Genomic DNA, 115,343 nt, shown 5'->3' on the forward strand with positions numbered 1-115,343 from the left:
CAAACCCATTTAAACAACAAGCTAATTAAATATTAATAAAATCAATATAATAACGAGAATCTCATGTTTTATACCCTTTTAGGTTATGGGTGGCAGTACATAACCAATCCTAAAGCCATTATTGTGCTATCTGTTTTGGTGGCTTTGCTGTCGTCATATCAGGTTTTGCCACGGAACATTTTTTGGGCACTGCTAATGGCCTATATTTTAGCTCTAGTAGTCTATGGTCTCTATTGGCTGATACAAAAAAAACGCCATGCCCAATACGGCGCAGCACTTGCGGATGCTATTGAACATGATACCCGGGCTGAATATGCTCAGCAGAATGACAAAGATGAATTACAGCGCATTAGCCAGCAGATGAAAGATGCAATCCAGCTGATTCGCAAGTCGAAATTAGGCGACAAGAAGGGTAATGCTGCCTTATATGAATTACCCTGGTACATGGTAATTGGAAATCCAGCAGCCGGTAAAAGTTCAGCCATTTATCATTCGGGACTTAAGTTTCCTTTTGAGGAATCTCATCAAAAAATGGTCTCTTCGGGATTAAGCGGGACACGAAACTGTGACTGGTTTTTTTCTACAGAAGGGGTGCTGCTGGATACCGCAGGGCGGTATTCCGTTTATTCGGAAGATCATTCGGAATGGTTAGGCTTTTTGAATCTACTGAAAAAAAGTCGGAGCAAAGCACCTATTAATGGCTTGATTGTGATTGTCAGCATTGCTGAACTGATTAGCCAGAGCCCTGAAAAATCAATCAAACTGGCAAAAAGTTTAAGGGCACGTATTCAGGATTTAACCGAACGTTTAGAGGTTTTTGCTCCGGTCTATCTGGTCTTTTCTAAAATGGACTTGATAGCAGGGTTTACTGAATTTTTTGAATGTTATGAGGTGAATGAATTTGATCAGGTCTGGGGCGCTACATTGGCTTATGACCCCAATTCTGCCAATCATGCAATTGAACTTTTTGAACAGCATTATTCTGTTTTATATGATGGTTTAAAAGGGGTTAGTACTACGCATTTAAGTCGACGTCATGCGCAAAATATCTCTCCAAGTGTGATGACATTCCCCTTAGAATTTAAGAGCTTAAAACCCGTTTTGAAAACCTTTATTGGTACTTTATTTGAAGAAAATCCTTATCAGTTTAAACCGGTATTTCGTGGTTTCTATTTTACCAGTGCCTTGCAGGAAGGGGCGATTGAAAGCCCGATGACCGAGCAAATTGCAGCTGATTTTCAGTTGTCCAGAAATCCGGAGAGTGAAAATGGCATTCCAAACCGTTCTATTGCACAAAATCATGGTTACTTTCTGAAAGGGCTCTTTTCAGAAGTGATTTTAAAAGATAAACATCTGGTGAAACAGCATATAAATCCGGGACGTAAGCGCCAGCGTTATCTTGCTTTTATGGCTGCGCTATTGGGAATGTCAATTATTTTAAGTTTATGGCTTTGGTCTTATCGCAATAATCAACAGTTGATTGCGGATGTTCAGGCAGATTTGAACAAAGTCGTACACTTAGAAAAACAGTCCGGGCAAGAATTATCAACACAATTGAATAGCTTGTTGATTTTACAAGATCGGATGCAGCAACTGGATCAGTTTGAACAAGATCGACCGATTAAATTTGCTTTTGGCTTGTATCAAGGCAATGTATTGCGTGACAAATTAAAAACTGAATATTTAAAAGGGATAAAGCAGATTGTTTTGCTGCCCACTCAGCAAAATATTGCGCAGTATCTGCAAACTGTGAAAAGCAATGAAGCGACTTTAAAAGCCAATCACGTGAATGTAGAAATCAAACAGATTGCTAAAAAACAATATCTGGAGCCATCCGCCAGCAATCCGCAAGATGCCTATAATGCATTAAAGGCCTATCTGATGATGAGCAATCGGCAATACATGGAATCCAGTCATTTAAGTGATCAGGTGACGCGTTTCTGGCGTTCTTGGCTGGATGCAAACCGTGGGCAAATGTCACGGGGTGAAATGATTCAAAAAGCAGAGCAAATTTTATCCTATAGCATGACCTTAGCGCAGGATCCCAAATTTCCTTTGCTTGAATCAGACTCCCAAGTGGTGGATCAAACCCGTCAAGTATTACTGGCTGTGATTCGAGGTATGCCTGCGCGTGACCGGGTCTATAATGAAATCAAGATGCGTGCGGCTGTTCGTTATCCTGCGGTTACTGTACAACAGTTAGCCGGAGCCAATCATCAGAATACCGTACTCGGCAGTTATGCTTTACCGGGCATATTTACCTATAAAGCCTGGTCAAACTATGTCAAACAGGCCATTGATGAGGCGGCAAACCGACCGATGGATAGCAAGGACTGGGTGCTTAATAGCACACAATCTGATGACCTGACCTTTAGTGGCAGTCCAGACCAGATCAGTAAGCAATTAACAGCCTTGTATAAACAGGAATATATTGCTGAATGGCGTAAATTTTTAAATGGTATTCACTATGCAAAATCCAGTGATTTCAAACAGCAAGCCAGAACTATTGAAATTTTAGGTGAACCAGAAAATTCACCTATTCGTGCGATGCTGGAGAAGATTGCTCAAGAAACCAGTTGGGACAATCCTGTGGTTCAAGCCGAACTGGCTGCCTCAGACACCGGTTTTATGGCCTGGTTTAAACGCAAAATTTTAACTCCAAATGAGTCTAAAATTTCGCAGCAAGCTGCAAGCCAGGCTCAGGGCGTGATTGCCAAAGAATTTCAGATGTTCTATCAAATGATGCGTAAGCGTGATGACCAGCAGAACAAGTCTTTATTCGATGAATACATGCAATCGCTGGCTCAGGTGCGTAGTAAATTTAATGATCTCAAAAGTGCAGGGGATATTGGTCCTTCCGCAATGACTTTGGTGAAACAGACGATTAATGATCAGAATTCAGTCTTTAATGCGACCCAAAAAATAACCGATGAAAAAATGTCCATGGGTCTGAATGAAATGGATCAACAGCTTTTACAAAAGTTATTGATGAGACCTTTAACCCAGTCATTTGAAAGTTTATTGATCCCGACGCAGGATGAAATCAATAAATTATGGATGATTCAAGCGACTCAGCCTTTTAGTGAAAACCTGAGCCAAAAGTATCCCTTTAATTCATCTGCCAGCTTACAAGCCACCAGTCATGAAATTAGCCAGATTTTTGGTGAAAACGGCAGTATTGCACGCTTTGTAAAAGACCATCTGGATCCTTTGGTGATTCGTCGTGGTTATAGCTTAAGCTCTAAAACATGGAAAGATTTAGGTGTGAGCTTAAATCCTCAATTTGTCATGAGTTTCCAGAGTTATGTGGCGCCTAGTAATGGTATGGCCACCGGGGAGTTGAATCAAAGTCAGAATACCGTCGCAAGTAATCAGTCAAACTTCCAGTTTTATCCTTTGGAAAATCCACAATTACTGTCCTATACCATTGATATTGATGGTCAAAGAATGGTCTATGAAAATGGTATTCAGCAATGGGTGAATTTTGTATGGCCAAATCAGGGGGCGATTCCGGGGGCACGTATTACCGCAGTAGATTTAGCAGGACAGACCCATACGATTTTTGATGAACCTGGTGAATATGGCATTAACCGCCTCATTGATCGTGCACAGCGGACTCAGCGCAGTGGCAGTTTTGAGATGATATGGAAAAATCAGCAAAATCCGGATTTGGCGGTGAAAGTGAATTTCCGTTTAATTAGTGGAAATACGGGGCATATTGGTTCCAGCCGTGGTTATGCGGGCATGCAATTGGTAAATCAGGTGGTCAATAACAGATCTGTACGTGTGGTTGCTGCACAACCTGCACAGACAGCTGCAACGGTCATTAAAACCAGTATAGATACACCATTATCAAGCTTTAATGGTGGGGCATCACCATGATTGATACACAACTCATGATGAGGGTCATAAAAAGAGCAGGAGAGTGTAGATGCATACCATGAAAACTCTGCCACTGTATTATGGCAAATATCCGGCACGGGGAGATTTCCTGAAAACACGTGGTCAGTCTTCTTTAATTCAATTGCTCAATCAATGGATTACTGAGGCGCTGGAACATGCCATGCAATCACCTGATTTTGATTCAGCTTATGTACAATTACCGACATTAGATTTCTTTATTGCCAATCCACATGAAGCGAAGTTTCTGGTGGCGAATCTGATTAGCAGTGAAGATAGTTCTGGGCGTCAATTTCCCATGGTGCTCAGTCATTTATTGGAAGTTGAATGGCCGCAGGACAATATTTTTTACGCACCAGCGTGCTATAAGCAGACTTTGATTGACTTATTTCAACAAAATCAGGGTATGCGCTCGATACGTGATCCTGAGATTTTACTGGATAAGTTAGATAAATTAAGCAGTAAAATTCAGGTGTTTACCAATATAGAAATTGCAGATTTTTACGAGCAGCATACGATGTATTCATTTGCACACTTAATGAAATTAAGTGCTTATGAACTTGCTCAAAGTATGATAGCTCTGGGTTTGTTATTACAGCCTGTGATTCAGCAAGGAACCATACGATTAAAAAAAGGACTGATTTTACCTATCAATAATTCAATATATTGCTATGAAATTGCTGCTTTTTGGGTCAATTTGATAAGTCATTTTATCGCTCAACACAATGTTGAACTCTTTATCGGAATTTTACATGGTGATTCACCAGTCTTGTTATTGGGATTCCAAGGTGCCGATATCATTGCATTAAGTGAAATAATTAATCAGAACTTGGATTCACCACATTGGGTTTCATTGGTCCAAGCTAACTGGATTGATGCTTATTTAGAACAAAACGCAGGTTTAGCAGCCTTGGAACAAGTCTTGAATGAGCGCCAACTTAGCTTAATTCAAGCGATAAAACTGTTTAGACAAACATTTATACAAGAATAAAAATATTATGAAAAAACAATATATTAAAAGCATATTTTATACATTTTTTTTAAGTTACAGCTTAAGTATGGTGGCTTATGCAGAGCCTGTTGTTATTGAAGGTGCTGTACCTAATGAAGCGACTAAACAACTGATTTTAAATAAAATGTACGGTGTGTATGGTGCCAATCAAGTAATTGATAAAATTAGAGTTCGTCCTGTATCTGCACCAAATGGCTGGGGGGATTCCGTGACCAAAATCATTCTTCCAGAATTGAACAAAGTTAAACAAGGAAAATTAACTGTTCGTGGTACACAGGTGGAATTGATGGGGAAAATGTCAGATCAAAATAAAATACAGCCCACAACTGCATATTTTCAGAATCTGCTACAAACACCATATCGTTTCAATGCACAATTAACGGTAAATCTAGCTGAACAGCAAATCATTGATCATACTTTAAAAAACCGAATTATCGAGTTTGAATCTGGCAGTGCAATATTGGCAGCGTCTGGAACCAAAATTCTGGATGAAATGGCTGTGGCTTTACATAAAGTTGGTGGCAAGAAAGTGAAGATTATTGGTCATACAGACAGTTCAGGTGATGTAGAAAAAAATCTGGTGCTGAGTCAGCAACGCGCGGCTGCAGTGAAAAAATATTTGATAGCTAAAAGTATTGCTGCAGAAAGTTTAAGTATTGAAGGTCTAGGCTCAAGTAAACCTGTAGCAGATAATGCAACCGCAGATGGACGTAAGAAAAACCGTCGTATTGAGTTTGAAGTCTTGTAAGTTATTCATAAGAAGCTACGGATATGTGGCTTTTTATAAATGACTTATATTTCGTATAATGTTGCCGTGATTATGTTACTTGCGCTTCACATTGCTACAAATAAAAACCCCATTGGTAAATCTCTCCAGTGGGCTTTTTATTTGTCAATGTTGCTAGGATCGCAGAGGGCAGAGAAGTGCATTTAACATCAATCCGCATTATACGAAATTAGTCTTTTTATAGTTTTGGTTCTTTTCTTTCATCAATCTTATTTTTTTCTTTATAACTAAAGTTTATCTCTATATCTTTGTTTTTATAGTATTTAATTAACTTATAAATTACATATATAAGTATTGCTAGTAATATAATTGCTGTAATTCCTTTCATTAAAATCATTCTAAAAACCATTGATTGTATTTCAGCACTCATATTGTTTAATTGTATTGCTGTTTCTTGCATTTTTTAGCCCTAGTAAGTAGTAGGTAGTAGTAGGCGCAGGCAGGAACTTGTTCCGCCGCGACTACTGCTTTTTGATTAGGCACACTACTGTCTAATAGTGTGCCTGACTCTCGAAAGTTTTTTGCAATTCGCTCTATGAGCTATATATAACGGAGCTTTCAGAGTTGTTGAGAATGTTTCGCATTTAAGCCTTTTATTGTCTATTATTTACTCATCTTTCCCAAGTATTTCCTGTCTGTATTTTATAACTTCGTCAGCTTTTAGATTTTTAAGGTGGTATTTGATAAGTGCGTGAATTACATCACTTTCAGCCATTAATGATTTTTTTTGCACGACGAATTTCATTAGCGTCTCTTTAACGTCTTCAACTTCTTCACTACGAATTTTGTAGACTTTGCTCATTTGTAAATGCCTTGTAACTAAATAACTAGGTAACTTTTTTTAATATTAACCTGTTTTAATGGTTGACAAGTTACTTGGTAATTTTGCACAATTCTTTAAACCGAGTTACTAGGTAACTTTTTGGAGAATTATGCTCGATTCCCTTCGTTTAGCGATTCCAGTCATTCCTACGCATGTGCGTAGTTTTGACAATCACCATCAATATAATGGTGATATTCGAGACTTTGGAATTCCTGCTGCAACTCGCCACGTTAGTAAGACCGATGATGGACAGACCATAACAGGGGACTTGTACCATCCTTATGAAGCCATTCCGTCAGATTTCACTGATATGGCTGTGAAGTTTTATACAAATACGATGAACACTGTGCCTTATGTCGAGATAAAAGCATCTCCACTTAAGCTACTCCAAGGGCACAATGTTTATGGTTTTGACTCAATTGAACTTGGTGCATTTCACATGCTTGGCATGTTGCTTGAAGCATTCCCGAAATTAGCACCAATTCTTGATGTAGATAAAACAGAAGTTCTTTGCTTAGACACGACTTATCTTTTTAGATTGCCACATCAGAATATGGTTCAACCTGTTTTGGATTACATGGCAAATCTTGCATCTGGTCATCGTAAGGCTCGCCAAGTTAAATATGAAAATTACATTACTTGGGGTAATGATGGTGCCAGTGTACGTCCAAAGGCTTATGGCAAATTTGAAGAAGTAAAAAGCCAATTAAATAAAATCCAAAAGCAAGCAGACAAGGGCTGTATGCGCTCTAAAGCTTTAGTTTGTGCAATGCACGATGCTTTACCTTTTTCTAATGCTGTTGTCCGTATGGAAGGACGTATTTGTAAAACCTATCTAACTAAAAACGGTTATCCGTCAAATTTATTTCAGCTTATTAATTTGCAACATGAACAGCCAGAATTATTGCTACGACTCTGGCACGTAGCTTTCGACCCGATCTTAGACACAATGAAGGGCAAATATATGAATTTTTCATCTGATGGAGAAATCTTGGATTTGCTTAAGTCCAAGTTAGTTACTTATACCAAGACTGGTAAACCAAGTTATACCAAAGCTACCAACGCAATGAAGTTTTATTCATTGGTTCGTCAAATGGGTTTAAAGGCTACTAAAGACCTTTATAGCGAAGCACAATTTTATAAGTGCGTTAATTCACTTTTACACTGCGATATTAGCAAATCACACCTACAGAATTTAAATAAAAATCCAAACGGCAAAGTCATTCCATTCGTTCGTTTGCTTGAACTTAAGATGTGCGATCAGCAGCCATCTGACTATCAAATTCCAGTTTCACAATACAGCCCAAAACGTGGCTTACATTTAGTTGCCTAAAGAGGTTTTAAATCATGCAAGTTCAATTTAATACACGCACCATTTTGCCATCTGTTTACCGTACTGAAAAAGACGGTAAAGAGAAGTGTTATTTATCAACTACGGTATTTTCACCACAAAAATATAATTTAACACCAACGGCTGGAGTTATGCCAGTTGAGCAGATTCAAGCTGTATTAGAAGAATGTGCTGATAATGCTCAGGAAGTTGAAATTCAGTTTGTTGAGCAACAAACCAAGTTTGGTGCACAGATGCAAATTTTCAGTGTTAAGCCAGTGCCGAAGAAAAACCCTTAATTATCAAAGGCTTAATTTAGAACATTTCGTATAATGTATAATATGTCAATTAAATCAATAACTTAGGTAAAAATAATCATGGCACAGTATTTTTATAAGTGCAAGAAATGCGGAAAACAATTCGAAAATCATGCTTCTTACTGTGTCCATTTTTATCAGTGTAAATAGGATTTTAAATAATGATTCAGTTGCTCGTTTGGTACTTCTTTATTGTTGGCGTACTTCTTCATATCGCTGCACCTGTAGTCATTTTTAAAATGAGAAAAGCAAAATGATTTGTATGTTTTATTCTTCGGATCAGACAAGTTGTATTGCTTATCTCTCCAGTGAAGCCGTTGGCTCTCTTTTGATCATGTTTGTTGTTCTTCTGGGTGTTTACGGTGTTTTTAAAATCATACTCCGTTTAATGGGGTTTTAAATAAAAGGGGTCTATCATGGATCAATTACAACTTGAACAAGGTTTAAAAAACAAATATGGCACTGGTAAGACTGCTTTTAAAGCATTCTTAAAAGATGCTCGTGTCTATGGTTTGGGTGCTACTTTAGGTGGTGCTTTGGCTGCTTCTAATGCAAATGCTGCTGTTGATGTTTCTGCCATCGTTGGCGATCTCACAACTGACGGTACTGCTGCTATTACTGCTGTTGGTACTGCTTTGCTTGCGCTTGCCGGTATTGCCGTTATCTTCAAATGGGTCAAGGCTGCATTTTTCAGTTAAGTTTTTGGGTGGGCTTCGGCTCGCCTTTTTTTTAATTAAATATTTAAAGGATTAGTGAATTTTATGAGATTTTTTAAATATTTATTATTATCACTTTTTATTTTATTTTCTGCTAATTCATATTCTGAAACTTATTCTTATAAAATACTAGATATATTTGGTTCAACACCACAGGATGTTTGTGACCAATGGATACAACGTATTAAGCCTACTCTTTCTCTAGCTCCTACCGATTCAGTTCAGGGCCGTCTTAATGCCGAACAAAATAAGTGTAGTGCCCAAAAGTATCCCTTAAATGTTGAATTAAGATATGAAATGATCTACAAGGTTGTTGCCCAATGTTGGTATCCTGACTATAAGATTGTTTCCCAAGATGTTAATAATTCACAAATTAAAAAAAGTATATGCGTTTCAACCAATGGTGCTATGTGTAAGTACGTTGGTAAATTAGATAATACACCAGTTGTAAATGGTTATTTGACAACAACTTTTGAGTCTGTTTCAAAAACTCCAGACCCGAACTGTAAAGAAGAATTACAAAACCCACCTTGTGATCCTAAAGATCCTTACGGTGGTTGTTTTACCCCTCCTGATGATAATTGTACTCGTCAATTCGATGGTTCTATAGTTTGCCCAGAAGATACTACCCCGCCTATTCAAAAGGGTTGTGCTAATAATGCTACTTATTGTGACCGTCCTCCCCAAGGTTGTGGATCAGGTTATGTTTCAGGAAAATACAATGGCAAATTAATTTGTATTAAAACTTCACCTTCTACAGGTACAGGTACAGGTACTGGTACTGGTGATGGTTCAGGTACTGGTGATGGTTCAGGTACTGGTGATAGTTCAGGTACTGGTGATGGTTCAGGTACTGGTACAGGTTCTAATTCTTCAAGTAATACATCTACTTCTACTTCTTCATCTTCAAATACAACTACTAATCCGGACGGATCTACTTCAACAACTACGACTACGACTACGACCAATACAAATTTTAATATTGATTTCACTCCAGTAGTTAAAGCTGTTAATGATGTTTCATCTAAAATTAATAATTTAAAAAATGAATTATTAACTTCAATTGATAATTTAAGCAAAGATATTAATAAGCATTTAATTGATCTTAATTTAAAGACTGATACTACAAATCAACATTTAAATGATATTAAACAACAAACAAAAAATCTTGATTCTTCATTAAATGAGATGAATCAAACTTTAAAAGATATTAAAGATAATACTTCTAAGTCTGATACGGGTACAGGTACAGGTACAGGTACTGGTTCAGGTGATGGTACTGGTACTGGTTCAGGAGAAGATTGTGTTAGTTCTTATGAATCTTCTGATTCTGATGTCTCAGCTTCCAGTGCTAATACTGGTTCTTCCGGAAAGCCTTGTACTGGTGAATATCATAAAGTTCTTAATTCTATTGATAAAAATATCAAAGATATTAAGAATGTATTTAGTGATCAAGGAAAGTCTGAAATTGAACAAATTGGACAGCCTTCTAATGACTCACGCTATACAAATGCACAAGCCAATGCACAGTCATCCCTTAATGCTTTAGCTAATAAGCTCACTTTTGGTTCTTCTTCTTGTCTTACTGATTTTCAGATTCAACTTCCTATTTTCGGCCCTGTAAATATTGCTCTTTCCCAGTGGTGCAGCCTTCTTGCTTTGGTAAAAATTCTTTTTCAATTGGTTGTGCTTCTTACTTGTTTGAGAATGCTTGATGCTACAGTGAGAACTATATAATGCCTATTCCTTTATTAGTTTTACTTTATTCAGTTATTTCCGTTACGGCTAAACTTGTCACTGGAGCTGCTACTGCGGGTCTCGTTTATTATTTTTTAATGAATACAGTACAGCCATTGATGGATCGTTTGACTTCTCAAATTACTGATCAGGTTTCCCAATTTTCTGCAATTGGTGGAACGTCCTTACAAGTTATTCAGTATTTAGATTTTCCTCATGCAATTTCTATTCTTCTTGCTACTTCCTCTGCATGTTTCAGCATAAAAATAATGTCTATTGCTATCCGTGCTTTTGGTATTAATACTGGATCATAAAAAATGGCTATTCAATTAATCACAGGTAAGCCAGGTTCTTATAAATCTGCTTATTTAATGTCTATGGCTCTTGATGAAATACAAAAAGGCCGTTTGGTTTATTTCTGTAATTTTCGAGGTTTACAGGCTGAAAAATATCAGCTTAATGTTTTGGATCATTTCAACGAATGGGCATCTGTTCCGGATGGTGCTTTGGTTATCATTGATGAGGTACAGGAATTTACTAGGGATGTCCCCACTAATGCCAAGACAGAAGAATTACCCCAGTGGATGACTTTATTAGAAAAGCATCGACATAGAGGTATAGATATTTTTGTTGTAACTCAGCATCCTATGTTTATCCATACGCATATCAGAAGGCTTTTAGAAAAGCATATACATATGCAACGTGTTCAGGGTATGCCTTGGAGTAATAAAAGGGAATGGCAGCAAGTCTGTTCTGATCCTGAAAATATAGATAATGCTACGATTAAAAAAGGCTGTACTACTACAATCTATCGCCCAAATAAAAAAGTATTCGATTATTATGAATCAACCGTTGTTGATACTCACAAATTTAAAGTACCTAGAAAGTTAATCACTTCCCTTGCTATGGTTGGTGGTGCTTTGGCATTTGTCTATTGGATCGGTGCGCCTGTCTTTAATAAATATATTAATACTAATGGTGATAAAGAGGTTGTGCAGCAAATGGCAGAAAATACAAATCCATCCAATTCTAATGCACCTAACCCTAACTTTTCAGCAGAAAATCAATTAAAAGTTAATATCTCAAAATGTATTGATCAATTGAATCTTACTGAGCAGCAATGTGCTGAAATGTATAATCCTGATCTTTTAGCAGCTCGTCATGCTGAATTAGAACAAACAACACGTAATAATATGGATCAGATTGTTATTGATTATGCTCCAGAAAACCCTTTTAAGCCTGTACAGGTTCAATATGAAGTTACCGCTAAACCTGTTTTCTCTGGTTGTGTAAAAATGAATGGAAAATATGTTGCTTATACTCAGCAGGGCACTCGTCTTGAAGTAGATCCGTCCGTTTGTCGTCGTGTCATAGATGATGGTGATAGACCTTTTAATTATTTTAAGAATGATCAGCAGCTCCAAGCTAATAATTTACAACAACCTCAAGTACAGCAAATTGCTACACAACCTCAAGCTGTTAATACTAATGTAATGTGGTAAAAATGAATTTCTTTTCCCTGATTACAAGCTCCCATTTGCCTTAGATCGGGAGGTACCAGAAAATGGGTTGGGGTTCCCATTTTCGTCGAATAAAAATATAACTTTTGGAGAGAATTTATGAAAAGTCTTGGTTTTTATTTCTTAGTTTTCTTTTTTCTGTACTTGATGTGTCTATTCACAATTGGGGTTGCAGGGGATCAAGATTTTCTTTTGCCGTTTTCGATTATCTATTTAATTTCCATTTCTATTTGTTATCCATTTTTTGAAATGGTTCGTAGAATTCTTTCACAATAGCCACTGGAGAGATCAATGATTAATTTAGAAATAGTATTTTCTGTTTGCTTAGGTATTTTTCTTTATAAAATTTTGATGGTAATTTTTTGTGGTGCTTTAAAAGCATTTTTTCCTAAGCGTTGGGAAGAATCTAAAAAAGAATATTTAGACTGATTTCGTATAATGTTGCCGTGATTATGTTACTTGCGCTTCACATTGCTACAAATAAAAACCCCATTGGTAAATCTCTCCAGTGGGCTTTTTATTTGTCAATGTTGCTAGGATCGCAGAGGGCAGAGAAGTGCATTTAACATCAATCCGCATTATACGAAATTAGTCTTTTTATAGTTTTGGTTCTTTTCTTTCATCAATCTTATTTTTTTCTTTATAACTAAAGTTTATCTCTATATCTTTGTTTTTATAGTATTTAATTAACTTATAAATTACATATATAAGTATTGCTAGTAATATAATTGCTGTAATTCCTTTCATTAAAATCATTCTAAAAACCATTGATTGTATTTCAGCACTCATATTGTTTAATTGTATTGCTGTTTCTTGCATTTTTTAGCCCTAGTAAGTAGTAGGTAGTAGTAGGCGCAGGCAGGAACTTGTTCCGCCGCGACTACTGCTTTTTGATTAGGCACACTACTGTCTAATAGTGTGCCTGACTCTCGAAAGTTTTTTGCAATTCGCTCTATGAGCTATATATAACGGAGCTTTCAGAGTTGTTGAGAATGTTTCGCATTTAAGCCTTTTATTGTCTATTATTTACTCATCTTTCCCAAGTATTTCCTGTCTGTATTTTATAACTTCGTCAGCTTTTAGATTTTTAAGGTGGTATTTGATAAGTGCGTGAATTACATCACTTTCAGCCATTAATGATTTTTTTTGCACGACGAATTTCATTAGCGTCTCTTTAACGTCTTCAACTTCTTCACTACGAATTTTGTAGACTTTGCTCATTTGTAAATGCCTTGTAACTAAATAACTAGGTAACTTTTTTTAATATTAACCTGTTTTAATGGTTGACAAGTTACTTGGTAATTTTGCACAATTCTTTAAACCGAGTTACTAGGTAACTTTTTGGAGAATTATGCTCGATTTCCTTCGTTTAGCGATTCCAGTCATTCCTACGCATGTGCGTAGTTTTGACAATCACCATCAATTTAATGGTGATATTCGCGACTTTGGAATTCCTGCTGCAACTCGCCACGTTAGTAAGACCGATGATGGACAGACCATAACAGGGGACTTGTACCATCCTTATGAAGCCATTCCGTCAGATTTCACTGATATGGCTGTGAAGTTTTATACAAATACGATGAACACTGTGCCTTATGTCGAGATAAAAGCATCTCCACTTAAGCTACTCCAAGGGCACAATGTTTATGGTTTTGACTCAATTGAACTTGGTGCATTTCACATGCTTGGCATGTTGCTTGAAGCATTCCCGAAATTAGCACCAATTCTTGATGTAGATAAAACAGAAGTTCTTTGCTTAGACACGACTTATCTTTTTAGATTGCCACATCAGAATATGGTTCAACCTGTTTTGGATTACATGGCAAATCTTGCATCTGGTCATCGTAAGGCTCGCCAAGTTAAATATGAAAATTACATTACTTGGGGTAATGATGGTGCCAGTGTACGTCCAAAGGCTTATGGCAAATTTGAAGAAGTAAAAAGCCAATTAAATAAAATCCAAAAGCAAGCAGACAAGGGCTGTATGCGCTCTAAAGCTTTAGTTTGTGCAATGCACGATGCTTTACCTTTTTCTAATGCTGTTGTCCGTATGGAAGGACGTATTTGTAAAACCTATCTAACTAAAAACGGTTATCCGTCAAATTTATTTCAGCTTATTAATTTGCAACATGAACAGCCAGAATTATTGCTACGACTCTGGCACGTAGCTTTCGACCCGATCTTAGACACAATGAAGGGCAAATATATGAATTTTTCATCTGATGGAGAAATCTTGGATTTGCTTAAGTCCAAGTTAGTTACTTATACCAAGACTGGTAAACCAAGTTATACCAAAGCTACCAACGCAATGAAGTTTTATTCATTGGTTCGTCAAATGGGTTTAAAGGCTACTAAAGACCTTTATAGCGAAGCACAATTTTATAAGTGCGTTAATTCACTTTTACACTGCGATATTAGCAAATCACACCTACAGAATTTAAATAAAAATCCAAACGGCAAAGTCATTCCATTCGTTCGTTTGCTTGAACTTAAGATGTGCGATCAGCAGCCATCTGACTATCAAATTCCAGTTTCACAATACAGCCCAAAACGTGGCTTACATTTAGTTGCCTAAAGAGGTTTTAAATCATGCAAGTTCAATTTAATACACGCACCATTTTGCCATCTGTTTACCGTACTGAAAAAGACGGTAAAGAGAAGTGTTATTTATCAACTACGGTATTTTCACCACAAAAATATAATTTAACACCAACGGCTGGAGTTATGCCAGTTGAGCAGATTCAAGCTGTATTAGAAGAATGTGCTGATAATGCTCAGGAAGTTGAAATTCAGTTTGTTGAGCAACAAACCAAGTTTGGTGCACAGATGCAAATTTTCAGTGTTAAGCCAGTGCCGAAGAAAAACCCTTAATTATCAAAGGCTTAATTTAGAACATTTCGTATAATGTATATTATGTTAAATCCGATACACCTAACAATAACTTCATATTTTTCTTTCTTGAACTAAGATTCAATAACTTAACTAATTTCTATTTCAATCATAAAATATGATATGTTGACCTTAAGAATAATTCATAAACTTTACTATGTTTGCTTTAAAAACAATTCATTTAGAAAAGAAAGTCTCAAACGAAAATCAAATTATTCTTTTATTTGATTTAGATTCATTCTGTCCATGTATGTACCCTATGCTGTACACCATGAAATTTCTTAGATTTCAAAGTATCTCTACGCAGCATGCAGATTTAATCGCAATAAAATTTTGGTATGAATTTTGGTTTGAAAAGTTTGCCACGTCCTTTTGTGAGTCGTTCTATTCGACATCCTATAATTTTGAGATCATTCAATGTGAAATTGATAATTTCATTGTTTACTTAGAAAATAATAAAAAACTTGAAAGTAATCTTATACGGCTAAGCAATTCAGAACATATTAATTACACAACAATTGGTCATAGAGTTAGATCCTTCTTAAAGTTTTACAACTTCTTGATTAATGAATACTTAAGCATGCAATCACAGCCACAACTTACGTTGAAGGAAATTCAAAAAATTAAAGAAAACTTGAATAAATATATGACAATAAAGAAAAAAATTATAAATAATTTTTCAAAAGCCAATAAGACAATTAAAAGTGAGATAAATCATAATTTTAAGAGCATGAATCAGGAAATGATTAAAGGATTGTATTCAGTCATTTCACCAAGTAACTCTAATAAATACAATGAATTAAATCCTTTTAGATCTAAAAATGTACAACTCAGAAACTTTCTGATCATACATCTCATGCTCAACTATGGTCTTAGAATTGGTGAGCTTATGCTACTAACAACCAACTCTATTAAAAAATCAATTCAGAATCATAGTTTTAGTTTAATTATTACAAATACAGATGATGAGTTCGATGATCGATCAAAAAAGCCAAAAATCAAAAATGAATATTCGTACCGAGTAATTAAACTGCAGGAACGAGACTACAGAATTCTTCAAATCTATATAAATGAAATCCGAAAAGAAATTCCTTCACATATCTTATTTACATCCTTAAAGCCTCCCTATTCTGCTTTAAGTTATGCCAGTGTTAAAAAGATATTTGATCAAGTAGATTCGTCATTAAAAGCATTATTACCTGAGTGTTTTGATACTTCAGCATATGATTCAATAGAACGTCTCACTCCGCACGTTTGTAGACATTCTTGGGCTTATATGATGTTAAGCTTTTCTTTTGAGAAGTATAAGAAAGAAAATGATAGTCACTCTGATCTCAGGCAAAGTGTAAATGATGCTCTGCTAGATGCACAGGATGATCTAAGAGCCTTAGGTGGTTGGTCACCTACAAGTAAAATGCCCATATATTATGGTAAACGCTTTATTGTAGAACGTGCTAATTTTATGAACTTGGCTCGGATAATTGATTCTAGTATTAAATTATGAATGATAAGAATATACCTCAACTTAGTCTAGATTTTGAAAAAAATGATGATAGTCCTAGTGACTTTATTATTTTCCATGATGCTGACCTTAGGCTCATAGAGTCTTTACACTTACCGGCAATCATCCGATTCTATAGAGCTGATAAATTTGATAGCAAGTTCGTTCAAACATCTAACGATGTTTGGAATTTTTCATATTCAGGGAAAAAACTTCACTTAAACTTCTCTAACTTCAGTACGTCAGAGAAAAAATTGGCTAAATTTTTTCTAGCTAATTACATTCAAATTAATACACCATCTGCACTTGAAGCTAAATTACAAGCTTACACTTTTGTAATAAAGTCGCTAAAAACTAGAGACTTAAAGCTTGATTATCAGAATGCGAAATCTTTACTGGTTGATTTAGCAAAAGCCGATAATTCTACATACTATTACCATTTTAAGTTCTTAGTGAAGCTACTATTTCTCGAGAACTTTTCATGCTTTGATCTTGATCAGGAATATGAGTTGGAATTTCTTGAACGTCCTAAAGCATTTAATTCAAGTTTATATTACCAGCAATACGAAGATACGATCGACTATCCTCTTATTTCAATGATTCAACAAGGCTTTATCAAGTTAAACCAAGCTATCAAAGATGATTTTCAAGGTATCGATAAACAAACATTACTTTATTCATCAATACTTGGTTTGGTGTATGCAACTGGTCATAGACCTGTACAATTAGCAAAACTATCTGCTGAAGACATAAAGATAGATACCACACGCACTACAGATCATTTTCATCGCTATAGCATACTAGTTCCCTATGCGAAACAATCACGTTATGTACATGAAAAGATCGCAGTCAAATTACCAGAAGAAGTTGCTAAAATCATTATTGCTTATATCGAAAGATTTAACTTAAGTCCAAAAGATAAGTTATTTGATTTAGGGGAAAATTCTGCACGCTTTTGCTCAAAAGCGATTAATACACAATTATTTGATTTTGCTTCCGAAGAGTACAAAGAAGCTGTTCTTGCAGATGAAATGATAAAGCAAAAGTACTCATTTTCTGATTTTAGGCATCATGTTGGCTATAGTTTGGCAATGGCTGGGGCTTCTGCTGAAGAAATTGCTTATATCTTAGGTCATTCTTCTATTGTAACTGCTAGACATTATATTTTCTCTACCCCTGAACTTGCTCAAATTAGAGCACAGGCACTTGGGAAAAATTCCTTATATCGACAAATGATCGCCATGCTCCTGACTGGAAGGCTCGTTTATAAGAAAGATTGGCAACAGAAAAAAGTACTAGGAAATATTGGTAGCAAAATTCATTACGATATTGGTGGGTGCTCCTACGAAGACAATTGTTTATTTCAACCAGTTCGTAATTGCTATGGCTGTATGTACTTTTATCCTTTTATTGATGCTAACCATAATCATATTTTAGAAAGTATACAAAGCGAAATCAATGATCTGATCAAATTATCAGACGGTATAGGTGTATCTAGAAACCCATTGATACGAGTGCATGAGTCAACTAAATTCGAAATTGAATCCGTAATAGCTCGTTGTGCATTACAGAAGGATGATATTTATGAACAATGAAAAATATAATATTTTTATAGATGAACAAAAGAGTTATTTTAATGAGAATTTGCAGTCTAACTTCAAATGGGATTGGAATGATTCAGTTTGGTATGGTGGTACAATAGGATCTGGTTGGTTACTGTCAAGAAGTGGTAAAGTAAATTTTACTTTCAGCACAATTAAAAGATTAAAAGGTGTTGAAAACACTACTATAAATACAGATTTTCAAGAGTTTATTAAATCTGTGCTCATTCTTAGTTATCGTAAGTCCAATTCTAAAGCATCCCCTCAAAAACTTTATGCAGAATTTTTAATTCTTAAACGATGGTACAGCGCTTTATATACTGAAAAAATCGAGAGCATACATCCCTGTCAGTTATCAACATTAATCTTAAATAAGTCTTTTGAAATTTTGGCAGAAAACTCAAGTAGAATGAATCTGCCTGACCATGTTGGAACTTACAGAAGATTGCAAGAAATAATAAATCATTATGCTTTTACTAAACAACCATTAGAATTTTCTCAAAAATACTTATACATAAATCGACAAAATAGAACCCCTAATGCTAGAAAAACTAAAGCATTAATAGATCAATTAGAGTTAGATGAAGATGATCTAGATAAGGATAAGCTCATTTCGATTCGAACATTCATCAATATTGTTTCTTTAATAAGCTTATGTAGTACAAATGGTGAAAAGATAGTACTAAATATTTTACTATTACTTATAGTCACTGGTTTACGTTCTACAGAAGCCTTTCTTTTAAAAACTGATGCTTTGATAAAAAAACCTATTCTTGACCCTTTAACCAAAGAGCATTTAGCTTTGGATGGCATTAAGCAATACACAGTTGGCATTCAGTATCATGGAGCAAAAGGTTCTGGCTACCGTATTCATTGGGTAGAACCTCTTGCTGTTCCTATTATAGAAAGTATATTCTCAAATGTATTATCTCTAACACAGCCCTACCGAGACTATATAAAATATATCCGCGGGAAAAATATAAAGGATTTTTTACCTAAAGAGATTGATGATATTAATTCTGATTTTGTTGAAATAGATGATTTAATTAAATATTTTTTTGGTATCAATGAGGAGTATAAAGTAACTAATGACTCAAAACGTAGAGTTATTATGGATAATGCTAGATTTACTGGATTAAAACCTAGTTTCATTGATAAATCTGAAAAACAATTTAAGCGATATTATAGTAAAAAAGATTTAAATGATTATGTGATTAGTTTGAAAACATACAATATTGATAATCCGTTTAATCATATTTTTAATTATGAAAATAAATTAATCAACCTACCATTTGAAGACATTTTATTTATTCATGAATATAGATCTACAAATGTTAAGCAAGTATTATCAAATAAAACGAATATTATGCCATTTCATGCAACAATAATTAATAATTTTTTTGGAAATGGCAGAAATATATCGATTTTCCAAAAATACCTTTTACTTGAAAATAAAGATGAATACTCAAAGATAACAACACATATTCCTCGACATAATATAAATACTTTTTTAGCTTTGAGTGGTATATCTGAACATTTACAGGCCATGCTCATGGGACGCATAGATATAAAGCAAAATCAATATTATCAACACTTAGCGTTAAAACAACGTAAAGTCACAGCTAGTTTGTTAGAGAAATATGAATTGACACTTTACAAAAACGATAAACAGGAAATAAAGTCAGACTATCCAATTGATTCTATAAAACATGATGGATTAATGTACTTTTCAGAAAAATTGGATCTAGAAAATAATTTAAAGATGAATTTACAAACCTTTGACTCGAAAAATGAAGTAGCGAGTTATATAAGGGAATCCTTCTTCGATGAATATTTTCAAGATATCGCTCAATCTTTTAATGAATTAGTTAAAGAAGATCGATCATTGGCTAACTCATTAGTTCAACGCCATGCTTGTTTGCACCCTTTACCTTTTGGTGGTTGTATGCGTGATGTGGCTGTGCACGATTGTCCTAAACGTCTTGCATGCCAATCAGGTGATCAATGTGGAAACTTTGCTTTAACTGGACGTAAAGGTGAATTAGAAGCCCTACAACATACTTTGAATGAATTACTAGATAAGTTTGTACAAATAGAGCAAATCGTAATCCATGATTCATCTTATAGCGAAATGCTTGAGGGCTTACGTAAAAAAATACTTTATTTAAGTGATTTAAAAACAAAAGCACTTGATAAGCAAAATAGTTTAACTCCTGTTCCTGTTTTTCCTTATGGTGATGCTATTACTAAATTACCAACAACCTTAAGTGAACTATTCGCTATAGAACAGCAAAAAATTGAAACCAAGGAAGCCTGATATGTTACGTGGTAAACAATTAGATGAAGTCATTGAACAAGAATTGCAAATGATGTTGGTTGAAGGTTTTGAGAAGTCCCCTATTTCTCATAAGAGCTTACATGATCGTTTAACTGCCAGAGGCTACATATCTGGGGGACTTAGTACTTTGAGTTCAGCTGAAAGAAAAAGTCTTATTAGTCTTTATATGGTGGAGCAAATAGCACCATTGAATCTAAAAACTAAAGAACAGCAACTATATGTAAATAAAAAAACGAGAAAAGCGCTTACTGATACCAATAAAAATCTGCATTCTCAAATAAATGAGTTGGAATCACAGCTGAATCAAAATACAGAAACATTGATAGATATTATTGAGGAGGTTAAATTAAGAACAAATTTAAAGATCGATCATCTCTTAGCCCCACATCTTTTGAAAAAATATTTATCAAAGTAGACACTATTATGTTAGAAGAAAAGTCAAAAACCTGTCAGCATATATTCCCTGAGAATATCTGCTCAAATCAAAAAGAAAATATTTATTTTATAGAAAAATAAGGCTTTGTTGCACAAAGATTTCATAACTATATGATTTTAAAAGTTTTGATTATTTTTTGATCTAAAATTAAATTTATTTAAATCAGATGCTTACATATTTATGCAACAAAGCCGAAAAATAATGAATTACAAATTTTCTTCTAAAAAGTTGACGATTGAAATTCCTAACACATTCAACCAATCGTGAAGTTCCAATACATCAATTCTCCTCTCGAAATTTTCAACTTTTGCTACATAGGATTGTGGTTTTTTTAAGGATGAAGCAAGTTGCACTTGAGTTATATTTTTTAACTCACGTTTAAGAATTAATGCTTTGATAAGTTTTCTATATCTAGGATCATGTATTGAGCTCATAGCTCAAGATGGTGTACTATTAAATCAAATATCCCAAAATAGGATATTTGATTGATTTTATTAGTTTTTAGGTCATTAAATATGTAAGATACTCATCAGCTTAAAAATTGTTTATTTGGATTTTTATCAAATATGTCATTCACTAGCTATGAGTTTAAGGATTTAAGACAATCTTTTATCCAATATTACCCGGAATTTAGTGCAAAAAAATACTATTCAAAAATATATCTAATTATAAGAGAGTTAGGTGAATCTGGGATGATTCTCGTTGACCGAAAAAACTGTACATATAGATATACGTCAAACTATTCAAAAGAAGAAATTTTAAATTTCAGTTCATTAGATACTAATGAATTAATTCGAAAAAACCTTTTAATTGAACATAATAATGTCTTGGATAATATTGAATTGTTACACAATGAAATAAATGCTTATTATTCATATTCTGGAAAATTTCCAATAATTTCAGATGCTATAGGCACATTAATAAAAAACAAGAAAAAGGAATTAATTTTATTAAGAGCTGAATTAAATGCTCTTAAAAATATTTTAGAAATACAGTATTGATAATCTTACATATTAAAATATATGAATAACTCTGGATCGATCCTAGCTTGAATTAACCTTAACAGAGTAATTTATGCAACAAAACTTGAATAGAGTGTCACCTAATTTAAAAATTTAGCCTTTCCTTTTTGTACGACATATTCTAACACTTTCATCCGTGCCAACAAAGATGTATGCATACATCTTTGTTGGCACGCCATTTATAGAAGACCGTGTTCACAACAAAGGGCAGCAACAGGTGTGCCAAACTTTCCGCTTGCTTTAATATAGCCATGATATGGCTGTCAGTAAATTTAGATGTTTTCATGCAGAATCTCCTGCCTATACTTTAAGAGGAAATTCTACTTTTAGGTCCTATTATTTTTAGGGGGATTACCTGACTACCTTGGTCTGAGTGCACCATCACACCTTTTGAATAGCCTTCCCTGAGCGGAATTTCTGCTCAGGGGTAATTATTTAATTAATTAGCATTTCAAAAGGATAGCTTGTTCAAGAACTTCCACAATTTTTACAAGTTCTTGTTTTGAGCCACAGGAATAGCCATTTTCTTGACTAATTTTTGCTAAAATGGCTAGAGCTTCAGGTTCTTCAATCAGATATTCAACCAATTCTAGTGGTGTAAATTCAGCATGATCTTTTTCCCAAAGTTGATTTGGCACCAATACTACCAACTTTTTGACAGCATAAATATTTCCAGACCAACAAGCAGTATGTAACGGTAATCTTCCATCTACTGTTCTCACATTCCAATCGGAAGACTCAGTGCAAAAGGCATCAAAAATTTGGGGAGTTTGAATTTTACAGGCCGTATGCAACGCAGTCATCCCTTGATAATTTTCAATATTCGCATTTGCTCCAGCTGCCAACATTTGTTCAACTAACATCGTTTCACGAGCTTCAACAGCCAACATTAATGGTGTTTGGCCTTTAAGATCAGAAATATTCAGTTGTTCTGGATATTTTTCAAAAAGATCTTTTAAGAAGTTTTCCCAAACCTCTAATATCTTCGCATCCATTAATTTTTGAGCTTCAAAAAATAATTTTAGCATCAGCATGAGCATTGAGTTACCTTCAACGTCAGGCAGATTAGATTTAAACAAAGTATTATTAGAATTTAGCCAATCCTTCAACCCTGCTAAATTATTTTTTTCTAGCAAAGGAAAAAGTTTATCCAACGCCGGTTTGACTAGAGTTTTACTGAGCGGTTGTTGAGGCTTGATTCCAGGATACGGTTTATAAAGATCTTCCCAAAAATAAGAGTATGCCCAGCGTGCTACTTCCTCTATAGAAGGAATTTGATCACTTTCTATTATTCCACCACTAAGCATTTCACGATAATATTTTTCGTGATTGTTCGTGATAAGTTTTTGATTCGCTACCGCTATGGCTAAACAATCTCGTGCAATTTCTCCAGTTATTAGGCCATAACTACATTTAAAACTTTCTTCCAGTGCATCTCTGAAATATTTTGATGCCTCATCAAAATTATTTTGTGCCAATAAGTGTTTAGCTTTGTACTGCAAAATGGCAAACTTCCATAAATCATATCCTTCGGTTTTTTCTGCTTCATCAAGTAAAGCATCAACCTTATTTTTGCAATCTTTAGGTCTATTTTTACTTTCACCATTTAAATAGTAAGCAAGCTCCGGAATAACAACTAGAATTTTCTCTATAGGCGTATTAGCCAATTCTCTCATACGCTTAGTGGTCATTTCTTTCAATCGAATCGGTATATCTATTGACTGAGCTACGCCACTTACTACCCAATAATTCTGCTCATTTTGTAATGCTCTCCATGGTGAGCTCTGTTGCATACGACTTTTTAGATCTTGAACTTTGGTTTGTTCTTCATAAAAGTGATGCAGTTTAAGTAGAGTGCGTTCAGCAATTTCAGCACATGATTCCTGATCATGACCAATTACATCATCAAGTGCATCGCTTGCATTGATACGGAAGCTATAGCTCAGATACGTTGCTAGCTCATCAATAGCTGTTTCTTTACTAGAGGGTATAATTGAAAGAAATATGCTTTGTTTATCCCATTCAGGTAAATGAGCTTCAAACCACATATCTTCCGCAAATTCACCTTTACCTCTACAATTTCTCCATGCCTCGATAGTAAGGTTATAAACACCTTTATATAATACAAATAGTTGTAGGACTTTATTTTTCTTGATGTCAACACAATACTTATCTACGTCAGGACACAGAGAATTGACTAATCGGTGATAAATATCCTGCACTACACTAGCGACAATAAGTCGTTGGCGAATAACGTCTATAGAAGGTGCTGAATAGCGATTTAATAAGCATTCGATTAATCTAATTTTCTCTTTAACATTTACATTCCCCTGCAAAATATCGGTAAGGGCTTCCTCAGACAATGGAAGTTCAAATTTAAGCTTTTGAGCATTTAGGTCTTTTTTGTTGATGAAAGCTAATGCTTGGTTAAATTGCTCATCAAGAGTGACAGTTTCATCTAGAATAAATACACCTTTAAAATCTAAGGTCGACTCTTCTGGAAAATATTCATAAATCGAGCTATAACGAATAGTATTAGAACCATTCTTCCAATTATAGAGAGAGCGTCGTAAATTTTGAATGTCTATATCTAGGCTATGGTTGGCAACATTGTCTACATCTGTTCCTAGTAGATCTGTTAACCAATCAATGACTTGTGGTACAGGTAGAATTAGCTTTTTATCACCAGGCACTGTTGCAAATAGAGATTTGAGTCGATGATGTTCCCTTTAAAAAGTACTTAGAGACCGAAAACCCTGTTGATTAGACACACTTCACCCTGAGGCTGACCATAATAAAATGACGATGCTTGTCCTTTACGTAGTGCACGCATGACTTCAATACCTTTAATTGTGGCATAAGCCGTCTTCATAGATTTGAATCCTAATGTGGCCCTGATGATCCGCTTTAGCTTGCCATGATCACATTCAATCACGTTATTTTTATACTTAATCTGCCTGTGCTCAAGGTCTGGTGGACATTTACCTTCCCGTTTTAACCGTGATAAAGCACGTCCATATGTGGGTGCTTTATCCGTGTTGATCACTTGTGGAATTTGCCACTTCTTCACATTATTTAAAATTTTTCCAAGAAAACAATATGCTGATTTGGTATTACGTCTAGAAGAAAGATAAAAATCAATGGTATCGCCACGTTGATCGACTGCACGATACAGATAAGACCATCGTCCATTCACTTTTACATAGGTTTCATCAATATGCCACGAGCTCAGATCTGTAGGATTACGCCAATACCAGCGTAAACGTTTTTCTATTTCAGGAGCATAACGTTGAACCCAACGGTAAATAGTCGTGTGATCAACATTCACACCCCGTTCAGCCAGCATTTCCTGCAGTTCACGATAGCTAATGCCATATTTACAATACCAGCGCACAGCCCAAAGAATGATTTCGCCCTGAAAATGCCGACCATGGAAAGGATTCATATGCTGCACCTTTAGCTAAAACAGTCTTCAGCTTACCATTCGTGGTTATTTGCAACAGTGCCGTAATTCCACCCAGGAAGAATGCCAAGCCCTGGAAAGATTCTAAAATCAGTTCAATAGAACGAAATGAGTTACTTCAAACGGTTAAGCATTTAGGCAGAACCCTATGGAAAAAATGGTCGGGCTATCACCGTCGCAGTTTGGTGGAAACCAAGATGCATTGCATCAAATTATTAGGAGATAAGCTGACGGCAAGACATTTTCAAAGTCAGGTCAATGAAGTTCATGCGCGTGTGGCAGTTCTGAATAGATTTACGGAATTAGGTAGACCTCACACCCAAGTTGTCACTTAAATTTGAATGGATTGGGGAAAACTCAGCTTTTGAATGTTTATGCAACAAAGCCGGTTTTAGTTATAAACTTATTCATTCAGGAATTATATTGCTGAATGAATAAGTCTAATTGATTTATTTATGCAACCCAACTATTCATTTGATTCATTTGATTCATTTGATTCATTTGATTCATTTGATTCATTTGATTCATTTGATTCATTTGATTCATTTGATTCATTTGATTCATTATTTTTAACTTGTTTTTGTTTAGAATTTTCAACTTTAGAAGCTTTTAAATTCTTTTCAAGAAATAACAAGCCGCCATCTGCATAACTAAAACTTGCGATACTAAAGAATGCACTAATTAACAGTAATTTAGTACAAAATTTATTTTTGAATAGCATGTTTATTTACTCTCATTTAATACTTGTTAGATATTCTAACTTTAAAGAATTAACACCCAGAGGACTCATAAATTACATTCTTGTAATTTTAAAATGTCTCAGGATGGTGTTTAAAGTGCGTGTGATAAATAGAAGTGTAATACAGGAAAATGGTAAGGTTTATCAGCCTAGTCATCTGTCCATTATGTAGAAAGAGCAGCACTTTAATGTTTATGCTGTTCCAATGTATTACATTCCTTACTTTCTATTTGTAACGTAATTTCAGTAATACTATGATTATGTTTTAGAACGTCTAAGGCCTTTTGATAGAGCTGATCTGGATCGCTATTAGGAGCAACCAAATGAGCAGTTAAATGAATGTTTTTTGAAGATATAGCCCAGACTTTCAACTGATGAATCCCTTCAACACCCTCTAGCATCAATAAATCATTTCTTAACGACTCAATATCAATCTCATCAGGAACCCCTTCAAGCAAAATATGGATACTTTGTTTTAATAAAACCCAAGTTCGAGGTAAAACCCAGAAGCCAATTAACACAGCGATTACGGTATCTACCCACATCCACTGGGTAAAATAAATGACCACTCCTCCGATAATCACGCCTATCGATCCCAGTGCATCACTAAGGACTTCTAAATATGCGCCTTTCACATTTAGACTTTCTTGAGCACTCGCAGAAAGGATTTTCATTGAAATCAAATTTATGACCAAACCAATGACTGCGACAATCATCATTCCAACACTTTGAATTTCAGCAGGATGCGTAAAGCGTTGGTAAGCTTCATAGACAATATATATCGCCACCACAAAAAGCATCACTGCATTAAACAGAGCCGCTAAAATTTCGAATCGCTGATAGCCAAAAGTTCTTTTATCATCTGCGGCTTTTTTACCAATTTTGATAGCAGCAAGAGCAATAGCTAATGCGGCTACATCAGTAAACATGTGAGCGGCATCAGACAGTAATGCTAAACTTTGGGTAATAAAAGCAGCGACAACTTCTACTATTAAAAAAGTAGTCGTTAAACCTAAGGCAACCATTAACTTCTTACTATTTTCTTCAGTAACAACCGCATGGCTATGATCATGATGTTCTGACATAAAATATTTTCCTTATTCTATTTATGATGAGCAGAGATATTGGATAACAGCCAATATCTCTGCTGTAAATCGACTAATCTATTGGATTAAGAAACTTTTTTTTCATTTATCCAACGATAAAGCACGGGTAACAGCACCAAAGTTAGTAATGTTGAAGAGATAATCCCGCCAATGACTACAGTCGCTAAAGGTCTCTGTACTTCTGCCCCAGTCCCGGTTGCCAAAGCCATCGGAACAAACCCAAGGGACGCCACACAAGCGGTCATCAGCACAGGTCTAAGACGCAAAATTGCACCCTGCCACGTTGCATAATAAAGGTCATATTGCTGTCGCAACTCTTTGATAAAGGTGAGCATGACTAAGCCATTCAGTACAGCCACCCCCGATAGTGCAATGAAGCCAACCCCTGCTGACATGGATAATGGAATGTCACGCAACCACAATGCGATTAAGCCTCCACATAAGGCAAACGGGACACCACTAAAGACCAGTAAGCTTTCTTTGATATTATGGAATACAGCCATCAATAAAATAAAGATCGTCAACAATGCGAGCGGAACCACCAATTGCATACGCGCTTTTGCAGACATCAGATTTTGAAATTGACCGCCATAATCTATCCAATAACCGCTTGGTAATTCCTGTTTGGATAACGTGCTCTGAAGCTCTGTTACGAATGAGCCTAAATCACGTCCTTCTACATTTGCAGTAATAACCACTCGACGTTTACCATTTTCACGGCTGACCTGATTAATACCCAGGATATTTTCAACGCGTGCCACATCTTGCAGTTGGACTAAACCACCATTCGGCAATTGAACAGGAAGTACCGCTAACTGTTCAGGACTACGCTGGGATTCATCTAGACGGATGACAAAATCAAAACGCTTGTCTCCCTGTAAAATTGTTCCAACATTCTGGCCACCGACACTTGTAGCTACCAGATCCTGAATTGCTCTTACCGACAAGCCATATTGTGCAGCTCTGGACTTATCCACCTCTACATTCAACAAGGGTAAGCCACTGGTCTGTTCTACATTAACGGCTGTCGCGCCTGAAATTGAGTTAATTTTTTGAGAAATTTTATTCGCTTCGCGATTTAGAATCTCCATGTCATCACCAAATAATTTGACACCCACATCACTTCGCACCCCTGAAATTAACTCGTTAAAGCGCAGTTCAATGGGTTGCGAGAACTCACTGTTATTTCCCGGCAATGTCGCTAAGAAAGTAATCATTCTTTGGCGAAGCTCATCAATCGTTTGTTTTGGATCAGGCCATTCATCATGAGGTTTTAACAGTACCACGCCATCTGAAATGTTGGGTGGCATAACATCTGTGGCCACTTCTGCTGTACCGGTACGAGCAAAGATCGCTTTAATTTCAGGAAATTCTTTCAACAGTAACTTTTCAGTATTTTTCTGCATTCTCAGTGACTGTTCTAACCCTGTACTTGGGGAACGCATTTGCTGAACAGCAAAATCACCTTCACCCAGTTGAGGTGCAAACTCGCTACCTGTTTGAGTGGCTAGCACGCCCGTAAGCACTAAAATACAGGCAGCCACAATAGTCACAAATAAACGAAGCTCATAGGCTTTATCTAAAAGCAGTTCATATTTGGTTTTAAGCCAATGCATCCAGCGACTTTCGGTTTCCTTGACTTCTCCAGTGACAAATAGGGCAACTGCGGCTGGCACAAAAGTGACAGATAAAATCATGGCCCCAATTAAAGCCAGTACAACAGTCATTGCCATAGGATGGAAAAGTTTGGCTTCTACACCCGTCAGGGTAAAGATAGGTAGATAAACCACCAAAATAATTAACTGTCCAAAAATCAGAGGACGACGCGCCTGTTTTGCAGCCAAGAAGACTTCTTTAAATCTTTCAGAACGGCTAAGTAAACCACCTTTCAGCTTCTGAGCTTCTGCTAGCCGACGGATACAGTTTTCTACAATAACCACTGCACCATCAATAATAATACCGAAGTCCAGTGCCCCTAAACTCATCAGATTTGCACTAATCTTCTGCTCTGCCATTCCCGTCAAGGTAAACAGCATTGACAGTGGAATAACGCAAGCCGTGATCAGCGCAGCACGGAAATTACCTAGAAAGAGAAATAAAATAACAATGACGAGGATTGCACCCTCAATCAAATTTTTCTGAACGGTTTTGATCGCCCGATCAACCAAATGCGTACGGTCATACACAGTCTCAATCACCACACCTTTAGGTAGCGATTGCTGGATCGATTGCACCTTTTCATCAATGGCTTGAGCAACGGTACGGCTATTTTCTCCCATCATCATCATGGCAATACCCAATACAGTTTCTTCACCATTATAGGTTGCAGCCCCTGTTCTTAAGTCATGACCAATTGAGACATTGGCGACATCTGCCACCCGAATCGGATAGCCGTTTTTATTGGCAATACTGATGTTCTGGATATCTTCAATCGTGTTTAAAGTGCCGGGAACACGAACCGTTAGCTGTTGTCCATTTTTCTCAATATAGCCAGCACCACGGTTTTCATTATTCTCTGTTAAGGCAGTTTGTAAATCAGACAAAGGAATTTGCAATTGTTGCAATCGGTTCAGATCAGGGGCAACCACATAGGTTTTATTAAAGCCACCGATACTGTTGATCTCAGCAACGCCTTTTACGCGCTGTAATTGCGGTCTTACAATCCAATCCTGAATTTCACGTAAATCCATCGCCGAATAAGCGGTTCCATCCGGCTTTTTAGCATTTGGTTCGGCTTTAATCACCCATTGATAGATTTCACCTAAACCTGTCGAAATAGGCGACATGTTAGGTTGCACATCTTCAGGCATTTCTCCCATTGCTTCTTGCAAGCGCTGGTTGATAAGCTGTCTGGCCCAGTAAATATCCGTGCCATCTTCAAAAATGATGGTCACTTGCGATAAGCCGTAGCGTGAAATCGAACGGGTTTGTTCCATTTTCGGCATGCCTGACATGGCATTCTCAATTGGATAGGTAATCCGCTGTTCCATTTCCAAAGCCGTAAAGCCATTGGCTGAAGTGTTAATCTGCACCTGAGTATTGGTAATATCCGGTACAGCATCAATCGGTAACTTTTGATAACTATAAATACCAATAGCAATCCAGGCTGCAATAAACAGCATAATCCAAATGGCGTTATGAATAGAAAACTGGATCAGCCGATCAAACAGCCCTTCAGGTTTTACCGATTCGTGGTCTGGAATGTGAGGGCTTTTAGTGCTCATGTGAAGCCTCTCCTTTTTCCATCTCAGATTTCAGTAAGAAACTGCCTTGAGCGGCATATTTTTGTCCCTGATTAAGCCCATTTACCACTTCAATCCACTGGCTATCCCCAGACGATTGACCTAATTTCACCGGTTGCGGAGTGAATTCAACTTTTTGTCCATGCTGAGTGGCGACAAAAACCACATCTTTTCCATCGACATTCTGAACTGCGGACTTAAGCACCCGTAATGCGGTACTTTCACTGCGTTGTTGCAACTGTACGTTTACCATCAAGTTTGGACGTAATTCGGTTGCATTCGATTCAACTTTTGCTCGCACCTGAAGACGACCTGTTTGAATATCCGCTTCAGTATTTAAGGTTTGAATAACCGCCCTATAGACCTTTTCAGTTTGCAAAGATTTAAATTCGATCTTTTGATTCGGGGCTAAGCCCACAATTTCAGAATTTGGAACAATAAATTCAAGCCAGAGCTGATCTAACCGGTCTATGGTAAAGAGTTGACTTGCTAACTGAACATTTTCCCCGAGAACCAAATCCTTTTTACTGATCACGCCAGAAATTGGGGCTTTTAAAATATAGCGCCCGTTACTAGCATTCACTGCACCAAATGCACTTAAACGTGATTGGGCCGCTTGAACCTGGATTTGTGCCCGTTTATAACTGTTATAAGCCCGTTGATAGTCCTGTTTTGCTGAGATACCCTGTGACCACAATTGACGCTCACGCTCAAAGTCTTGTTTTGCCAGTTCCAGATTGGTTTGTTCAATTTTAAGATTGGCCTGCTGATCAACTAGATCAGGAACAAGCAATGTAGCCAAAGGCTGCCCTTTCTGAACTTTTTGGCCGAGTTCTACATAAACATTTTCTACATGACCGCTAAAACTCGGTGAGACATGCGCTTGCTGATCCGTATTCACATTGAGTTTGGCAGGATAAGAACTTAATTTAACCACCGGACCTTGATCGACCGCTGATAACTGTATGCCCTGTTCCACCAGTTGCTTGGCCGTCAGGCTCACGCCTTCTGCATGCTCTTCGGTTTCACCGCCATGTTCTTCACTTCCATGTTCCTCTGCGCCTTCTTCCTCTGCATGTTCATCTGATGTTTCAGATTTATTCTTACCCGACAAGATCAAGAAAATACTGAGGAGTACGGTTGCGCCGATGACCAAACCAATCAGTAGAGGTTGAGAGATTTTTCCGCTCTGTTTTTTTAAGCTGTTTTTAAGATCGAACATGTTAATTTCCCCCACCAATGACAGGCATGGCCTGTATGTCTTGCCATAAGTTTTGATTGATTTGTGCAATAGCATCTTTCGACATGACTTCACTTGGGCTAATGCCTAAGCTCAAACTTTCTGCTTCAATGGCCTTTTGCCAGCCATCCCGTAACAACTGGACTTTACGCAGACGGATGTCTTGTAATTGAAGCGTGGCTTGCTGAACATCGGTTAAAGCAAACTTGCCTGCCAAGAAACCTTGTAGCGTCTTACTTTGAACTTGAGTCGCCAAAGGAATTTGAGTCTCGTCAACGACTTTGAATTGCAGCTCTAAACCCTGCAACTCGGTTAAAATTGTGCCTATTTGCAGCGCATTTTGCTTCAGATAAAACTCTTTCTGACGCTCTAATAAGTTCATTTTTTCTTGCGCGATTTTTATGCCATTTTGCTGACGATCGAAAATATTAAGCGGTACACTAACTCCGACTACTAATTGATTTTGTGTGGAGTTTTCCAAGGATTGGGTGCGGTTGACACCTAGGTTTAAAGTGGGGTTAGGACGTGCCTTTGCTCTTAGTTGATCAACCGTTGCTTGAGACTCTAATACCAGTAAAGCTCGATATTTCTCAACGTAGTTTTCCGCTAAATATTCTTGAACCTGTCCATGAGTCGATTTTGGCCAGAGCTTTTGTGAAGAGAGGTTTACCTGCAATGACTTATCAGACGTACCCCATAAATTTGATAATTGTTGGGTGGCCACTTGTACCTGTAAGTCTGCCTGTCTAAAAAGACGGATATTTTCAGCATGACTTAAACGTGCGCGATTCACATCTACTTGCGCGATACCGCCCGCAGTAAAGCGCTTCTCGATCGCTTTAAGGTTTTCTTGGCTCACCCGAAGTTGTTCATTGACAATGTTTCTTTCAAGTTCAGCAATGGCCAGTTGTGACCATACATATTTCACCGCAAGCTCAATTTGCGCTTGATAAATCTTCTGCTTCAGTGCTGTTTTATCTGTAGAGAGACTGGCTAATTTTTGGTTTGCTTTTCGCTCACCAAAAATATCCAAGGGTTGTGATATGCCAATGGCAAGCTCTTTTTCATTATTTGAACCAAAGCCCGTTTGTTCAACTGACAATTCAGGATTTTTAAACAGCTTACTTTGCTGAAGATTCGTGGCATTAATACTATTTTGCGTTTCCCAGAAATTTTGGGACGCTTGATATTGGTTAACCTGCTCAATAGCTTGCTGCAGCGTTAAATCTTGAGTACTGGCGACTACGGAAGTACTGATGCTGATCATTGCAGATAGCAAGATACCGCTACCTAAGGCTGACCAGGATAAATTCAGGATGGAGGTATCCTGATGTAATTTGTTTTTTGACATGAAAATGCCCCACGCATAATGAAATTAGGAGTGGTGGGCTTTTATAAGACTACCCCACCAATAGTAGGGGCAAATCGGGAGGCGGGGTTAATTGATTCAGATAAGGGGATTTATAAAAAGTTATTCCCAAATAAGTTGGGGTAATGCCGGTCTCAAAATCAGCTTTAAGCTTCAGATCATCGGGTGGGTCAATCTGAATCACGATTGTATTTGAGAAATGACTGCACTTTTCGTTAAAACAAACCTTCTGACAATAGTCATAGATTTCTTTATAGTTTTCTAGGGAATAAAGTGCTTGACGAGGACTATCACTCTTTTCGTCTAAATCGATTGGATTAGAGAGTATTGAATTGGGTATGTTTGGCATTTCATGCAGACACGCGGCCTCTGCCACACTCCAAATATTCTGGAATGTGAATAAGAGTACCAATATCTGGATTAGAAATGTTTTTCTCTTCATACACAAATCTGTATTTAAAACACCAATAAAGAAGCTGTCCAGATCTATCAAAGATCTGATCACAGAATTTGAGTAACCTTAAACTTTTTGCAGCCTTAAGTAAAGATATACAGAGTTTTTGAAAAAAGCATAGGTCTAGATAATCAAGCTAGATTTTTTAAAACTCCACATTGGTCAATTGTACATAAACCATCACAAGTACCTCTTAAATCAGATAGTTGTTCAATAAGCTTTTGTTGCTTGATTATATTTTCTCTGATAGCACTGACATGTAAGTCAATTAATTCATTCACCCCTGAACAATTTTTCTCAGGTTTGTCTTTATAGGTAAGTAATTGACGAATTTCATTCAAACTCATATTTAAAGTTCGGCAATTCAAAATAAATTTAATTCGCTCAACATAGCCTACATCGTAAAGGCGGTAATTTCCTTCCGTTCTTTCTGGTTCTGGAATTAAACCTTCCTTTTCATAAAACCTAATTGTTAATACTGAACATGAGGTTTTTTTAGAGAGTTCACCAATTTTTAAATGCATTGAGTTGGTATTTCCAAAAAATCTTGACTCTATAGTAACTATAGGGATTCTAATATTCAAAGTTTATAAATTTTTTTAATGGGTATAACTATGAGTGGCTGTGGATGTAGTAAAGAAACACCATGCGAAGATAAGAAATCTCAACAAGAAAATCATCCATCAATTGCAGAAGCAAGCAATTCAAAGAATTGTGATAATACGCCTAGCTGTTGTGGTGAAGAGGAAGAAGAAAAATCTTCATCTCCTTGCTGTAACACTTCAAACAGTTGTGAAGATACCGCTCAATCCTGTTGTGGTTCTGATCCCAAAGAAAATTTAAGCACTGAAAACGTTTTAAAAGATTCGCACTACATGAGTGAATACTTAGTTCCCAAAATGGATTGTTCTGCGGAAGAACAGATGGTTCGTATGGCGCTATCTTCAATTGATGGTGTTCAAAAACTCATCTTTGATTTACCTAACCGGTCTTTAAAGGTTCTACATAATCAAAAAGATGAAAATATAACTACCAAACTTGAAGCTTTGGGTTTTGGTGCAAAGCTTGTGAAGACTGAAACTTATATAAGCAATCAACAGGCTAAGCAAACAAGTACCTATACCATTCCTAAAATGGATTGCTCTGCTGAAGAGCAAATGGTCCGTATGGCTCTTGCAGATATTGAAGCAGTTAAAGGTCTTACTTTTGATCTTCCCAATCGAAAACTGAAAGTCTTCCATAATGAAGGGAGTCAGCAAATTACGGCCAAACTTGAAGGACTGGGTTTTGGGGCGAAACTTGATGAAACACAGCTTTCTACAGGCGATATACCTAATGAACCTGATCCTGTGAGACAAGCTAAAGTACTTAAACTGTTATTAGGCATTAATGCTCTACTGTTCTTTATAGAATTCATCAGCGGAATTATTGCTGCGTCTACAGGATTGATTGCTGATTCTCTAGATATGTTTGCCGATGCAGCCGTTTATGGTATTGCGCTATATGCCGTCGGAAAAGCTGCGAAATATCAAGTGAAAGCAGCCCATTTCGCAGGTTGGATTCAGTTATTACTTGCTGTCATCGTGATTATTGATGTCATTAGACGATTCATGTTTGGAAGCGAGCCAGAATCAACGCTCATGATTGTTATTGGCCTGCTCGCACTTATAGCTAACGTGACATGCTTATATCTTATTTCTGGTCATCGAGAAGATGGCGCACATATGAAAGCCAGTTGGATTTTCTCGGCGAATGACGTTGTCGTAAATATGGGCGTTATATTTGCCGGTGTACTCGTGGCGTGGACGGGATCAGCTTACCCAGACTTAATCATTGGCATCCTGGTTTCTTTATTCGTGCTTAATGGTGCTCGAAAGATTTTGGCTTTGAAGTAAGAGTATCGAAAATGAATCTATTTCAAGTTAAACAAAATCAGATCGTCAAAATTAGAGATCTCAAAAAAGGTAATCAATACAGTCATACCACTGATCCCGTATTGGAACGGCTCCAACTATTAGGTTTTAGAGAGGGTGAAACTCTACAAGTACTCGCTAAAGGTGTTTTTGGCGGAGATCCTGTTTTAGTTCAAATTGAAACTTCAAGATTCGCATTAAGAAAGAATGAAGCTGAAAGAATTTTTGTAGAGTTAGTATCCAATGAAGATTAAGAACATTGCATTAGTCGGTAATCCAAATTGCGGAAAAACCTCTTTATTTAATACGCTTACTGGTACGCGACAAAAAGTTGCCAACTATGCTGGGGTTACCGTAGAAAGAAAAGAAGGTTCTTTTAAATTACCTTCTGGTGATGCAATACGAGTATTGGACTTACCCGGAACTTACAGTTTAAAACCTAGTAGTTTAGATGAAGAAGTCACCAGGGCAGTTTGTTTGGGCGAGCTAAAAGGTGAAATTCTACCCGATATTTTTATATGCGTTGTAGATGCCACAAATTTAAGCTTACATTTGAGCTTGGTTCTCGAAGTTCGTGCTCTAAATCGCCCTATGATTCTTGTATTAAATATGATGGATGAGGTCAAAAAGCGTGGTATTTCCATTGATAAGGATAAACTGTCTCAACTGTTAGGTATCCCTGTAGTTGAAGCTGTCGCAGTTAAAACAAAAGGAATTCAAGATTTAATTAATCAATTAGATCAAAAAAATCTTTTTATTACTCCTTATCATTCTGAATTAAGTCATTTTGAACAGGTCAAACAAATCACCAAACAAGTTATTTTAAATAATGACAGTGGTGATAAAAGAACCGCATTTCTAGATAAAATTTTTCTACATCCTGTATTGGGTTTAGTAATCTTAACTTTAACCATGTTTGTGATGTTCCAGGCGGTATTTATATGGGCAACGCCTTTTATTGAATTCATTGAAAATTTTATCGTATGGCTCAGTGATTTTATTGGACCACTAATCCAACATCCTCTATTAAAAAGCTTGGTAGTCGATGGGGTAATTGCTGGCACAGGTAGCGTGCTTGCATATATGCCTCAGATTTTGATTTTATTCTTCTTCATTTTAATGCTTGAAGAGTCAGGCTATTTACCCCGAGCAGCATTTCTTTTAGATAAATTAATGTCTAAAGCCGGGCTTAGCGGCCGTTCATTTATTCCTCTGCTATCCAGTTTTGCTTGTGCGATTCCCGGAATTATGGCAACCAGAAGTATCAGCTCTGAACGGGACCGATTAGCAACAATTATGATTGCACCATTGATGACCTGTTCAGCAAGATTGCCTGTATATGCTTTATTGATCGCGGCATTTATTCCGAACCAATTAATCTACGGCTGGTTAAGTCTGCAAGGATTAGTCCTTTTTGGTCTTTATATGTCGGGAATAGTCTCAGCGTTATTAGTTTCACTCTTTCTGAAGTTGGTTCGAAAAGATAAAACTGAAAGTATTTTTATTTTTGAGCTTCCCACATACCGAATTCCAGATATTAGAAATATTGCATTAGGCTTATATGATAGGGCAACTATTTTCTTAAAACGAGTTGGTGGCATTATCGTTGCGCTGTCTATCTTGTTATGGGTGCTAGTCACGTTCCCTCAACCACCAGATAATGCAACCATGCCGGCCATTAACTATAGTTTAGCTGGTCAGTTAGGGCATTTAATTCATCCTATATTTGCGCCTATTGGGTTTACATGGGAAATATGTATTGCACTCATTCCTGCTATGGCAGCAAGGGAAGTTGTAATTGCTGCTCTTGGGGTGATTTATGCGATGTCAGGTGATGAAGATACAGTAACTCAAAGTCTGTTAAGTCAAATTTCAGGCCCGGATGGATGGGGGTTAGCCACAGGTTTATCATTATTGGTATGGTTTATTTTTGCTCCCCATTGTCTTGCTACGTTAGCAACAATTAGACGAGAAACTGGCAGCTGGAAACAGCCCATCATTATGGCAACTTATTTGTTTGCATTAGCCTACATCTTTTCATTCATCACATATCAAGTTGCGAGTAATTTTTAATTAGCAAATGAATAAAATAAGGGAGCTAGCTCCCTTATTTTATTGAAATACTCACTATAAATGAAGCGCTTTTACAAGAAAAACTGTATAGATATCAATAATATTAAACAGCTTCCTAAGAAAACTTCTAATTTAATTATAAATTATGAAAGAGTTCCCTCTTTTTAGTGCAATTCATGAAATTAGGTTTAAATATCAAAAATTATGGCTTAATGAATAGCATGATCTTGTAGACACTTTTAGTGAAATAATAATCAAAATATTGGAATGCTCCCAGTAGCCTAGACACAAAACCGATTCTAAAATTCTTATACTCGATATGGATAATTATTCTGAAAATTTTTTAGTATTAATTTCTTGTAGATAAGTGAAGATCTCATCTACTGTAGCTCTCGCTGTTCTAGAAACGCCAATTAATGTTGCAGATGCCATACCTGTCCAATCTCCATATCCAACTAACCACAAGTTAGGTAACTTAATAGACCTTCCATTTTGAACTTCTACAAAGTTATCTCGCTCTACTATATCTATACTTTTTAGATGATTTAATGAAGCCTTAAATCCAGTACACCAAATAATCACATCAATTTTCTCTTTTTTTCCATCTGGCCAAATAACTGCATCTGTAGCTAAAGATTGAAAAGGTGGACGGCTATGTAAGACTCCTCTATTCCTTGCCTCTTTGACACTATCGATCATCACAATATCACCTAGGCCACCTATTGGCTGGTCAACTTTTCTTCCTTCTTGTTGTACTTTTAAACGCTCAGTTGCTCTTAAAAACAGTACTCGACCATCGACATCATCAGGTAAAAATTGAGGCGGAGTTTTTGTGACCCAAATGGTTTCAGCAACTTGTGAAACCTCAGCGAGTATTTGCGCGCCCGAATTCCCCCCACCCACCACGATGACTTTCTTATCTTTAAATGGATCTGCATTCAGGTAATGGGCTGAATGTAACTGCGTGCCTTGAAAGTTTTCCTGTCCCGGATAATCAGGAATAAACGGCTGGCGCCATGTCCCTGTTGCACTGACCACCACCTTGGCTCGCCAAAACTTTTCTCCAGCATATACGTCTAAATACTTTCCCTTCGATTCCACACGATCGACATGTACTGGACGAACAATCGAAAATTGATATCTCTGTTCATAAGCCGATAAATACTGGATCACCTCATTTCGTGTTGGATAGGTCTGTTCAGTGATGGGCATCATCCAACCGGATAGAGAACTCCAGGTATTAGGAGAAAAAAGACGCAATGACTCCCAGGTATGCAGCCAGGCACCCCCCGCTTGATTTTGCTCATCCAATATAATGAATGGGATTTTCTTGCGCTTTAAAAAATAAGCGGTAGATAAAGCGGCCTGCCCACCACCGATAATGATCACATCAGTTTCAGTCTGTTTCTGGTTCAAAGCCTTCACCTTTTCCTTATTTATCTCTGACTTCTTTAATGTAAAAACCCAATCATGAAGACTGGGTTTTTACAATATTCATTGTACCTTTAACAGCACTTCATCGGTACAGCATAAAAGTGTTACTGACCTGGCAATGAGGCGCAGTATTTAATACCATCCAGCATTTATAAACTGCGCTGATTTACACGCTTGGACAACTCTTCAGCCGATTCCTTGCGTTCAGAATAACGATCAGTCAGGTATTTGCTTTGACCACGAGTCAGTAGAGTGAACTTAAATAACTCTTCCATGACATCCTCAATCCGGTCATAGAAAGCTGAAGGCTTCATTCGTCCATCTTCTTCGAATTCCAAGAAAGCTTTCGGAATTGAAGACTGATTTGGAATGGTGATCATCCGCATCCACCGCCCCAAAATACGCATCTGGTTCAGGCTGTTAAATGACTGTGATCCACCACTGACTTGCATCAAGGCAAGGGTTTTACCTTGGGTAGCACGGATTGCTCCTCCTGCAAGTGGAATCCAGTCTATTTGTGATTTAAAAATGGAACTCATAGAACCATGACGTTCAGGTGAACACCAGACCATACCTTCAGACCATGCAAGAAGCTCATGCAGTTCTTTTACTTTTGGATGCTCAGTATCCGCATCTTCTGGCAAAGGAAGGCCCCACAAGTGATAGATACAGATAAAGCACACATATGGAGGTGCTTTGTCACGGTTAAAATGGGAAAGAAAAGGTCCACCAGATCTTGAGCACAGGCAGGTTAAGTATAAAAATAACGTGATCGAATGTAATCATGGCAAGCTAAAGCGGATCATTAGGGCCACTTTAGGATTCAAATCGATGAAGACGGCTATGCCACATGCATCTATTCAGATGGCATTAAACACCGATGATGTACAGACGAAGTAGTAGCAGCCGATCCTACTAAAAGAATAGCAAACGATAAAAACAGCGATAAGCATGTTTTTAACCACTGCATAAAAATAGACCAAAAATTAAGCTTTTTTAGTTTTACAGATTCGAAAATAAATAGTAATAATTCATGAATAGTAGCCGAAGCTACCATTCATGAATCCAAATCATACTATTTTAAAAAACAAACTCGATACCTGCACCATACAACCATCCTTTTTCTGAATTGGACGCTTGTTGTAGAGAAGTTAGCTTTTGTCCCTTTTCATATTGATAAGCTACATCAACAAAAGGTTTAATCCGTTTAGTAATCTCATAACGAGTTTTCAGCCCAGTCTTCAATTCGGATAATCCGTTTTTTGAAGCATAGTTAGAATCATCGTTTAATACTAAATCTGCTTCAATATAAGGTTGAGTAATAAGTTTTTGGGTTAGCAAGAAGTCACGCTCTAATTCAAAACTAGCTCCCCAAAAATTATTTTCACCACCATATAAATAAGCCTGAGTTTCAAAGAAATAAGGAGCTAGACCTAATATACCAATAACCCCATCCACTCGATCGCTGCTGCTGTTATTTTTATCTTCACTATATCTTACCCCAGCTTGTACATCCCAAAATGGGGCTACGTTACGGCTATAAAGTGCTGATACAGCATATTTTGGATCATTACTTTCTGACTTTTCCGAATTGGCTTCAATAAATAGACGATTTTCATCTGTTCCAATTAAAGTTTCAAACTTTGTTCCTAGGTTGCCCTTACCGTCTTCATCAACCATCCATTCATTTTCAAATTTTGTCGTTTGATAAATTTGTCCACCATGTTCTTTAAGATGATCATCATGAGATGGGGCTGATCTCTTTCTTGCGGTCAGAATAATATTATCTCCCCCATTTGCATTTTCCATTGAATAATATTCTGGATACAATTCTTGGGGGCTATATCTTAAGCCACCAGACTCCTGTAATAAGACTCTCATACCATTTGTAATATTACTTTCTTGTTCCGAAGTGCTGCTATTAGCAAAAGTTAAGTTTGATATACTTATTAATGCAATTGATAAGACTGTTTTTGAGAAGAAATTCTTAGTGATTTGCATGTGGATTTACTCCCTTCTCACTTATTGGGGGCTGAGCAACAGTCTTTGTAGAATTACCATCTTCCACTTGAGCTACAATGAGTTTATTCATCATTCCTGCACTCATATGGTAAAGCAGGTGACAATGAATAGCCCACTCACCTAACTCATCAGCTGTGAGTAGAGTGGTTATCGTTTTCCCAGGTGGAACAATTACCGTATGTTTGTTTGGCATATTGCTTGGATCCTGACCATTCTCAAGCTGCATAAACATGCCATGTAAGTGCATTGGGTGAGCCATCATACTGTCATTGACAAATTTTAAGCGAATACGTTCACCATACTTCACCACTAGTGGGTCGGCTTCATTAAATTTTTTACCATTTATTGTCCAAATATAACGCTCCATGTTTCCACCAAGACGGATCTCTATTTCACGTTCAGCTGCACGAGTGTCTTTTTGAGGATCTAACGATTGCAAATCACTATATTGCAATGCTTTATTACCTTCAGGTGTTGAAGCATTTGCCCATCCAAATACGGTATTATCATTCTTGTCTGAAGCCGCCTTAACAGTAGCGCTATTCATCGGCATATCATGATCCATACCTTTCATAGAAGACATATCATGATCCATACCTTTCATAGAAGACATATCGTGATTCATGCCTTTCATAGAAGACATATCATGATTCATATCTTTCATTGAAGACATATCATGATCCATACCTTTCATAGAAGACATATCGTGATTCATGCCTTTCATAGAAGACATATCATGATCCATACCTTTCATAGAAGACATATCGTGATTCATGCCTTTCATAGAAGACATATCATGATTCATTCCCATATCTTCCATAGTCAATAAAGAACGAGGACGAGGCTTAGGCATCTCAATTTGTTTTACAGGTGAGGTATTTTCATCATGTAAGGTTCCAACCGAAAATCCAGTACGATCAATAGATTCAGCTTCGATTTGATAATGGGCTTGTTTCGGTTCAACAATGACATCATAAGTTTCAGCAGTACCTATACGGAACTCATCTACAGGAACGGGCTTTACAGGTTGACCATCAGCACTGACTACAGTCATTTTTAGGTTTGGAATGCGTACATCAAAGAATGACATAGCGGAAGCATTAATAAAACGAAGGCGAACTTTTTCACCAGCTTTGAAGTTACCCGTCCAATTTTGCTGAGGTGTCTTGCCATTCATTAAAAATGTATAACCAGTCACATCGGACATATCTGTTTTCAGCATTCGCATCTGATTCCACATAGAACGGTCTTGCCAAGTCGCTTTTAGCCCATCACGTTTAACTTGTTTTAATACATCGAATACTGTTTCGCGGCGGTTCTGATAGTAGTCTGCTTCTTTTTTAATATTTTTCATAATTTGATCACTTGTCGAATTATGAAAATCAGAAAGCAAAACAACGTAATCTTTATCGGTTTTTTCAGCAGCTGTTAGTGGAGTTTTATCTTTAGGATAAATAACAAAAGCACCATATAAACCGTCTTGTTCTTGTCCTTTACTATGTGAATGATACCAATAAGTACCATTTTGGCGGACTTTAAACTTATATTCATAAGTTTTATTAGGGGCAATGCCATTAAATTTGTTAAATCCAGGTACACCATCCATAATTCCAGGTAATAATAAGCCATGCCAATGGATTGAAGAGTCCTGATTTTTTAACTTATTGTGAACACGGATAACGGCCTCATCACCTTCTTCAAATTCAAGAAGTGGTGCAACGAATTTACCATTTACAGTAATTCTCTCAACTGGTTTTCCTGTGATATTTACAGTTTGTTCAGCGATTGTTAAATCATATTCTTTAACTGCCGCCATTACCCAAGTTGATGAAAATAAACCAACTCCAATTAAGAGTATATGACTTAACTTTTTTGACATTCTATCTCACCTTTAGAAAGGTCAAGATTGAAGTAATAAAGCAAATATTTAGTATAAACTTTAATACTTCTTTCTCGCTATTTATAAAATTATTTATTGCTACTAGGCATATTCATCTTTGAATGATCCATTTTAGAATGGTCCATATTCATCATAGAATGATCCATTTTTGACATGTCAGATGAGTTAGGAGACTGATGTTGACTATGATCTTGCTGAGTCTTGTCATCTTTTTCCATTTTACAAGGTTTTGTACAAGGTTCCTGTGCTTTTACCGTTTTAGTGGCACTTGAGGTTGATACATCTTTTGCCCAAGATTGAGTACCAGCAATTAAAGTTCCAGCACACATTAAAATTGTTAGACTACGACGCACTACAGTTTTCATAAGTTTCTCTAAAAGTTAATTTCTTGCTACTACAATAAAGTGAAGCACTGAACATCTAAGTGACTTGAAAATGACATTTTTGTAATCTATCTCGATCAGATGTTTTATAACGTTATTATAGTTTTAATGAATGACTTAGGATTCGGAAATGAGAATACTATTAGTTGAAGATGAACAAAAAACTGGTGATTATCTCAAGCAAGGTTTATCCGAAGCTGGCTATATTACGGACTGGGTTACAGATGGGTTAACGGGTAAACATCAAGCTCTTTCTGAAGAGTATGACTTAATTATTTTAGACGTGATGTTACCTGGACTAAATGGTTGGAATATTATCAATGATATTCGTAGCAGCGGTAAAACAATGCCCATTCTGTTTTTAACAGCCAGAGATCAGATAGAAGATCGAGTAAAAGGTCTAGAGTTAGGCGCTGATGATTATTTAATAAAGCCTTTTGCTTTTGCAGAGCTTCTTGCTCGAATCAAAACTCTCCTTAGACGAGGGCAGCAAAGAGAAGATAGTAATATTATTAAGATTGCTGATTTAGAACTTGATTTGAGAAAACGTCGGGTAACACGAGCAGGTCAACGCATTGATCTGACGGCTAAAGAATTTGCGCTTATGGAGCTTTTTATGCGTAGAAGAGGTGAAATTCTACCAAGAGCACTTATTGCATCTCAAATTTGGGATATGAACTTTGATAGTGATACGAATGTCGTTGAAGTCGCTATTAAACGATTAAGAAGTAAAGTTGACAGTAACTTTACTCCCAAATTAATTCAGAATATTCGAGGAATGGGGTATGTACTAGAGGTAGAGGATGAATAATAATTTATTCAGAGCGATCAGTTTCCGGATCGGTATCATTTTCTCATTATCTACTATTTTCATTCTAATTATTATGGGTTTGTTCATAAATAAATTAGTAATGCATCATTTTGAAACTCAAGACCGTACCCAATTAGAAGGTAAAATCCAGCTTATTCAGAATCTTCTCCAACAGCATCCTAAAAATTCTCCAGAACTTAATCTTTATTTAAGAGATGCGTTAGTTGGACACCATGATCTTATGGTCCAAATAGAACGACCGACAGGTAAAGTTTTATTTAGTTCAGCATCCTCAATCATTAATACTCAAAATTTAATCAAGTCAGCAAATAATTCATGGATTAAATGGCAAGTTCAAAATAAGACCTATCGTGGCATGATCTACACTACAGGTATAAATAGAAATTCTGAAATACAATCTGTACGAATTATTGTTGGGATCGATACATCAGAACATCTACATTTTCTAAAAGATTTTAAGCGTCAACTTTTGTATATTGGTTTGGCTGGTACAATTTGTTTAATGTTTTTAGGTTGGTTTGCAACCTGGAGAGGTTTAAGACCAGTGCAAAAAATGGCTAAGGTCGCAGAAGGAATTTCTGCTCAACATCTTTCAGAACGTTTAGAAGTTGAGCATACACCAACCGAACTAAAATCATTGGCAATCGCCTTCAATGCTATGCTGGACAGACTAGAGTCAGCTTTAGAAAAACTTTCCGATTTTTCATCTGATTTAGCACATGAAATTAGAACACCGATTAATAATTTAATGACCCAAACTCAAGTATGTCTCGCCCGTAACCGAGATATTGGTACTTATCAAGAAATACTATTTTCTAATTTAGAAGAATTTGAACGTTTGGCTCGAATGGTGTCCGATATGCTTTTCTTGGCAAAAGCAGAACATGGCTTAAATTTACAGAACTTACAGAATATTGACCTCATTAAAGAAGTTACCGCTTTATTTGATTTCTATGACGCTCTAGCTGCCGAAAAAAATATGACACTTCAACAAACAGGATCTGGCAATGTAAAAGGTGATCCTGCTATGTTACGTCGCGCACTCAGCAACCTATTGTCTAATGCAGTTAAATATGGAAACAAGAATTCTACAATACAGATAAAACTTCAACAGAATTTAGATAACACAATATTTTCAATTGAAAATGAAGGCCCTGAACTCTCTCCTGAACAACTATCCAGATTATTTGATCGTTTTTATCGAACAGATGCGTCTAGACAAAGAACAGAAGAAGGAACCGGCTTAGGGCTTGCCATAACAAAATCTATTCTTGATATGCTTGGGGCGACCATCCAGGCTGAATCCCTCAATGGTCGAATCATTTTTACCATTGTTTTTCAAAGTGAATCCATGCAAGGGGAATCATTTTAACTCATTTTTTGAACATCTTCCATTTACCCGAGTTGACCTTACATAAAGCTCAAACTGAGAGCCAGAGCTACGCCAGCACCTATCATGGCAATTGTGTAGCCAAATATGATAGCTCGGCCAAACTGTGCCCCCCCTGTCATCCATGCAATTGTCGCTTTGCTTAACATGTTGCTCAGTGTGGCCAGCCCTAGCGCGACAGCAGCCACATTTGTTGTTAAGCCTTCAGTACTATGCAGGCGGGCAAGTGAGACTAAAATAGCATCTACGTCTGCTAGCCCAGAAATAGTCGATAATACGAAGATGCCGCTGGTGCCCAACCATTGTTTTGCTGCCGGGACCAAGACTGCCATGACAGCCAGGAAAGCAGCGAAGCTGAATGCTGTCCCAAGATCAAAAGGAGCCATTGCTTCTATTGTTCGATCGTTGTTTTCAGCGCTGGTAATTTGGCGTTGTCTCCACAATGCCATACCCAGCAGAAGGATTCCCGCAATCATCATTGCACCACCAAAAGTGCTTAGCAATGCTGGCTCAATGACGCCTATCAGCACAACCATACGAAAAAACATGATGCCACAGGCAGCCAATGTTCCAGAAATAGCAGCACTGACCATGACGGGGTGCTGGCGTGTATAGCGTGCCAGTGCGACAGTTGCAGCTGTAGAAGATGCCAAACCACCCAATAGACCTGTCCAGAATATGCCTCTTTCTGAACCGGTAAGCCGCATGGCAAAATGACCTGCCAGAGAGAGTCCGGCAATCAGGATCACTGCCCACCATAACTGGTAAGGATTTAATGCAGCAAAAGGTCCCAGACCCGTATTGGGTAAGTAGGGTAATATAACGACAGAAAGTACCAGCAACTGCAGGGATGCGGTTAATTCACGATGCTCTATCAAGCGTAGCCAACCGTGTAAGGTTGGCTTGAGATCCAAAAATACAGCGACGATTACAGCCGCGGTTAATGCTAAAGTAACATTACCATGGGATGCATATGCACCTAAAACTAATGTCAACAGCATCGCGATCGTCGTGGTAGCGCTTAGATTACCGGAAAGTTTTGCGGTACGCGCGTAGGACACTGTTAATAATAAGGAAAGCCCTAATACGGCCGCGACCAGCGGCCAAGGCCCGAAGTTTGGTTGTAAATGACCGAGCACTCCTCCGAGCAATCCTGTCAATGTGAAGGTACGTAGGCCTGCTACTCGGCTGCCCTCGGGCAATTCACGATCGTGCCATCCTCGTTCTAAACCAATGAGCAGGCCGATGGCAAGTGCTGCAATAAGACCTGGTACATCTGGTGGAAGAAAAGAACTCTCCATCATAACTTTTTATTTCGCAAGCGAAGGGCATTCGTGATGACTGAAGCTGAACTAAAACTCATCGCCAAGGCCGCAATCATGGGTGACAATAACCAACCGGTAAATGGATAGAGTACGCCAGCTGCGATTGGGATACCCAAGGCATTGTAAAGGAAAGCAAACATGAGGTTCTGTTTCATGTTGCCAACAGTAGCTTCCGAAAGGGAACGGGCAACCGCGATACCGCGTAAATCCCCCTTGACCAGCGTAACTTGAGCACTATTCATTGCGACATCAGTTCCGGTCCCCATAGCGATACCGACATCAGCCTTGGCTAGTGCTGGTGCATCATTGATTCCATCGCCGGCCATTGCCACGATGCGACCTTCCTTCTGCAATTTGCTGACCAGTTCTAGTTTATCTGCGGGTTTAACTTCACCATGTACCTCATCAATACCCAGACGTGCTGCGACTGAACGGGCAGTGGTGAGACCATCTCCTGTTGCCATCACGATACGTAGTCCAGCTTCCTTCAGGGTGGCAAGTGCTTCAGGGGTACTTTTTTTGATGGGATCGGATACTGCAAGCAGGCCGGCCAATTCACCATTGATGGCTAGATGCATCACACTTGCACCTTCTGAACGCAGCTCTTCGGCTTGCGGAATCAGAGATTGTACCGAGATACCTAATTGCTCCATCAGTGCTGTGTTGCCCAAAGCTAACTGACGATCGCCCACTTGACCTCGAACACCAATCCCTGAGCCTGATTCAAAATTATCTGGTGTTTCAAGAGACAGGCCACGTTCGTGTGCTGCATTTACAATCGCTTCGGCTAGCGGGTGTTCACTGCCTTGATCAAGACTGGCGGCTAAACGTAATACTTCAGATTCATCGAAACCTGATGCGGCAACCACACGATCGAATACAGGGCGTCCTTCGGTCAACGTACCTGTTTTATCGATGATTAGTGTGTCAATCTTGCGCAGATTCTCAATGGCTGCTGCATCGCGGAACAACACACCATGAGTAGCACCTTGACCCGTTGCAACCATGATAGACATTGGAGTTGCCAAGCCTAGTGCACAAGGACAGGCAATAATGAGTACTGCCACAGCATTGATTAATGCATAAACCCAGCTCGACTCTTCTGGGCCGAACAATCCCCATCCAAAGAAGGTAAGCAAGGCAATGGTCACTACAGCCATGACGAACCAACCTGCTACCTGATCAGCCATACGTTGCATTGGTGCTCTCGAGCGTTGAGCTTGTGCCACCATCTGTACGATCTGGGACAACATGGTACTTGAACCAATTTTCTCTGAACGCATGATCAATGAACCATTGGTATTCAGGGTAGCGCCAATGACTTTATCGCCGACACGTTTAGTGATTGGTAAAGGTTCGCCTGTCAGCATTGATTCATCTACTGAACTACTTCCTTCAGTGACTACACCATCCACAGGAACTTTTTCACCTGGGCGGATGCGAAGTAAATCTCCTACATGGACATGAGTCAGAGGAACGTCTTCCTCAGTTCCATCGGACAGAATTCGGCGAGCTGTTTTAGGAGCAAGTCCGAGTAGTGACTTAATTGCAGCAGAAGTTTGCGAACGTGCTTTTAATTCTAGTATTTGTCCCAGTAGGGTCAACGAAATAATGACCGCTGAAGCTTCAAAGTAAACAGCGACACGGCCCATGGAAATAAATGAGTCTGGAAAGATTTGTGGCGCTACAGTTGCAACCACACTGTAAATAAAAGCAGCCCCTGTACCTAGACCGATCAGGGTCCACATGTTCGGGCTGCGATTCACGACCGATTGCCAACCACGGGAAAAAAATGGCCAACCTGCCCAGAGTACGATCGGCAGTGACAACACTAATTCAATCCAGCTCTGAACCGCCATGTCGAACAGGTTCAGTTGATGGCCAAACATCGCCAAAAAAGTCACGACTATGGTCAGTGGCAGTGTACACCAGAAGCGTCGACGGAAATCACGTAACTCAGGATTCTCATCTTCCTCTAACTCGGGAATGAGTGGCTCCAGTGTCATTCCACATTTAGGACAGTTTCCAGGATGATCTTGTTTAATTTCTGGATGCATTGGGCACGTATAGATGGTCGTGCCTGTTGTGCTTGTCTCATTAACGGATTGAGTAGTCTGATGATGCTGTGTATGTGCATCGGCAGTCGTCGTTGCGGGTTTAGCGATATATTGCACCGGGCTGCTATGAAACTTTGATTGACATTTATCACTGCAAAAAAAGTAAGTTTTCCCCTTAAATTCCTCATGGTATTTCGATTCTTCAGTGACGGTCATACCACAGACTGGGTCTTTCAGTACGTCTGTTGTAGCCTGTGCCATATGGTCCTGGTTATGATTTTTTTGATCTGACATAAATAATTCTCTTATGGTAAAGTGGTTTTATGGCCGAATTTTGGAATAAATCTCGGAGTCTGTTGAGCATAGCTGTCATAGACAGCGCCAAACTGTTTACTCATTTCAGCCTCTTCCTTAATTGCCAAGCGGCTGTACATTAAGAGTAGGATTGGAAACATAATCAGTGTCAGTAAAGTTGGCCATTGCAATAAAAAACCCAGCAAGATCATCACAAAAGCCACGTATTGTGGGTGACGTATACGTGCATAAGGGCCTGTGATCGCTAAAGAATGCTGACGTTGCGCGTTGTACAGCACGTGCCATGACGTTGATAACAGGTAAAATCCATAGCCCAAGAAAACGTAACTGGCGATATGCAAAATGCCAAAATGTGGATCACCTTTTTCACCTAATAGCGTTGACCACAAGTGACCTGCATTATGAGAAAGTAAGTCAAGTTGAGGGAAGCGAGTTTGAAGCCAACCAGATAACAGGTAAATGGTTAAAGGAAAACCATACATTTCGACAAATAGAGCAATGATAAAAGCCGAAAAGGCCCCAAATGTACGCCAATCGCGCGCAGTGGAAGGTCTAAAAAAACTGAAAGCGAACATGATAAAAACTGTTGAGTTAATGATAACCAGCGTCCATAAACCATAAGCCGATTCCGCATGATTCATGATGGATCTCCTGATAAGAGCTATTTTTTGTTATCAGATATATCGGATTTTTTTTGCTGCGAGTGGTTATGCCCATGACCACCATGCATAAAAATATGCATCAGTGGACACGCTAAAAGGAATAAATAAGGCAAAGCACCGATAACGTGGGCTAAATGTTCCGTTAATAGAAAATAAGCTGCGATACCACCCAGCACGATTAGACCAATGGCATAACGTGTAGACCAGAAGTTAGGTACTGAATTATTTTCTTGGTGTTGGTGATTCATGGTGCTTTCCCCTAATTCATGGGTAACTATTTAGTTGCTGACGGAGGCATACAGTCCATCATCATCTGCATCATGGATTGCATCATGTCCATACGTTTTTCCATCATCTGCTGACGGTCAGCCATATTTGCATTCATGCTTTGGCTGCCCATCTGTTTCATCATACTCATACCTCCTTGCATGAGTTTCATGTGCTCAGCCATAAGTTTCTGACGTTCTTGTGGGGTTTTTGCAACCATCATCTTCTCATGCATGGCTTGCATCGCCTTCATGTGTTGATCCATTGCAGCCATTTTATCTGTAGCAGTGGTGCTGGTAACTGTTTGCTTAATTGTTACTGCAGATGGTGCTGTTTTTTCAGGGTGGTGATCTTTGTGTTCATCGGATTGCTGTGCAAATGTATTCAATGACGCGGCTGCGATACATAAGCCCAAAAAAATGTTTTTGAATTTCATCATAATTTTTTCCTTTAAATAATTTGGAAGTAAAAGCTATGTTTTAGTACTGAACAGAGACTAGGAATTTGACTACTAAACTGATGAAATTTTTGGTTATTCTCTGTCTCTCTTAAAAATTTTAGCACTATTAATTAATTATTTTTAAAAATGACAAAAATGTAATTTTGAGATCTTCTCGAAATATATAGTCTATGCTGAGATGACAAAAATTTTATTTAATATTAATCTTTTAAAACTATTAAAGTTGTTATGATTTTATGTGCTTAAAAAAATAAAAATGAAATGATTAGATGACTCCAAGGCTAGTTAGAGACACATTCTTAATGTAATTTACACTGTTATTCCTTTAAAGAAAAAATACAGTTGATCAAAATAGTTTTTTATAGAAAAAAGGGTGGATAATTTAATTATTAAACTTATTGGTATATTTATTAGATAGAAGGTAAAGAAGATTATTTTTAATATTAGGGTTTATAATCCAAATTTCAGAGTAAGGAATCTACTACTTATATAATAGAGATTCCATCTCCAAAACAGTACTACTGTATGAATGAGTTGTATTCAATGCAGGGAAGAATGTAGATCCTTAATACTAACGGAAAATTATTTTACTGAATTTTCATGTAAAGACTCATTTAATTGATCAATCACTGTCGTCCATTCACCATCAGAGTGTAGTTTTTCTTCTAAAAAATGACGTTGAGCATCAGTCCAAAAAATTGCTTGTGTTAAAAAAACATCTCCAGCTAGCTGATGGCTCTCTATGAATTTTGCAATTGCTTCTTCAGTAGAAGCTAAACCAAGCTGTTCAAATAATTTGGTCATTCTTGGACGTGTTTGAGTCATGTGCTTAGCCCACAAATTTATATTAGATCAAATTAAACATAACATGTTTATATTTAAACTAAAATATAAAAAATTAAATAGCTACTATTTTCTTAGACAAAATGATTACTACATTTCATAAATCAACCACCTACATAATTTGTTTGTTAAATGATCATTATTTTTCAATAAGATTATTTTAATAGTTAAAGATTTTAAATTTTAAAAATGACAAAAATGTAATTTTGAAGTCATCGCTCTGTTTCTGTCTCTCACTAATAATTGAAATATAAGAGGAGATGATGTGGTCTCATTAAATATAGATTTTATAAAGTCATCTCTAATGAACTAACGAATCAAGAGGAAACGTAAATGAAATTATTTCAAAATAAAATGACTGCTCTACGTAATGTTGTAGTAGCTGCAACGATGATTGTGGCTACTACAACTACGTTCGCTCATGTGAGTTTAGTGAGTGCGATTCCTGCGGAAAATGCATCTATCCTTAGTCAACCAAAGAACTTGACCCTTAACTTTGGTGCAGAGGTTATGTTGATGAATATTAAGTTACTGGATGCTCAGCGAAGAGATGTTCCTTTAAAATATAAAGTTACTCATGACTTAAAGAAATCCTTTGATGTCGCTCTTCCGAAACTGAAAAAAGGTAAATATACCGTTGTCTGGACAACAATGGGGAAAGATGGTCACAACATGAATGGTGAATATAGTTTCACTATCAAATCAACTAAATAAGAATTGATTACCTTTCAACATGTCAGTGAGGTGCTGGCATGTTGTTCTAGAATGGACAAAAATAATGATTTCTGAATATTGGATGTGGGCCACTTGGTTAACTAAGGTTATTTTATATTTAAGTGTAGCTTTTGTCGTTGGTGGAGCCTTTTGCTATTTTTTACTTAGACAATATCTTGAACTAAAAGAATCGATTCTTAAATATATTACAATTGGCGCTGGATTAGGCCTAATTTCCAGTACCTTGGGATTTTTTATTCTGATTGGTAGTTTTGCCAATACTGGTATTACAGGTATGGTGGACCCCACGTATATTAATATATTGGTTAATACTCCGACGGGGTATATATACGTTCTTCGTTCTATTAGTTTTGCTCTTTTACTTCTTCTCATGGTGGTTAAACTTAACAGGAACAAAGGTCATTTTTCTATAATTGAAAGTTCAATATTTTGTATTTTACTTATCCCGATTATTTTTAGTTTTTCCCAGCTCGGACATGTCGCTAATTTAACCTTACTTGCTCAAATTTTATTATCAATCCATATTCTAGTTATGTCGTTATGGATGGGGTCTTTATATCCGTTATGGAAAACCAGCCGGGAAATAAGTGGTTTACCTTTAAAAGATCGCATGCATGTATTTGGACGTATTGCTGCTTTCATTGTTGGGATATTAATCGCCTGTGGCGCTAGTGTAGCTCTTCTTTTAATTAAAGATTTTAATACCTTAATCAATACTGCATATGGCTATGGTTTCATGGTTAAAATGTTTTTTGTTATAAGTATTCTACTTTTAGCTGCCTTCAACAAATGGTATTTCACCCCGCGTCTTCAACATCCTAAATTCGCTAAACACCTTAGTCATGCCATTTTATTTGAGATGTTATTAGGTCTATCAATTCTATTAACAACAGGCTATATAACCACTGTCGTGGGTATTGAATAAGAGAATTTCAAAATAAGGGAATTGAGGAAATTTAACATTACTGCATTTATCTTTTGTAGCTGAGCAATAAAGTTTCTACTGGACTGTCAACTTACGACAATCAGAACAGTAAAATCGCATCATGAGGCATTATACATAAAGGTAGTCACCGGTTTTTAGCTTATCTTCAACCCATAACGGTCTCATCTATTCAGTTCACTACCATTGATTGAAATAACTAATCTTATAAATTTCAGAGTGATCGTAGATGACAAAAATGTCATTTTAAAGTCACATTAATGTTGGTTAAGTACTTTTACTGTAGTCATTAGAACACTCTTCTTTGGAATACTCTGAAGAAAACTGTAAGGTTGTAAACAGACCAAGTTACAGCGAGTAACTGATTCAGAAAAAGGCTGGTTGTATGGTGAAAGTTTAGAGTTACTGTTCTAATGTTTTAAACAAATATTTTGTTAAAAAGGAGCAACATATGAAATTTCACATCGCTAATATGACTTGTGGTGGTTGTGCACGCGGCATTACTACCGCAATTAAAGAGCTCGACTCGAATGCCTCACTCGATATTGATTTACAAAACCGTATTGTTGAAATCAACACAACGGTGAGTCAGGATCAAGTCATTGCCACTCTCAGTGAGCGTGGATTTACAGCTGATCCTGCTTAATCTCTGTTAGAGTAACAGTGGGAATTCCTTACCACTTTTACTCTCTCTTATTTTCCTCATCGTACAGATAAAACCTGTACTTGCTTGAAATAAAAGTAATCCCTGAATTCCCCCTAATCTTGGTTCGAGCTGATCTTCGCATATAGAACTCAGCATATCTAAATGATAGAGATCGTATATGAGTACCGAAATGACTGATACGCCACACTACAGTGAAACATTAGAGATTGAGGGGATGACATGTGCTTCTTGTGTAGGCCGTGTGGAAAAAGCTTTAAAATCTGTTGAGGGTGTTGAATCGGCTCATGTAAATCTGGCTACCGAAAAAGCAGTCATTTATGCGCATCAACCACTTGATCGCGCTACTTTAATTAAAGCCGTAGAAAAAGCAGGCTACGAAGTGGAAGCGCTGCAACCAATAGAGCTTACGATTGAGGGTATGTCATGTGCTTCTTGTGTAGGTCGAGTAGAAAAAGCCTTAAAATCTGTTGAGGGTGTGGAATCAGCACATGTAAATCTGGCTACTGAAAAAGCGACTATTCAGGCAAGCTCATCTGTCACTCGTGACTCGTTAATTCAGGCTGTCACCAAAGCAGGGTTTGAAGCAAAGTCAGTTCATCAAACTACGGAAAGCTTTCAAGATAAAAAGAATATTGAATTAGAAAAACTTAAAAAAGATTTAATTTTGTCAGTCTTATTGACTCTACCCGTTTTTATTTTAGAAATGGGATCACACCTGATTCCCGCCTTTCATACGTTTATGATGGATAACATTGGCCAACAAAATAGCTGGTTAATGCAATTTTTCTTGACCACAGTAGCATTAATTTTTCCAGGCCGACGCTTCTTCAAAAAGGGCATCCCAAGTTTATTCCGCTTAGCACCAGACATGAATTCCTTGGTGGCTGTAGGAACATTGGCTGCTTATCTTTATTCAGTGGTTGCTACTTTCTTTCCAAGTGTCCTGCCACAAGGCACGGTCAATGTTTATTATGAAGCTGCAGCGGTTATTATCACTTTAATTCTATTAGGTAGATTTTTTGAAGCCAAGGCAAAAGGCCGAACGTCTTTAGCAATTCAACATCTAGTTGGAATGCAGCCTAAAGTTGCCAGAATACAGCTCAATAATCAGGTGATAGAAGTTCCGATTGCCGAAGTTCAAACAGGAACGATTGTAGAGATTAGACCAGGTGAGCGTATCCCTGTCGATGGTGAAGTTATTCACGGCCAAAGTTTTATTGATGAATCCATGATTACTGGCGAGCCTACGCCCGTTGAAAAAACGATAGGCTCTACTGTGGTAGGAGGAACAATTAACCAAAGTGGTAGCTTAAATATCAAAGCCACCTCTGTTGGTAGTTCATCAGTGCTTTCTCAAATCATCCGAATGGTTGAACAGGCACAGGGTTCCAAGCTGCCTATTCAGGCATTGGTTGATAAAATTACCATGTGGTTTGTACCTGTAGTAATGGGTCTCTCTCTTTTAACTTTTCTTACGTGGTTTATCTTCGGCCCTGAACCAGCCCTAACTTTTAGTTTAGTGAACGCGGTTGCTGTACTCATTATTGCATGTCCTTGTGCGATGGGACTTGCAACGCCTACATCAATCATGGTGGGAACTGGGCGGGGTGCTGAAATGGGGGTTTTATTTCGTAAAGGTGAAGCTTTACAGCTGCTCAAAGAAACTAAAGTGGTTGCAGTTGATAAAACAGGGACTCTGACTGAAGGGAAACCAGTTTTAACCGATCTGCATGTCTTAGAAGGTTTTGAATACAATGCCGTACTTTCACTGATGGCAGCCGTTGAATCAAAGTCTGAGCACCCTATTGCTCGAGCAATTGTACAAGCAGCTATAGATAAGGAATTAATCCTGTCTCCTATTGCTGATTTTAAATCAGTGACTGGCTACGGAATAGAAGCGAAGGTTTCTGAGCATTTGGTTCATATTGGTGCAGATCGATATATGGAAAAACTAAGTTTGAATCCTAATGTTTTTTCTCAATTTTCGGATCGTTTGGGAGAAGAAGGAAAAACCCCTCTCTATGTTGCGATTGACCAGAAACTTGCTGCCATTATTGCTGTAGCAGATCCAATTAAAGAATCAACATTTGCTGCAATTGAAGCGTTACATCAGTTAGGTTTAAAGGTTGCCATGATTACAGGTGATAACCGTCATACAGCTCAAGCGATTGCAAAAAAACTAGGTATTGATGAGGTTATTGCAGAAGTCTTACCTGAAGGTAAAATAGAGGCCGTTAAAAAATTAAAAAATCAATATGGTAAACTCGCATATGTTGGAGATGGCATTAATGATGCCCCTGCACTTGCAGAAGCAGATATTGGTTTAGCGATAGGTACAGGTACAGACGTAGCTATTGAAGCTGCTGATGTGGTTTTGATGTCTGGCAACCTGAAAGGAGTGCCGAATGCTATCGCTTTAAGCAAAGCGACTATAACCAATATTCGTGAAAATTTATTTTGGGCATTTGTTTACAATGCAGCTCTGATTCCTATTGCAGCAGGTGTACTTTATCCGCAATTTGGACTGCTACTTTCTCCTGTATTTGCTGCTGGTGCAATGGCTCTCTCGTCAATATTTGTACTAGGAAATGCTTTACGATTAAAACGTTTTAAAGCCCCCCTTGCAATTATTTAACCATTTTTTATATACATTTAAAGTTTTGTTGGCTTTACTTTATATATTTGGAAATGGTCTAAGCCATGTTGGCTTTTATTAAATATCATACAGTTGATATTCTAATTATTTGAGAGGTGAACCGTACCGGGTTTGTCGGAGACTTTTTATTTAAGTTAGGCCACCTGACCTAACGGGTTAATCTTATCATAGTACATTGCTTCAAACTCAAAAGGCGATACATAACCGAGTGCACTATGTACACGCTTTTTATTGAACCAATCTACCCAATTTAATGTCGCAAGTTGTACATCCGCTAAACCTTGCCAATCTGCTTTTAAATATTCAATCACCTCTGTTTTGTATAACCCATTCACTGTTTCAGCCAAAGCATTATCGTATGAATCACCGGTCGTACCGACTGATGCTCGTAAATTTGCTGCTTCTAAACGATTGGTATAGCGAATAGAAAGATATTGAACACCTCTATCGGAATGATGAATCACATTCTTTGGCATACCTCGGTCATGCAATGCTTGCTCCAGCGCATCAAGCACCATATCTGTATTCATACGTGTTGATACTTTCCAGCCAACAATCGAACGTGAAAACACATCAATAACAAATGCGGTATAGACCCAGCCTGAATTTGTTTGAATATACGTGAAGTCAGCGACCTGAGAAGCATTGCTTCGCAAGGGTCAGGATGATCAGCAGTAAAATTACGTTTCACTAAATCATCTGCTCTTTTTTGATCATCTCGGCTACGGGTGGTTTGTTTATTCTTACCACGCCAAACACCTTGTATACCTAACTTCTGCATCAAGCGAACCACTGTACAACGTGGAATAACATAACCTTCACGCTTCAATTGTTGCCAGACCTTACGCACACCATATCGACCTGAACTTTCTTTCCAAATTCGTTTGATTTGCTCAGCATGATGCTCATCATGTAGATCTCGTTTCGCTCGATGTTCTAGATTTTCACAGAGATCTAGAGTCCGGTAATAGGTTGAAGGTGCGATAGGTAAAATTCTACAAATCGCCTCAACACCATATAACGCTTTATTGTTATGGATAAAATCCACCATTATTTGTGTGGGCGGTCGAGCTCCGCCTGGGCGAAAAAAGCGGCTGCTTTACGTAGAATTTCGTTAGCACGTTGCAGTTCTTTATTTTCACGTTCGAGTTGTTTAATACGTTCTTGATCTGAAAGTTGCTGTACTTTAATTGGGTTTTGTTTATCTAAACATTTTTGATACCAAATACGTAGAGTTTCAGGCGTACAACCAATCTTAGGCGCAATAGCCGTGATCGCAGCCCAATTCGATGGATAATCTTTTTCGGATTCAATCAATAATTGAACCGCTCTATCTCTGATTTCAGGGGTATATTTTACTTTTTTCATCGGGACATTCTCTCAGAAAGTTTGGTCTCCGACAAACCCGGTACGGTTCATCCGCAGATTATGCACGAATGCTAAGAAAATTAGAGTACAAATATCAATCAAAAAGGTGCTCGTTTTTTGATTTATGAAAGAGATCTATTATTCAATTATATCTTTTAATGATCAATAGAAAGCCTAGTTTCAAACACATTCTTCAGACACAAACAAATATGATCAAAATAGAGTGATTACTCTATAAAATAATAAAATCAATTACTTAAATCATATTTTATTTTAAAAAAAATACAAATGTGTATTAAAAATAACCATTACTTACATTTTTTTGATTACAAAATATAATGAGTAAATTGCTTCCCATTTCATACATTTTTCATATATAAAAAGTCATACTATTTTTAAGGTTTTTCTAAATCACATTTTATACTTCATAGTTTTTAACATCATTATTAAAGGTGAACCATGCAAAAGAAGAAGCGCACCCCATTAGACGCACAACAGTCCCATCTTTGGATTATTGGTGGTGGTATAGCAGGTATGGCTGCTGCTGCATTTGCAATCCGTGATGCCAAAGTCCCTGCCAAAAATATCCATATATTAGAAGAACTCGATATTTCAGGTGGTTCGATGGATGGTGGACATACACCGCATGCCGCGCAAGCTTGGGTAACACGTGGTGGGCGAATGCTGACCGATGAAACTTATTTGTGCCTATGGGACTTATTTTCCAGTATTCCATCTTTGGAAAATCCAGACATTTCGGTGCGTGAAGAATGTCGTGAGTTTAATGAAAAAGTGAAAACCCACGCCAATGCACGGTTGATTGATGCCGAACATGTCATTGCGGATGCAGCAAAGCTTGGTCTGAATACGCTACATCGTGCACAGATGCTGCGCCTATTAGCTTCAAAAGAAGAAAAAATTGGCAGTCGCCGCATTGATGAGTTTTTTGATGAAACCTTTTTTGAAACCAATTTCTGGCGCATGTGGCGCACGACTTTCGCTTTTCAAAAATGGCACAGTGCAGCAGAGTTAAGACGCTATTTCTTGCGTTTTATTCAAGAATTGCCACGCATTCATACCTTAGCGGGTGTGAAACGTACCAAGTACAACCAATATGACTCGATGATTCTGCCCCTACAGCGTTGGTTAGTCGCACAAGGCGTCGATGTGCGTTTTGGACACTATGTCACAGATGCAGACTTCATTACCAATGCTGAAACTCAAGAACGCCATGCCTCGCGCCTATATGTACAACTGCCTGAAGGCTCAGAGCAAATTAATCTGAAAGCCAATGATTTAGCTATTTTCACTTTAGGCTCTATTACAGCAGACTCACGTTATGGCGGTAATCATGACGTGCCTGCCCTTATTCGTCATCGAGAAGATCATGGCTGGACGCTTTGGGAAACGCTGGCACAAAAAGCCCCAGACTTTGGCCGTCCAATGACTTTTTATGGCAATGTCGATGAACATAAGTGGGAGTCTTTCACTCTGACCATGAAAGATGACGTGCTACTTAAACGTATTATTGACTATACAGGCAATGAACCAGGCACAGGCGCACTCATGACTTGGTATGAGTCGGGTTGGCATTTATCCATAGTGGTTCCTGCACAGCCACACTTTGCCGACTTACCTGAAGGTTTATATACCTTATGGGGCTACGGTTTCCAAATTGACCATATAGGCGATTACATCAAAAAACCAATGTCCGAAGCCACGGGGCAAGAAATCCTAACAGAACTGATTAAACAGCTCGGTTTTGACGACATTTTAGATCATGTTTTGGCAACGACGGATGTTACCACAGCCATGATGCCATACGCCTCTGCCCTATTCGCCTGCCGTAAACCGGGGGATCGTCCACAGGTAATTCCACAAGGCTCACAAAACTTTGCTTTCCTTGGACAGTTTGTGGAAATTGAAGATGACGTGGTCTTTACTGTGGAATATTCAGTTCGTGGGGCGATGCTTGCCATTTATGAATTTTTTGGGGTGGAACGTGAAATCCCTGAAATTTACAACGGTCTACTTGATCCCAAAGTGGGTTTAAAAGCTTTAGAAACAGTGTTCCACTAAGTTTTTAATATATAGCGATAAGAGCACCTTTATGTCGCCACTATTACATAGTTTAATTTAAGCAACGTTTGGATACACGAGTGTGGCAGGGATGCCACACGTTATCCATCATAATAGGGATGTTATGTATGGGTAACAAAGGCTTTTGCTTTCTTTTGGCCTATCAAAAGTAAGTGTATTGCCTACACAAACATCTTTTATACTTTATTAAAAAGTTGAGGCGGTGTACGTACCTAATTTTAAATCACATAAACAGGAAAATTATATAAAACTTTATACGTCATTAGTAGACCTCTTTCATAAATCATTTTTCACTCAACTCCAAGTTATAGATTCCAGTAATTAAACTGAATCTCAAACCCAGTCTTTTACCTCTATTTCGGTAACGTCCAGCAAGAATTTTAAAGGTCTTCAGGCGACCAAATACATGCTCGATCCCGATTCTTCTTTTGTTGATTTCCTGATTATAGATTTTGAGTTCAGGATCCAATTTACAGCGTCTTTTGGCTTTTAACGGCAACAGGCTATTAGGATACACAGCATAAATTCCCTGGTAGCCTTTATCTGCAAGGATAAAAGCTCCAGATGGAATCTGCTTTAAATTGCGTTTGAATAGCTCGAAGTCATGCACCGTACCGCGATCAGTGCATAAACTCAGAATTTGCTGAGTTTTATAATGGATGATGGCCTGTACTTTAAAGGTATGCGTCTTTTTCTTGCCACTATAGCTTTTCTTCTGTTTTTTTAGGCCTTTGAATTGGAATTTCTGTGGCATCCAGGATCACCACATTCCAGTCTATGCTTTCGCCTTCGGGCAAATTCTTCGGTAAATTAAACAGCTTGGACTGAAGCAGACAATCTTCAACATGACGTACAATTCTTGAGGCTGTAGGCTCTGAAACCCCGTAACTCGTAGCAATGTGAAATAAGGTTCGGTATTCCCGCCAATAGCTCAGACAGAGCAGAACCTGATCCTCCAGACTTAATTTGGGTGGTCTGCCTTTAGCTGGAACATGCTTCTGCAATTGCTCAACCATTAAATAAAAGGTTGACCATGAGATGCCTGTATATCGCTTAAACTGTGTTTCAGAAAGCTTCTTGAATCGATGTATTTCATCCGTAGATTATGCACGAATGCTAAGAAAATTAGAGTACAAATATCAATCAAAAAGGTGCTCGTTTTTTGATTTATGAAAGAGATCTATTAGATATGATATAAGCAAAATAAGTACTATTTAGATTCTGGTTCTAAAGGGCTTTGTTGCACAAAGATTTGAAATGCAAAGCGCCCCTAATTGAGCCAAATTTAAGGCGTAACTTGGGTAAGTGGTCGACCTAATTCCGTAAATCTGTTGAGGACTGCTACACGTGCATGAATTTCATTCACCTGACTAGGAAAGCTTCTTGCCATTAATTTATCGCCTAATAATTTGATGCAATGCATCTTGGTTTCCACCAAACTGCGGCGATGATAGCCTGACCATTTTTTCCATAATGTCCTGCCTAAACGTTTAACTGTTCGAAGTAATTCATTTCGCTCTAGCGAGCTACTCTTTGTATCTTTCCATGGTTTCGCATTTTTTCTAGGTGGAATCACCGCATGTGCTTGCCGATCTGCAATGACCTGACGGCATGGCTTGGTGTCATAAGCTCCATCGGTATAAACAGAGTCAATCTGCTCATCTTGTGGAATCTGATTAAGTAAATCACCAAGCACCTGTGAATCACTGACATTATTGGTTGTGAGCTGAATAGCGCGTATTTGTAGGGTTTTGGCATCTATACCAATATGTAGTTTACGCCATTGGCGACGATATTCAGCTCCATGTTTCTTGCGTTTCCATTCGCCCTCACCTAGAAACTTCATGCCTGTAGAGTCTACGAGTAGATGCAGCCCATCGCTACTTTTTTGGTAGCTGATTGCAATATCAATATGCTTTTGTCTTCTACAAAGCGTACTGTAATCTGGTGCGGTCCAATTTAATCCGCAAAGTTTAATCAGACTTTGCACAAAGCCAGTGACCATACCTAAAGATAGACGGAATAAGGATTTAATCATTAAGCAGCATTGGATAGCTGCGTCGGAGTAGGTTTGATTTCGCCCTTGTTTGCCTTTTGATGGAGCATACCATTGCGTAGCAGGATCAAACCAAATGGCAATATTTCCGCGACTCATGAGTGCTCGGTTATATGCGGACCAATTGGTTGTGCGGTAGATTTTGTGTGTAGGCTTCTTCATTTGAAAATTATATCGCTGAAAAACCCTTTACAGATAGGTTTGTGCAACAAAGCCCACCAGAGCGGCTTTTTATTGATTATTCATGTTCCACGCTTAAAATTCGAATAGTGTTTCATGATTTTTATAAGTTAAACTAAATTTAGTTGCTAATCCCAATAAGCTATTCACTAACTTGTAAATATCGGTATACCGCCTGACGACTAATCCCAAAAGCTTTCCCTAATGCCATTTTCGATGGATACTTCCCCTCCTTCCATGCTTGTCGTAAAGCTTCAGCTTGGTCAGGCTTTAGTTTATGCACCCGACCTTTGTACTTCCCCTGAGCAGAGGCGAGTTTTATTCCTTCCTTTTGCCGCTCTAAAATGATCTCACGTTCGAACTGTGCAAAAGCACCCATCATTTGAAGCATCAAATTATCCATCGGGGTGGATTCGGCTGTAAAAGTAATATTTTCTTTTACAAACTGGATGGCGATCCCTCGTTTGACCAGTTTATCTACTTCAGTGACCAAATCTTTTAGGCTTCGCGCAAAACGATCCATTGAATGTACAATCACCCTGTCCCCTTCCCGGACATAGTTCAACATTTCCTGAAATTTAGGTCGGTCAGTATTTTTACCTGAAGCACGGTCAACAAAAATCCGGTCGACCTCAATTCCTTCAAGTTGACGTCCAGTGTTTTGCTCGACAGAACTTACCCGGACATACCCTACTTTTTGGCCTTTCACTTTTTCACGCCCCAATTGGATAAAAATGAACAATTTCGTAAATTATAATTCTTTAACACTAAAGTTACATGTTACTTATGATTAAAAATCATTTAAATGATACATAATTTCATGAACTTTCAGATTGTAACTTTAGGGTATAGTCTAAAGTAACAGAATGAATATTCTACCCCCGATAGAAACAGCCGTACTCTGGGGGGAGATTTTTTTGATGTGCAGGTGCCGACCCTTACCAGAAGGCACTGTTGAAAATAACCACGAATCGTAAGCTGAATACTCTTTTAGCTAAAGGAGCAGCATATGAATTCTTTCCATAAAATTTAGGCTTGTATACCCAGAAAAATGTGGAACTTCTTAGGTTTCATACATGAGGATTTTGATAGGCTCACTGACTATTTTAAATTGTGTGCCTTAACTCTCTGTTCTAAAAGGCTATTCAGAATTTTTAGACTGTTTATTTTGAACATTCTTTTTACTCTGTGGTGGCGATGCCGTAATTGGACCTTGCAAGATGCATGGTCGTGTATGGGCGATGTCCAGAAAGAATTTGACTCAAAACTATTTTAGTTGGGAAGGAATGCTAAAAATTGGAGATTGATACATCTCATCGTTTGTTTAAATATTTTTTGATTAAATTTTCCCTTTAAAAATTCTATTTTTTTTAATGTCTTAACTTGTATTTAATATAGGAGATCCCCATAACAACAAAAGCACTACAGGAATACAACAATATGGCGAATCCACAAAAACACTATGCTAAGTTCCACACAAATATTCGATTAGGTCGTTATGACGAAGAAAGTACATTACGTGAAAAACGTGACCTTTTGATTAGCACCTTAAAAGATGAACTCAAAAAGGATCCAAATGGTCCTCAATTTGTTGAATACTTTAATCAAGGTAGTTATGCCTTGGGCACAGGGATTAAGCCTAAGAATGGAGATTATGATATTGATGTAGGAGTTTTATTAGATTGTGACAAAGAGGAATATGGCTCAGTAGAAATTAAAAAAATTGTTAGAGATGCTTTAACTCATTCAAATAGAACTGTAACGATCAAACGACCTTGCGTAACTGTCACTTATCTCAAAAATGGTAGTCCCGATTATCATGTAGATCTGCCCATCTACGCTGAAGACGACAAAGGCAATATGTATCTAGCTCGAGGTAAGGAATTCTCCTCTGAAGACCTTAAGACTTGGGATATTTCAAATCCTACTGAACTTACCGATACAATTTTGGGAAAATTTGAAGATGATTCAGATTTACGTCATCAGTTTAGACGATGTACTCGCTACTTGAAACAATGGCGAAATGAGAAAGGTCTAGATTTTTTTAAGAGTATTGCTATCACTACAGCTGTATATGAGCATATAACAGCTGAAGATTATGAGAATGATAATAAGGTATTACTTTCTATAGTAAATAATGTATTAGATCAATTCACTACCTTTAGCATTGATCCAGAAAATAACGAGTATTACTTCAGACTCGTAATTAATTTACCTGCACATCAAGGTGTAGACTTACTCGAAAAATTGACCCGAAAACAAATGGAGCACTTAAAATCAAAACTTGAAGATTTAAAATCATCTTTAGAAGCTGTAAATGAGGAAACTGATACAGTAGAAGCTTGCAAAATTTTAAATAAAACTTTTGGAAGACAATTCCCTATCCCTGAAATACAAGAAGTGTCCGAACCAGTAGTACAAACTTATTACACTCAAGAAGGAAAATCTGCTTAGGAAAACTCAATGTTTTTTGATAACCCAAAGTTAGACAATATTGAAAAGCTATTAAGTGAACATGGAGCTCAAAATATCCATGTCACTTCTATTACTAAGGATTGGGTTAATCTAAAATTTGATTTTCTCATTAATACACAACAGGTTTGCCTTGGTCTAATTTTTCAAAATAGAGCTAATTGGACGATACCTCCCATTTTTAGAATATTGACACGACCAATGTCTGCCTTAGATCATGTGAGTCAAAGTGGGGAAATTTGTACTACGGATCATCAAGGTGAAAACTTTGAAGGCTATAGACATAAAGAACTTATTACTGAATTCTTTGAAAGGGCTATAGATATACTCAAGCAATCTTTTATTAATTTTCAATTAAACAACCGAGTAAGCTTGTATAACGAACTAGAAGGATATTTAGGCAGCACTCAAAATATAAATGAGGATGTAATATTACATTGCGACCCTACTTCTACATTTAATTTATATGGTTGGTTAAGAAAATCATCAAAAGGGAATCATCAAATATTAGAGCATATTGATGATGGCGATAGTTCTTACATAAACCACAACCAGCTCACAAAAGTAAAAATTCATAAGATATTATTAGAAGATGCTTCTGTTTTCCCCATACCAGATATAGGAGATTATTTTAATGAGGACTATTTTCTAAAAATTGTTAATACCCTCTCTAATGAGAACAAACGATCTTTGTTAAAACAAGGCAATCATTATGCCCTAGTGGGAATTCCAAATGAACATGGATTTGCTTATGTGATTTTTTATTATGCCATTTGGTATTCTTTCAAAGAAAAAGTATCCTTCAAAGGCTTTAAAGTCTCTTTAACACAAAGAGCGTGGATAGATTATTTATTAAATAGAACGGGGCAAGAGAAAAAAACAAGACATATAGCGATTATCGGATGTGGGGCTTTAGGCTCAAAGATTGCAGAGATATTAGCTCAAACAGGCGTAAATAAATTTTCTTTCATAGATCCAGAGCTTTTAAAAACAGATAATATTTATCGTCATTCTTTAGGTTTGCAGTATGTTAATACCTATAAATCTACTTCTTTAGCTAATAAGTTTTTAATAGAAAGGCCCGGATTAACTATTTTTCCATTCGTAAGCCATGGTGAAAGCTGGATAAAATCAAAAATTACTGAAGATATTGATACTATCATCATAGCAATTGGCCATACTCCTACTGAGATTTCTCTCGTAAAAACTATTTATGAAATAAGTGCAAACATTCAAGTAATAATAGGCTGGTTAGAACCTTATGATTTAGGTGGACATTTTATTTCTTTCAATAATAAACATGTAGGATGTTTAAACTGCTTATATTTTGATGAAAAATCAAATAAAAGTCTTACCCCTATGTATAAATATGTACAATCTGGACAGCTAATTGCTAAAAATATTACAGGGTGTGCTGGTGCATTTACCCCCTTCTCTTCTTTAAATTGCATGAAGCTAGCAAGCTATATTTCTGAATATGTCCTGAATCAACAATTAGGATTTGTTTCTATTTCTGGCGACAATCAGAATGCAAATAAAAATGGAATAATTACTACCCCTTTTTATAATTCAGTAAATAATTCAAATGGAATTAATATATTGAATTTAAAAGAAATTTATAAAGAAGTATGCCCATGTTGCAATACATAACTCAAGGGAGGATTAAATGTGACACACCTACAGGCCAAGTCTTTATTATTCAAGCAAATGTTTTAAAGAGTTTAAAGCAATTTATACAATTAGAATCAGATTCTCCAGAATCGGGTGGCATTCTAATTGGAAGAACAGACATAGAAACTAAAGCTAAAATCATTGAAAGCTTTACCTCTCCTATGGAAGGAGACTGTCAAACACGTATGTCTTTCTTTAGGTCAAAGTCCCACCAATATGCTTTAATACAAGCTTGGAACGAATCTAAAAAATTCTATAATTTTCAAGGCCTATGGCATACACATCCTGAAGATGTACCAACACCCTCTCCAACCGATTTAAGGGATATAGATACTGTTCTAAATGGCATTACCAATCTTAATGACCCAGTTTTATATTTAATAATCGGAAGAGTAAAAACTGGAATCTGGATTGGTAGAAAAAATTTTAAAATCAAACTGTTAGGTTATATTGAGTTAAATTGAAAATGCAACTAGACCCATCCCTAAGTTTACAGACTTCTTTATCAGCAATAGATGATTTATCAAATGCAAATAAATATATAGAAGAAATTTTAAAGCATATTTGTATAGATTCATTAGGTGTATTAGTTGATGAAGAACGTAAAAATATAATTTTTGTCTTATTGAAAAATAAAAGCCCTGAAAGTTTTTTCCGTATAATTCTCAATTATGATGATACTTTAACTTTTGTCCGAAGATTGCTTGCCAAAAAAATTTCCATTTATGCACGCTTTCTTCAAGGTCACATAATTGATGCCCACACTCTACATGATTTTGAAAAGTTAAAAGAAACATGGAATTTAACCTCCTCTCAAGAGAGCGAAGTTAAAGATGTAGATTTTGTTCCTAGAAAGATTCCTAAACAAAAACCAAACCCTGTAAACCAATTAGAATATTTCATAAAAAGAATTTTTGATTTTGAGCATCTTACAGGTAGGGGTAACGATTTATCTGAAAAAGATAAAAACCAGATTTATCTCTCAAGTCATGGCCGATGTATGTTTAAAGGATGTGGTGCAAAATTAAACATAGATGAAATAACTGGATTTGAAGGTACATATGGCGTTTTAGCTCATAATGTTGCAGCATCAGAAAATTCTACTCGCGGTATCCCCTTCTTCTCATATCAACTATCAGATGATCCAACGAATATTTTATTATTATGTGAAAAACATCATAGGTTAATTGATAAAGTTGCTGGCGCAGAATATACAGCTTCAAGACTCTCGCAAATGAGAAGTAATTTCACAGCACAATGCGAAGATTTATTAGATTCTTTAAGCTTTACTCCTATGCCAGTGTATTTATTTTTCTGGCCCGTGAATCGCAATATTCCTCAGTCTCCTTCACGACGTGATATTGCAAGCTGCCTTCTCCCATTAAAATCTATTTTGCATAAAGATAAGACACTAATTCATGAACCATTACCAGCTCATTTAAGAGCTTCAGCTGATGAGTTCTATAAAAAGTATTTTTTAGAAGAATTTGAAGTTCAAACAGAACAATTACTTAGGGAAACTAAATTTGATGATAAGAGAGTAGCTATTTTTGGCTTCGGCCCTATGCCATGCCTAATAGCATTAGGAAGTAAATTAGGAAATAAAGGGAAATTTATACCTATGCTTATGTATAGGGATGGAAGTTGTTGGATGTGGCCTGATCTTATATGTACAACCAAAGCGTATGAAATTAATAATTTCAGTGAAATAGAAGATTGTACTGAAATTACTATTAGATTGAATCTCACTGCTGATCCAGAAACCTCTAAAAATAAGGCTGTTGAATTAGGACATCCGGTAATTAATATTACTGCTAAACCAGAATATATGGGGAATGGAGTAATAAGAAATCCTGAACGAGGACTAAGTTTCATGCAAGATATTCATGCGTTATTTCATAGTCTAACAGATAAAGGAATTACCAAAATTCATGTCTTACCATGTGCATCCAATGCTGCTTGTATATGGTTTGGACAAGCATTTGATCTGCATCATCCTGAAATGGTTATTTATGATTACTTAAATAATTCAATGGTTCCAAGACTTCAAATTCGAAATAATGGAAGCAAGAATGAAATCGCTGTAATTTAAACAGTATATTTGATAGTACTTTCATACCATTAGATTTAAATATGACATTAGTAAATGGAGTTTAGCTCTAATGGGGCTTTGTTGCATAAATATCTAAGACTATGATTTTGTTTAATTTATTTTTGGATTAAAATTTAAACAAATCCTTAAAAATCAGTATCTTGAAGAATGTTTATACAACAAAGCCGTTTTAAACTAAAAAATGTTTGTAATACTATTTTATTTAAATCACTCTGCGATCTAGGTATTAAATTTAAGACTTTCCATGGTTTTAAATAATCTTGCAGATTTTTTTGTGGTTCGAGAATATTTAAATCTTTATTAATATCAAAATTTGAGGGAATTCCATTTGTATTTTTTGCTAATAATTCCTTAACTAAATTTGTTGGAATAGCTCCATTTAAATGAACGTGTAAATCACCCTTAGGAAGATTCACTATCATATCTTCATTAATTTTTTGTAGTGCAGACATAAGTGTAGAAATTAATATAGCTGATTGAATTTTATCATAAAATCTATTTCCAAGTTATTTATTTTTAAATTTTTCTATTTCAATTCTGAATGGCTTTGTTGCACAAACCTATCTGTAAAGGGTTTTTCAGCGATATAATTTTCAAATGAAGAAGCCTACACACAAAATCTACCGCACAACCAATTGGCCCGCATATAACCGAGCACTCATGAGTCGAGGAAATATTGCCATTTGGTTTGATCCTGCTACGCAATGATATGCTCCATCAAAAGGCAAACAAGGGCGAAATCAAATCTACTCCGACGCAGCCATCCAATGCTGCTTAATGATTAAATCCTTATTCCGTCTGTCTTTACGTATGGTCACTGGCTTTGTGCAAAGTCTGATTAAACTTTGCGGATTAAATTGGATAGCTCCAGATTACACCACGCTTTGTAGAAGACAAAAGCATATTGATATTGTAATCAGCTACCAAAAAAGTAGCGATGGGCTGCATCTACTCATGGACTCTACAGGCATGAAGTTTCTAGGTGAGGGCGAATGGAAACGCAAGAAACATGGACCTGAATATCGTCGCCAATGGCGTAAACTTCATATTGGTATAGATGCTAAAACCCTACAAATACGAGCAGTTCAGCTTACAACCAATAATGTCAGTGATTCACAGGTGCTTGGTGATTTACTTAATCAGATTCCACAAGATGAGCGGATTGACTCTGTTTATACCGATGGGGCTTATGACACCAAGCAATGCCGTCAGGTCATTGCAGATCGGCAAGCGCATGCGGTGATTCCACCTAGAAAAAATGGAAAGATACAAAGAGTAGCTCGCTAGAGCGAAATGAATTACTTCGAACAATTAAACGTTTAGGCAGGACACTATGGAAAAAATGGTCAGGCTATCATCGGCGAAGTTTGGTTGAAACTAAGATGCATTGCATCAAATTATTAGGAGATAAACTCAGTGCAAGGAGTTTTGATAGCCAAGTGAATGAGATCCATGCACGTGTAGCAGTCCTTAACAGATTTACGGAATTAGGTCGACCACTTACCCAAGTTACGCCTTAAATTTGGCTCAATTAGGGGCGCTTTGCATTTCAAATCTTTGTGCAACAAAGCCACTTCAAAGTAGAAATGTCTGGTCTGGATTGTTGCCACTCTAATTTGAGTTTAAAAAAGCTAGCAAATCTGCTAGCTTTTTAAGATGATTATTCTATTTTTTAGAATTTAATAAACCAAAGAAGTTCTCTCCATCGTTCTCTAAGTCTTCAAAAAACTTATAAAACGATTGGGCAATAGCCTTATTTTTGACAATAATACCCACAGGCACTGTTGTTAAAATATTTGTGGATGAATCACTAACGTGAATAATCAAAACACAAAAAGAGTCTTTCATAACCAAAAGCTCAAAATTACCGTCAAAAACTACACTACTTTCCTTAAACGTTAGAAAGTGCTTGGCTCCTGCCTCAGCTGTGATTAGTTTTTTATAACTTGCGATTGATTGTTTATCATTTCTGTATGCCACTGGTAAGAAGCATTTAAAGTTTTTGGTAATTGTGGTTGTCGATAAACGATCAATAAAATCACTAAATCTATCTGACTTACCCCAAAATTCATCTGATGGAGCTAACCAATACAGCTGTTTATCATCATTATTCTGGTCTTGATATTGTTTGATTGTTTTGAAAAACAGGTCTGAATTTTCCTTAGAATATATTGGCCCGATAAAGTATTCATTGGATTTGTGTTCTAGCTTAAATAAGCGATCTAAATTAAGCTTATTCTCGCTAAAAATAGATTCAACTGAAAAAGTATCCTCCATATCTAATTCATGGAGTACCTTTAGAATATCCTCAATATTTTGTGGCTTCTTAGCTGATCTAAGAGCAGCGTAAAGAGAATCTTCGATTTTGTTAAGATTTTCCATGTGATTAAAATCACTAATCTCTGTAGGTGTATAATTCTCATCAAGCGTCAATGGTAATGTAAAACGACGAGAATGGTCTCGCAATTTTTCCACTTGGCTCATTTTATACAGTTGCAGCTTCTTTTCATCCACTGATGGATTCAACTTAACTAATCCTTGGCTGAAATAAAATCGAAAATTTTTCTGAAACTCCTTACTAACCAAAGACTCACCATTTGAAAGGTATTGGTTAGAAGCATCTAATTTAATTGAATTTGCCCCATTGTCAGATGCGTTGGGATTAACTGGCTCAGGATTCAAGCCAATCATCTCAAAACTCATCTTTTGAATATTGTCCTCAATCTTATTTACATAAGGAATTGCACAAACATCCGAGAATGCTTTCTCAAGTCGCTGAGTCAGAGCAAATCGATCATCTTCAAGATGTTTTATCTGCATTTGTTTTAATAATTTAGTTAATAGCACATCTGTTTCATGATTAGATAACCCTAAGAACCGCGCTATTTTTTCAGCAGAAAGTGGTGCAATTACCAATAGGCGCAATACCATAGAATCAATAAAATCTAAGGTATCTGTTGTGGTATAGCTAAATGCCACATTGAATAGTTGTGATGGCAATGTAACATCTACGTCATGATAGCTTCTTAGTGAATTTTCCATGAGTTATACCCCTGCCTTTCTATATTTTTTTGATCTATTTTTATTAATGTGCGGATTGTTTTGTACTATTTTGACAATGGCGCGTTTTGAAATATATCGATATTCTAAAGTCTGATTTTCACGGCACTTGATGTAATTTAATACGCGTCCTAAAGGTAAGTTACTGTTGACTCCTTGCCACATTTCTGACGCACCAAAGATTACAAGACGATCCATTGCGCGAGATAAAGCCACGTTCACACGATTTGGTGACTTCAAAAATGCAGGAAACTTAGTTGGATCATTTCGCGTAACTGAGAGAATGATGATCTTATTCTGTTTACCTTGATAACTATCCACCGTATCAATACGCACAATTGATCTCAATGCATCTGACACTTCACACAAAGAGAAGGCTTTTCTTAACCGGTTTTTTTGCTCAGCATAGGTACAAATTACACCAATAGCAGGCTCTTTAAGGGAATCAGGCTCTGGCACTAATTTATTTAACAAGAGTTTGTCTTGGTCAATCCGCTGAAGAAAATCGATAATTTCATTAATTTCATGTGGGTTATAAATACTACTACCTTTCTCCATTTTGAAATGCTCAGCATTCCCAGTATCCACCCAAGTAACTGTTGAATTCAATTCTATTACGATGTCGGATGCATAGTTATCAGGCACAATCCGCTTTAACTTAATTTCTTTCAGCTCTTCATCACTTAAACCACGAGAATCGACAACTTCAGTTTCAAGTTTTCCTTCATAAAAACAGTCTGAAACTAATTCGCCGATGCTCGGACTCATTCGGTACTGTGACAAGAGTTCTGAACTAGCCTTTAGTCCATAATGTGAATTAAAGATACGGCCAAAGTCGCTTTGTAATTTATCTTCCAAATCATCATCTGATATCTTAAGTTGCTTAGCTAAAGCCTTTATATGATCGCTCGAATATAGTGGAGGAAGTTGGTCTTGATCCCCAACTAATAAAATACGTGCACCTGACTGCATTGCAATTGCCAATTCTGAAGCGATTGAACGTGCTGCTTCATCAATAATCACCCAATCAAATACGTGATTGGCGATTCCAATACTTTGTTGGCCAACACCAACGCATGTGCCACAGACTAATTGCCTTGTTTTGACCAGAAAACTTTCATAATTAGCATTTTGGCTTTCAATTAATGGTTCATAATCTAGGGCAATATTGATCAAGGCTTTCGCTTTAAGTCCTTCCTCATTAGATACCCCGTAGTATTGATTAAGTGCTGCGAACGTAATCATGTCGATCTTATTTAACTGGTTTAATACTGTTATCTCTTTATCATTGATACAGTCTTCCAGTTGATCCCAAAAGTCTTGATTTCCGTCAAACATGCTCTTCAGCTTATGCATTGCTGATTTGAAAGCCTGGGTATACTCTTCTAATGAGAAACTAAACTTTTGATCAAGATCATCTTGGTCGATTGACTGATACGCAGATTTAAGACTATTTAAAATAGTGACTCTGATTTCATAAAGATCGCTCAAGTATTCAGCTTCAAGTGATAAATCTTTTGCAAGCTCAAGCACTCTTTCTTTAATATTAGACTTAAACAGCTCTATCTGGCTCGTAATAATTGAGCCTGTATAGACATCTTTTAATTCAGGAGACACAGCACTCTCTTTATTGCTTATTCGAGCAATACTTAATGGTGTGTCATACTCTGTGCATAGCTGACGTATACGCTCAACACTTGTATTTACAGCTTCGTGCGACTGACTAACAATTAAGATGTTAGATACATTTTGTTTATCATAGAGATAGTGAGCCAGTATAGAGATAAATTCAGTTTTGCCGGTTCCTGGTGGTCCCTTTAATAGTGATACAGGTCCATACTTAAGCACATTACGGAACGCTTTACGTTGTAATGGATTGAGGGCTTTAACCAATTCCCCATTTTTGTATTTGTTATAGTGATCTAGATCTTCATCAGGCACTTCAATCTCATAATCTTTTGCTTCAATCACTAATGATGGTTCAAAGTAATCTACGAGATTTTCAATGACAGCCTTATTACTCAGAATATTTGTCAGAGCATCTGCACGTTTCCGATTAGATGACTTATCTGCCTTGCTTTGTAGAAACAGTGTTGCTTCTTCAGGAACTTCATTTGTTTTTTTACAAAAATCGATCCACAATTCTCCGACTTTTGATTGCGCAATATTCACCGTACCTATGCAGAAAGTGTAATCACCTCCCGCCCCAGTTTCTTTAGTGCACATTACATCGACTTTATCGGTCTTTGAAAATTTAGCTGAAACATCTTCTGCAGAGTCATAGTATGCAATAGCACTCTTTGAATCTTTAAAATGTTTGCTCGAAACTATCTTTAACGGCTCAGACAGAGTGATTGTAGGATGTGCATGACGCTCAGTCGCCATGACTTTTTTCCACAACTCTTTCGTTTCAATATCAATTAAGTGGCTATGTGTAGGCAGATGACTCATTGGCTGTGCCATAAGCTCATCAGTAGCTATAACATCGCCTATCTCTTCTTGTAATGCTTTTTGTTCACGCAGAGCCCGTAATGTTTCCTCTTTCTCTTGAGTCCTTTTGAGCTGTGCTTGCTTAAACTGTTCAATAGCATCCTTAAAGTTTTGATCTTTTGCTAAGAAGTCATTTAACTCTACAATGTTGTCACGCTTACTCATCCCAGATATCGGGTGGACTTCAATGCTAACATCAATAGTCAGATCTGCATCCCTACTAGCCTTCCACCACAGGTCTTGTTTTTTGACAAAATCAAGGAAACTTAATTGATTTTCATGGGGCTTATAAAACCCTTTTAACATGCCATTGATTCCGCTAAGTGTAAATCGAAAATCCCCCTCACTTGCTGCCTCAAGTTGGATATAAACTTTGCCGTTTTCGGGATAAATCGTAAAGGGCGTCTCAACCTTACTTGTATAAATACTAATCTGAGGAGCTTCTTTTACAATAGCACCCTTACATTCAAATGCCTCTATAAAGCGAGAATTATCAATATAGCGTACACTTGGATCTTCCATTCCTTCTATGCTCAAGGCTGTATTTAGCCAGGATAAAGTAGGATCCATTGAAGCCACATCATCCACAGCCAAGTCTATATCGTATAGATCTGCGATTAATTTCAATGCAGTAAAGTTGTCACACTGAATGACTGTTGGATCTTCAATATCAGATGGGAAATAAGCATTAGAAGAATCAGGTTGTGGTACTTCAGGATGGAAGCAATCATTAAAACTAACTTTCAAGTTTGTTTTATCTACTAGAATCTTTTCATCATCCAAGTTTCCATGTTGAAAGCCATGCTCATGAAATTTTTTCAGAGAATGCAATAACTGAAGTGAAAGTTCATTTTTTTCATCCTCAGTTAAGCCCTCAATAACCGTTGACCAAGCTTCACCCTTTACCATTTCAGTTACTAGATACACACATGCTGTGCTAGTTGATAAACCAAAATCAATAATCTTAGGAAGGTATGGCAAATTGAGAGCCTGCGTCATTTTAAGTTCTTCAAAGAATCGCTTAAAACAACTCTTTTGATAAGTTGTCATTGCAGATGCAACTTTACCCATCCATGTTTTGACTAACATGTTGCCTGATGCATAGAGTGTAAAATTTTGGTTAGCATCAATAGGCGCGCCAAATATCGGGTAACTGATATAGGTATTTGTCTGATTTAAATATGGATTCAGTACATCTGCATCAAGTTCATAACTAACTTGTTCAGCAGGTTTTTGAGCTAAGAAATCTTGGAATACTGCACATGCATTATCATATTTCCCTGTCAAAGCTCGTGTTAAAATACGCTCTAACCAGTGGTTCTGATCTCGCTCCTCAAGACTAAATTTTTTCAATGAACGTGGGCTCAGTCGAGCATTCTTCCAAATATGAAGGATTAACTGCCCTAACCAATACACATCCTTTTGTGCAGCTGTCAGCGCAAGATTCGGAAGATGAGCTGTTGTATTCAAAAATGGGAGTTCGTTAGCCAGTTCAGGGTCAATTTTCGAGGGCTGTATTTGATCATTTGCTGCCGAAAAATTGGATAGCAATATCTCCTTTTTATAAGAGATCCACACACTATGATCACCCACATCACCATGAGTAATTCCCATTTGATGTAGGTGATTAAATTTACCAAGCAAAATCTGGAATAAATCCAATTTCTCAGATTCAGACATTTTCTCAGCATAAGCGCCGATGAATTCGTTGACTCGATAGCTGTTCTCAGGCAACTCATACAACTCATTATATTTTGATGTCATGTCATCAAGACTTGGGTTTGTAATCGGGTGCAAACAACTTTGATAAAGATCAGGCTTTTCTGTTTTAATTTTTTGGAAAACCCGGCGCTCATTGCAGATCAAGTTGAATCGATGTTGAGGCTGACTCATTCTTGAGTTACTCAACTTGAATTCATTAAAATCCCAACAACGCATTAAAGATTTTTCACCAACGATGGTCAATGAATGCGCTTTATACTCGCTATAAATCTTTTTAGGATGCGGTAAGATCAAGTCACCTCGTTCATGATTATTAATAATCAAAGAGCGTGGTTGAATTTGGTCAGGCGCAAAAATTTCATCAATAATGGCGTGATATTCTTTTTTAATATCATATATGCGACCATCACGTTCCAGATGCTTGCGGAACATATTATTAAAATTCTTCTGTTGAGCTAATTGTATAAACTCATCTATCGAAAGAATGTGCTCTAAATCTTCTGGAGGCAGGCGCGAATAATCTGCTTTACCACACATGACAACAAAGTGAGAAACACTTTGGTAATGAAATGTAATGCCCTTAGCTTTCTTTTCTGAAACTTTATCCTTTAGTTTATTAACTATAATTTGCATTTTTTTTACATTTTTAGCTACAGGGCATGAATCTTGCTCTTTATTACCTACGTACCATTTTCCTGCAACTTTTGTAATTTCCTTACCGTTCCAGTCTTTGAATTCAATGACCAAAATGTTTGCATGAGTAATAATTAGGAGATCATATTCAAATTTCTCAGAACTACCTTTCGCTACTGCTTTTTTTCCATTTTTATGCATAAATTCAAAACCAGCATATGCTCGCCAGTTTTTAGTTTTTTCGCCACGATCAAAGACCTTTTTAATCTTATCAATTGCTTTGAGTTCGTGCTCGTATATACCTGTCTCTGGATATGTAACTTTCATATTAAAAGATTCTTTATTTAAAATGTCTTGCTTTTGCACATACAACAAATAAGCGTCAAAAATGATGCTAAATTTTTATTAACATAAAGTAATGCTATATGTACGGTGTCTTTTAGAAAAAATACTTAGCGTAAGAATTTAGTTTTTTCAGGTTGATGGTTAGTTTGGCCAAATAAGCCCTCCGAAGGTTTTTTATATTCAGTTTAGGATTGTATTTAAAATAAAGTCTGCCAAATATTTTGGTGTAAAACCTGAGTCTTCTAGCACGATCATCATTTAGATGATCTAACTCAATCATTCGTTTAAGCAAAACGTATTTCACTTAACGGTTCATAATGTGACTTATATTACATTTAATTTTTGAGTATTCAAAATTATTTTATTGAATTATAAGAAAAAAACTTAAGGAATTCCTTAAAATTTGATGACAATGGTCATATCTCTAATCACTAAAAAGACCAAAAATAGATATCTACCCATATCTCTCGGACAAATTAACTCTATTTTATAAAAGTATCAATAAATTCATTAGGTTCATGAACCAAAAATTTATAATTATTTTTTTATTTATATAAGTTATTGAAAATAATAAATAAAATTAATAAAAGTTTTATTAACTAGACTTCAGGTGAACATAAGTTAAATTCCAAGACTGTGGCCTACACAGTGCTACTGGTGCCACAGCTCAGCAACATGAATCTGCACAATTATATTCATGTTGCTGAGTATCCTAAGTAACATAATATACGTTATGCCGAAATCCGTGAGCGATAAATTACAAGGCTAACCAGACAAATTGCAAACACCGTAAAAACAATACCTTGAACAGTGTTCAATTGAGAATCAGAAAGCCCTGAAAGAAGACTGCATAAATACTCATTTGCTGAACAGAATGTTTTAACTTCCATCTTTAAATGCCCTATTTTGATTCAAATTTAGTCAATCGTAACCCGCATGTTATAAATGGGGGTGGAAAAATCAGTCAGGAGACAAGACTCAGGACTGTAGAATTGTGGATTTGGGGTACTTTCCCCCGTGTTTTTACGGGTAATGATGCTTTTTTGTACAGTGTTCTTTGGAGTTGATTCAGCACGAGTTTCTGTTGAACCCTGACCTTTTTTATAAGTCTTAATCAATTTATTAGACATATTGAATCACCCCAAACAACGAGTTAAATGAAATGAAAGAAGGCTTTTATGCATCAAGGAATAACAACGAGGACATTCAGCAATGTCCATTTGATGAACTGCATTAATTTTCATTAGCAATCCCCCATTTCTTCTTTTAATTCAGCGTTTGTTTTTTTGTAGATATCTGCATGGGCATCAATGAATGAATAGTCATATGCCATTTCACTTGCCACCAATGCCAAATGTTCTAAACACTGCTCTGTAGAGAAAGCAGGTACAAAGTTCTCTAAAGCACATTGACCGTGTTGAGACACCAGCTCTGCTACCCGATTAAAGGCAGCCTGAGTAAAGTCTTGTGTATCTTTGTAAGTTAGAATTGGCATATTCATACATGTATACAAATCACATTTGGAGAAATATAGAACAAGTATACATGTATATGCAACACATGTATACAAATTTATTTGTATATTTGTATTCCTCGAGACATTTTATTTTTGGAAACTTGCAGAAATGGCAAAAACAGTTAGGTTAAGCGATGAGGAACAAGAGCTGATTAGGAAGAAAGCTGTTGAACTAAATAAGAAATTAATGGAAAAAAACAAACAACCATTAAGAGACAGCGAAGTAGTTCATGCAGTTCTTGAACTGTCACTAAATAGGCTTACTGTAGGAAACTCAGGAAACCTTATTCTAGAATAAAAAAAAGGGAGTTAAATACTCCCTTTCTTTTTGCTCTGACGAATGTCGCATAACGTAACTATTATGTTAAATAAGATATCCAAGATTGCGCCCTACATAACTCAGCCGTTGGCGCAACTTCACTGGAGAGATTCACCACCATATTAATCTCTCCAGTGAAGTATCCTAATGAACATAATATACGTTATGCCGAAATCCGTGAGCTTTGGACGTTTGTGTTTTTATTGTGGACGTTAATTTATAAACGTCCAAACTGATTTCTGCAGCAACAACCTACCGAATCACAAAGCAACTAACTGTAGTCCATATAAAAAATAAACATCTGAAAAATCATAATTAGAAAGAAAAATGGAAGCCAAAAATACAAAAATACTTTTCTAGTGTAATAAAGATGCACATGAGCACCATGATCACGAAGCCTAAATCTAATACGTTCACAAATCATTGAAAAACACCTATTTTGATTCAAATTTAGTCAATCGTAACCCGCATGTTATAAATGGGGGTGGAAAAATCAGTCAGGAGACAAGACTCAGGGCTGTAGAATTGTGGATTTTGGGTACTTTCCCCCGTGTTTTTACGGGTAATGCTGCTTTTTTGTACAGTGTTTTTTGGAGTTGATTCAACACGAGTTTCTGTTGAACCCTGACCTTTTTTATAAGTCTTAATCAATTTATTAGACATATTGAATCACCCCAAACAACGAGTTAAATGAAATGAAAGAAGGCTTTTATGCATCAAGGAATAACAACGAGGACATTCAGCAATGTCCATTTGATGAACTGCATTAATTTTCATTAGCAATCCCCCATTTCTTCTTTTAATTCAGCGTTTGTTTTTTTGTAGATATCTGCATGGGCATCAATGAATGAATAGTCATATGCCATTTCACTTGCCACCAATGCCAAATGTTCTAAACACTGCTCTGTAGAGAAAGCAGGTACAAAGTTCTCTAAAGCACATTGACCGTGTTGAGACACCAGCTCTGCTACCCGATTAAAGGCAGCCTGAGTAAAGTCTTGTGTATCTTTGTAAGTTAGAATTGGCATATTCATACATGTATACAAATCACATTTGGAGAAATATAGAACAAGTATACATGTATATGCAACACATGTATACAAATTTATTTGTATATTTGTATTCCTCGAGACATTTTATTTTTGGAAACTTGCAGAAATGGCAAAAACAGTTAGGTTAAGCGATGAGGAACAAGAGCTGATTAGGAAGAAAGCTGTTGAACTAAATAAGAAATTAATGGAAAAAAACAAACAACCATTAAGAGACAGCGAAGTAGTTCATGCAGTTCTTGAACTGTCACTAAATAGGCTTACTGTAGGAAACTCAGGAAACCTTATTCTAGAATAAAAAAAAGGGAGTTAAATACTCCCTTTCTTTTTGCTCTGACGAATGTCGCATAACGTAACTATTATGTTAAATAAGATATCCGAGATTGCGCCCCATATAACTCAGCCGTTGGCATAACTTCACTGGAGATAATATAAAGATGCTCAATTGGCTTTGCATATACCAACGCCAACTGATGTTTGAAATGATTAATTTTTAATAACAGCGTGTTGAGTTCCATTACACTGTTATCTTTGATAAGTGAAATATAATTTTCAATCATTATTTAATAGTCCTAGCCTTATAAATAATTTGAAAGTCATTAAATTAATTTACCTCGGCACCTGTACGCCACCATGCCGTCCTTCTGGGCTAAATACAATTTGCCATAATTGTAAGTCTCGTGCGCGAAAAGCTCCTGCGCAGGCATTTAAATAGTAGCTAAACATACGTTTAAAACGTTCACTGTAATTAGACTCAATCTGTGGCCAAATTTCATTAAAACGCTCATACCACGCGGATAAAGTTAAATCATAATCCGCACCAAAATTATGCCAATCTTCCATAACAAATTTACCGCTGCTGTGATGTGCAATATTCTCTATAGATGGTAAACAGCCGTTGGGGAAAATATATTTACTGGTCCAAGCATCAGCATTCAGCATAGTGGAATTAGAGCCAATGGTATGCAGCAAAAATAACCCATCCTGTTTTAGATTTCCTTTGACAACATTAAAATAAGTTTCATAATTTTTCGGACCGACATGCTCAAACATACCGATAGAAACCACGCGGTCAAATTGATGATAAATATCGCGGTAATCGGTCAGCAGGATATTTACATCTAAGGACTGACAGCGTTCCATCGCCAATTTTTGCTGTTCTTTTGAAATAGTGATACCTGTAACAGAAACCTGATAGTTTTTAGCAGCATATTCTGCCAAGCCTCCCCAGCCGCAGCCAATATCCAGTACTTTCATGCCTGGTTTAAGGTCTAATTTTCGGCAAATCAAATCCAGTTTGTGTTGTTGTGCCTGTTCTAAATTTTCAGCATCTTTCCAATACGCACATGAATATTGCATATAAGGATCCAGCATTAATGAAAATAGGTCATTGCCTAAATCATAATGCTCTTCTCCCACCATCCATGCCCTTTTTTTGGACTGAAAATTCCTAAACCGCGCAATCGCAATACGAATAATATTTTTTAAATTATTGGGAACTTTTTTATCTAATTGCGCACGCAAAATTTTATGGAAAAAAATATCCAGCCTTTCACAGTCCCACCAGCCATCCATATAGCTATCGCCCAATCCAAGAGAACCTTCTTGGATGATTCTGCTATAAAACTGAGGATTATGAATTTGAATATCATGTAGTTGATCACCGTTAATCACAATACTGGCTTCATTTAATAAGCTTTCTATTAATTCTTTTAAATGATCGTCTTTACTGCCAATAAAACTATTCATATCAACTCCTAAAGATCTTTAAGTTATTGATTCATATATTTCTATTGCGTATTCATTACATGTTTTTTTATATTTAATTCTGTTATAACTTAATCTAATCTCAAAAAATACTCATTTAACAAATTGTATAAACATAATTAAACAACACTTACTACATAAATCCGTTGCTTCAACTTAAAGAAATAAACGGATATTGCAGCCAAACTGCATTGTAATCCCCGAAAAAATATAAAAAATGATCTGTACATATTGCATACGTGCTATATCGCTGAATTTGAAAGTATATAATGGGCCATGTTTTATAATTTCGATCCAGTATGAGCAGCGCATTTTTCGATAGCAAACAAATTGGTTTGGTTACAAGTTTTCCTGAGCTTGTGAATACGCCATTTCAAGGCGATATCAACGCGATTTGCTGGTCAAGACGCTTGCTGGGCGATTTTAATGAAATTGTGAATAAGCTTGAATTAAAAGAAAATATTACCGAAGTTTCTGTTGAAGATCTTTTGGCATTGGAGTTGTCCGAACAAGGTGATTTAGCCAAAAGAATCATTTTAAACGACATGAAGCAGCTTACTGATTGCGGTGCTTCACCTTCTTTAAATTTGCTCAAATGTTATGAGCGTGATGATGAACTCAATTTTATTTCAACTGATGTATATTCCTATCATGTAGACCGATCACCCATCGCCACTGATACGTTTTTATGTACTTATTATGGTGCAGCAAGTGATATTTTGCCGAATGATCAGGTTGAACAAAAAATTTTAATTCCTGAAATTAGAGAAAAGCTTCGGGATTTACACGATGGACCAGATACTGAGTTTGAAGACTTTTTAGAAGAATATTTCTTTGATCTGCATTATCAGCCAAAACCTAATGCCCAACCTGTAAATTTAGGCTTAGGACACCTCTGGCGTTTGGCGGTAGATCATCCAACACAGCAAGTACTGCCCTGTGTGCATCGCGCTCCTATAGAAAATAATCAGCTGCGCTTGCTTTTGATTTGTTAAACAGTTTCTAATTTAAAACCTAGTTTGGCACTTATTCACCATAAAACTGTCACCCAAATACCAAATCACTTTGATTGAGAAAGTTAGATTAAATCTAACGAAGCCAACCTCATCAAGGATGAAAAATGTTAGATAAAAAATTAAAAGACTTTCGTGAAAAGCTGGTACTTGACCATTTTGCAGATGAAGTGAAACAGGATTTTGATGCGGTATTGAGTACATTTCCCCATCCGCATTATGAATTAATCGCGACAGGTGCTGTGCATGATGGACGTGATGATGTGCTGACTTATCACCGGTCTTCGCGTAAAGCATTTCCAGATCAGCATCACGAATTGATCGCACTTCGTCATACAGATGATGCTGTGATTTGTGAATTTTGGCTTTTAGGTACTCACAAAGGTTATTAAAGTTACCCGTGAAACTGCAAAAAAGTTTTAGTTAAAAAAACACTAAAAATTTAAGATTATTTTTATAAAAGGAAACATGCTATGGATTCAGCATTTATTAGTATAGGCATGCCTATCGCCTTAATTATCATTATGATGGGTCTAGGCTTTGAAGTCACAGTGCAGGATTTTAAACGTGTTAAGGACAATCCTAAAAATGTGTTGATTGCCTTGTTTTGTCAGTTGGTTTTACTCATTACAATCGCTTTTTGTTTAGCGAAGTTTTTTAAACTGGAACCATTATTGGCTGTTGGTTTAATGATTTTAGCGGCATCACCAGGCGGGAGCACTGCAAATTTGTTCAGCTATCTGTTTAAAGGTGATATTGCGCTGAACATTACTTTAACAGCCTTCAATTCGGTCATTGCTGCTTTCACCTTACCTTTGGTCGCGACCTTATCCTTAACCTATTTTATGCAAAATGACACCACTGTTGGGATACAGTTAGATAAGTTGGTACAAGTTTTTCTACTGATTTTGCTGCCTTTAGTTATTGGTATGCTCATACGATCAAAAAAACCTGCATTTGCTAAAAAAATGGAAAGTTTTGTCAAATATTTTTCAGTGACTTTTCTCGTGGTGATCTGTGTAGGTGCTTTGTTCAAGGAAAAGGAAAATATTGCGGGGTATTTTGCCGATGTAGGTTTAGTCTGTGCCCTATTTTGTGCAATCAGTTTAGCAATTGGATACTTCATTCCTCGTATTTTCAAAATGAATGAAGCTGAAGCGCGTGCCTGTGCTTTTGAAATTGGTATTCACAACAGTGCCGTAGCATTAACTATTGCCATTTCTGTTTTAGGCAGTACAACCATTGCCATACCAGCAGCAGTTTATTCAGTGATTATGATTTTCTTTGCTTTTGCTGTTGGTCTTATCTTTAAGCTGAAAGATAGAAATAGTCTAAATACCACAAAAGTAATTGCAGAGTAAATTAAATAGACTCTGGTAATGAAATGAGTATTTCTAGCTTGGCAATTGTTTTCTACTCTGAAAATGTACCAAGCTAGAAATCGAATTTTTCAGCAACTACCCATTTAGAGAATAGCTTATTTTACCTTTGTGAATCGTGAGCTTTCTTGCGGAAATACGTGCAATCACTTCAGCTGAGCATGAAGCATCAAATAATACAATATCTGCATCCATACCTATTTGAGGCCACACCATTTCACCCGCATGATTGAGTGGTGTCGTACCCGTTGCAAAATACAGTGCGCGCGAAAGATGGTATTCATTTTTCCAGCCGTATAGTTGTGCAATGATATTACTACGTTCGATAATGTCCCCTTGACCAAAGGGATACCAGTGATCCATGACGCTGTCGGTACCTACCTCTACCTGCACCTCATAATCTCTTAATTCTGCAAGTGGCATTTTAAATTGAATTGGCACACCACTGACCAATTTAATCCCTAAATCACGCATTCTGGCGGCGTAATCTGCAAGCTCACCCTGTTTAAATATATCGTATAGAACAAAAGCATGACTTAAATTTACCTTGGATTTTAAACTAGGGTTTTGCTCCACCAAATCAAATAAATAATCGAGCGATGTTTTACCCACATTCCCTCGTTCATGTATATGAAAATCTATACCAACGTTATAGTCCAAAGCTAATTGTACGGTTGTATCCAAAGATTTTTGCATATTGCCGTCAATTTCTGCAGGATCTAAACCACCGACATAGTTACATCCCATGGACAATACTTCTTTCATTAATTCGACCGCATCATCACGATACAAACCATGCTGTGGAAAAGCGACTGTTTTCGCAGATATTAACGGTGAATATTGATTTAAAATTTCCTGAATTTTGGCAAAATGCTGGACGCCAATTGAATGATCAATATTACAATGCGCTAAAGTTCTGGTTGCCCCTTTTGAAATAATCAAATCCAGAATTGCTTTTGCACGATGTTCCAATACAGGCAATTGTTCAGGCAATAATGTCTTTTCAATTTGAATCATCTCTGCGACAGATTTATTTTCTTCTGCGGCACGCCATGGTCCACCATAATAAGTTTTATCCAAATGAATATGAGCATCATTAATGCCTGGTAATGCCAAAGCTTGCCCGCCGTCGCATTGAGATAGGCCTTTTAATGTTTCAGGAATTTCATCAAAATAAATATTAACAATTTTGCCATTTTCTATATGTAAATGCGCTGTTGTGGTTTTAGTGGCCACAACATTGCCAGCATCATCATATTCAAATGCGCGTTCTAAACGAATATTTTTGAGTAAATATGTAGTCTCATTCATGGTTTATCACCTTTTATAAGTAAATACTTACTTATTTTTAATATTGATTTTTTACTTTCATCAGACTGAAAGTATGGGGTTATGCTTTGATAAAACTTTCTAACATTTGTCGGCACATATTTTTATGCTGTTGTTGCCAGTTTCCATCAACCAGATCTGTTTTAAACATAAAAGACATGGTGAGTGCATTTGATTTAGGAAATACAATCAAACTGACAATCATTGTGTACAAATGCAGCGGATCTATCCCCTGTTTGATTAACCGCATTTCCACACCACGATGCAATAAAATTTCAATATAATGAAGCAAATGTGAGGAAATTAGAGGGATAGCACTCGATTTTTGAATATTTTCGGCATTATTCAGGTTTTCAAATTGCAAAATTCGAAACAGTTCCCGGTGGGTCGAAAAATGCTCTTCGGTAAAATCATAAAGCTTTAAAATCCCCTGAATCGGATCAATCGTTCCAATATCTAGATTTAATTGCAATTCACTACGGCGTAATTCATTGACTGTATATTCCAAGACCTCGACATAGAGTTGTTCTTTACTCTTAAAATAATGATAAATCATACGTATATTGGTTTGAGCTGCTTTGGCCAAGTGCTCAACACGAACGCCACTCACCCCTTTTTCTGCAAATTCGAGTAATGCAACACGTAAAATATTGTCCCGATTAGATATCTCTGAAGATGACCTATTTTTAGACGATGATGCGATTGTTTTATTGCTCATAATAATTGCTCAAAACTAATGTCCGATAAAAGGCACCGTAAGTGCTTTAGGCGCTGTTTGTTTGCCCATTAAACCTGCAACTGCAAATAAGGCTAATACATAAGGCAGCATAATTAATAATGCAGGTGGTACATTAATACCCATAGCTGGTAGTTGATATTGTAGTGCGCTGACTATACCAAACAGGAAGCAGGCTAAAGCGGTTTTAATGATATTCCAGTTACCAAAAATAATCGCAGCTAAAGCTAGGAATCCAATACCACTGGTCATACCCTCAGTAAAAGTATGAATATCTCCAAGTGAAATCAAGCAACCGGCAATAGATGCCATAATACTGGAAACAAAGACTCCAAAGTAACGTAATGCTGTAACTGATAGACCTGATTGATCTACAGTTTTAGGTTCTTCACCTACTGCATTGACACTAATACCAAGTGAAGTTTTCTTCATCATGAAGTACACAATAAATAGCAGCACCAAGCCAAAATATACGATCCAGGACTGATTAAAAATATTGGCTAAATTTGGAAATTGCTCTGGACTAAAGATTTGTAATTTATTAAATCCAAAACTGGTTTTGACATTGCCATCATTATTTTCAAAAAAGACTTTTCGATATATTAAAGTTGTTAAACCCAAAGCCAGAATATTAATACCAATCCCGGTCACCAGTTGATTGGCTTTTAAGGAAACACTTAAAAATGCCTGTAAAAGTGCCAAAGGCAAAATCCCAATAATGGCGATTAAAAATCCGAGCATTGGGCTGTTGGTTAAATAGGCACCGTAAATTCCAAGAAATGCACCAGATAACATCATGCCGTCAACACTGGTATTAATAACACCAGTTTTTTGGCTGACCAATTCACCTGTTGCTGCAATCAGCAATGGAGCAGATAAACGAATTGCAGCGCCCATAAAGATGGCTAAAATTTCGATAGACATAGGTTATGCTCCTTGACGACCCAACCAGCGTGCAGCACCGGCAATGATTAAAATAATCAGACCTTGAATTGCCAGTACCATTGCTGATGGAACTTGTGCAACTAACTCAAGGTTAATTCCTCCAGAGCGTAAAAAACCAAATACCAGTGCTGCAGTAAATACACCCAAGACTGAACCTCGGGCCAGTAGACCTACGACCAGACCATCAAAACCGTAGCCTGATGAAAATCCTGATTTAAGTACCTGTTGGTCTCCTTGAAGCATCAAGCCACCAGCTAATCCGGCAAAACCACCAGAAATCGCCATCACAATCACAATGGTCGAAAATACTGGAATACCTGCGCGTTTCGATGCATGCTGGTTATGACCCACACTGCGTAAATAAAAACCAAAACGGCTATAGTGAATCACGGCATATACGATCACCGCTAAAATTAAAGCAATCACTAATCCTAAATTCAGGTTATAGCCACTATTTGCAAAAATAGCAGGAATCATGGTGTTTTCAGGAATAGGTAAAGACTGTGGCAAAGATGCACTTGTGGTCATCGGTTGTTTTAACAGGTAATCACTTTGTACAGAGCAGTACAGCAACCACACTGCAATGAAGGACAATAGCAATGTACTGATGACTTCATTGGTCCCCATTTTTGCTTTAAGAAATCCTGCAATTGCGCCCCAAAATGCACCAGCGAGTACGGCCCCAGCTAAAGGATATAAAAAAGCAAGTCCTGACGGTAATGCGGATGCTCCACCATATAAACATAATGCTGTGGCCATAATGCCACCAACAGCCAGTTGCCCTTCTGCGCCGATATTGGCCAGTTTAGCTTGATCAGCAAGAATAAAACCCAAGCCAATCAAGGCAAAATACAAGGCACGATTGATTGAAGAACCAATTACATAGGGTGAACCCCAGGCACCATCCATAAATGCACTTAAAGCATCGGCAAATGACAACCCATAAGCATTGACAATACCAAAAGAAATCATGAGTGATGCCAATACTGCGACGACTAAAACCAAGACAAGTCGTACATAATTATTTTGAAAAAAAGTCTCATTTTTCATCTGTTTGCCCTGCCATCCACGATCCAATTTGCTCACGATTCGCCTGTTCACCACTTACTTCACCAATGATTCTCCCGCGATAAAACACCAAAATACGATCCGCCACCGCCATAAGTTCATCGAGTTCTGAAGAAATCAGTAAAACGCCTAGTCCTTGATCACGCGCTGAACGAATGTGATCGTAAATCGTCGCAACGGCGCCTACATCTAAACCACGTGTCGGTTGTGAAGCCAATAAAAAGTGCAAAGGATCAAGTGTGAGTTCTCTTGCAAATACAGCCTTTTGTTGATTCCCACCAGACAAACGCCCGAATGGGATAGATGAGGATGCTGCCCGGACATCATATTTTTGCATCAAGCTTTCTGCATCAGATTTAAGCTTTTTACGGTTGATAAAACCGAATCGGGTATATCGATCAACATGGTTGAGCAATATATTTTCCGCCAAGGTCATTGGGGTAACACAACCAGTTAAATGGCGGTCTTCAGCAATAACACCGACACCTTGTGCAGTTAATTGCTTGGGTGTAGCCAGACTGACATCCTGACCATTAATAAAGATGTGCCCGGAGCTGCGGGTTAACATGCCCGATAAAATAGAAGCCAATTCACTTTGACCATTGCCTTCAACACCAGCAATTGCAACAATTTCAGCCTTATTGACAATAAAAGTGACATTATCAAGTTTTTGAACGCCATCAGTATCGACGTAGTTCAAACCATTCACTTGCAGAATTTCATCTTTAATATCTCTGGCATTCGGACTGCCATTACGTGAATCACGTTGCTCACGTTTTAATAACTTGATTTCATTCTGATCATCTCCACGATGAATCATGGATTTCACCAGACGAGCGATATCTTTTGTCGGTTGGTCTGAATGATCAACAATAGCCCCAGCACGCAATACAGAAACTTTTGAAGCTACTTTCTTAATTTCAGCGAGCTTGTGTGTAACCAGTAAAATACTGCAGCCACGTGCTGCTACTGCCTGACAGATTTCCAGTAATGCATCTATTTCATGCGGTAAAAGTACTGCTGTAGGCTCATCTAAAATGAGGACTTTAGGTTGTCGAATCAAACACTTAATAATTTCTACACGTTGCTTTTCGCCTACCGCCAACTCGCTGATTTGTGCATTTAAATCAATGCTAAAATTCAGCTCTTGCAATAATTTCTCAATTTCTGCCTTATATTTTTGACGATTCAAAATGCCTTGGCTGCGGCCCAGCAATAAATTATCTAAAACAGTAGTGTTTTCAATCAAGGAAAAGTGCTGATGCACCATGGCAATGCCATGGTTTAATGCATCTTTAGGACTCTTTGCAGTGAAAGGCTGGCCATGTAATAAAATTTGCCCTTCACTGGCATTGAGTGAACCAAAAATAATATTACAAAGCGTGGATTTACCTGCACCATTTTCACCAAGTAAACAATGAATTTCTCCTTGCATGAGCTCAATTGACACATCTTTCAATGCTTGAAAAGTCCCGAATGTTTTTTTAATGTGTTGCAGAGAAAGTACGCTTGGGTACATTTCTTCTGCAATGGTTTCAGGTTGAATCGCTTGTAACATAATTAACCTTCCGCTACTTTAATTTTGCCATCCAACAAATCTTTTTTAATTTGTTCAATTTTGGCATTTTGCTCAGGTGTACCATTACAGATCTTGAAGTTTGAAGATTTGTCGCCCATACCTAAACCAAACGGTTTATAGCCTGCTTGCCATGTGCCCTTGTTTAGTTCCTCAATGGCATATTGCACTTGATAGCCAACGCCAGTGGTACTGTATGCCAGATACAATGGATTCTTTTCATCACAGCGGTTGAAATAAGCGCCTACAATATGTGTCCCTTTTTCTTTAGCTGCTTGCTCAACACCTTTTATGCCTAAATTGATCAGGTAAGCATGAATATCCGCACCTTGTGAAATGGCTGCCAGCGTTGCTTCCTGAGCTTTGGTTACATTTTCAAAATCACCGGTATAACTGGTAATGACCTTCACTTTCGGGTTGATATATTTGGCACCGTTGGCATATTCATTCCCTGCATTCACGATTGCTGGAATTTCCATCCCTCCGACATAACTGACCACACCCGATTTGGTTAACATGGCAGCTGCAGCACCTGCTACAAAGTAGATTTCGGCTTGTTTAACGTCATAACCCGCTACGTTGCTTGGCATATCTGGTTCTTGGTTTCCGCCAATAATCACAAATTTCACATTTGGAAATTTTTTAGCCACTTTAAATACGGAAGCCTGAGTTTGGCCGCCTACACCAATGACCATCTGGTTTTTTGAAGCCAAAGTGGTTAGTGCCTGATCCATATCTGCATAGTTGATATTTTCAATTACTTGGGTTTTTAATTTTTCACCAAATTCTTTCTCTGCTTCTTTAATTCCGTCAAAACCTGAACTCATCCAGCCTTTATCGGTTTTAGAACCAGGAATCAATATCCCGACTTTCATTGCCTCTGCAGGAGCCACTGTGCCTGATGCAGCTTCCGGTTTGTTTTCACAACCGGCCAAGCCAGTTAAAGTTGAAAATGCAACCATTGTTGCCAGCATTTTAGATTTGAAAGTACCCATATTAATCACCATAGTTGTTAGTAAGTATTTACTTACTTACATGAAGCAATCTATATGCCAATATTGATTTAATAGGTAATAAATAAAAAAATTACACCATAAGGTGTAATTTTTTAAGGTTGGAAATCATTAACATTTCACTAAAAGCCTAATGCAATACCATCACTACGTGGATCATGTGCGCCATACAATCCATCCTGTGTTATTTGAATCACCCCAGGTTGCCCTGCCAAGGGACTTTGTGCATCAATAATGTCTATTTCATGCCCCATTTGGGTGAGTTTTTGTACGATATCGGCTCCAATATCATTTTCAAGTTTTAAGGTGTCTTGGCTATTTGAAAATGTTTTTCCCAATAAAAATCTTGGCTTGGCTAAAGCTTCATAAGGTAAATTCTGATAATCAATCAAGCGCGTCAAAATAGTTGCCAACGTTTGGGGCTGACCATCTGCACCTTGCGTACCATAAAGCAAAAATGGTTGATTATTCTTTAGATAAATCCCAGGGTTTAAAGTATGGAAAGGACGTTTGAACGGGGCTAAACTATTTGGATGCTTTTGATTTAAGGAAAAGGATGCCCCGCGATTATGCCATAGGACTCCGGTATCGCCAGCCATGACACCACTGCCCCAGTCATAATAAATGGTTTGCAACATGCTGACACAGTTACCATAACTATCTACTACACCGATATAGACGGTATCGCCATGCTGATAAATTTCATTCCATTCAAGCGCATTATTTAATGAAATATTTTTACTTTTCTCCTTCAGGTAATTTTCATTAAGTAATTTTTCAATATCAAAGTGATAAAAATCTGGGTCAGCCACATATTGGTTGCGGTCAAGAAAAGCCTGTTTAATTGCTTCTACGATAAGATGGTAATACGCAGCACTATTTTCTGCTGCAATATGATTCAGTGGGAACTGTTCTAAAATTCCCATGATTTGTAAAGTTGTCACGCCTTGGGTCGGTGGCTGTAATCCACATAACACGCCATCACGATATAGAGTCTTTAAAGGCTGTTCAATTCTTGCATGCGTGCGTTTTAAGTCATTCGGACTAATTGTTGAACCTAATTGTTGCAAACCCTCGACCAGACGTGTTGCAAGTTCTCCTTCATAGAATGAACGCGCCCCATATTGTGCCAAATGTTCTAATGTTTGCCCGAGTTGTATTTGTTTGAACCGTTCACCCGCTAAAAACGGTTTCTGCTGATTGCTGAATACAGCTTGAAAACCAGGCCAGTCATTCATCTCCTGTGCACGATATTGGTACCAATATGATTGGGATTGTGTCAATTCAATGCCGTTATATGCTGCATCTAGAGCAGGTTGAAGCAGTTCCTGCCATGCAAAATGATTGCCCCAATTGGATGCAGAAAATTCGTAGGCCTTGCCCCATGTATCGACGGTGCAGGCTGTTGTAATAGCCGAATTAATTCCTCTGGTAGGAATTTTATCTTTAAAATTATTTAATTTTTCAAAAGCTTGCCCTATACCAGAGATCGTATGGACATCACCATCTTTATTGCTTAATACCATAAATGCATCTCCACCCAAGCCATTGAAATGTGGATATGTGACACTCAGCATGGAAGCAATCGCAATGGCCGCCTCAATGGCATTGCCGCCCTGTTTCAAAATTTTTAAACCTTCTGCACTCGCAGCAGTATGCGGGCTTGTCACCATAGCGGATGTAGCAAATGTACTTTTTGTATTGATATGTTGGAACATCGTCATAATGCTATCGCTACCTTATTCCGAAATTTAATTGGCATCTTAATTGCTTAAAGTAAGTAATTACTTACTTGCAACAACAATGCCAAATTTGCCCGAATCATGATTCGGAGCTGACAATAAGGTGATCTAATATGACTCAATATCAAAACCATTCTAATGCTATTGGTACTTATGCACATACTGCGTGGCATGCGTCACCAACAACTGTGTCTATGCTTGAAGCAACAAAGCCTGTAGTTCCGGTAAAAATTGATACCCAGCCACAACATGTCATTACGGATTTAAATAAAACAGCCATCATTATTGTGGATATGCAAAATGATTTTTGCACAGAAAAAGGATGGGTCGACCATATTGGGGGAAATTACGCAATAGACCGCCAACCAATTGCCCCCTTGCAACAGCTTTTACCTACCCTACGCGCTCATGATGTCCCTGTCATTTGGGTAAATTGGGGCAACCGTGCCGATTTAGCCAATACGCCAGCCAATCAACATCATCTTTATAAACCTACAGGTCAAGGTATTGGTTTGGGTGAAGCTTTACCTGAGCATGGCTCCCATGTTTTGGAAAAAGATTCCTGGGCAGCAGCAATTGTGGATGAATTAGCCCCTGAAGCCAGTGATATTTTGGTTGATAAATATCGGATTTCAGGTTTTTGGGATACAGAGCTGGACAGTATTTTAAGAAATTTAGGCATTAAAACCATTTTGTTTGCTGGTGTGAATACAGATCAATGTGTTTTGCATACTTTGACAGATGCCAATTTTCTCGGATATGGCTGCATTATGTTGAAAGATTGCTGTGCAACCAGTTCACCTGATTTTTGTACTGAAGCAACCATTTGGAATGTTAAAAAATGCTTTGGCTTTGTCTGTGATTCTACCGATGTACTCAGCAGCATTCAGAATATAGCTGGTGAATAGGTTATGAATAGTCCTTTTATTGAACCACAGCTTGCTTTCCAGCAATTTTCAACTGGCGCACTTTCACATTTAAGCTTTGCCATTAAAGATCTGATTGATGTCAAAGACTATGTCACAGGAGGTGGGAACCCCACCTGGAAAAATACACATGAACCATCGCAGCAACATGCACCCTGTGTGCAATTACTGCTTAATGCAGGTGCAACTTTTAAAGGTAAAACCATTACTGATGAACTTGCCTATAGTTTAGAAGGTCGCAACCATTTCTTTGGTACACCGCTAAACCCTAAATGGCCCGAAGCTATGCCGGGAGGTTCATCCAGTGGTTCGGCATCTGCAGTAGCTCTACAACAGGTCGATTTTTCACTAGGTACAGATACTGGTGGATCTGTACGTGTACCTGCTGCTTTTTGTGGCATTTGGGGTATACGTCCAACTCATAATGCCATTTCACTTACAGGTGTCCTTCCTTTTGCCAGTAGCTTTGATACTGTGGGCTGGTTTGCCCATGACATTGATACTTTTATTGAAGTCGCAAAAGTGCTTTTACCTGAAGATAAAACCTCACTCAATCTGAATTCTACACTCATTGGTGTCGCAGAAGCTTTTGATTATCGTCAACAAAATGCTCCTAACCAAGCAGCAGAATTAATGAATTTTGCTAAAAAAATGGGCATGCATAAACTGCAACAGATCATTCAATATCCTGTGCAGGACTGGCTAGCCTGTTATCAATACTTGCAAGATGCCTCTATCAAGGAAAATTTAGGGCCGTGGATTGAAAAATATTCACCTGAATTTGGCCCGCTAATGCAAGGTAATTTTCAAAGAGTGATGGAAAATGATGGTCGTGACAGCGCTAAATATGCAGCACTACAGGCAGAAATTTCACAACAACTGGATGATTTGCTCAGTCAACATATACTCATTTTACCCACTACACCAATGGCGTTATTAAACAAAGATATAGACTCCACAAGCTTAGCTTTATTTTATCAGCAAGCCTTAACAGTCAATGCCATAGCGGGTCTGGCTGGATTACCGCAAGTCACTATCCCTGTTAAAAATACACAAGATTATCCGATTGCCCTGTCCATTATTGGTCCTAAGCATTCTGACCTACAACTTATACAACTTGCCAAAACATTATTTCATCTCGCACAAGATGCATAAGGATTAAACTTATGATTCGGCCCAAATATTTACCTGATAACTTTAGTTTAATGATTATCAGTATGGTGATTCTTGCGAGCTTTTTGCCTATTCAAGGTCATGCTGCACAAATTTTTAGCCATTTGACTGATGCTGCAATTGCACTGTTATTTTTTTTGCATGGTACCAAGTTATCTAGAGAAGTAGTGATTCAGGGTATTAAACATTGGCGATTGCATTTGGTCATTTTTTTGGCGACCTTTGCCTTGTTCCCTGTTTTGGGCTTATTACTCAAACCTGTGATTGAGCCATTTCTCAATGCCCAGCTTTATCTGGGTATATTATATATTTGCTTATTACCATCCACCGTACAATCTTCTATTGCCTTTACCTCTATTGCTAAAGGCAATGTCCCTGCGGCTTTGTGTAGTGCATCGGCCTCTAATATTTTAGGGATGTTTATTACGCCATTTTTAGTCAGCTTGCTGATTACTAAAAACATGGACAGTACATCATTGATATCTGGAAGTTCCATTCTGAATATTGTGCTGTTACTGTTGGTGCCGTTTATTTTGGGGCAATTATTACGTCCGAAAATATTTCCAATCATCAAACAGCATCTTTCTTTGGTCAAAGTTGTTGATCAGGGTTCCATTTTAATGGTGGTTTACTCCGCATTCAGTGCAGCTATTGTTGAAGGAATTTGGCATCAAGTATCCATTTCAATGTTGCTGAATCTGGTCATGATCTGCGGATTCTTACTCGCCATTGTAATGTTATTATTACATTTCACAGCACCTAAATTAGGCTTTAGCCGCGAAGATGCCATTACGATTTTATTCTGCGGTTCGAAAAAAACATTAGCCAGTGGTATTCCTATGGCAAAAATTATTTTTGCAGGCCAACCCTTTGGTCTGATTATTTTGCCCTTGATGCTATTTCATCAAATCCAGCTGATTGTTTGTGGGATTTTAGCGAGCCATTTTGCTAAAAATGCAGAAGCATATTCCGAAAAATTAGGCTGATATTTTTATGCTATGAACTGTATCCAATTATCCAACCATTGCAGGAATGGCTTTGCCAGATAATAGATACAGTTCATCATTCATGTTGACTAAAAGTAGTCTCTGAATACTTTCAGTCATATGGATCGGATGGAAAGCTAGATCACACCATCATTTGCGCTTCTTTTTACCACTGAGCAAATCCATGGCCTGCGCATAATGTGTCGGTGCGATACGCTGAATCAGATCAATAATCTTGGCATCATTGCCAATCAATACACGGCGCTCATTGTTTTGTACAGCGTTTAAAATCACTTTGGCAGCTACTTCTGGTGGCGTTTTTAATACCTTGTTAAATGCACTGCTCGCACGTTCCGGATTCATACCAAGCGAACGAATACTGTCACTCATACGAGCACTATTGGCAATATTGGTGCGGATTCCACCCGGATGTACGCAGGTCGCACTGACACCTACATTTTCCAAGTCCAATTCCTGACGTAAAGCTTCGGTAAAACCGCGCACTGCAAATTTTGTTGCATTATAAGCACTTTGGGTCGGCTGCGCCGTTAAGCCAAACAGGCTAGAAATATTAATAATATGTCCGTCACCACTTTGCTTTAAATAGGGTAAAAAGGCTTTGGTTCCGTATACCACACCCCAAAAGTTGATATTGAAAATCCATTCTGCTTCTTCATAACTCATCCCTTCTACAGTACTCGCTAAAGCCACTCCGGCATTGTTAAAAATCAGGTTGACCTGACCGTGATCTTTAACCGTCTGTGCTGCCCAGCTTTGTACCGCTTCACGGTCTGATACATCCAGCTTTGTCAAAGTGACATGTACTGGATATTGCTTCACTTTAGACAAAGTTTCAGCCAAACCTTGTTCATTAACATCACTCAATGCCAAATGCGCGCCTTGCTGTGCCAGTTGAATCGCCAACTGCTGGCCGATTCCTGAACCTGCCCCTGTGATTGCTGCAACTTTTTGATGAAAACTTTTCATGCGATAACTCTTAATCTAATGGATAAAAATGAATGGCGTTGTATCTGTACTGTTTGAGCAACCCTATATTCGAGTTTGATCATCCGTGAATATGCTGGGTTTGACTGCTTGATCTTATGGTGAATGGCTTTAGAGTAGCGAACAGTTGGCTATGAATGAAATGATTTATTCTAATGTTGATCTATGCATATTATTCATGGAAATCTAAATTCTTAAATATCTTTGAAATTGCTACATCGCTACATAAATAGATGATGATCTATATGCTGAACAGCTTTAAGCAGAAGTCTGATTTTCTTCTCGTGACTTGAAATCATCTGCGCACAACCTCATCTTAAAATTTAAGGCTTTTAGGATTAAAGTGAGTCGCATCATGACCCCTGAACAACGCTTTCAAGCAGTGATAGCCCAATCAAAACAACATGATGATGAAAAATCTCAGAGATCTAAACTGGAAAATAATTTGATCGTCATCAGTCATGAACTGAAAGAACTGGCAGATCGAATCGAAGAACAAGTGACCGATCTGATGTTCATCGAAATGGATAATTTTTTAGAATCACAAGTCTGGAATTCAGAATTTATTAATGCCAAAAATAAAAGATATAGCCTAAATGATAAAAATATTTATATCAGTGTTCTAAAACCCGCGATTGGAAAATTTTTCTTTGTGATCAAGCATGATCTATTTGACAGCACTGAGCATCATATTGAAGCATGTTTTAAAGATAGTACGACCTTAAGTCATTTTAAAACAGCAATACAAGGTGGTGATATTAAAAATGATATACCCATCAAAGCACTTGAAGAATGGTTAAAGGGCTTACAGCTAACGCTGCAAAATTTAAAAATAGAAAGTGAAAAGCTTCAAGCTGATGGTTTGACTTATGAAGTCATTAAAGTGGGCCAAATTCATCATAAAAGACTACCTAACTTTATCGAAGCCTTTTTATCCGTTTTGGAGAATAGATAAGTGAATAGATCTCTTTCATAAATCAAAACATGATCAATATTAGATTTTTGATAAATCAGCACGGCCTCATTTGATGGATTAAATTTTTATGTTTTCGCGTAGGCAATTTCTCGACTTTTGAAAGGTCAAAAGTCGACAAAAACCTTTTGTTTCCCATACACAACGTCCTGAGCCAGTTTTAAGCACTGCTTTAAAATGCAGCGCAAGGGATGAGAAACGTGTGGCATCCATGCCACACTCATGAATCCAATACCGGATAAATCTATTATTTGTTTCAGCTTTATAAATCACTTGTAGTGATTAAAAAATGATTTATAAATGAAGTCTTATTTTAAAGATTTCTCATTCAAACCCTGAATGACCCATTATTGTTTCTAAAGCTATGAACGCTGCAATTCGTTAACCGCAGTTCCCTGCTCCGACAGCCACTTGTCACGACGCTTGAATAACGCAGGTGCCGCCTGATTGACCTGATCAATCAAAGCCTGCAAATCTGCATTCACCAGTTTGCGGTTTTCAACCACCACTTGGCCATTGACCATGGTCATATGCACATCTTGGCCTTGTACCGCATGAACCAGATTGGTATGTAAGTTCATTAAGCGACCTTGATCGATCAACGGCGTCATTCTTGGCGTCGCCATATCAACGGCAATGATATCAGCCAGCTTACCTGCTTCAAGCGAGCCAATCTGCTGCTGCATACCCAGTGCTTTGGCACCGGTCAGGGTCGCCATTTGACAGACCGACCATGAATCCAGTGCTGCGGCATCTAAATTGGAAAATTTGGCCAATAAGGATGCAGTTTTCATTTCCTCAAACATATCCAGATTGTTATTTTCTTTTTCACCATCTGTACCTAATCCCACTGCAATGCCCTGACGCAGCATTTCGGTAATGGGTGCTGCACCTGAAGCCAGTTTCATATTGGAGATGGGGTTATGAGCAACGCCTACATCATAATGCTTAAGAATTTCAATCTCGTCTGAATTGGCCCAGACGCAGTGCGCCAACAGACATTTTGGCACATCAAACATGCCTAAACGTTCTAGCGTCTGAATCGGACGCATGCCATAACGTCTAAAGTTTTCTTCAACATCGAACTGGCTTTCATTGCTATGGGTGTGAAAACCGGTCTGATAATCCTGACAGAGTTTCTGAATACGGGCCAACGCCTTTTCTTCGGCATAAAACAGATGTTCCAAACCGACCCAGACATTAATTCTTCCAGCTGCACCTTGATGCCATTTTTGAATCAGGGCTTCATTGCTATTTAAGGTTTCAAAATAGTTGTGATCAGGATGTTCTGCCACATAAGGCACCAGTACCGCTCGGATGCTCAGTTGCTCTGCTGCTTCTGCACTGCCATCCATATAGCGCCACATATCCACGATGGTCGTGGTGCCTGAAAGTAGCGCTTCGGCATAGCAAAGATAAGAAGCCATTTTGGCATCGTCCGGGCTTAGAACACGGTGCATCGGGTCAATGAACTGCTGTAACCAGTCCCAGACAGGCAAACCTTCGGCCGTTCCGCGCAGCAGTCCTGAATGACAGTGGGTGTTGATTAAACCTGGCATCAGTAAACTGTTGGCATATCGGTTCACTTCTACATGCGGGTATTGACGGGTTAATTCTTCCAGCGTGCCCACCTGCTTGATATATGCACCCTCAATTAAAATAGCCCCATGGCGAATACAGTCCAGTGCCGAATTCATGGTCAGGACATAATCTGCAGTCATGATTTTCATTGCAATATTTCCTTTGCTTGGTCTGCTTAAGGGCTAAAAGTCTTACCCAGTGAAGCAGGCAAATTTAGTTTCAGTAGTTTTTTATCACGTGAAATCATCACCAGAACCAGAATCGTTGCGATATATGGTAATGCCGATAAAAATTCATTCGGGATGTTCAGTCCAAGTGCTTGGGCATGGAATTGCAAAATGGTGACCCCACCAAATAAATAGGCACCCAGCATTAAACGGGTCGGTTTCCATGCAGCAAAAACCACTAAAGCAATGGCAATCCAGCCACGCCCGGCAACCATGTTTTCAATCCACATTGGGGTATATACCGTAGATAGAAACGCTCCGCCAACTCCCGCCATCGCACCGCCAAAAAGCACAGCGCCATAACGGATGGCCAAAACGTTGTAGCCCATGGCATGCGCACTTTCTGGCGACTCACCGACCGCTTTCAGCAATAAGCCCAAACGGGTTTTGGCCAATACCCACCACACCACGGTGAATGCCAGAATGGACAAATACACCACATAGTTTTGCTGAAACAAGATTGGACCAATAAAAGGAAGATCAGCCAGTCCGGGAATATTTAAATTTTGTAATCCCGGTAATGCGGTACTTACATAGTTCTGCCCGATGAAGGCTGAAATCCCGATACCAAAAATGGTCAGTGCCAAACCACAGGCCGACTGATTGGTACTCAGGGATAAGGTAAAAAAGGCGAATATCAAGGCCATGAGCATGCCTGCCAAAGCGCCGATGAATAAAGCAGTTAAGACACTGGCTTCATATTGCGAAGCAAAGGCAAACCCGGCAATCGCACCGACCAGCATCATTCCTTCTACGCCCAAATTAATCACGCCTGTACGTTCAGCCACCAGTTCCCCCAAACCTGCAAAAATCAGGGGAGTCGCTGCGGCCACCGTGCCGGCAAGAATCGCTGTAATTTCTATACTCATCTCTGGTTATCCTTTTTATTTACAGCATTAAGCCGTTGGGTGAACAGTTTCAGCGGGTAGCTGTTTCTTTTTGGCAAAACGGTAGCGATTTTCAATCAGCGCATCTGAGGCCAACAAGAAAAATAGTAATAAGCCCTGGAAAATACCGGTAATGGCCACAGGAAGTTGTAACTGCATTTGTGCCAGTTCACCCCCCAGATAAATCAACGCCATCAGTAAGCCCGACAACACGATGCCAATCGGATTTAAACGTCCCAAATAGGCCACAATAATTGCGGCATAACCATAGCCTGGAGAAATATTGGGATTCAGCTGACCAATCGGACCTGCGACTTCACAAATCCCGGCAATCCCCGCCATCAATCCTGAAATCCCCAAACTGAACCAGATGGCTTTTCTGGAAGAAAAACCGGCATATTGGGCTGCCATAGGCGCTTGGCCACTGACTTCTAATCTATATGCGCTGACACTTTTACGAATAAATATCCAGAACACAGCCACAGCTAACATGGTCAGAAAAATAGAGGCATTGACCCGAGTTTCCTCAATCACATAGGGTAAAACCGCACTTTCACTAAACATCACCGATTGCGGAAAATTCATGCCGTCTGGATCACGCCATGGCCCATTGACCAAATACATGAGCAGGAAAAATGCCACATAGTTCATCATCAAAGTGGTCAGAGTTTCTTCGGCATTAAAATGGGTCTTTAACAGCGCGGGAATCAGCCCCCATATCGCTCCACCAATGGCCCCCATAATGATCATCAGCGGTAGAATCCACCAGCCCAGCTGTTCAAAAAACAGGATTGCAATACCGCCACCAAAGATGGCGCCCATAGTCAGCTGTCCTTCGGCACCAATATTGAATAATTTGGCACGAAAACCGACTGCCAGACCTAAGGCAATCAAAATTAATGGACTGGCTTTAATCAGCAGTTCACTCAGGTTATAAGCTGAGCTGAGCGGCTCGATAAAGAAAATATACAAAGCCTGTAGCGGATTGACCCCCAACATTAAAAACAGCAGACTACCGACACAAAGCATGGCCAATAGCGCAATAAAGGGAGACAGCCATTTCATAAGTTGAGAAGGATGTTCTCTAGGTTCGAGTAAATGCATCAAATCACCTATTCTTCTCTTAAACTGAAATTGGCTGGATTTCAGCTGCAGCCTGAGTCGCAGCATTGTTTTTGATTCCAGCCATTAATAAACCGATTTCTTCAGCATTGGTGCTATGGGTGGCAATCGGTTCAGACAATTTGCCGCTGGCCAGTACACAGAGCTGATCACTAATTTCAAAAAGCTCTTCCAACTCTTCGGAAATCACCAGAATGGCCACCCCCTGACGTGATAAATCGATCAGGGTTTGACGAATAAACATGGATGCCCCAATGTCTACCCCCCAAGTCGGCTGTGAAACGATCAGCACTTTGGGGTTTTGCAGAATTTCCCGGCCCACAATAAATTTTTGCAAGTTACCGCCAGACAAGCTGCGTGCTTCTGCCTGTGGGCCGGCTGCCTTGACATTAAACTTTTCAATGCAATGCACGGCGAAGGCCTTGGTCTTTTCAAAATTGATCAGTCCAAAGCGGCTTAAACCCTGACGAAAAGCGGTGAGGAAAGCATTTTGGGATAAGCTCATGTTCGGAACTGCACCGCGTCCCAAGCGTTCTTCCGGAACAAAACCCAAGCCCAGATCACGACGCTCGCCCGCATACAGTCTGGAAACATTTCGTCCTTCAAAGAAGATTTCGCCCTGATCCGTCAGTTTTTCCCCAGACAGCAATGCCAGCAATTCCGCCTGACCATTGCCCGAAATCCCGGCAATACCGGTAATTTCTCCTGCTTTCAATTGCAGGTCTATATTGCTTAAAGACACACCAAAGGGATCATCAGATACATATTGCAGTTGCTTGACTTGCAGTAAGACACTTTGTTCACCTGAAAATGCCGAGTGCTGATAGGTTGGAAGTTCACGTCCAATCATAAGACGAGCCAATTCACTGGTGGTTTTTTCACTCGGTTTGACGTGACCGGTGACCCGACCATTTCTTAAAATGGTGGCTTCATCACAGAGTTCTTGAATTTCATGTAATTTGTGACTGATATAGAGAATTGATACCCCTTGTGAAGCCAGTAACTTCAGGGTTTTAAACAGCTGTTTCACCGCTTGCGGAGTCAAGACCGAAGTCGGTTCATCCAAAATAATCAGTGAAGGTTGTTGCAACAGACAGCGGATAATTTCGACACGTTGCCGCTCACCGACAGACAGCGAATACACTTCACGGCGCGGATCAATCGGCAAACCATATTGTTCCGAAACTTCAATAATTTTTTGACTAAGCTGATGCAAGTCGTATTTTTCATCCAGCCCCAGCAGGATATTTTCTGCAACGGTCAAGGTTTCAAAGAGTGAAAAATGTTGGTACACCATCCCAATGCCAAGCTTGCGCGCAGCAGCCGGGTTTTCGATGCTCACCTCTTTGCCATTCCAGATGATCTGGCCCTGATCTGCCTGTGTCGCCCCATAAATAATTTTCATGAGGGTACTTTTACCGGCCCCATTTTCACCCAAGATGGCATGGATTTGCCCCGCCTGGACTTTAAGATCAATCTGATCATTGGCTTTTAACGAATTATAACTTTTACCAATATTGACCAGCTCCAGACGTGGAACGACATGTTCTGCAGCCTGTTTTGAGTCAATATGGGTCGCGTTATCAGATAAGTCATTCATAGATAAGCTCGAAAAAATGAAAAAGAAAGGCATGAATGAAAATTTCATTCATGCCATCTGTTCTTATTTAGGTAATGCGCCGTCTACGCCTTTCACGTAATAGTTCATTTTGCCCAGCTCTGCATCAGACAAAACTTTCCCTTTCGCAATCACTACGCTGCCATCTTGTTTATATAAAGGCCCTTGGAATGGGTGAAGTGAACCTTTGTGAATGGCAGTTTGTACATTTAAGGCAGACTGTTTCACTTTGGACGGAACTGAAGGACCAAAGTTTTCAATTCTCACTGCATCCTGTTTAATGCCATACCACATTGCACTTGGCTTCCAGGTTTTTTGAGCCACTTGCTGTAAGACTGGGGTATAGATTTTTTCCCAATGTAAAACAGAAGCTGCCAAGTGTGCTTTAGGACCAAATTTGCTCATGTCCGAGTCCCAGCCAAAGGCATAGACCCCTTTTTGCTGTGCTGCTTGTACGACTGCCGGTGAATCGGTGTTTTGCATCAGCACATCAGCTTTTTGTGAAATCAGCGCCAAAGCTGCATCACGTTCTTTCCCCGGGTTAAACCATGAATTGACCCAGATCACTTTGGTTTTGACTTTAGGATTAACACTTTGCGCGCCCAAGGTATAGGCATTGATGTTACGCACCACTTCTGGAATCGGGAAAGATGCCACAACCCCTAGCGTATTGGTTTTAGTGGTTTGACCAGCCACCACCCCTAACATATAGGCACCTTCATAGGTACGTACATCATATACCCCAAGGTTTTTACCCTGTTTATAGCCAGTTGCATGCATGAATACAGTATTTGGGAACTGTTTAGCGACTTTTTCCATCTGGTTCATATAACCAAAAGAAGTGGCAAAAATCACTTTATTGCCCTGCTGGGCCAGATTACGGATCACACGTTCGGCATCTGCAGTTTCAGGGACATTTTCAATAAAAGATGTTGTGTATTTTCCAGCCAAAGCTTTTTGCGTTTTGATACGACCTTGGTCATGAGAATAGGTCCAGCCATGATCACTGGTTGGGCCAATATAAACAAAGGCCGCTTTGTCAGCTGCATGCGCCAAACTGATAAAAGATGTCCCCAAAACAGTTGCAGTACTTAAGGTCAGTACCAGTTTTTTAAGCTGTGATTTAAAGCTGATTTTTTTTTGCATGAAACGGCTCCATTACGAATGGTGTATTTCTAATTCAAGCAATAACAAGGAATTAGAAATGGGAAAATTGAACATCGGTTTAATTTTTCTGTTCACTTTCTGTTAATTAGCAAGTTCTATTCCAAAGTTGATAAAAATTAGAACATATACACCTCGTTCTGTTTTTTAGAACGAAAATATTATTTTTTATTTATAAAATACAAAAACTTATAATTTTTAACTGTTTTATTTTGAGCATTTTTTTTATTTCTGTTTTGACTAAAAAGTAAAGACCAGCGCTAATTCAGCAAAAATGCATTTTTTTAGCGCAGCCGAAATATTCACCCTCAAATATTGATAAAAAAAAGCCCAAACTTGTTCAAGTTGGGCTTTTTTAGCACTGAGAAAGCTTTTCAGCATTTAAACCTTTTCTAGGACTTTTTGCTCATCTGCATTTAAATCATAGGCTTTCCTGTACATTTCTTCCATGTGCTCACCGGCGGTGCATGGTGTGTAGCGATAACTTTCTGTAACTTGGACTGTACCCGGCAATGCATCAATATGCGTCATATAATTCGGACCATAAAAGAACGGAATGGAATAACGCGATTTTCCGCCTGCATACATATTGCGTACCCGATGTGGGTTGGATTTAAACAAATCGTTACTCCAACGTGGAATTAGGTCACCTAAATTGACCACAAAAGTACCCTCAATAGGTGGTGCAGTGATCCAAGTTCCATCGGGCAGACAAACTTCCAGGCCACCACAGTCATCTTGAGCCAGAATCGTGATGGAGCCCCAATCGGTATGCGCGCCTACACCAAAGCTGTTTTCATCAGCATCGGCTGGATGAGGCGGATAGCGCAGCATTTTCAAGGTCATCATGGGATCATGACAACACTCATCAAAATAATGCTCATCCAGCTGCAGCGATAAAGCCAATAACTGCATAATACGTTTGGCCAATAAGCTCAGTGCCGCAATATATTCCTGACAGTACTGTTCCATTTCTGGGACTTCGGCACTTGGCCACTGATTAATGCCATAGCCTTGATATCGGGCCAAAACATAGGGATGGTCATGCGGATAACTTTTACCGCAATAAAAACCTTCTTTAATATCCGGCTTGGCGTTGTAATCCAACTTTTGTGCTGCCAACTGCTCAAAACCCAAATGGCTGGCATTCAGGCTTTGATCATATTTCAGTTTGGTGCTTAAAGGCAGGTCAAAAATCTGTTCGCAGAGCGCAAATTGACGCTGAATTAAATTTAGGTCAATGCCATGATTTTTGACATAAAAGAAACCTGAACTGGTTGCAGCTTGGCGCAGCAGCTGTACTACATCATTGACCTGTTCAGATCCAGAAGCCAAAGCGCCGGTTAAATCGATTACTGGAATACTCATCGGGCAATATCACCTTTGTCAAAATAGTATGCTGTTTCCAGCACACTGTTAAAATTTAAATCAAATGAAAAGTTTATAAGTCAATCTTTAGCTATCTTATTTAGGAAATGCACCTTCTACACCTTTGACGTAATAATTGGTTTGGGCTAAATCTGCATCGGTTAAGGATTTACCTTTTGCCACCAGCAAACTGCCATCCTGTTTATAGATAGGACCGGTGAATGGATGCAAGCTGCCTTTTTGCAGAGCATTACGCACGGCTATTGCTTTGGCTTTCATTTCAGGTGTTGTCGATGGGCCAAAATTTTCAATGTTCACCGCGCCTTGTTTGACCCCATATTTAATGGCAGAAGTTTTCCAGGTTTTGGCCGCAACCTGTTTCATCACCGGCTGATAAATTTTTTCCCAATGCAGTACAGCTGCCGCCAGATGTGCCTTCGGCCCAAATTTGCTCATGTCCGAGTTCCAGCCAAAGGCATAAACGCCCTTTTGCTGTGCGGCCTGTACCACTGCTGGCGAGTCGGTATTCTGCATCAACACATCAGCTTTTTGTGCAATCAGCGCCAAGGCAGCTTCACGCTCCTTGCCCGGATTAAACCAGGTATTTGCCCAGATTACCTTGGTTTTCACTTTAGGATTGACACTTTGCGCGCCTAATGTATAGGCATTGATGTTACGCACCACTTCAGGAATCGGAAAAGAGGCCACGACACCAATGGTATCGGTCTTGGTTTTTTGGCCCGCCACCACGCCCAGCATATAGGCACCTTCATAGGTACGCGTTTCATATACCCCGAGGTTTTTAGCCTGCTTGTAGCCCGTAGCATGCATAAAGACGGTATTTGGAAACTGCTTGGCGACTTTTTCCATCGCGTTCATATAGCCAAACGATGTACCAAAAATGACCTTATTGCCCTGCTGTGCCAGATTACGAATCACACGTTCTGCATCGGCAGTTTCAGGGACATTTTCAATAAAGGTGGTTTGATATTGACCAGCCAAAGCTTTTTCTGCCTTCACCCGACCTTGTTCATGAGAATAAGACCAGCCGTGGTCACTGGTTGGCCCCAAATAGATAAAAGCCGCTTTTTCTTTGGCCTGAGACTGACTCGGAATCAGGATGGCTAAACTGCCTAAAACCAGAAAAGCACTTGCCAAAGTTTTCTTGTTTAAATTCATCAATGCAACTCCACCTAATATGTATTTAAAGCCAATATTTATTAAAAAGATTTTTAAAATCAGTTGAAACAAAGCAATTAATATTCCAACTTATTAAAACTGAATCTTTTAGCGTTCAATATTTAAAAATTTTTTATTGGATTAAAATAGATTTAAAAAATAATGATGCGTGAAAAATTAATTATCTTTTGGACCAAAAGCTGTTTTGCAATTCGGCTATTTCATCTTCCAGTTCAGGCACTGGACCAATCAGTTCCACCTCTTTTTGGCAATGGGAAAATACATAGGCAGAAGAAACGCTCATGGTTGGGTTTTCATCATGGTTACCGGTACATTCCAACAGTTTTTCTTCGGTCATGCCATACACAACACGGCCGATATTGGCCCAATAAATGGTGCCAGAACACATACAGCAAGGCTCTACCGCAGTATATAAGGTACATTGCCATAAATATTCAGCTGGATAGTTTGTGGCTGCAATACGGGCCAGAGTCGATTCGGCATGGTTGACGGTATCCATATTACATTGGGTCAAAAGGACAGTTTCATGGTCGGGTGCAACCAGAACCGCACCAAAAGGATGATGTCCCAAGCTGATGGCACGCTTGCCGACATCATTGGAAAGTTTCAGGAATTTAATGATCTGCGCTTGACTCGGGCTATTCATGATTTGTGCTGCTCTTTAATATAAATTGGACAGTGACCTTAAAATAAAAAAGCACCTTTAATATAAAAGTGCTTTTTAAAAACTATTTAAACGATATAGCGTTTAGATAATCCCCACTCGGCCAATATGCGGCGATATGTGGTTGAGGATCGATCCGCTTCAAAATGGGCTTCCATACTAATATCTAGCGGCAACTCTTCCGGTTTTTGACTTTCAACCATATCCTGGTCTTCGGCAAAAATTTGCGCATTAAAATCGTACACTGCCTGTAAATCACCGGTGGTATCAAAGTTTCGGGTCAGTGGCACAAACAGGCGGGTTTTATTGTGTGATACCGGACAACACGCATTTAAAATTTTAAGGATGCCATCATTGGGAAAATACACCTTCAATGTTGCTGAAAACGGTGGATACACATCAAACTCACGGGTCCACATAAAGCCTTCTGGCTCCAGATACTGCACGCTATGCGGATAGTTGCTGACGTTGGAAATGTAGATGCTCTTTAAGCCGTAGTCTGTGCGTTCAGTATGGTATTTCGGTACCATCTGATTTTCACGGTCAGCAAATGCCTGATGATGCACCCAGGCAAAGTGTGCAACATCAATAAAACCCTCCAGCTGTCGACCGCTAGAACCACCAATATCCACGAATGGTGGCAAAATGGCTTGATGACCTTCAGCTTCCCAGGTTTCCAGCACCGGGAAATTCGCCTCGCTTTCATCACGGCTAAATAAACTGGTCCAAATCAGGCCATATTTTTCCACCACAGGAAATTTGGTTAGGCTGAAACGCCCAGAGATTTTTGTCAGTTCTGGCTGTGCCGGAATTTTTGAGCATTTACCTTCGGCATTGTAATGTAAACCATGATAAGGACAGACGATTTCTTCACCTTGTACCCAGCCCTTGGTCAGTGGTACACCACGGTGCGGACAGATATCGCGCACCAAATGAATGCGGCCGCTTTCAGTTTTATACAGTGCCATTTTCACATCCAGCAATATGACTTGTTGTGGTGTGGTACTGACGTCCTGAATACGTGCAACCGGATACCAATGCTGCGCCAAAATATTCCAGTCAGATGGATCAAACGCACTACCATTGGGTTGAGTAAATAGATTGAGTACTGGTATTGCGTTCATATAAAACCCTTTTCTTTAATTTCGTGGCTAAGCTTTTCAAGGTCAAAAACAATGACCTTTTGCTTTAACTTGTAATTGAAATTAAATGATTTTTTAGCTTTCTGTCTATTAGAATGTTTCGTACTTCTTATTCTAAAAAATAGAACACATTCGGTTTATTTGAAGGTTTTTAAAAATCATCACGGCCACTTTGGCATAGAACTCGCATAGCCAGCAGCATGATGCACTATAAGCAAGACCATACGGCAAATTTGCCCCCAGTACCTTTATGAATACACCTTTTTCACGTTTTTCCGAATATTTTATCGCGGTCGCCAAAACCGGAAGTCTGCGCAAAGCAGCTGATCAGCTGTTTATTTCTGTTTCTGCGGTACACCGTCAAATCGCCCTGGCTGAAGAAGAGTTGGGCATCATTTTGTTTGAGCGTTTGCCGAATGGCTTAAAGCTGACTTTAGCCGGTGAATTGCTCTATGCTGACCTGCTGAAATGGCAAAAAGAATTTCAACATACCCGCATCCGTTTTGATGAAATTCAGGGACTGAATCGGGGCACCATCGAATTTGGTCTGATCTCGGCTTTAAGCGATGGTTTTATCATGCAGTCGATGCAGTATATGTATGAAAACTATCCCTGGATTCATTTTAATATTCGGGTGGCAGACAGCGAAATTATTGCGAAAAAAATTATGGATGCCGAATTGGATTTTGGTTTAATTCTCAATCCCAAAGCGCATCATCATCTGGAAGTGATTCATTTTCTGGAATTGCCGGTCGGTTTTGTCATGAGCAACACGCATCCTCTAGTTAATGCTGAAAAAATCTATTTTTCCGATACCTTAAGCGACAATCATTTTATTCCCTCTGAACCGCTGATTATTCATGATTATGTGCAGGCCCTCTATAAGCACCATCAATTTATTCCGGCTAGAAAAACCGAATCCAATGATATCCGGCTGATGAATGCCCTGATTCAGAAAAATTTAGGCATTGGTATTTTAAGCTTTCTGGATGTTTTGCCTTATCTGGAACGCAAGGAACTGGTGTTTAAACCAATTCTGGAAAAAGGTCTGCATCCCCTGACCATTGCACTTTGTGTTGCACCGAAACGTCAAGTTTCCAGAGCCTCGCAGTTAATGATTAAACACATTAGTGAACAGATGGAAGCTTTAAAGCTGCAAGTTCCGGCACTGTAATCCTAGAAATATATCAGTTGGTATAACTCTTGCTTTTTTAAATGAAATTTCAATGATTAAGGCGATGTTATGTCAACAATCTGGATTAAACATCCACTGGCAATCTTTACCGGCAACCAAAGTGATGCACGCGGTGGTCTGGTCATCCAATCAGGAAAAATTGTTGAACTGGTGCCTTTAGGCCAAACCCCAACCACACCTGTTGATGAAATATTTGATGCCAAAAATCTGGTGATCTTACCCGGCCTGATTAACAGCCATCATCATTTTTATCAGACTTTGACCCGAGCCTGGGCACCTGTGGTAAATGCACCGCTTTTCCCCTGGCTTAAAACGCTGTATCCAGTATGGGCCAAGCTGAATCCGGAACAGCTCTATTTGGCGACCCAAGTGGCTTTGGCTGAATTATTGATGTCCGGCTGTACCTTTGCGGCAGATCACCATTATTTATTTCCCCAACAACTGCATGATGCCATTGATATTCAAGTACAGGCGGCTGAAAGCTTAGGTATCCGTGTCATGTTGACCCGTGGTTCGATGAGTCTGGGTGAAGATCAGGGCGGTCTGCCACCGCAGCATACAGTGCAGGATATGCAAACCATCTTGCTCGATTCGGAAAGGCTGATCTCGAAATATCATGACCGCAGTGCAGATGCGATGGTGAATATTGCCCTTGCACCCTGTTCTCCTTTTTCGGTCACGCAGGAAATTATGCGTGAAAGTGCCCAACTGGCACAGCAGCATGATGTGCGACTGCATACCCATCTGGCTGAAACTCTGGATGAAGAACAGTTCTGTCTGGAAAAATTTGGCCTGCGCACGGTCGATTATCTGGACAGTGTCGGCTGGTTAAATCACCGCACCTGGCTCGCGCATGGCATTCATTTTAATGCCGATGAAATTCGCCGTTTAGGTGCCGCACAGGTCGGCATCTGTCATTGTCCCCATTCCAATATGCGCCTAGCTTCCGGGATTTGTCCAACCGTAGATTTAATGCAAGCCGGTGCCAAAATTGGTTTGGGAGTAGACGGTTCTGCCTCTGGAGATGCGTCCAATTTAATTCTGGAAGCCCGTCAGGCCATGTATCTGCAACGACTGAAATATGGTGCTGAAGTGATTACTCCTGAACTGGCCTTGGGCTGGGTGACCAAAGGTTCAGCGCAATTATTGGGTCGAGATCAACATCTGGGTGAAATTGCAGCTGACTTTCAGGCTGATCTGGCATTTTATACGCTGGATGACATTAAATTTTCAGGCAGTCATGATCCCGTTGCAGCATTACTGCTCTGTGGCGCAGACCGTGCGGAACATGTCATGGTTAAAGGAAAATGGGTAGTTAAGGATCAACAAGTCCTTGGTCTTGATATGGACAAATTATTGGCCGAACATCGTCAGGCCGCAAAAGATTTACTGGCCGCTTAAGCGATGTGTTCTATGTATCTTAGTCATTGAAATGATGGCTAAGATACAACTCACAGATCATTGCAATCGAACTAAGCCCAAATCACCAGTATAGCGGCAATGACCACCAGTAATAGTCCCCAATGCTCTGCCTTGGCCAGTTTTTCTTTAAAAAAGTAAGTGGAAATGAGTAGGCTAAACAGGATTTCAATCTGCCCCAGTGTTTTGACAATCGCGACAGATTGCATGCTCATGGCGGTAAACCAGCCCAAGGAAGCGATAAAGCTGCAGACACTGACTTTAAAAGTTAAACCTATTCTTGCCCACATGTCTTTTAAAGTGTGACGACTAAATAAACTTAAATAGATCAGCATGCTGAGACATTGAAAGCCAATAATGCTGACCAATACCCATGCCGCACGATGAATAAATGGTAGCTGCGGTAGCTCCAGACTGGCTTCGCGAACCAGTAAAGAGGTAATGGCAAAACATAATCCACTGCCAATCCCAATCAATAAAGTCGGCAGGGAGAGTTTTTCTGCTCTTGGACCCTTACTGAGCAAAAATACCGCGAGACCACCTAATCCCACCCCAAACCAGGCCAGTGCACTTAACTCATCACTGAGTAATGAGGCACCAATCAGTGCAGCCAAAATGGCTTCACTTTTCGCCAGTCCCACGCCAATGGCATAATTTTTTTGTTTAAATAGCTGCACCATTAGTGCCGTTGCCGCGATCTGACTGATCCCGGCAATGACAATGTAAATCCAAAATCTTGGAGTAAAAGTGACAGCAAATGGAATGGGGTGATAATGATATAAACAGGACAAGTAAATGATAGCAAAGGGAAAACCGAACAGAAAACGTGCCAGCGTCACGCCATACACATCTACAGTCGTACTCAGCTGCTTTTGAAACGCATTACGCCAAGCCTGCATAAATGCAGCCATGAGGGTAAAGAGAATCCATATAGATGCCATTACTCAACCAGATTAAAGCGTTAAAGTACTGTAATGTACTCCTTCAACATTGAATTGACGAATCTTTTTCCAGGAAAATGGTGATTTTTATAAAAATGATCAGTAGAAAAATCCAATAAAAAACCCTTCATCACGAAGGGTTTATACTACGTGAAATAGCCAATTATTAATCTAATGGATTACCCACAATATTGCTGATAATGCCTTTCATAATATGTGGCCCCTGTTCTTTTCTTAATTCTTCATACCATTCTTTGGTCACGACTTCATCTTTCATATGTGTGACATCACAGCGTTTCCGTGCACGTAACACCAACTCATTGGCGCGTTCATTGCGTTTATTTTGATAACGCTTTAAAGCATCTTGTAGACCTAAGGTATTAATTTGTAAGGCGCGGGCCAAATAAATCGCATCTTCCATGGCTTGGCATCCCCCCTGACCAATATCTGGCGTGGTACTGTGTGCTGCATCACCGACAATCACCACACGGCCTTTATAAAATTGGGCAAAAGGTTCAATGTCATGAATTTCTACACGGTTGGTTTTTTGCTCATCCAATGCGTCAATTAAATGCTGCACCGGTGCACACCAGCCATTAAAATATTGTTTCAATAAATTTTTATATTCAGCTTTATTGTTTTCTAAACCGACTGGAAGTGGCACATCAAAGAAGAAATAAAATTTTCCGTCTGCCACAGGCATCAGTGAGACACGTTTTCCCTCACCGACAAAAGTCGTCCACTGGTCTGCCGGCGAAAGATCATCACGGATGTCGACCAAACCATTCCAGTTAACATAACCCGCATAACGACGTGAAACCTGTTCACCCAATACATAGGCACGCGTAATCGAGTGGGTTCCATCGGCTCCAATCAACAAGTCAGTTTTAATTTCGCTACCATCGGCAAATTCAACCAGTACTCCATCTTCCTGTTCCTGTAGCGCAACCATTCTTTTGCCCAGTTGAATATCATCACGGCCAAACTCATCCATTAGCATATTTTGCAAGTCGGCACGTGCCACCGGATACGGACGCTGTCCTACTTCTTCAATCAAGGGCAATAAACTGAATTGGGTCATGGTATCGCCAGTCAAACCATCCATATACGCCAGCTGATCCATCTGACCGCCTAATTTGGCGACCTGTTCAGTCAGGCCCAGGTAATTCAAACATTTCACACCATTTGACCAAAGAGAGATGGCTGCACCGACAGGTAAAATTTGCTCTGCTTGCTCATAGATGGTGACCTTATGTCCAAACTTTTTCAGTGCAATTCCTGTGGTTAATCCCCCCATCCCTGCACCAATAATTGTAATCTCCATCTATTTTCTCCTCTGAATATATTGTTTCTGCTCCTTAAAAAGCTAAAACCGTGCCATTTTTTCAAAAACATGCACCGATTTTTTTCAAAAGTTGGCACACGCTGTGCATCAACATGGATCTAAACACGAGTTTTTATAGGGCCTTAAGCTGAAGTTGGGCCTGTTTATAAAAATTAATATTCACGTTATTAGTAGTTTGAATGGAAAATAACTATGGCAACATTAATTGCACCTATTTTTGATCTTCCTGTGCATATACAACAACTCACCAACTTGGCAGATAGCAGAATTGGTGCAGAAGTACTTGAATGTTCAGATGATTTTTTTGCTGAAGCAAATCGAATGCTGCAATTTGATGCCCCGATTTTTGTCGAAGACAAGTTTGATGATCATGGCAAATGGATGGATGGTTGGGAAACCCGTCGTAAACGTCACGCCGGCTATGACTGGGCCATCATTCAGCTTGGGGTCGCAGGAACCATTCAGGCAATGGATATAGACACCACCTTTTTTACCGGGAACTATCCGGCGTCGGCTGCGGTTGAAGCCTGTTATGCACCAAATGGTGACTTAAGCACAGCAACATGGCACTCAATTTTACCAAATAGTAAATTAGGTCCGGGCCAGCACCATATTTTTGAAGTCTCTTCCGAGCAAGTGTTTAGCCATGTGCGCTTAAATATTTTCCCAGATGGCGGTGTAGCACGCTTTAAAGTTTATGGTGAAGTCAAAATTCAGGTTCAGGATCGTGATCAGGTACTGGATTTGCTGGCGCTGGAAAATGGCGGTCGGGTTATTGCTTATAGTGATGCGCACTTTGGGCATCCGCGTAATCTGATTAATCCGGGTCGTGGTATAAATATGGGCGATGGCTGGGAAACCAAACGCCGCCGTGAACCCGGTTTCGACTGGTGTATTTTGGCCTTGGGACAAAGTGGTGCAATCGAAAAAATTGATATTGATACTGCCCACTTCAAAGGGAACTTCCCTGCACAAGTTTCTATACAGGCGATTGATATCGAAAATGCAACCGATCAACAGTTGATTCCGCAAAGCATGTTCTGGCCATATCTTTTAGAAGCACAAGACATGCAAATGGATCATATTCATAGCTTTATAGAAGAAATTTTACAGCATGAAAAAATTTCCCATATTCGGGTGAACATGATTCCAGATGGCGGGATTAGCCGTATCCGTTTATGGGGAAAAACTGCAAAATAAATGTGAATACTATGACAATACTCACGGTAAAAATACAGCCTTTAACTACAGCGAACTTTGCTGCGTTTGGTGAAGTTATTGCGTGTAAAGGTAACGATTTTTTTTATATTAATGAGCAACAGACAGAGCGCTATCATGCACTGGCAGAAGTGGAAACGGATGCCAAGGTTGGACTGAGTATTTTCAGGAATATTCAAGCCACGCAAGTGCCTTTTGAAATTGCCATGCTGGAAAGGCATCCGGTCGGGTCACAGGCCTTTATCCCCATGCAAGGACAGTCGTTTTTGATTGTAGTGGCTCCGGCTCTGGATCAGGACATGCCCGATCTGGAACAGATTCAAGCCTTTATCAGTGATGGTTCACAAGGGGTCAATTATCGTGCCGGAACATGGCATCATCCCTTATTGACACTTGAAGCGCCCAGTGAATTTGTGGTGATAGACAGAATTGGGACTAGCCCTAACTGTGATGTATATCCCTTCCCGGATAAAATTTCTATCACTCAATAAAGCAATAAAAAAGCCCTTGTTCTCAAGGGCTTTTTTATTGACTGATTTAGAAATGATATTTCACTAAAGCACTGACATTGTTTTCGTCTGCATTTTTAATTCCATATTTGTTGGTCCAGACTGAATGTTCAATACCTAAATACAAGCGAGTATCTGGTGAAATATGTTTACCTGCATTCCATTTCCACTGTGTGGTCCAGTTACGTTCACTTTCATGATCATCTTCTGAGGTTGACCAGTCTAGGAAACCATCCACCAGGAAGTCTTCACTACCCAATTTGAACGGAATACCATATACAAAGGTAAACTGGTAATCATCATCTATATTGTCGTTGTTCGCACGGTATAAATTGACCTGTGCATATTGGAAATATGGAATGCTTAAATCAAATCCAATTCCGTATAAGTAGTTATTAAAGCCTTCACCACCTTCCCAAGTGGTCGCAACCAGTACATCTTTAATTGGGCCCAATTCTAGTTTTGTACCCGAAACTGCACCCAAACTTAAACGTGGTGATGCTTCAAAATAGCTTTCTTTACCACTGACATCATTTTCTGTACGGTCAATAAAACCAAAGAAATCACCATATTTTAATTTTGCTGTATATTCAAATGTA

102 protein-coding genes, 7 pseudogenes and 1 other annotated feature (2 of these 110 cut by a window edge) are annotated in these 115,343 nt (G+C 38.3%); of the genes and pseudogenes, 48 read left to right on the forward strand and 61 right to left on the reverse strand.

Annotated elements, in window-relative coordinates; genetic code table 11:
- From FB6_RS14150 to FB6_RS14165, 4 genes are all read left to right on the forward strand, one after another.
- Nucleotides 1-29 carry the 3' end of a hypothetical protein gene (locus FB6_RS14150; RefSeq protein ID WP_174560598.1) on the forward strand. The gene continues 1,411 nt to the left of window position 1, outside the view, so the window shows 29 of its 1,440 coding nt (coding positions 1,412-1,440); its start codon lies beyond the left edge, outside the window; its stop codon occupies nucleotides 27-29.
- 34 nt (nucleotides 30-63) lie between these two features.
- Nucleotides 64-3,882 carry a type VI secretion system membrane subunit TssM gene (gene tssM, locus FB6_RS14155; RefSeq protein ID WP_174560599.1) on the forward strand — a complete coding sequence of 1,273 codons (3,819 nt, stop codon included), beginning with the start codon at nucleotides 64-66 and terminating at the stop codon, nucleotides 3,880-3,882.
- A gap of 49 nt (nucleotides 3,883-3,931) precedes the next feature.
- Entirely contained in the window at nucleotides 3,932-4,891 is a 960-nt protein-coding gene (tagF, locus tag FB6_RS14160) for a type VI secretion system-associated protein TagF (protein ID WP_174560600.1), read from the forward strand.
- Between the two features lie 67 nt (nucleotides 4,892-4,958).
- Nucleotides 4,959-5,660 carry an OmpA family protein gene (locus FB6_RS14165; protein ID WP_174560755.1) on the forward strand — a complete coding sequence of 234 codons (702 nt, stop codon included), beginning with the start codon at nucleotides 4,959-4,961 and terminating at the stop codon, nucleotides 5,658-5,660.
- 217 nt (nucleotides 5,661-5,877) lie between these two features.
- Here the strand turns inward: FB6_RS14165 and FB6_RS14170 are convergent, their stop codons facing one another.
- Complete coding sequence (locus FB6_RS14170) at nucleotides 5,878-6,099, reverse strand: FeoB-associated Cys-rich membrane protein (protein WP_174560601.1); 222 nt, start codon at nucleotides 6,097-6,099, stop codon at nucleotides 5,878-5,880.
- Nucleotides 6,100-6,306: 207 nt separating this feature from the next.
- Nucleotides 6,307-6,501 (reverse strand): hypothetical protein, encoded by a 195-nt coding sequence (locus FB6_RS14175; protein WP_174560602.1) that lies wholly within the window; start codon nucleotides 6,499-6,501, stop codon nucleotides 6,307-6,309.
- A gap of 130 nt (nucleotides 6,502-6,631) precedes the next feature.
- Between FB6_RS14175 and FB6_RS14180 the strand changes: the two genes are divergently transcribed.
- The 7 genes from FB6_RS14180 (at nucleotide 6,632) to FB6_RS14210 (ending at nucleotide 12,571) form a co-directional block, all read left to right on the forward strand.
- The gene (locus FB6_RS14180; RefSeq protein WP_174560603.1) at nucleotides 6,632-7,855 is read left to right on the forward strand and encodes a phage/plasmid replication protein, II/X family; all 1,224 of its coding nucleotides are present in this window, start codon (nucleotides 6,632-6,634) and stop codon (nucleotides 7,853-7,855) included.
- 14 nt (nucleotides 7,856-7,869) lie between these two features.
- Entirely contained in the window at nucleotides 7,870-8,151 is a 282-nt protein-coding gene (locus FB6_RS14185) for a hypothetical protein (protein ID WP_174560604.1), read from the forward strand.
- 434 nt (nucleotides 8,152-8,585) lie between these two features.
- Nucleotides 8,586-8,867, forward strand: coding sequence for a major capsid protein (locus FB6_RS14190; protein WP_174560605.1), 282 nt, complete (start codon nucleotides 8,586-8,588; stop codon nucleotides 8,865-8,867).
- Between the two features lie 63 nt (nucleotides 8,868-8,930).
- Nucleotides 8,931-10,622 (forward strand): hypothetical protein, encoded by a 1,692-nt coding sequence (locus tag FB6_RS14195; protein ID WP_174560606.1) that lies wholly within the window; start codon nucleotides 8,931-8,933, stop codon nucleotides 10,620-10,622.
- Nucleotides 10,622-10,936: a DUF2523 domain-containing protein gene (locus tag FB6_RS14200; protein ID WP_174560607.1), complete on the forward strand. Its 315-nt coding sequence runs from the start codon at nucleotides 10,622-10,624 to the stop codon at nucleotides 10,934-10,936. The genes FB6_RS14195 and FB6_RS14200 overlap by 1 nt, the downstream gene beginning before the upstream one ends.
- Nucleotides 10,937-10,939: 3 nt before the next feature.
- The gene (locus tag FB6_RS14205) at nucleotides 10,940-12,124 is read left to right on the forward strand and encodes a zonular occludens toxin domain-containing protein (RefSeq protein ID WP_174560608.1); all 1,185 of its coding nucleotides are present in this window, start codon (nucleotides 10,940-10,942) and stop codon (nucleotides 12,122-12,124) included.
- 309 nt (nucleotides 12,125-12,433) lie between these two features.
- The gene (locus FB6_RS14210; RefSeq protein WP_174560609.1) at nucleotides 12,434-12,571 is read left to right on the forward strand and encodes a hypothetical protein; all 138 of its coding nucleotides are present in this window, start codon (nucleotides 12,434-12,436) and stop codon (nucleotides 12,569-12,571) included.
- A 168-nt stretch (nucleotides 12,572-12,739) separates the two neighbouring features.
- Here FB6_RS14210 and FB6_RS14215 read toward each other — a convergent pair whose 3' ends face one another.
- A complete protein-coding gene (locus FB6_RS14215; RefSeq protein ID WP_174560601.1) occupies nucleotides 12,740-12,961 on the reverse strand; it encodes a FeoB-associated Cys-rich membrane protein in 222 nt (73 codons plus the stop codon).
- 207 nt (nucleotides 12,962-13,168) lie between these two features.
- The gene (locus FB6_RS14220; RefSeq protein ID WP_174560602.1) at nucleotides 13,169-13,363 is read right to left on the reverse strand and encodes a hypothetical protein; all 195 of its coding nucleotides are present in this window, start codon (nucleotides 13,361-13,363) and stop codon (nucleotides 13,169-13,171) included.
- Nucleotides 13,364-13,493: 130 nt separating this feature from the next.
- On the opposite strand from FB6_RS14220, the gene FB6_RS14225 reads away from it, so the two are divergent.
- The 6 genes from FB6_RS14225 (at nucleotide 13,494) to FB6_RS14250 (ending at nucleotide 20,886) form a co-directional block, all read left to right on the forward strand.
- Nucleotides 13,494-14,717, forward strand: coding sequence for a phage/plasmid replication protein, II/X family (locus FB6_RS14225; RefSeq protein WP_174560610.1), 1,224 nt, complete (start codon nucleotides 13,494-13,496; stop codon nucleotides 14,715-14,717).
- A gap of 14 nt (nucleotides 14,718-14,731) precedes the next feature.
- Nucleotides 14,732-15,013: a hypothetical protein gene (locus FB6_RS14230; RefSeq protein WP_174560604.1), complete on the forward strand. Its 282-nt coding sequence runs from the start codon at nucleotides 14,732-14,734 to the stop codon at nucleotides 15,011-15,013.
- 175 nt (nucleotides 15,014-15,188) lie between these two features.
- Nucleotides 15,189-16,535: a site-specific integrase gene (locus FB6_RS14235; RefSeq protein ID WP_047472183.1), complete on the forward strand. Its 1,347-nt coding sequence runs from the start codon at nucleotides 15,189-15,191 to the stop codon at nucleotides 16,533-16,535.
- A complete protein-coding gene (locus tag FB6_RS14240) occupies nucleotides 16,532-18,127 on the forward strand; it encodes a site-specific integrase (RefSeq protein ID WP_218947996.1) in 1,596 nt (531 codons plus the stop codon). The genes FB6_RS14235 and FB6_RS14240 overlap by 4 nt, the downstream gene beginning before the upstream one ends.
- A complete protein-coding gene (locus FB6_RS14245; RefSeq protein WP_174560611.1) occupies nucleotides 18,117-20,450 on the forward strand; it encodes a hypothetical protein in 2,334 nt (777 codons plus the stop codon). Before FB6_RS14240 ends, FB6_RS14245 begins: the two co-directional genes overlap by 11 nt.
- Nucleotide 20,451: 1 nt before the next feature.
- A complete protein-coding gene (locus tag FB6_RS14250; RefSeq protein ID WP_174560612.1) occupies nucleotides 20,452-20,886 on the forward strand; it encodes a hypothetical protein in 435 nt (144 codons plus the stop codon).
- A 227-nt stretch (nucleotides 20,887-21,113) separates the two neighbouring features.
- On the opposite strand, the gene FB6_RS14255 is transcribed toward FB6_RS14250, so the two are convergent.
- Nucleotides 21,114-21,341, reverse strand: a complete 228-nt coding sequence (locus FB6_RS14255; protein WP_174560613.1) for a helix-turn-helix domain-containing protein — start codon at nucleotides 21,339-21,341, stop codon at nucleotides 21,114-21,116.
- Nucleotides 21,342-21,473: 132 nt separating this feature from the next.
- Between FB6_RS14255 and FB6_RS14260 the strand changes: the two genes are divergently transcribed.
- Complete coding sequence (locus tag FB6_RS14260) at nucleotides 21,474-21,908, forward strand: hypothetical protein (protein WP_174560614.1); 435 nt, start codon at nucleotides 21,474-21,476, stop codon at nucleotides 21,906-21,908.
- Nucleotides 21,909-22,048: 140 nt separating this feature from the next.
- On the opposite strand, the pseudogene FB6_RS16745 reads toward FB6_RS14260, so the two are convergent.
- The 3 genes and pseudogenes from FB6_RS16745 to FB6_RS14270 all read right to left on the reverse strand — a co-directional run.
- Nucleotides 22,049-22,215, reverse strand: a pseudogene (locus FB6_RS16745) (transposase); the annotation flags it as partial.
- Nucleotides 22,216-22,372: 157 nt separating this feature from the next.
- Complete coding sequence (locus tag FB6_RS14265) at nucleotides 22,373-24,622, reverse strand: ankyrin repeat domain-containing protein (RefSeq protein ID WP_174560615.1); 2,250 nt, start codon at nucleotides 24,620-24,622, stop codon at nucleotides 22,373-22,375.
- A 47-nt stretch (nucleotides 24,623-24,669) separates the two neighbouring features.
- Nucleotides 24,670-25,374, reverse strand: coding sequence for an IS6-like element IS1006 family transposase (locus FB6_RS14270; RefSeq protein WP_001067784.1), 705 nt, complete (start codon nucleotides 25,372-25,374; stop codon nucleotides 24,670-24,672).
- Between the two features lie 59 nt (nucleotides 25,375-25,433).
- On the opposite strand from FB6_RS14270, the pseudogene FB6_RS14275 reads away from it, so the two are divergent.
- Nucleotides 25,434-25,727: pseudogene (locus tag FB6_RS14275) on the forward strand (IS5/IS1182 family transposase); the annotation flags it as partial.
- Between the two features lie 206 nt (nucleotides 25,728-25,933).
- Here the strand turns inward: FB6_RS14275 and FB6_RS14280 are convergent.
- From FB6_RS14280 to cadR, 7 genes and pseudogenes are all read right to left on the reverse strand, one after another.
- Nucleotides 25,934-26,113 (reverse strand): annotated as a pseudogene (locus tag FB6_RS14280) (hypothetical protein); the annotation flags it as partial.
- 203 nt (nucleotides 26,114-26,316) lie between these two features.
- Entirely contained in the window at nucleotides 26,317-27,216 is a 900-nt protein-coding gene (locus FB6_RS14285; RefSeq protein WP_174560616.1) for a cation diffusion facilitator family transporter, read from the reverse strand.
- A gap of 86 nt (nucleotides 27,217-27,302) precedes the next feature.
- Nucleotides 27,303-30,461 (reverse strand): efflux RND transporter permease subunit, encoded by a 3,159-nt coding sequence (locus FB6_RS14290; RefSeq protein WP_174560617.1) that lies wholly within the window; start codon nucleotides 30,459-30,461, stop codon nucleotides 27,303-27,305.
- The gene (locus FB6_RS14295; RefSeq protein WP_086197158.1) at nucleotides 30,451-31,701 is read right to left on the reverse strand and encodes an efflux RND transporter periplasmic adaptor subunit; all 1,251 of its coding nucleotides are present in this window, start codon (nucleotides 31,699-31,701) and stop codon (nucleotides 30,451-30,453) included. The genes FB6_RS14290 and FB6_RS14295 overlap by 11 nt, the downstream gene beginning before the upstream one ends.
- A gap of 1 nt (nucleotide 31,702) precedes the next feature.
- Nucleotides 31,703-33,070 (reverse strand): TolC family protein, encoded by a 1,368-nt coding sequence (locus FB6_RS14300; RefSeq protein WP_174560618.1) that lies wholly within the window; start codon nucleotides 33,068-33,070, stop codon nucleotides 31,703-31,705.
- Nucleotides 33,071-33,119: 49 nt separating this feature from the next.
- Nucleotides 33,120-33,530, reverse strand: coding sequence for a hypothetical protein (locus FB6_RS14305; RefSeq protein WP_039624319.1), 411 nt, complete (start codon nucleotides 33,528-33,530; stop codon nucleotides 33,120-33,122).
- Between the two features lie 143 nt (nucleotides 33,531-33,673).
- Nucleotides 33,674-34,066 (reverse strand): Cd(II)/Pb(II)-responsive transcriptional regulator, encoded by a 393-nt coding sequence (gene cadR, locus FB6_RS14310; protein ID WP_039624321.1) that lies wholly within the window; start codon nucleotides 34,064-34,066, stop codon nucleotides 33,674-33,676.
- Nucleotides 34,067-34,156: 90 nt separating this feature from the next.
- On the opposite strand from cadR, the gene FB6_RS14315 reads away from it, so the two are divergent.
- The 3 genes from FB6_RS14315 to feoB are packed head-to-tail and all read left to right on the forward strand — an operon-like array spanning nucleotide 34,157 to nucleotide 37,528.
- Nucleotides 34,157-35,437: a cation transporter gene (locus FB6_RS14315; RefSeq protein WP_004910216.1), complete on the forward strand. Its 1,281-nt coding sequence runs from the start codon at nucleotides 34,157-34,159 to the stop codon at nucleotides 35,435-35,437.
- Between the two features lie 11 nt (nucleotides 35,438-35,448).
- The gene (locus FB6_RS14320) at nucleotides 35,449-35,709 is read left to right on the forward strand and encodes a FeoA family protein (RefSeq protein ID WP_004665962.1); all 261 of its coding nucleotides are present in this window, start codon (nucleotides 35,449-35,451) and stop codon (nucleotides 35,707-35,709) included.
- A complete protein-coding gene (gene feoB, locus FB6_RS14325) occupies nucleotides 35,699-37,528 on the forward strand; it encodes a ferrous iron transporter B (RefSeq protein ID WP_174560619.1) in 1,830 nt (609 codons plus the stop codon). Before FB6_RS14320 ends, feoB begins: the two co-directional genes overlap by 11 nt.
- Nucleotides 37,529-37,855: 327 nt before the next feature.
- On the opposite strand, the gene FB6_RS14330 is transcribed toward feoB, so the two are convergent.
- On the reverse strand, nucleotides 37,856-38,944 hold the full coding sequence (locus tag FB6_RS14330) for an ArsO family NAD(P)H-dependent flavin-containing monooxygenase (RefSeq protein WP_062032166.1): 1,089 nt from the start codon (nucleotides 38,942-38,944) through the stop codon (nucleotides 37,856-37,858).
- A gap of 167 nt (nucleotides 38,945-39,111) precedes the next feature.
- Nucleotides 39,112-39,606: an NAD(P)H-dependent oxidoreductase gene (locus FB6_RS14335; protein ID WP_373423880.1), complete on the reverse strand. Its 495-nt coding sequence runs from the start codon at nucleotides 39,604-39,606 to the stop codon at nucleotides 39,112-39,114.
- A gap of 6 nt (nucleotides 39,607-39,612) precedes the next feature.
- Here FB6_RS14335 and FB6_RS14340 point away from each other — a divergent pair.
- A pseudogene (locus FB6_RS14340) lies at nucleotides 39,613-39,805 on the forward strand (DDE-type integrase/transposase/recombinase); the annotation flags it as partial.
- 16 nt (nucleotides 39,806-39,821) lie between these two features.
- Here FB6_RS14340 and FB6_RS14345 read toward each other — a convergent pair.
- The 4 genes and pseudogenes from FB6_RS14345 to FB6_RS14360 all read right to left on the reverse strand — a co-directional run.
- Nucleotides 39,822-40,019, reverse strand: a pseudogene (locus FB6_RS14345) (hypothetical protein); the annotation flags it as partial.
- Between the two features lie 23 nt (nucleotides 40,020-40,042).
- Nucleotides 40,043-40,963 (reverse strand): copper resistance protein B, encoded by a 921-nt coding sequence (locus tag FB6_RS14350; RefSeq protein ID WP_086194806.1) that lies wholly within the window; start codon nucleotides 40,961-40,963, stop codon nucleotides 40,043-40,045.
- Nucleotides 40,950-42,863: a copper resistance system multicopper oxidase gene (locus FB6_RS14355; protein ID WP_086194807.1), complete on the reverse strand. Its 1,914-nt coding sequence runs from the start codon at nucleotides 42,861-42,863 to the stop codon at nucleotides 40,950-40,952. The genes FB6_RS14350 and FB6_RS14355 overlap by 14 nt, the downstream gene beginning before the upstream one ends.
- An 89-nt stretch (nucleotides 42,864-42,952) precedes the next feature.
- Nucleotides 42,953-43,249: a hypothetical protein gene (locus FB6_RS14360; RefSeq protein WP_004281865.1), complete on the reverse strand. Its 297-nt coding sequence runs from the start codon at nucleotides 43,247-43,249 to the stop codon at nucleotides 42,953-42,955.
- A gap of 148 nt (nucleotides 43,250-43,397) precedes the next feature.
- Between FB6_RS14360 and FB6_RS14365 the strand changes: the two genes are divergently transcribed.
- Both FB6_RS14365 and FB6_RS14370 read left to right on the forward strand, forming a co-directional pair.
- Complete coding sequence (locus FB6_RS14365; protein ID WP_004668313.1) at nucleotides 43,398-44,078, forward strand: heavy metal response regulator transcription factor; 681 nt, start codon at nucleotides 43,398-43,400, stop codon at nucleotides 44,076-44,078.
- Nucleotides 44,071-45,471, forward strand: a complete 1,401-nt coding sequence (locus FB6_RS14370) for a heavy metal sensor histidine kinase (protein WP_004281867.1) — start codon at nucleotides 44,071-44,073, stop codon at nucleotides 45,469-45,471. Before FB6_RS14365 ends, FB6_RS14370 begins: the two co-directional genes overlap by 8 nt.
- 38 nt (nucleotides 45,472-45,509) lie before the next feature.
- On the opposite strand, the gene FB6_RS14375 is transcribed toward FB6_RS14370, so the two are convergent.
- The 6 genes from FB6_RS14375 to FB6_RS14400 all read right to left on the reverse strand — a co-directional run bounded on the left by FB6_RS14375 (nucleotide 45,510) and on the right by FB6_RS14400 (nucleotide 51,400).
- Complete coding sequence (locus tag FB6_RS14375; protein WP_174560621.1) at nucleotides 45,510-46,793, reverse strand: MgtC/SapB family protein; 1,284 nt, start codon at nucleotides 46,791-46,793, stop codon at nucleotides 45,510-45,512.
- Nucleotides 46,790-49,165: a heavy metal translocating P-type ATPase gene (locus tag FB6_RS14380; protein ID WP_086194809.1), complete on the reverse strand. Its 2,376-nt coding sequence runs from the start codon at nucleotides 49,163-49,165 to the stop codon at nucleotides 46,790-46,792. The genes FB6_RS14375 and FB6_RS14380 overlap by 4 nt, the downstream gene beginning before the upstream one ends.
- An 11-nt stretch (nucleotides 49,166-49,176) precedes the next feature.
- Nucleotides 49,177-49,827 carry a methyltransferase family protein gene (locus FB6_RS14385; RefSeq protein WP_131271498.1) on the reverse strand — a complete coding sequence of 217 codons (651 nt, stop codon included), beginning with the start codon at nucleotides 49,825-49,827 and terminating at the stop codon, nucleotides 49,177-49,179.
- 20 nt (nucleotides 49,828-49,847) lie between these two features.
- Nucleotides 49,848-50,096 carry a DUF2933 domain-containing protein gene (locus FB6_RS14390; protein ID WP_004695740.1) on the reverse strand — a complete coding sequence of 83 codons (249 nt, stop codon included), beginning with the start codon at nucleotides 50,094-50,096 and terminating at the stop codon, nucleotides 49,848-49,850.
- 26 nt (nucleotides 50,097-50,122) lie between these two features.
- A complete protein-coding gene (locus tag FB6_RS14395; RefSeq protein ID WP_174560622.1) occupies nucleotides 50,123-50,554 on the reverse strand; it encodes a hypothetical protein in 432 nt (143 codons plus the stop codon).
- A 603-nt stretch (nucleotides 50,555-51,157) separates the two neighbouring features.
- Nucleotides 51,158-51,400, reverse strand: coding sequence for a DUF2789 family protein (locus FB6_RS14400; protein ID WP_004281876.1), 243 nt, complete (start codon nucleotides 51,398-51,400; stop codon nucleotides 51,158-51,160).
- 351 nt (nucleotides 51,401-51,751) lie between these two features.
- Here FB6_RS14400 and FB6_RS14405 point away from each other — a divergent pair, with 351 nt between their 5' ends.
- From FB6_RS14405 to FB6_RS14420, 4 genes are all read left to right on the forward strand, one after another.
- Nucleotides 51,752-52,132 (forward strand): copper resistance CopC family protein, encoded by a 381-nt coding sequence (locus FB6_RS14405; protein WP_004681441.1) that lies wholly within the window; start codon nucleotides 51,752-51,754, stop codon nucleotides 52,130-52,132.
- Between the two features lie 64 nt (nucleotides 52,133-52,196).
- Entirely contained in the window at nucleotides 52,197-53,078 is an 882-nt protein-coding gene (locus FB6_RS14410; RefSeq protein WP_004733231.1) for a copper resistance D family protein, read from the forward strand.
- 469 nt (nucleotides 53,079-53,547) lie between these two features.
- Complete coding sequence (locus FB6_RS14415; RefSeq protein WP_004281879.1) at nucleotides 53,548-53,742, forward strand: heavy-metal-associated domain-containing protein; 195 nt, start codon at nucleotides 53,548-53,550, stop codon at nucleotides 53,740-53,742.
- 178 nt (nucleotides 53,743-53,920) lie between these two features.
- Nucleotides 53,921-56,398, forward strand: a complete 2,478-nt coding sequence (locus FB6_RS14420) for a heavy metal translocating P-type ATPase (RefSeq protein WP_174560623.1) — start codon at nucleotides 53,921-53,923, stop codon at nucleotides 56,396-56,398.
- 155 nt (nucleotides 56,399-56,553) lie between these two features.
- On the opposite strand, the pseudogene FB6_RS14425 reads toward FB6_RS14420, so the two are convergent.
- Nucleotides 56,554-57,787, reverse strand: a pseudogene (locus tag FB6_RS14425) (IS3 family transposase).
- Nucleotides 57,396-57,512 (reverse strand) — a sequence feature (AL1L pseudoknot). It overlaps the preceding pseudogene by 117 nt.
- 459 nt (nucleotides 57,788-58,246) lie before the next feature.
- Between FB6_RS14425 and FB6_RS14430 the strand changes: the two are divergent.
- Nucleotides 58,247-59,866, forward strand: coding sequence for an oleate hydratase (locus FB6_RS14430; protein ID WP_159139003.1), 1,620 nt, complete (start codon nucleotides 58,247-58,249; stop codon nucleotides 59,864-59,866).
- Between the two features lie 304 nt (nucleotides 59,867-60,170).
- Here the strand turns inward: FB6_RS14430 and FB6_RS14435 are convergent, their stop codons facing one another.
- From FB6_RS14435 to FB6_RS14450, 4 genes are all read right to left on the reverse strand, one after another.
- A complete protein-coding gene (locus FB6_RS14435; protein WP_214645948.1) occupies nucleotides 60,171-60,641 on the reverse strand; it encodes a transposase family protein in 471 nt (156 codons plus the stop codon).
- The gene (locus FB6_RS14440) at nucleotides 60,589-60,903 is read right to left on the reverse strand and encodes a transposase family protein (protein ID WP_111861292.1); all 315 of its coding nucleotides are present in this window, start codon (nucleotides 60,901-60,903) and stop codon (nucleotides 60,589-60,591) included. Before FB6_RS14440 ends, FB6_RS14435 begins: the two co-directional genes overlap by 53 nt.
- 269 nt (nucleotides 60,904-61,172) lie before the next feature.
- Entirely contained in the window at nucleotides 61,173-62,105 is a 933-nt protein-coding gene (locus FB6_RS14445; RefSeq protein WP_174560624.1) for an IS5-like element IS17 family transposase, read from the reverse strand.
- 160 nt (nucleotides 62,106-62,265) lie between these two features.
- A complete protein-coding gene (locus FB6_RS14450) occupies nucleotides 62,266-62,832 on the reverse strand; it encodes a recombinase family protein (protein WP_000678311.1) in 567 nt (188 codons plus the stop codon).
- Nucleotides 62,833-63,563: 731 nt separating this feature from the next.
- Between FB6_RS14450 and FB6_RS14455 the strand changes: the two genes are divergently transcribed.
- From FB6_RS14455 to FB6_RS14470, 4 genes are read left to right on the forward strand one after another with little or no spacing between them, the layout of a single operon-like run.
- Nucleotides 63,564-64,577: a nucleotidyltransferase domain-containing protein gene (locus FB6_RS14455; protein ID WP_005006358.1), complete on the forward strand. Its 1,014-nt coding sequence runs from the start codon at nucleotides 63,564-63,566 to the stop codon at nucleotides 64,575-64,577.
- Nucleotides 64,578-64,586: 9 nt separating this feature from the next.
- Nucleotides 64,587-66,245 (forward strand): ThiF family adenylyltransferase, encoded by a 1,659-nt coding sequence (locus FB6_RS14460; RefSeq protein ID WP_005006360.1) that lies wholly within the window; start codon nucleotides 64,587-64,589, stop codon nucleotides 66,243-66,245.
- Complete coding sequence (locus FB6_RS14465; protein WP_005006362.1) at nucleotides 66,230-66,730, forward strand: Mov34/MPN/PAD-1 family protein; 501 nt, start codon at nucleotides 66,230-66,232, stop codon at nucleotides 66,728-66,730. Before FB6_RS14460 ends, FB6_RS14465 begins: the two co-directional genes overlap by 16 nt.
- A gap of 2 nt (nucleotides 66,731-66,732) precedes the next feature.
- The gene (locus FB6_RS14470; RefSeq protein WP_174560625.1) at nucleotides 66,733-68,358 is read left to right on the forward strand and encodes an SAVED domain-containing protein; all 1,626 of its coding nucleotides are present in this window, start codon (nucleotides 66,733-66,735) and stop codon (nucleotides 68,356-68,358) included.
- Between the two features lie 146 nt (nucleotides 68,359-68,504).
- Here the strand turns inward: FB6_RS14470 and FB6_RS14475 are convergent, their stop codons facing one another.
- Entirely contained in the window at nucleotides 68,505-68,831 is a 327-nt protein-coding gene (locus FB6_RS14475) for a hypothetical protein (RefSeq protein WP_005028412.1), read from the reverse strand.
- Between the two features lie 145 nt (nucleotides 68,832-68,976).
- Between FB6_RS14475 and FB6_RS14480 the strand changes: the two are divergent.
- Nucleotides 68,977-69,899 (forward strand): annotated as a pseudogene (locus tag FB6_RS14480) (IS5 family transposase).
- A gap of 145 nt (nucleotides 69,900-70,044) precedes the next feature.
- Here FB6_RS14480 and FB6_RS14485 read toward each other — a convergent pair.
- From FB6_RS14485 to FB6_RS14500, 4 genes are all read right to left on the reverse strand, one after another.
- Entirely contained in the window at nucleotides 70,045-71,421 is a 1,377-nt protein-coding gene (locus FB6_RS14485; RefSeq protein ID WP_005005738.1) for a hypothetical protein, read from the reverse strand.
- A gap of 3 nt (nucleotides 71,422-71,424) precedes the next feature.
- Nucleotides 71,425-76,650 carry an AAA domain-containing protein gene (locus FB6_RS14490; RefSeq protein ID WP_174560626.1) on the reverse strand — a complete coding sequence of 1,742 codons (5,226 nt, stop codon included), beginning with the start codon at nucleotides 76,648-76,650 and terminating at the stop codon, nucleotides 71,425-71,427.
- An 896-nt stretch (nucleotides 76,651-77,546) separates the two neighbouring features.
- Nucleotides 77,547-77,759, reverse strand: a complete 213-nt coding sequence (locus tag FB6_RS14495; RefSeq protein WP_174560627.1) for a hypothetical protein — start codon at nucleotides 77,757-77,759, stop codon at nucleotides 77,547-77,549.
- A 113-nt stretch (nucleotides 77,760-77,872) separates the two neighbouring features.
- Nucleotides 77,873-78,124 carry a hypothetical protein gene (locus tag FB6_RS14500; protein WP_174560758.1) on the reverse strand — a complete coding sequence of 84 codons (252 nt, stop codon included), beginning with the start codon at nucleotides 78,122-78,124 and terminating at the stop codon, nucleotides 77,873-77,875.
- Nucleotides 78,125-78,254: 130 nt separating this feature from the next.
- Between FB6_RS14500 and FB6_RS14505 the strand changes: the two genes are divergently transcribed.
- On the forward strand, nucleotides 78,255-78,443 hold the full coding sequence (locus FB6_RS14505; protein WP_174560628.1) for a mobilization protein: 189 nt from the start codon (nucleotides 78,255-78,257) through the stop codon (nucleotides 78,441-78,443).
- A gap of 471 nt (nucleotides 78,444-78,914) precedes the next feature.
- Here FB6_RS14505 and FB6_RS14510 read toward each other — a convergent pair whose 3' ends face one another.
- Both FB6_RS14510 and FB6_RS14515 read right to left on the reverse strand, forming a co-directional pair.
- Entirely contained in the window at nucleotides 78,915-79,127 is a 213-nt protein-coding gene (locus FB6_RS14510) for a hypothetical protein (RefSeq protein WP_174560629.1), read from the reverse strand.
- A 113-nt stretch (nucleotides 79,128-79,240) separates the two neighbouring features.
- The gene (locus tag FB6_RS14515; RefSeq protein WP_174560758.1) at nucleotides 79,241-79,492 is read right to left on the reverse strand and encodes a hypothetical protein; all 252 of its coding nucleotides are present in this window, start codon (nucleotides 79,490-79,492) and stop codon (nucleotides 79,241-79,243) included.
- 130 nt (nucleotides 79,493-79,622) lie between these two features.
- On the opposite strand from FB6_RS14515, the gene FB6_RS14520 reads away from it, so the two are divergent.
- Nucleotides 79,623-79,811 carry a mobilization protein gene (locus tag FB6_RS14520; protein WP_174560628.1) on the forward strand — a complete coding sequence of 63 codons (189 nt, stop codon included), beginning with the start codon at nucleotides 79,623-79,625 and terminating at the stop codon, nucleotides 79,809-79,811.
- A 61-nt stretch (nucleotides 79,812-79,872) separates the two neighbouring features.
- Here the strand turns inward: FB6_RS14520 and FB6_RS14525 are convergent, their stop codons facing one another.
- The gene (locus FB6_RS14525) at nucleotides 79,873-80,073 is read right to left on the reverse strand and encodes a hypothetical protein (RefSeq protein ID WP_174560630.1); all 201 of its coding nucleotides are present in this window, start codon (nucleotides 80,071-80,073) and stop codon (nucleotides 79,873-79,875) included.
- Between the two features lie 49 nt (nucleotides 80,074-80,122).
- Nucleotides 80,123-81,262 carry a cyclopropane fatty acyl phospholipid synthase gene (gene cfa, locus FB6_RS14530; protein WP_174560631.1) on the reverse strand — a complete coding sequence of 380 codons (1,140 nt, stop codon included), beginning with the start codon at nucleotides 81,260-81,262 and terminating at the stop codon, nucleotides 80,123-80,125.
- Between the two features lie 317 nt (nucleotides 81,263-81,579).
- Between cfa and FB6_RS14535 the strand changes: the two genes are divergently transcribed.
- The 3 genes from FB6_RS14535 (at nucleotide 81,580) to FB6_RS14545 (ending at nucleotide 83,654) form a co-directional block, all read left to right on the forward strand.
- Nucleotides 81,580-82,275, forward strand: a complete 696-nt coding sequence (locus FB6_RS14535) for a DUF1826 domain-containing protein (protein WP_174560632.1) — start codon at nucleotides 81,580-81,582, stop codon at nucleotides 82,273-82,275.
- 125 nt (nucleotides 82,276-82,400) lie between these two features.
- On the forward strand, nucleotides 82,401-82,685 hold the full coding sequence (locus FB6_RS14540; RefSeq protein WP_174560633.1) for a nuclear transport factor 2 family protein: 285 nt from the start codon (nucleotides 82,401-82,403) through the stop codon (nucleotides 82,683-82,685).
- An 81-nt stretch (nucleotides 82,686-82,766) separates the two neighbouring features.
- Entirely contained in the window at nucleotides 82,767-83,654 is an 888-nt protein-coding gene (locus FB6_RS14545) for a bile acid:sodium symporter family protein (RefSeq protein ID WP_174560634.1), read from the forward strand.
- A gap of 96 nt (nucleotides 83,655-83,750) precedes the next feature.
- Here FB6_RS14545 and FB6_RS14550 read toward each other — a convergent pair whose 3' ends face one another.
- From FB6_RS14550 to ggt, 7 genes are all read right to left on the reverse strand, one after another.
- A complete protein-coding gene (locus FB6_RS14550; RefSeq protein WP_174560635.1) occupies nucleotides 83,751-84,983 on the reverse strand; it encodes an amidohydrolase in 1,233 nt (410 codons plus the stop codon).
- Between the two features lie 79 nt (nucleotides 84,984-85,062).
- Nucleotides 85,063-85,719: a TetR/AcrR family transcriptional regulator gene (locus FB6_RS14555; RefSeq protein WP_174560636.1), complete on the reverse strand. Its 657-nt coding sequence runs from the start codon at nucleotides 85,717-85,719 to the stop codon at nucleotides 85,063-85,065.
- A gap of 15 nt (nucleotides 85,720-85,734) precedes the next feature.
- Nucleotides 85,735-86,661 (reverse strand): ABC transporter permease, encoded by a 927-nt coding sequence (locus tag FB6_RS14560; RefSeq protein WP_174560637.1) that lies wholly within the window; start codon nucleotides 86,659-86,661, stop codon nucleotides 85,735-85,737.
- 3 nt (nucleotides 86,662-86,664) lie between these two features.
- Nucleotides 86,665-87,732 carry an ABC transporter permease gene (locus FB6_RS14565; RefSeq protein WP_174560638.1) on the reverse strand — a complete coding sequence of 356 codons (1,068 nt, stop codon included), beginning with the start codon at nucleotides 87,730-87,732 and terminating at the stop codon, nucleotides 86,665-86,667.
- The gene (locus tag FB6_RS14570) at nucleotides 87,722-89,308 is read right to left on the reverse strand and encodes an ABC transporter ATP-binding protein (RefSeq protein WP_217427346.1); all 1,587 of its coding nucleotides are present in this window, start codon (nucleotides 89,306-89,308) and stop codon (nucleotides 87,722-87,724) included. The genes FB6_RS14565 and FB6_RS14570 overlap by 11 nt, the downstream gene beginning before the upstream one ends.
- Before the next feature lie 2 nt (nucleotides 89,309-89,310).
- A complete protein-coding gene (locus tag FB6_RS14575; RefSeq protein WP_217427347.1) occupies nucleotides 89,311-90,321 on the reverse strand; it encodes a BMP family lipoprotein in 1,011 nt (336 codons plus the stop codon).
- A 140-nt stretch (nucleotides 90,322-90,461) separates the two neighbouring features.
- Nucleotides 90,462-92,057, reverse strand: a complete 1,596-nt coding sequence (gene ggt / locus FB6_RS14580) for a gamma-glutamyltransferase (RefSeq protein ID WP_217427348.1) — start codon at nucleotides 92,055-92,057, stop codon at nucleotides 90,462-90,464.
- A gap of 137 nt (nucleotides 92,058-92,194) precedes the next feature.
- On the opposite strand from ggt, the gene FB6_RS14585 reads away from it, so the two are divergent.
- Genes FB6_RS14585 through FB6_RS14595 form a run of 3 tightly spaced genes read left to right on the forward strand, consistent with a single transcriptional unit; the run spans nucleotide 92,195 to nucleotide 95,166 of the window.
- Nucleotides 92,195-92,989, forward strand: coding sequence for a cysteine hydrolase (locus FB6_RS14585; RefSeq protein ID WP_174560639.1), 795 nt, complete (start codon nucleotides 92,195-92,197; stop codon nucleotides 92,987-92,989).
- A 3-nt stretch (nucleotides 92,990-92,992) separates the two neighbouring features.
- Nucleotides 92,993-94,162, forward strand: coding sequence for an amidase (locus FB6_RS14590; protein ID WP_174560640.1), 1,170 nt, complete (start codon nucleotides 92,993-92,995; stop codon nucleotides 94,160-94,162).
- An 11-nt stretch (nucleotides 94,163-94,173) separates the two neighbouring features.
- The gene (locus FB6_RS14595) at nucleotides 94,174-95,166 is read left to right on the forward strand and encodes a bile acid:sodium symporter family protein (protein ID WP_174560641.1); all 993 of its coding nucleotides are present in this window, start codon (nucleotides 94,174-94,176) and stop codon (nucleotides 95,164-95,166) included.
- 150 nt (nucleotides 95,167-95,316) lie between these two features.
- Here the strand turns inward: FB6_RS14595 and FB6_RS14600 are convergent, their stop codons facing one another.
- Nucleotides 95,317-96,153, reverse strand: coding sequence for an SDR family NAD(P)-dependent oxidoreductase (locus FB6_RS14600; protein WP_174560642.1), 837 nt, complete (start codon nucleotides 96,151-96,153; stop codon nucleotides 95,317-95,319).
- Nucleotides 96,154-96,514: 361 nt separating this feature from the next.
- Here FB6_RS14600 and FB6_RS14605 point away from each other — a divergent pair, with 361 nt between their 5' ends.
- Complete coding sequence (locus FB6_RS14605; RefSeq protein WP_174560643.1) at nucleotides 96,515-97,126, forward strand: hypothetical protein; 612 nt, start codon at nucleotides 96,515-96,517, stop codon at nucleotides 97,124-97,126.
- Between the two features lie 380 nt (nucleotides 97,127-97,506).
- Here the strand turns inward: FB6_RS14605 and FB6_RS14610 are convergent, their stop codons facing one another.
- From FB6_RS14610 to FB6_RS14650, 9 genes are all read right to left on the reverse strand, one after another.
- On the reverse strand, nucleotides 97,507-98,874 hold the full coding sequence (locus FB6_RS14610; protein ID WP_174560644.1) for an amidohydrolase family protein: 1,368 nt from the start codon (nucleotides 98,872-98,874) through the stop codon (nucleotides 97,507-97,509).
- Nucleotides 98,875-98,900: 26 nt separating this feature from the next.
- On the reverse strand, nucleotides 98,901-99,821 hold the full coding sequence (locus FB6_RS14615) for an ABC transporter permease (RefSeq protein WP_174560645.1): 921 nt from the start codon (nucleotides 99,819-99,821) through the stop codon (nucleotides 98,901-98,903).
- Between the two features lie 27 nt (nucleotides 99,822-99,848).
- A complete protein-coding gene (locus tag FB6_RS14620) occupies nucleotides 99,849-100,943 on the reverse strand; it encodes an ABC transporter permease (RefSeq protein WP_174560646.1) in 1,095 nt (364 codons plus the stop codon).
- A gap of 19 nt (nucleotides 100,944-100,962) precedes the next feature.
- Nucleotides 100,963-102,561: an ABC transporter ATP-binding protein gene (locus tag FB6_RS14625; RefSeq protein WP_174560647.1), complete on the reverse strand. Its 1,599-nt coding sequence runs from the start codon at nucleotides 102,559-102,561 to the stop codon at nucleotides 100,963-100,965.
- Nucleotides 102,562-102,624: 63 nt separating this feature from the next.
- A complete protein-coding gene (locus FB6_RS14630; protein ID WP_174560648.1) occupies nucleotides 102,625-103,725 on the reverse strand; it encodes a BMP family ABC transporter substrate-binding protein in 1,101 nt (366 codons plus the stop codon).
- Nucleotides 103,726-104,124: 399 nt separating this feature from the next.
- Nucleotides 104,125-105,111 (reverse strand): isopenicillin N synthase family dioxygenase, encoded by a 987-nt coding sequence (locus FB6_RS14635; RefSeq protein ID WP_174560649.1) that lies wholly within the window; start codon nucleotides 105,109-105,111, stop codon nucleotides 104,125-104,127.
- Nucleotides 105,112-105,207: 96 nt separating this feature from the next.
- The gene (locus FB6_RS14640; protein WP_174560650.1) at nucleotides 105,208-106,290 is read right to left on the reverse strand and encodes a BMP family ABC transporter substrate-binding protein; all 1,083 of its coding nucleotides are present in this window, start codon (nucleotides 106,288-106,290) and stop codon (nucleotides 105,208-105,210) included.
- Between the two features lie 181 nt (nucleotides 106,291-106,471).
- Nucleotides 106,472-106,957, reverse strand: a complete 486-nt coding sequence (locus tag FB6_RS14645; RefSeq protein ID WP_174560651.1) for a nucleoside deaminase — start codon at nucleotides 106,955-106,957, stop codon at nucleotides 106,472-106,474.
- A gap of 86 nt (nucleotides 106,958-107,043) precedes the next feature.
- Nucleotides 107,044-108,099 (reverse strand): aromatic ring-hydroxylating oxygenase subunit alpha, encoded by a 1,056-nt coding sequence (locus FB6_RS14650; RefSeq protein ID WP_174560652.1) that lies wholly within the window; start codon nucleotides 108,097-108,099, stop codon nucleotides 107,044-107,046.
- A gap of 268 nt (nucleotides 108,100-108,367) precedes the next feature.
- Here FB6_RS14650 and FB6_RS14655 point away from each other — a divergent pair, with 268 nt between their 5' ends.
- Nucleotides 108,368-109,291 (forward strand): LysR family transcriptional regulator, encoded by a 924-nt coding sequence (locus FB6_RS14655; protein ID WP_174560653.1) that lies wholly within the window; start codon nucleotides 108,368-108,370, stop codon nucleotides 109,289-109,291.
- A gap of 69 nt (nucleotides 109,292-109,360) precedes the next feature.
- Nucleotides 109,361-110,713 (forward strand): 8-oxoguanine deaminase, encoded by a 1,353-nt coding sequence (locus FB6_RS14660; RefSeq protein ID WP_174560654.1) that lies wholly within the window; start codon nucleotides 109,361-109,363, stop codon nucleotides 110,711-110,713.
- A 71-nt stretch (nucleotides 110,714-110,784) separates the two neighbouring features.
- Here the strand turns inward: FB6_RS14660 and FB6_RS14665 are convergent, their stop codons facing one another.
- Together FB6_RS14665 and hpxO are read right to left on the reverse strand one after the other, a co-directional pair.
- A complete protein-coding gene (locus tag FB6_RS14665) occupies nucleotides 110,785-111,672 on the reverse strand; it encodes a DMT family transporter (protein ID WP_174560655.1) in 888 nt (295 codons plus the stop codon).
- Between the two features lie 166 nt (nucleotides 111,673-111,838).
- Nucleotides 111,839-112,996: an FAD-dependent urate hydroxylase HpxO gene (hpxO, locus tag FB6_RS14670; protein WP_174560656.1), complete on the reverse strand. Its 1,158-nt coding sequence runs from the start codon at nucleotides 112,994-112,996 to the stop codon at nucleotides 111,839-111,841.
- 213 nt (nucleotides 112,997-113,209) lie between these two features.
- Here hpxO and alc point away from each other — a divergent pair, with 213 nt between their 5' ends.
- Complete coding sequence (gene alc / locus FB6_RS14675; protein ID WP_174560657.1) at nucleotides 113,210-114,217, forward strand: allantoicase; 1,008 nt, start codon at nucleotides 113,210-113,212, stop codon at nucleotides 114,215-114,217.
- 11 nt (nucleotides 114,218-114,228) lie between these two features.
- Nucleotides 114,229-114,726, forward strand: a complete 498-nt coding sequence (locus tag FB6_RS14680; protein WP_174560658.1) for an ureidoglycolate lyase — start codon at nucleotides 114,229-114,231, stop codon at nucleotides 114,724-114,726.
- A 46-nt stretch (nucleotides 114,727-114,772) separates the two neighbouring features.
- Here FB6_RS14680 and FB6_RS14685 read toward each other — a convergent pair whose 3' ends face one another.
- Nucleotides 114,773-115,343: the 3' portion of an outer membrane protein OmpK gene (locus FB6_RS14685; protein WP_174560659.1), read on the reverse strand. 149 nt of this gene lie beyond the right edge of the window; 571 of the gene's 720 nt are visible here — the last part of the coding sequence; its start codon lies beyond the right edge, outside the window; the stop codon is at nucleotides 114,773-114,775.

This window comes from Acinetobacter bouvetii, assembly GCF_902753875.1.
GTDB classification, from domain to species: domain Bacteria; phylum Pseudomonadota; class Gammaproteobacteria; order Pseudomonadales; family Moraxellaceae; genus Acinetobacter; species Acinetobacter bouvetii_A.

Coding starts and splice junctions, on each gene's coding strand:
- tssM (WP_174560599.1), top strand. CDS start 64: ATGTTTTATACCCTTTTAGGTTATGGGTGGCAGTACATAACCAATCCT.
- tagF (WP_174560600.1), top strand. CDS start 3,932: ATGCATACCATGAAAACTCTGCCACTGTATTATGGCAAATATCCGGCA.
- FB6_RS14165 (WP_174560755.1), top strand. CDS start 4,959: ATGGTGGCTTATGCAGAGCCTGTTGTTATTGAAGGTGCTGTACCTAAT.
- FB6_RS14170 (WP_174560601.1), bottom strand. CDS start 6,099: ATGCAAGAAACAGCAATACAATTAAACAATATGAGTGCTGAAATACAA.
- FB6_RS14175 (WP_174560602.1), bottom strand. CDS start 6,501: ATGAGCAAAGTCTACAAAATTCGTAGTGAAGAAGTTGAAGACGTTAAA.
- FB6_RS14180 (WP_174560603.1), top strand. CDS start 6,632: ATGCTCGATTCCCTTCGTTTAGCGATTCCAGTCATTCCTACGCATGTG.
- FB6_RS14185 (WP_174560604.1), top strand. CDS start 7,870: ATGCAAGTTCAATTTAATACACGCACCATTTTGCCATCTGTTTACCGT.
- FB6_RS14190 (WP_174560605.1), top strand. CDS start 8,586: ATGGATCAATTACAACTTGAACAAGGTTTAAAAAACAAATATGGCACT.
- FB6_RS14195 (WP_174560606.1), top strand. CDS start 8,931: ATGAGATTTTTTAAATATTTATTATTATCACTTTTTATTTTATTTTCT.
- FB6_RS14200 (WP_174560607.1), top strand. CDS start 10,622: ATGCCTATTCCTTTATTAGTTTTACTTTATTCAGTTATTTCCGTTACG.
- FB6_RS14205 (WP_174560608.1), top strand. CDS start 10,940: ATGGCTATTCAATTAATCACAGGTAAGCCAGGTTCTTATAAATCTGCT.
- FB6_RS14210 (WP_174560609.1), top strand. CDS start 12,434: ATGATTAATTTAGAAATAGTATTTTCTGTTTGCTTAGGTATTTTTCTT.
- FB6_RS14215 (WP_174560601.1), bottom strand. CDS start 12,961: ATGCAAGAAACAGCAATACAATTAAACAATATGAGTGCTGAAATACAA.
- FB6_RS14220 (WP_174560602.1), bottom strand. CDS start 13,363: ATGAGCAAAGTCTACAAAATTCGTAGTGAAGAAGTTGAAGACGTTAAA.
- FB6_RS14225 (WP_174560610.1), top strand. CDS start 13,494: ATGCTCGATTTCCTTCGTTTAGCGATTCCAGTCATTCCTACGCATGTG.
- FB6_RS14230 (WP_174560604.1), top strand. CDS start 14,732: ATGCAAGTTCAATTTAATACACGCACCATTTTGCCATCTGTTTACCGT.
- FB6_RS14235 (WP_047472183.1), top strand. CDS start 15,189: ATGTTTGCTTTAAAAACAATTCATTTAGAAAAGAAAGTCTCAAACGAA.
- FB6_RS14240 (WP_218947996.1), top strand. CDS start 16,532: ATGAATGATAAGAATATACCTCAACTTAGTCTAGATTTTGAAAAAAAT.
- FB6_RS14245 (WP_174560611.1), top strand. CDS start 18,117: ATGAACAATGAAAAATATAATATTTTTATAGATGAACAAAAGAGTTAT.
- FB6_RS14250 (WP_174560612.1), top strand. CDS start 20,452: ATGTTACGTGGTAAACAATTAGATGAAGTCATTGAACAAGAATTGCAA.
- FB6_RS14255 (WP_174560613.1), bottom strand. CDS start 21,341: ATGAGCTCAATACATGATCCTAGATATAGAAAACTTATCAAAGCATTA.
- FB6_RS14260 (WP_174560614.1), top strand. CDS start 21,474: ATGTCATTCACTAGCTATGAGTTTAAGGATTTAAGACAATCTTTTATC.
- FB6_RS14270 (WP_001067784.1), bottom strand. CDS start 25,374: ATGAATCCTTTCCATGGTCGGCATTTTCAGGGCGAAATCATTCTTTGG.
- FB6_RS14285 (WP_174560616.1), bottom strand. CDS start 27,216: ATGTCAGAACATCATGATCATAGCCATGCGGTTGTTACTGAAGAAAAT.
- FB6_RS14290 (WP_174560617.1), bottom strand. CDS start 30,461: ATGAGCACTAAAAGCCCTCACATTCCAGACCACGAATCGGTAAAACCT.
- FB6_RS14295 (WP_086197158.1), bottom strand. CDS start 31,701: ATGTTCGATCTTAAAAACAGCTTAAAAAAACAGAGCGGAAAAATCTCT.
- FB6_RS14300 (WP_174560618.1), bottom strand. CDS start 33,070: ATGTCAAAAAACAAATTACATCAGGATACCTCCATCCTGAATTTATCC.
- FB6_RS14305 (WP_039624319.1), bottom strand. CDS start 33,530: ATGAAGAGAAAAACATTTCTAATCCAGATATTGGTACTCTTATTCACA.
- cadR (WP_039624321.1), bottom strand. CDS start 34,066: ATGCATTTAAAAATTGGTGAACTCTCTAAAAAAACCTCATGTTCAGTA.
- FB6_RS14315 (WP_004910216.1), top strand. CDS start 34,157: ATGAGTGGCTGTGGATGTAGTAAAGAAACACCATGCGAAGATAAGAAA.
- FB6_RS14320 (WP_004665962.1), top strand. CDS start 35,449: ATGAATCTATTTCAAGTTAAACAAAATCAGATCGTCAAAATTAGAGAT.
- feoB (WP_174560619.1), top strand. CDS start 35,699: ATGAAGATTAAGAACATTGCATTAGTCGGTAATCCAAATTGCGGAAAA.
- FB6_RS14350 (WP_086194806.1), bottom strand. CDS start 40,963: ATGCAAATCACTAAGAATTTCTTCTCAAAAACAGTCTTATCAATTGCA.
- FB6_RS14355 (WP_086194807.1), bottom strand. CDS start 42,863: ATGTCAAAAAAGTTAAGTCATATACTCTTAATTGGAGTTGGTTTATTT.
- FB6_RS14360 (WP_004281865.1), bottom strand. CDS start 43,249: ATGAAAACTGTAGTGCGTCGTAGTCTAACAATTTTAATGTGTGCTGGA.
- FB6_RS14365 (WP_004668313.1), top strand. CDS start 43,398: ATGAGAATACTATTAGTTGAAGATGAACAAAAAACTGGTGATTATCTC.
- FB6_RS14370 (WP_004281867.1), top strand. CDS start 44,071: ATGAATAATAATTTATTCAGAGCGATCAGTTTCCGGATCGGTATCATT.
- FB6_RS14375 (WP_174560621.1), bottom strand. CDS start 46,793: ATGATGGAGAGTTCTTTTCTTCCACCAGATGTACCAGGTCTTATTGCA.
- FB6_RS14380 (WP_086194809.1), bottom strand. CDS start 49,165: ATGTCAGATCAAAAAAATCATAACCAGGACCATATGGCACAGGCTACA.
- FB6_RS14385 (WP_131271498.1), bottom strand. CDS start 49,827: ATGAATCATGCGGAATCGGCTTATGGTTTATGGACGCTGGTTATCATT.
- FB6_RS14390 (WP_004695740.1), bottom strand. CDS start 50,096: ATGAATCACCAACACCAAGAAAATAATTCAGTACCTAACTTCTGGTCT.
- FB6_RS14395 (WP_174560622.1), bottom strand. CDS start 50,554: ATGATGAAATTCAAAAACATTTTTTTGGGCTTATGTATCGCAGCCGCG.
- FB6_RS14400 (WP_004281876.1), bottom strand. CDS start 51,400: ATGACTCAAACACGTCCAAGAATGACCAAATTATTTGAACAGCTTGGT.
- FB6_RS14405 (WP_004681441.1), top strand. CDS start 51,752: ATGAAATTATTTCAAAATAAAATGACTGCTCTACGTAATGTTGTAGTA.
- FB6_RS14410 (WP_004733231.1), top strand. CDS start 52,197: ATGATTTCTGAATATTGGATGTGGGCCACTTGGTTAACTAAGGTTATT.
- FB6_RS14415 (WP_004281879.1), top strand. CDS start 53,548: ATGAAATTTCACATCGCTAATATGACTTGTGGTGGTTGTGCACGCGGC.
- FB6_RS14420 (WP_174560623.1), top strand. CDS start 53,921: ATGAGTACCGAAATGACTGATACGCCACACTACAGTGAAACATTAGAG.
- FB6_RS14430 (WP_159139003.1), top strand. CDS start 58,247: ATGCAAAAGAAGAAGCGCACCCCATTAGACGCACAACAGTCCCATCTT.
- FB6_RS14435 (WP_214645948.1), bottom strand. CDS start 60,641: ATGCCACAGAAATTCCAATTCAAAGGCCTAAAAAAACAGAAGAAAAGC.
- FB6_RS14440 (WP_111861292.1), bottom strand. CDS start 60,903: ATGGTTGAGCAATTGCAGAAGCATGTTCCAGCTAAAGGCAGACCACCC.
- FB6_RS14445 (WP_174560624.1), bottom strand. CDS start 62,105: ATGAAGAAGCCTACACACAAAATCTACCGCACAACCAATTGGTCCGCA.
- FB6_RS14455 (WP_005006358.1), top strand. CDS start 63,564: ATGGCGAATCCACAAAAACACTATGCTAAGTTCCACACAAATATTCGA.
- FB6_RS14460 (WP_005006360.1), top strand. CDS start 64,587: ATGTTTTTTGATAACCCAAAGTTAGACAATATTGAAAAGCTATTAAGT.
- FB6_RS14465 (WP_005006362.1), top strand. CDS start 66,230: ATGTTGCAATACATAACTCAAGGGAGGATTAAATGTGACACACCTACA.
- FB6_RS14470 (WP_174560625.1), top strand. CDS start 66,733: ATGCAACTAGACCCATCCCTAAGTTTACAGACTTCTTTATCAGCAATA.
- FB6_RS14475 (WP_005028412.1), bottom strand. CDS start 68,831: ATGTCTGCACTACAAAAAATTAATGAAGATATGATAGTGAATCTTCCT.
- FB6_RS14485 (WP_005005738.1), bottom strand. CDS start 71,421: ATGGAAAATTCACTAAGAAGCTATCATGACGTAGATGTTACATTGCCA.
- FB6_RS14495 (WP_174560627.1), bottom strand. CDS start 77,759: ATGTCTAATAAATTGATTAAGACTTATAAAAAAGGTCAGGGTTCAACA.
- FB6_RS14500 (WP_174560758.1), bottom strand. CDS start 78,124: ATGCCAATTCTAACTTACAAAGATACACAAGACTTTACTCAGGCTGCC.
- FB6_RS14505 (WP_174560628.1), top strand. CDS start 78,255: ATGGCAAAAACAGTTAGGTTAAGCGATGAGGAACAAGAGCTGATTAGG.
- FB6_RS14510 (WP_174560629.1), bottom strand. CDS start 79,127: ATGTCTAATAAATTGATTAAGACTTATAAAAAAGGTCAGGGTTCAACA.
- FB6_RS14515 (WP_174560758.1), bottom strand. CDS start 79,492: ATGCCAATTCTAACTTACAAAGATACACAAGACTTTACTCAGGCTGCC.
- FB6_RS14520 (WP_174560628.1), top strand. CDS start 79,623: ATGGCAAAAACAGTTAGGTTAAGCGATGAGGAACAAGAGCTGATTAGG.
- FB6_RS14525 (WP_174560630.1), bottom strand. CDS start 80,073: ATGATTGAAAATTATATTTCACTTATCAAAGATAACAGTGTAATGGAA.
- cfa (WP_174560631.1), bottom strand. CDS start 81,262: ATGAATAGTTTTATTGGCAGTAAAGACGATCATTTAAAAGAATTAATA.
- FB6_RS14535 (WP_174560632.1), top strand. CDS start 81,580: ATGAGCAGCGCATTTTTCGATAGCAAACAAATTGGTTTGGTTACAAGT.
- FB6_RS14540 (WP_174560633.1), top strand. CDS start 82,401: ATGTTAGATAAAAAATTAAAAGACTTTCGTGAAAAGCTGGTACTTGAC.
- FB6_RS14545 (WP_174560634.1), top strand. CDS start 82,767: ATGGATTCAGCATTTATTAGTATAGGCATGCCTATCGCCTTAATTATC.
- FB6_RS14550 (WP_174560635.1), bottom strand. CDS start 84,983: ATGAATGAGACTACATATTTACTCAAAAATATTCGTTTAGAACGCGCA.
- FB6_RS14555 (WP_174560636.1), bottom strand. CDS start 85,719: ATGAGCAATAAAACAATCGCATCATCGTCTAAAAATAGGTCATCTTCA.
- FB6_RS14560 (WP_174560637.1), bottom strand. CDS start 86,661: ATGTCTATCGAAATTTTAGCCATCTTTATGGGCGCTGCAATTCGTTTA.
- FB6_RS14565 (WP_174560638.1), bottom strand. CDS start 87,732: ATGAAAAATGAGACTTTTTTTCAAAATAATTATGTACGACTTGTCTTG.
- FB6_RS14570 (WP_217427346.1), bottom strand. CDS start 89,308: ATGTTACAAGCGATTCAACCTGAAACCATTGCAGAAGAAATGTACCCA.
- FB6_RS14575 (WP_217427347.1), bottom strand. CDS start 90,321: ATGGGTACTTTCAAATCTAAAATGCTGGCAACAATGGTTGCATTTTCA.
- ggt (WP_217427348.1), bottom strand. CDS start 92,057: ATGTTCCAACATATCAATACAAAAAGTACATTTGCTACATCCGCTATG.
- FB6_RS14585 (WP_174560639.1), top strand. CDS start 92,195: ATGACTCAATATCAAAACCATTCTAATGCTATTGGTACTTATGCACAT.
- FB6_RS14590 (WP_174560640.1), top strand. CDS start 92,993: ATGAATAGTCCTTTTATTGAACCACAGCTTGCTTTCCAGCAATTTTCA.
- FB6_RS14595 (WP_174560641.1), top strand. CDS start 94,174: ATGATTCGGCCCAAATATTTACCTGATAACTTTAGTTTAATGATTATC.
- FB6_RS14600 (WP_174560642.1), bottom strand. CDS start 96,153: ATGAAAAGTTTTCATCAAAAAGTTGCAGCAATCACAGGGGCAGGTTCA.
- FB6_RS14610 (WP_174560644.1), bottom strand. CDS start 98,874: ATGAAAATCATGACTGCAGATTATGTCCTGACCATGAATTCGGCACTG.
- FB6_RS14615 (WP_174560645.1), bottom strand. CDS start 99,821: ATGAGTATAGAAATTACAGCGATTCTTGCCGGCACGGTGGCCGCAGCG.
- FB6_RS14620 (WP_174560646.1), bottom strand. CDS start 100,943: ATGCATTTACTCGAACCTAGAGAACATCCTTCTCAACTTATGAAATGG.
- FB6_RS14625 (WP_174560647.1), bottom strand. CDS start 102,561: ATGAATGACTTATCTGATAACGCGACCCATATTGACTCAAAACAGGCT.
- FB6_RS14630 (WP_174560648.1), bottom strand. CDS start 103,725: ATGCAAAAAAAAATCAGCTTTAAATCACAGCTTAAAAAACTGGTACTG.
- FB6_RS14635 (WP_174560649.1), bottom strand. CDS start 105,111: ATGAGTATTCCAGTAATCGATTTAACCGGCGCTTTGGCTTCTGGATCT.
- FB6_RS14640 (WP_174560650.1), bottom strand. CDS start 106,290: ATGAATTTAAACAAGAAAACTTTGGCAAGTGCTTTTCTGGTTTTAGGC.
- FB6_RS14645 (WP_174560651.1), bottom strand. CDS start 106,957: ATGAATAGCCCGAGTCAAGCGCAGATCATTAAATTCCTGAAACTTTCC.
- FB6_RS14650 (WP_174560652.1), bottom strand. CDS start 108,099: ATGAACGCAATACCAGTACTCAATCTATTTACTCAACCCAATGGTAGT.
- FB6_RS14655 (WP_174560653.1), top strand. CDS start 108,368: ATGAATACACCTTTTTCACGTTTTTCCGAATATTTTATCGCGGTCGCC.
- FB6_RS14660 (WP_174560654.1), top strand. CDS start 109,361: ATGTCAACAATCTGGATTAAACATCCACTGGCAATCTTTACCGGCAAC.
- FB6_RS14665 (WP_174560655.1), bottom strand. CDS start 111,672: ATGGCATCTATATGGATTCTCTTTACCCTCATGGCTGCATTTATGCAG.
- hpxO (WP_174560656.1), bottom strand. CDS start 112,996: ATGGAGATTACAATTATTGGTGCAGGGATGGGGGGATTAACCACAGGA.
- alc (WP_174560657.1), top strand. CDS start 113,210: ATGGCAACATTAATTGCACCTATTTTTGATCTTCCTGTGCATATACAA.
- FB6_RS14680 (WP_174560658.1), top strand. CDS start 114,229: ATGACAATACTCACGGTAAAAATACAGCCTTTAACTACAGCGAACTTT.